This window comes from Aquabacterium soli (genome assembly GCF_003933735.1).
Taxonomy (GTDB): Bacteria; Pseudomonadota; Gammaproteobacteria; order Burkholderiales; family Burkholderiaceae_C; genus Aquabacterium; species Aquabacterium soli.
In genome coordinates, this window is the sequence record NZ_RSED01000005.1 from 111070 (window position 1) to 226412 (window position 115343).

A 115343-nucleotide genomic window follows, 5' to 3' on the forward strand; every position below is an offset into this window, starting at 1 on the left:
GAACAGCGTGGACATCGCGTCGAACAGGCGCGTCTTGAACGCGTCGCCGCCCAGCCAGTGGCGCGGGATGTCGCCTTCGAGGCCGAAGTCCAGGCGCTCGCGGGGCACGATGTCGGGAATGGGGTGGGCAGGTTGACGGCTCATGCTCCGCACTTTAGGCAGCATGGGCCGGGGCCGCAATGCAGCACCACGACAGGGCGGAAGAAATCGCGACAGAATGCCTTCAGGGATTACCCTGGCGGCGGAACTCGCTGGGCGACTGGCCCTGCCACTTGTTGAAGGCCTGGGTGAAGCTGCGCCGGTCGGTGAAGCCCAGGCGCTCGCTGATGTCTTCGATGCTCAAGGCGGGATCGGTCAGCCATTGGCGGGCCAGGTCATGGCGCACCCGGGCGACGATGGCGGAGTGGCTGGCGTCTTCGTCCCGCAGGCGGCGCTGCAGGGTACGGCTGTGCAGGCCCAGTGCCTGGGCCAGGGCGTCCAGCCCTTCACCGAGCAGGGCCGGCTGGTGGCGCAGCAGGGCATCGATTTGCGCGTGCAGGCTGGCGTGCTCGGGCGGCGTGCCGACACTGGCGTCTTTTTGAGCGACTTGCTGGGCGACGCGCCTGGCGGCGGTTTCGTGCAGAGAAGGCAGGGCGCCCCGCAAGGGCATGTCCAGCAGGGCCCGGTCGAACCACAGCGCATTGACTGGCTGCTCGAAGCGCACCGGCCCGCCGATGGCGCTGGCAAGGCGTTCGCTGCCTTGCTGAGGGGGGTGGCGCAAGGTGAGTTCGCTCTGCCACAGCGGCACGCCCACCATCTGCCGCGTGAACTTGCACAGGGTGACGAAGATGGATTCGGCGAAGGCCCAGGTGGTGGCCGGCTGGGCTTCGGCGTGGTGGAAGTCCATGCGCAGGCGGGCTTGGTCGCCGTGCTCCTGCAGGTCCCACTGGATGAAGGGATTGAGCAGCGGGCGCAGCCATTGCAGGGCGGGGACGGCTTCGCGCAGGGTGGGGCTGGTCGTGATGAAGGTTTCGAGGTCGGACAGGTAGTCGAAGGCGAAGGTCTCACCCAGCGTCACCGGGAAATGCATGTGCGGCGCATGGCGCCGGGTTTCCTCGACGCAGCGCTCCATCAGGATGCGCATGGCCTGCACGCTGATGACGGAGGCTTCCGGGTCCAGCAGGTCGGTGTCGATGCCGACTTCGCGCAGCAGGGGGCCGATGTTGAAGCCGCACAACGCTGCCGCCCGCGACCAGTTGGTCACGGTGACGAAGGGGATGGGCGTGTCGTCGGAGGTGGGGGCGTCGTCCACGGTGTGGCGATGGAAAGAGCGGCTCAGGCGGGCACGGGCAACCCGGCGGGTTGCTCATGCGCTTGGCCGAATTGTCGCAGCCAGTGCAGCACGGTCTGCGCGGTTTCGTCAGGGCGCTCGAACGGGTAGAGGTGGCTGCCCTGGATCCACGACAGGCGGGGGCCGACGACGCGGTGGATGCCGCCCAGGCCCACGCGCCTCAGCTCACGCGAGCGGGTGCCGCCGATGAAGGCGATGGGGCACTGCAGTGGGTGGCGCTGCATTTCGCGGGTGAGGCGGTGCGGCATGGTGTTGTAGATGTGGGTCTCGACCTCGCGCTGGAAGCGCAGGGTGTGGGGCTGGCCGAGCTGCGGCGCCTCGATGCCGTGGCGCAGGTAATCGGCCAGCACGCGCGGGTGAAAGGCTGCGAACTTGGGCTTGGCCTGGAAGTGATCGCGCGCCTCGCCGGCACTGGCCCACAGGTGGCGGCGTTGCGCCGCGATGCGCGACGGCATCACGACGGGCATCAGGCCCAGGGCCTTGACCATGCCGATGGAATCGGCTTTCCAGCCGTGCAGCAGGGGCGAATCGAGCACCACCACGCCGCGCGCCAGTTGCGGGTGACGGCAGGCCAGCATCATGCTGAGGTAGCCGCCCAGCGAGTGGCCGACGAGGTAGACGGGGTGGCCGATGTCGTCGCGGATGACATCGTGCAGGTGGCGCACGAGGTGGGGCCAGTCACGGGTGACGGGGTAGCGCGGGTCATGGCCGAAGCGCTCGACGGCCTGCACCCGGTAGCCCTGGGCCCGCCATTGTTCGAACAGGGCTTCGTAGGTGCCGGCAGGGAAGCTGTTGGCGTGCGAGAAAACGATGGTGGGGGCCGGGGAGGCGGCGTTCATGGCAGACCGGGCGCGAAGGTGTCGATGATGCATTGACGGCAGACCGGGCGGGATCTGAAGATCTGCCAGGCCCACCAAGGTCCGGCGTGGTGTTGTCGGGAGGGCCTTGCGGCGCGACCGCTGTGGTCCGTGTGCCGAAGCTGTCATTCTGCGACAGGCCGGCTGGCGGTGCAGGCCCTGCCCGAAATGTGGCAAACATCCCGAAGGGGGAGGCTGCTTGATGGATCAAACGTCGTTTTTTGATGTGAAACTAGCCTGACCGGCCCTTGCCGACCTGAGGAACACAAGACATGCCCCGTGCCACCAAGATCGTCGCCACCCTGGGACCCGCGTCCTCGTCACCCGAGATGCTCGAGCGCATCCTGATTGCCGGGGTGGACGTGGTGCGGCTGAACTTCTCGCATGGCCAGGCGCAGGACCACATCGACCGCGCCCACCTGGTGCGCGAGATCGCCCGCAAGGTGGGCAAGGTGGTGGCCATCATGGCCGACCTGCAGGGGCCGAAGATCCGCGTGGGCAAGTTCGCCGAAGGGCGCGTGATGCTCGAGCCCGGGCAGCCCTTCGTGCTGGACGCCAGCCGCACCGCCCTGGGCGACATCGCGGGCGTGGGCCTGGACTACAAGGAGCTGCCGCGCGACGTGAAGCCGGGCGACGTGCTGCTGCTCAACGACGGCCTGATCGTGCTGACCGTGGAAGCCGTGCGCGGCGAGGCCGTGCATACCCTGGTCAAGCTGGGTGGCGAGCTGTCCAACAACAAGGGCATCAACAAGCAGGGAGGCGGCCTGACCGCCCCCGCGTTGACGGCCAAGGACATGGAGGACATCAAGACGGCGGCGAGCTTCCAGTGCGACTACATCGCCGTGTCCTTCCCGAAGAACGCGACCGACATGGAGATGGCGCGCCAGCTGGCCAACGTGGCGGGCGAGCAGTGGAAGCACCGCCCGGCCATGATCGCCAAGATCGAGCGCACCGAGGCCATCCCCAACCTGGAGAGCATCCTGCGCGCCTCGGACGGCATCATGGTGGCCCGTGGCGACCTGGCCGTGGAGGTGGGCAATGCCGCCGTGCCGGCGCTGCAAAAGCGCATGATCAAGCTGGCCCGCGAGATGGACAAGGTGGTGATCACGGCCACGCAGATGATGGAGTCGATGATCGTGAACCCCGTGCCCACGCGCGCGGAGGTGTCGGACGTGGCCAACGCGGTGCTGGACGGCACCGACGCCGTGATGTTGAGCGCCGAGACGGCCGCCGGCAAGTACCCGGTCGAGACGGTGGAGCACATGGCCGCCGTGGCGCTGGAAGCCGAGCGCGCTGAAGAGGTGACGCTGGACGCCGACTTCACCAACAAGCGCTTCGAGCGCATCGACCAGTCGATCGCGATGGGCGCGCTGTTCACGGCCTACCACCTGGGCTGCAAGGCCATCATCGCGCTGACCGAATCGGGTTCGACTGCGCTGTGGATGAGTCGCCGCCGCATCCACGTGCCCATCTTCGGCCTGACGGCGCAGCCGATCTCGCTGTGCAAGATGGCGCTGTACCGCAATGTGCAGCCCTTGCTGGTGCCCAGCTTCACGGACCGCGACGAGGCGTTGCGCCAGGCCGAGAAGATCCTGGTGGAGCGCGGCGTGCTGCGCCCGGGGGACACCTATGCCATCACCTGTGGCGAGCCGATGGGCTACCCGGGCGGCACCAACATGCTCAAGGTGTGTGAAGTGATGGCCTGATTGGCAATCCCACGAACCCGCAATCTGAACCCCTCACCTGAGGGGTTCTGTGTTTCCAGGATGGATCAAGCGTGTCAGAATTTTTCCATGGCGAAACTGCATGGACATGCCTGACGGCGTCAATTCCGCGTATCGCCAATCTGTTGTTTGCAGGGTGGTCAAATGCTGTACGCGTTAAATACCGTTCGAGATTCTGAGTGGGAAGAACATGAGGCCTTGGCCGATTCCCCCACCATTTCGGCCAATACCCTGCCCTTTGTGGTGAGGGTGGTGCGCACGGAAGCCCATTTGCAGGAGGTGTGCGATCTGCGCGCCCTGGCCTACGGCAAGCGGATGCCGGAATTCGGCCGGGCCCTGAGCGTGCCGGAACCCAGCGACAAGGCCCGAGGCACCACCATCCTGATGGCACAGGACAAGGCCACGGGCGAGGTGGTCGGCACCTTGCGCATCCATTCCAATATCCAGGAGCCCCTGCCCATCCAGGGCGTGGTGGATATACCCAAGCGCCTGCAGGAAAACCTGCTGGTCGAGTTGTGCAGATTCTCGATCAAGCCGGGCTATAACAAGACCACGGTGCGCCTCGGCCTTTTCAAGGCGATGTACCTGTATTGTTATGCCCACCAGGTGCAATACATCTGGGTGGCGGCCCGCAAACCATTGAACGAGATATACAAATCTCTTGGGTTTCACGCGCCTGATGGCGGTGAAGAGCAATGGGTGCCCTTGAGTTATGCGGACAATATTCCGCACTCCATCCTGATGTTTGACGTGCTGGCGGCAGAGCGCACCTGGTTCGACATGCGCCACCCGCTGTACGAGTTCATGGGGCGCACCTACCACCCGGACATCCAGGTGTTTCGAACCTGAGGTCAGCCCATCACATCACGATGGCGGAGCGTGTGGAGCGCAGGTGGTGCGCCAGCACCGCCGTGAGCTGCGTGTCGTGGAAGGGCTTGGGCAGGTGGGCGTCCATGCCGGCGTTCAGGCAGCGCTCGCTGTCCTCGGCCATGGCGCTGGCCGTCAGGGCCACCACGGGCAGACGGGGCAGTTGCTGATCGCTTTCGTGCTGGCGCAGGCGGCGGGTGGCCTCGAAGCCGTCCATGCGGGGCATCTGGCAATCCATCAGCACGAGGTCGGGGCGTCGGGCGGTGGGGGAGGTCAGGCGCTCGAAAGCCTCCTGGCCATCCCGCACCTGCTCCACTGTGAGGCCCATGCGGCGCAGTTGCGTCTCCACGATCAGGGCGTTGACCTCGTTGTCCTCGGCCAGCAGCACGTGGCCCCGCAGGCGCATGGGCAACTCGTCGTCGAAGCTCATGGGGCGTGAGGCTTCCCAGGCTGGCACGGCGGGAGGCTCGGGCGAGGCCGGAGCCGCCACGCCGGGCAGCAGCACGGTGAACTCGAAGGTGGAGCCGTGGCCCACGCGGCTGCTGCAGGTGATGTCACCGCCCATGGCGCGGCTGATCTCGCGCGAGATGGTCAGGCCCAGGCCGGTGCCGCCCACGGCGTTGCCCACGGCCGCGTCGGCCTGGCGGTAGGGGTCGAAGATGCGCTGCAGGTCATCCGGCGCGATGCCGATGCCCGAATCGACCACCTGCACGACGATGATGCCGTCGCTTGCCCGCCGCTGGGCGCGCACCTCGATGCGGCCCTTGTCGGTGAACTTGATCGCGTTGCCGACCAGGTTGAGCAGCACCTGCCGGACCTTGGGGCCATCACCAGCGACCCAGCACGGCTTGGGCAGCTGGATGTGGTCGTACAGGATCAGGCCCTTGTTCTCGGCGGAAACGCCGGTCAGGCTGATCACGTCCTCGAGCAGCGCGTCGAGGTCGAAGGCACGGTGGTCGATGCTGAGGTGGCCGGCCTCGATGCGCGAGAAATCGAGGATGTGGTTGATGATGGTGAGCAGGTGCTCGCCCGAGCGTTGCACCAGGCCCAGCTGCTTGCGGTGCCCCAGGTCGGGCACGCTGTCGAGCAGCATGCGGGTGAGGCCGAGGATGCCGTGCAGCGGCGTGCGCAGCTCGTGGCTCATGGTGGCGACGAACTGGCTCTTGATCAGGTTCTGGCGCTCGGCGTCATCCAGCGCGGCCTCCTTGTCGGACACGATGCGGTCGATCAGGAAGCGGTGCCACAGCAGCTCCAGCACCGTGCGCTGGGCGCGCCGGGCCACGATCAGCAGACCCGCCATGAAGGCCAGCAGGGCCGTGCCCCCATACAGGCCGAAGGCGTCGCCGCGCAACAGCAGGTGGAAGGCCATGGGCAGCACCATCGGCACGCAGTAGGCCACGTTGGCCAGCCAGTTGGCGTGCAGAGTGAAGGTGGCCACGGCCGCCACGCCCATCAGGCTGGCGCCGATCACGGTGAGGGCCAGGTCGTTGTTGGGCGGCAGCAGCATCACCCCTGCCAGGCCCCAGCAGACGCCGTCCAGCAGGATCAGCATCACCGCCCAGTTGTACCAGCGGCGGTTGGGGCGGGCCTTGCGGGTTCGAAAGAGCTGCTCCTGCACGATGCGCGGCAGGGCCGCCGCGATCTTGAGGCCCAGCCACAGGTGCACCATCTGGGGATCGACGTGCTGGGCGGCGTACACGGCCAGCAGCACGGCAAATGCCGTGGCCACCAGGGTGGCGGCGGCGGTATGGCTGAACAGCATCCGCAACTGTTCGGCCCTGATCTGGCGCCGGACGACGGTGTCGACCGGCGGGTACTGCCCGGAGGCGGATGGATGGCTCATAGCGTGACGGCTCACCACGGACAATTCCGGTCCTTGAAAAATGAGCCTCTTGAATTGTGTCGCCAGACGCGTGACATTCTCCACAAGAAATACCGGCTGTTGGCCGGCCATATTCAAATCCGCGGGCGCCCCGGGGAATGTGTATCGCGGTGGCATCACAACGCGGTTGTGCCAGCCCTGGCAGCCCGATGGCCCCGCTCGCCCGCCGGATCAAGGGGGGGCCAGCAGGTCCGGGGCCGCAGCATCGGTAAAATCGCCCGCAGTTCAATCCTTTCCACTTCCTCTGGGGATCTGCCATGGCACTCGTTTCAATGCGCCAACTGCTGGACCATGCCGCCGAGCACGGCTACGGCATTCCGGCCTTCAACGTCAACAACCTGGAGCAGGTCCAGGCCGTGATGGCTGCCGCCGACGAGGTGGGTGCGCCGGTCATCCTGCAGGCCAGCGCCGGTGCCCGCAAGTACGCCGGCGAGCCGTTCATCAAGCACCTGATCCAGGCGGCCGTCGAGGCCTTCCCGCACATCCCCCTGGTCATGCACCAGGACCATGGCACCTCGCCCGGCGTGTGCCAGGGCGCCATCAACCTGGGCTTCGGCTCGGTGATGATGGACGGCTCGCTGAAGGAAGACGGCAAGACCCCGGCCGATTTCGCCTACAACGTGGACGTGACCCGCAAGGTGGTGCAACTGGCCCACAAGGTCGGCGTGACCGTGGAAGGCGAGCTGGGCTGTCTGGGCAACCTGGAAACCGGTGAAGCTGGCGAGGAAGACGGCATCGGCGCCGAAGGCAAGCTGGACCACAGCCAGATGCTGACCGACCCGGAAGAAGCCGCCGTGTTCGTGCGTGAAACCCAGCTGGACGCCCTGGCGATCGCCATCGGCACCAGCCACGGCGCCTACAAGTTCAGCCGCAAGCCCACGGGCGACATCCTGGCGATCTCGCGCGTCAAGGAAATCCACAAGCGCATTCCCAACACCCACCTGGTGATGCACGGCTCGTCGTCGGTGCCGGCCGAGCTGCTGGCCATCATCAACCAGTACGGCGGCAAGATGAAGGAAACCTACGGCGTGCCGGTCGAGGAGATCCAGGAAGCCATCAAGCATGGCGTGCGCAAGATCAACATCGACACCGACATCCGCCTGGCGATGACGGGCGCGGTGCGCAAGTTCCTGGCCGAGAACCCCGACAAGTTCGACGCCCGCGAGTGGCTCAAGCCGGCGCGTGAGGCGGCCAAGCTGGTCTGCAAGCAGCGTTATCTGGAGTTCGGATGCGAAGGCCAGGCCGGCAAGATCAAGCCGATCGACCTGACCGAGATCGCAGCCCAGTACGCCAGCGGCAAGCTGGCCCAAGTGGTGGCCTGATCCACCTTCTGGCCTGCATCTGCAGGAACCGGCGTGTGCTTTTAGGCCTCGCCGGTTTTTTTGTGTGTGCTGCTTGCTTGCGGTGGAGCGCTTTGTCGTGGCAACGCGGGGTGCGGGATGTGGTGGCAGCCGTCCGGACTTCAATGTTGGCGGTCCCGCCGTCGGCGTGACTGCCCTGTGCTGCTCGCGGCGAGGTGGGGCCGCACAACTCACTCCGCGGCCCTTGGCCGCTGCGTTCAAACAGGTGCGGCCAGTCAGTTCACGAAGCATGTGCTGCGCACATGCCCACCTCGCAGCTGTGCTGCTCGGCGCCAACAAGGCGCCCGGCCGCCTGCCCCCACATCCCTTTTTCACCCCGCTGATAGCGTGCGGAGACGGCCGTGGCGTGCCGCCTTCTGCGCGAATGGAACAGTCGAGCCTTGGGCATTTGGGCAAGCGCCAGACCTTGCGAGGCAAAGAACAAGACCCTCTGCATGCGGTTAGCGGGGCATCAAAGGGCTGAGGGGTGTTCAGGCCGGGCGCCTTGTTGGCGTCGGAGGCGCGCAGGGAGGGACAGGTCTGCCCCTCGCGAAGCGAGGGGATGGCGAGCATGTTTGAGGCCCGCAGGGCCGAGTTGCGCAGCCACCTGTCCCGTACGAGCAGGCGGAGAGCAGTCACGCCGAAGGCGGGACCGCCAACATTGAAGCTCGGCCTGAACACCCCTCAGACCCCGCCCCGCGCTTTCACGCCAAAACGCCAGCCCACCTCAGGCCAAGGAAAATGCCCGCCCCAGGCACCATTCGCTTGACCTATCCTGTGGCCCGCCATCCCTGATCGCCAAAACCACATCCCACACGACCGGAGACCCATCCATGGCCACCCTCAAGCTCTACGGCTTCCCTTTGTCCAACTACTACAACAAGGTCAAGCTGGCCCTGCTGGAAAAAGGCATCGCCTTCGAAGAAGTGCGCGTGCCCCAGATGGGTCCCAAGACCGACGAGATGCTGGCCATGTCGCCTTTGGGCAAGGTGCCCTGGATCGAGACGGAGCAGGGCAGCCTGTGCGAAAGCCAGGTCATCCTGGACTACATCGAGGCCCGCTGGCCCGATACCGCCCTGATCCCCGCCGATCCGTTCCAGGCCGCCAAAGTGCGTGAGATCAACACCTTCCTGGAGCTGCACGTGGAACTGTGCGCCCGCCAGCTCTACCCGCAGGCCTTCTTCGGGGCCGCGTTGCCCGAGAAGTACGTGGCCCGTGTGCGTGCCGATCTGGAGAAGCACTTGGCGGCTTTCAAGCGCCTGGTGGTCTTCGGCCCGTACGTCGCGGGCGACACCTTCACGATCGCGGATTGCAGTGCCTATGTGCACCTGCCGCTGGCCGGGCTGGCGTCCAAGCTGGTGCTGGGCGAGGACCTGGTGATGGCCGCGGGCATCGACTGGAAGGCGTACGTGAAGCTGATCGAACAGCGCCCGACGGCCCAGCAGGTGGCGGCCGATCGCAAGGCCGATCAGGCGCGCATGAAGGGCGCTTGACAAGACTGTGGGCTGGGGCGCTGCTGGAAGTCCCTTGAGTGGGGTAGGTGCCGCCTGACATGCGAAACAGCGCAGGCCCGGCGGGCACGCGCCGCCGACTTCAATAGAATCAGGCCACAAACGCGTTCTTCTCAGGAGCCGCCATGGAGCCCATCCAGGCAGCTGTACCCCCCGTCGTGCCGTTCGATGCCCTTCCGGCCTGGCTGCCAGAGGCGGGGGACATGGGCCGGGCGCTGAAGAGCCTGGACTGGGCCGCCACGCCGCTAGGGCCCCAGCGCGACTGGTCGGAGTCCCTGTGCACCGCCGTCGCGATGGTGATGGCCGCCCCCGTGCCCATGTTGCTGGCCTGGGGCCCGCAGCTCGTGCAGATCCCGAATGAAGCCTGGTTCCGCCTGCATTGGCGCCGGCAAGGCCGTGAGCCCGCACCGGCCATGGGCCGCTTGCTGATCGACGATTGGCAGGCCATCTGGCCCCGTGTCGAGGACGCGATGGAGCAGGCCTGGGGCGGGCGAGGCTGTGTGGTCTCGTCCTTCGAGCCCCCCGTGGTGCCAGGCCAAGTCGACGGCGCCGTGCAGGGCTCTCCGCTGCACACCCTGGCCATCAGCCCGGTGCCGGAGCGCCTGGGCCAGGTAGGAGGGCTGCTGCTGGCGCTGAGTGAGCCGGTCACCGACCATCAGAATGAGCTGACCCGCTTGCGCCGGCAATGGGAAGACGATGTGCGCAGCGTGGCGCGGGCCAAGACGGAGTTCCTGGCCAACATGAGCCACGAGATCCGCACGCCCATGAATGCCGTGATCGGCATGACCACCCTGCTGATGGGCACCGAGCTGTCGGTGCAGCAGCGCGAGTTCGTCGAGACCATCCGCAGCTGCGGCGACCACCTGCTCACCATCATCAACGACATCCTGGATTTTTCCAAGATCGAGGCCGGCAAGCTGACGCTGGAGCGCCAGCCCTTCGACCTGGCCGACTGCATGGAGGGGGTGCTGGACCTGGTCTCGGGCCGGGCCACGCAGAAGGACCTCGAACTGCTGCTGGACATCGCGCCAGGCGTGCCGCGGCGGGTGGTGGGCGATGTGTCGCGGCTGCGCCAGGTGGTGATCAACCTGGTGGACAACGCCGTGAAGTTCACGCCGCAGGGCGAGGTGGTGGTGAGTGTGCGGGCCGCGTCCGATACGCCCGGGGTGCTGGAGTTCTCGGTGCGCGACACGGGCATCGGCATCTCGCGCGAGCAGATCGGCCGCCTGTTCCAGGCCTTTGGCCAGGCCGACACCTCGACCACCCGGGTGTACGGCGGCACCGGCCTGGGGCTGGCCATCACGCGCCGCCTGGTGGAACTGATGGGCGGGCACCTGCGCGTGGACAGCGTGCCGGGCCAGGGGGCGCATTTCCAGGCGCGGCTGCCGCTGCCCGGTGTGGCAGAGCCTGACGTCGCGCCGGAGGCGTCGCCCCTGGCGGGCAAGCGTGTGCTGGTGGTCGACGACAACGCCTCCAGTGCCCGCATCCTGCAGCAGATGCTGGCGTCGTGGGGAATGTCGTCCCACACCTGCGAAGGCAGCCTGCAGGCGCTGCAGCTGCTGGCCGGGGGCGTGCCTTTCGATGTGGCCTTGATCGATTACCTGATGCCCGAGATCAATGGCGTGCAGCTGGCCGGGGCCATCCGGGCCATGCCCTCGGCCCAGGAGCTGCCGCTGATCCTGCTGAGCCCCGCGACCGTGCCGCGCACCCAGGCGCGTTTCCAGGCCGTCATCACCAAGCCGATCAAGCAGGACCTGCTGCGCGATGCGCTGCTGCGCACCCTGGTCGGCGAAGACTCTGCGCCCGCGCCGCTGATGGACGAGTCGCCTCTGGGTGACCGCTATCCGCTGCGCCTGCTGGTGGCGGAGGACAACCTGGTCAACCAGCGCGTGATCCGGCTGTTGCTCGACAAGTTGGGCTACGCCGCCGACGTGGTGGCCAACGGCCTGGAGGCCGTGGAGGCCGCTGCCCGCGTGCGTTACGACGTGGTGCTGATGGACGTGCAGATGCCCGAGATGGACGGCATGGATGCAACACGCGCCTTGCGCCAGCGCCCGGTGGACGAGCAACCGCAGGTGATCGGCCTGAGCGCACACGCGCTGGCCGAAGCGCGCCAGGCCTGCCTGGACGCGGGCATGGACGACTACCTGACCAAGCCCGTCGTGTTCGAGCAGTTGTCCAACGCGCTGCAGCAGGCCTGGCAGCGACGGCAGACACCGCGCCAGCAGGCTGGGGCGGGCACATCAACGCCAGCCTTGGCCTGCATGCTGCCGGTGCCATCTTTGGCAGGCTCCAGGCCACCGGATGAGGCCGCCGCCGTGCTGGACGAACGCAAGCTGCAGTTGCTTGACCGCTTGATCGGGCGCGACAAGGTGGACGAGCTGGTGCGCATGTTCCTGACCGACACGGCCGAGTTGCTGGCCCAGGCGCGCGAGGCGGCCGAGGCCGATGACGTGGCGGCCCTGCGCCGGCATTTCCACGCGTTGAAGTCCACCAGTGGCGAATTGGGGGCAGCCCAGTTGCACCGCCTGTGCGTGCATGTGGAGGGGGCGGAAGGTACGCAAGCCGATGGGCAGGAACCGCCCTGGCGCGTGCACGTGGACAGGGCCATTACCCTGTTCGGTCAGGTGCGTCAACAGCTGTTGATGCGGCTCGGCGCGGTTTGAGCATCGGCCGCATCGCCAGCGTGCATTGACCCTGTAGACGTCAGGTTGTTATTTGCACTATCATCAAATTTCACATCCCAGCGGACCGCCGATGTACGTTTGAGCAAGGCCCGCCAACGACACACGGAGGCTCCCCATGGCCCAGGACATCTGCCGTCGCAACAACGTGACGATGCAAGGTGCAAGTAGTGGCAGGACGGTGTTGTTTGCACATGGTTTCGGCAACGACCAGCACAGCTGGCGCCATGTGGCCCAGGATTTCGCCCGCGATCACCGCGTGGTGCTCTTTGATTACGTGGGCTGCGGCCACTCCGACCTCCAGGCCTGGACGCCGGAGCGTTACCACACGCTGGCCGGCTATGTGCAGGATCTGCTCGATGTGTGCGACGCGCTGGCGCTGTCACGCGTCACGCTGGTGGGGCATGCCATCGGCGGTGTGATCGGCCTGCTGGCTTCCTTGCGCCGCCCCGATGTGTTCGCGCAGCTCGTGCTGGTGGAGCCTTCTCCGCGCTATCTGAACGACCGTCCTGGCTACCACGGGGGCTTCGAGCGCGAAGACATCGCGGGCCTGCTCAACCTGATGGAGCGCAACGCCGGGGCCTGGGCCGAGACCCTCGCGCCCAGGGTTGGCACGGGAGACCCCGCCATCTGCCGCCACTTCGCTGAACGCGTGCTGCTGGCCGACCACCGCGCCGAGCTGTGCAAGGTGCAGGTGCCCTCGGTGATCCTGCAGGGTGGGCGCGATGTGCTCACGCCACCCGATGTCGGGCACTACATGCATGAACACATGCCCGGCAGCGCCCTGCAGGTGCTGCCCGAGGCGGGACACTGCCCGCACCTGAGCCATCCAGACGACACCATCACCGCCATCCGCGACCATCTGCTGGTGCATTGAGCCGCCCAGGCGGCATCCGGGCCCAAGAGCCCCAGGGGGAGGACCATGAGCTGTCTCCAGGAGATGCTGATGACGATGCACGAGGTGCCCTGCGGGGCACTGGCCCTGCTGGACGACGGACGCATCCTGGCGGCGAACCGCGCCATGGTGGAGATGATGGGCGGCGAGCGGGCCGACCTGGCCGGGCGCCATGTCGATGAGCTGCTGCCGCCGGCCTCGCGCCTGCTGTTCCACACCTACCTGTTTCCCTTGCTCAAGCTGCAGGGCCACGTCGACGAGATCGCCCTGCCCATGCGCACCGTCGACGGCCATGGCATCGACACCCTGGTCAACGTGTCGCGCGTGGTCGAATCCGACGGGCGCGCCGTGGTGCGCTGCGCCGTGTTCCGTCTGCGCGAGCAGCGCCGCCTCGAAGACCAACTGCTGCACGCCAAGCGCGCGGCCGAGCAGGTGCCCGGCCTGCTGTTCCATCTGCGGCGAGAACCCGATGGCGAGCTGCGCTTTCGGTACGCCAGCGATGCGCTGCGGGGCTTGTTCGGGGTGGCCCCGCGCGAGGCCGCGGCCAGTGCCAACCATGTGCTGGCCACCATCCATGCCGACGACATCCAGGCCGTGCTGATGGCCCTGCAGCAGTCGGCCGACCGGCTGGAGCCCTGGCACATGGAGTACCGCGTCAGCCTGCCGGGTGGGGTGCAGTGGCGCGAGACCCATGCCACGCCGCAGCTCGACAGCGATGGCGGCATCTCGTGGCATGGCTACACCTTCGATGCGACCGAGCGCAAGACCATGGAGGCCGTGCGCCGTGACAAGGATGCGGCCGAGCGCGCCAGCCGGGCGAAAAGCGAGTTCCTGGCCCGCGTGAGCCACGAGTTGCGCACGCCGCTCAACGGCATCCTGGGTTTTGCGCAGATCCTGCTGATGGACCCGCGTGCGCCGCTGGATGAATCCCAGCGCCGACGTGCCCTGTGCATCGAATCCGCCGGCCAGGCGCTGCTGGGGCTGATCAACGAGGTGCTGGACATCGCCCGCATCGAGGCGGGTGGCGTGCGCGTGGACATGGGCGACGTGGACGTGGCGGCGGTGGTGCGCGAGGTGTCTGCGCTGATCGAGCCGATGGCCGCGCGCCGCGGCGTGACGGTGCAGCTGGACGTGGCGGCGGAGTGCGTGGCCCGGGCCGATCCCCAGCGCCTGGCCCAGGTGCTGACCAACCTGCTGAGCAATGCGATCAAGTACGGGCCGCAAGGCGGGCTGGTGCGGGTGTACGCGGCGGCCGAGGGGCCTTGGACACGGTTGATGGTGAGCGACCAGGGGCCGGGCCTGAGCCCCGAGCAGCAGACTCAGCTGTTCCAGCCCTTCAACCGCCTGGGCGCCGAGCGCACGCAGACCGAAGGCCACGGCCTGGGCCTGGTGATCACGCGCGGCCTGGTCGAGCTGATGGGCGGGCGCATGCTGGTCAACAGCACGCCGGGGCAGGGGGCCTGTTTCGGCCTGCTGCTGCGCGCCGGCACGCCGGGTCTGGCCGCCGACCCGCTGGCCGGTGGCGCGCGCCTGCAGCCTTTGGTGCTCGAAGCGGCGGATGACCTGCCCGAGGCCCGCGTGCTGTACGTGGAAGACAACCCCATGAATGCCGAGCTGATGGTCTCGCTGTTCGCACTGCGGCCCAGCTACCGCCTGCTGGTGGTGGACACGGCCTGCCGCGCGCTGTCCGTGGCGCGCGATTTCCAGCCCGATCTGCTGCTGCTGGACATGCAGCTGCCCGACATGGATGGGCGCCAGCTGCTCGACAGCCTGCGGCAGTTGCTGGACGATCCGGCCCCCGGCAAGCCGGCCTGGTCGCGGGTGCCGGCCGTGGCCGTGTCGGCCGATGCCGTGGCCGAGCATGTGGCGCAGGCCCGGGGCGCCGGCTTCGCGGATTACTGGACCAAGCCCCTGGACCTGCCGCAGGTGCTGCCCGGCCTGGACGGTCTGTTGCGCCGCAGCCGGGCGGCTAGCGGCACAATGGCGGTCTGAGCGCCCTGGTGCGCCGGCCCTGGCGCAGGCATTGCGCGGGCCGGCCGCGGCCGGGGCGGGCCGTCCATCCGATTTTTCCGCCGCGCCGACATGACTTCCGCCCTGCACACCTCCAGCCTGCAATCCCTGCCCCTGCTTGCCCGCGGCAAGGTGCGCGACAACTACGCCGTCGGCCACGACCGCATCCTGATGGTGGCCTCCGACCGCATCAGCGCCTTCGACGTGATCATGGGCGAGCCCATCCCGGGCAAGGGCGCGCTGCTGACGAAGATGGCGCTGTTCTGGTTCGAGCTGCTGAAGGATGTCGCCCCCAACCACCTGACCGGGGACGACCCTGTCAGCGCGGTCAAGCCCGAGGAGCGCGCCCAGGTCGAGGGCCGCGCCATGCTGGTCAAGAAGCTCAAGCCCCTGCCCGTCGAGGCCGTGGTGCGCGGCTACCTGGCCGGCAGCGGCTGGAAGGAGTACCAGCACAACGGCGAGGTCTGTGGCGTGAAGCTGCCGGCCGGCCTGCAGAACGCCAGCAAGCTGCCCGAGCCCATCTTCACCCCGGCCACCAAGGCCGACGTGGGCGACCACGACGAGAACATCAGCTACGACAAGATGGTCGAGATCATCGGTGCCGATCTGGCCGAGCAGGTGCGTGCGCTGGCCATCAAGCTGTACAAGACGGCCGCCGACTACGCGCTGACCAAGGGCATCATCATCGCGGACACCAAGTTCGAGTTCGGCCTGGACGAGCAGGGCACCCTGACCGTGATGGACGAGGTGCTGACGCCCGATTCATCGCGCTTCTGGCCGGTGGAGGGCTACGAGGCCGCCTTCAAGGCCGGCGCCAACCCGCCCAGCTACGACAAGCAGTTCGTGCGCGACTGGCTGGAACAGGCCACCGTGAACGGCCAGCCCTGGGACAAGACCGCGCCTTCGCCGGCCCTGCCCCAGGATGTGATCGAGAAGACGGCGGCCAAGTACCAGGAAGCGCTCACGCGCCTGCTGGGCTGACCTCGTCGTCCGGGCCGTCGCCGTTGTCGGCGGCGCCTCCGTCGCCATAGGGGCCCTCAGCGTCCCGCTCGGCGGCGGCCTGACGGTGTGCGGCGGCCAGGGCCTGGGCCAGCTCCGGCGGCGCGGCCCAGCTCTTCAGGATCTCGGCCACATCGGCCACGCCGACCTTCTTGAGCGCCGAGAACAGCGTGACGCTGATGTCCGATTCTTCGGTGCTCAGCTCGCCCAGCACCTCTTGTGCCTGGCGCAGGGCCTCGGTCGATTCCTTGCGGTTGAGCTTGTCGGCCTTGGTCAGCAGCACCAGCAGCTTGACCTCGCCGTTGCGCACGCGCGGCGCCACGAACTCCAGCAGTTGCCTGTCCAGCTCGGTGAAGCCGTGGCGCGAGTCGATCATCTGCACCACGCCGGACAGGCTGCGGCGGATCTCCAGGTAATTGGCCATCACCTGCTGCCAGCGGATCTTGGCCGCGCGCTCGACCGCGGCATAGCCGTAGCCGGGCAGGTCGGCCCAGAGCATGTCGGCCGCGTCCATGGACCCGACCCGGAACAGGTTGATGTGCTGGGTGCGCCCGGGCTTCTTGGAGGCGTAGGCCAGCTGGCGCTGCTGGGCCAGGGTGTTGATGGCGGTGGACTTGCCCGCGTTGGAGCGGCCCACGAAGGCCACTTCCGGCAGCTCGTTGAACGGCAGCTGGTCGATCTTGGCGGCCGTGATGTAGAAACGGGCGCTGTGAGCCCAGGCCAGGGCGAGCTCGCCAGGGGTGGCCGGGCCCCTGCGCGGGGCCTGTGGTGTCTTGTGGACGGGACGCGGTGCGCGCTTGGAGGCCGGATGGGATGCTCGATTCATGGGACATTGTAGAATCCCTCGAAGCGGTGTTGACATTCCTCAATGCCCCGATCACCCCCACTGATCAAATCATGCTCATGCGCTTTACTCCCCTGATTGCCGCAGTTGCCATGACCGCCACCCTGTCGGGGCTGGCATACGCCGCTGAAACACCCAAGGCCGCCAAGCCCGACCTGGCCGCTGGCGAAGCCAAGGCCACCCAGGTGTGCGCCGCCTGCCATTCGGCAGATGGCTCCCGGGGCCTGGCCGCCAACCCGATCCTGCAGGGCCAGCACCCGCAGTACCTGGCCAAGCAGCTCGAAGACTTCAAATCCGGCAAACGCAAGAACGCCGTGATGCAGGGCATGGCGGCGCCGCTGAGCGAGGCCGACATCCGCAACGTGGCCGCCTTCTACGCGGGCAAGAAGGCCAAGGACGGCTTCGCCACCAACAAGGATCTGGTCGGCCTGGGCGAGAAGATCTACCGTGGGGGCATCGCCGCCAAGGGCGTGCCCGCCTGCGCGGGTTGCCACAGCCCCAACGGAGCCGGCATCCCGGCCCAGTACCCGCGCCTGGGCGGCCAGCACGCCGACTACACCAAGGCACAGCTGACCGGGTTCCGCCAGGGCGACCGCCACAACAGCGCGCCCATGGTCACGATCTCGGCCAACCTGAGCGACAAGGAAATCACCGCACTGGCCGACTACATCGCCGGCCTGCGCTGACCGACGACCTGGCCGCAGCAGTGGCCGCAGCACCAGGGGGCGGGTGTGCCTCCTTTTAAGGCAACTGGGCAATAACCCGGGGTGCGCGCGCCCACGCCGTGGGAAACTCCGCCCCGTGTTTTCCCTTGATCCGTCGCATGAACGACGGTCGCGATGGCGGGCACACTCCTACAGTGCCCGCTGTCCCCTTTGCCCCGCCCCATGACCGCCGCTGTTGATTCCCTGCCGCCCCTGCCGGCCCGTTCCGCCCGCGCCGATGCGCTGGAACTGCTGGCCTCGATGCGCTTCGCGATCGCGCTGCTGACGGTGATCTGCATCGCCTCGGCCATCGGCACGGTGCTGCAGCAAGGCCAGCCCCTGGTCAGCTACGTGGATGCCTTCGGGCCGTACTGGGCCGAGGTGTTCGGCGCGCTGGGGCTGTTCCACATCTACAGCTCGCCGTGGTTCCTGGTGATCCTGGCCTTCCTGGTGGTGTCGACCAGCCTGTGCATCGCGCGCAATGTGCCCAAGATCCTGGCCGACCTGCGCACCTACAAGGAAGGCGTGCGCGTGAAGGCGCTGGACGCCTTCCACCACAAGGCGCATGGCGCGGTCGAAGGTGAGCCCGCCGCTGTGCGGGATCAGGTGCTGGCGCTGCTGGCCGGCCTGGGCTGGCAGGTCAAGACGCAGGACCGCCTGGGCGGCACGGGCGCCGGTGATGTGCCCGGCACCATGATCGCGGCGCGTCAGGGGCGGGCCAACAAGCTGGGCTACATCGCCGCGCACTCGGCCATCGTGCTGGTGTGCCTGGGTGGCCTGTTCGATGGCGAGATGGTCACCAAGACCCAGGCCTGGTGGCAGGGCCTGGAGCCCTTCAAGAGCGGCAACCCCGGCCCGCGCAACAGCCTGGGCGTGGACAACCCGGCCTACCGGGCGCAGTTGTTCGTGCCTGAAGGCCAGCGCTCGGGTGCGGCCGTGCTGAACCTGGAGCAGGGCATGCTGGTGCAGCCGCTGCCCTTCGAGGTGGAGCTGCGCAAGTTCATCGTCGAGTACTACGACACCGGCATGCCCAAGCGCTTCGCCAGCGAGATCGTGGTGCATGACCCTCGCGACAAGTCCGTGCACGCGGCCACGGTGGAGGTCAACAAGCCCTTCGTCTACGACGGCGTCACGATTTTCCAGTCCAGCTTCGAGGATGGCGGCTCCAGCGTGGAGCTCAAGCCCTATCCGCTGTATGGCCAGCGCGTGCAGGCCAGCGAGCTGTTCAAGGGCACCGTGGGCGGCGGCTCCCTGGCCGTGCCGCCTTCGCTCAGTCCGCGCGAATCGCTGAGTGTGGAGGTCACGGGCCTGCGGCCGATCAATGTGGAAGACCTGGCCCAGGCCGATGGCGCCCGCAGCGACGAGCCCGCCACAGCGGGCGGCGGATCGACCGATGCGCGTGGCGTGAACTTCCAGGAGCTCGGGCGCCAGTTGGGCTCGGACCACAAGAGCGCGGCCGACCGAAAGCTGACCAACATCGGCCCCTCCGTGACCTACAAGCTGCGCGATGCCGCCGGCCAGGCGCGTGAGTACCAGAACTACATGGTTCCTGTGAACATCGGTGGCCAGCCGCTGTTCCTGCTGGGTGTGCGCAGTGCACCGTCGGAGCCCTTCCGCTTCCTGCGCGTGCCCGCCGATGACCAGATGCAGCTGACCGGCTGGCTGCGCCTGCGCGAGGCCCTGGCCGACCCGGCCATGCGCCAGCAGGCCGTGCAGCGCTTTTCCACGCGCGGCGTGCCCCAGGGCGAGCGCAGCGAGCTGGTGGACCAGCTGGCGCTGTCCTCGCAGCGGGTGCTGGAGCTGTATGCCGGCGTGCACAACGTGGTAGACCCGGCCCGTGCCGATGGTGCGCCGCCGCCCGAGCCCACCGCAGGCTTTCAGGCCCTGTCGGATTTTGTGGAGAAGGCCGTGCCCGAGCCCGAACGCGAGCGTGCGTCGGCCACCCTGATCCGCATCCTCAACGGCACCTTGTTCGAGCTGCTCAACGTGGTGCGCGAGCACGATGGGCTCAAGCCCCTGTCGCCCGACGAGCCAGCCACCTCGGCCTTCATGACGCAGGCGGTGCTGTCGCTGTCGGATGCGAACGCCTACCCGGCGCCGTTCATCCTGCTGCCCTCGAGCTTCGAGCACCGCCAGGCCAGCGTGTTCCAGGTCACGCGCACCCCGGGCCGCAACGTGGTCTACCTGGGCTGTGTCTTGCTGATCGTGGGCGTGTTCTCCATGCTGTATGTGCGCGAGCGCCGCGTGTGGGTCTGGGTGCGGGCCGATGAGGCCCAGCCCGGCCAGACCGCGCTCACGCTGGCGCTGTCGTCCACCCGGCAGACCCTGGACACCGATGCCGAGTTCGAGCGCCTGAGGCAGACTTTGCTGCCCGCGGCCCAGCCTTCCACGCCGTCCCCGGCCGATCACCGCGAGGTCATCTGACATGACAACGACCGCCCACCGCCTGCCCGCCGCGCCCGCCCCCACGCGGCGCACCGCCTTCGACTGGGTCTTTGCCGCCCTGGTGCTGCTGGGGGCTGTCTGGGGATTCCAGCGCTATGGCGCCTCGATGGACGTCTACGAGAAGGGCATCGCGGCCTGTGCGGTGCCGGCGGCCATCGCGCTGGGCTGGTTCTGGGCGCCGCTGCGCCCCCTGATGCTGCTGGTGGCGCTGACCTCGGGCGCGGCCATGGCGCTGTACCTGCGGGCCACAGATGATTTCGGCGTCGACCTGGCCCAGGGCGAGCAGGTGTTCTGGCTCAAGTACATGCTGTCCAGCCAGAGCGCCATTTTGTGGATGAGCCTGCTGTTGTTCATGAGCACGGCCTTCTACTGGTCCGGCCTGGTGCTGCGCCGCGACACGCCCACCTTGCTGGGCAGCAAGCTGGCCTGGGCCGGGGTGTTCATGGCCCTGGTGGGGACGCTGGTGCGCTGGTTCGAGAGCCACCAGATCGCACCCGACATCGGCCACATCCCGGTGAGCAACCTGTACGAGGTGTTCGTGCTGTTCTCGTGGATGACCACGCTGTTCTGGCTGTACTACGAAGACCGCTACCGCAAGGCCGGCCAGCCGCTGGGCGGCCTGGGTGCCTTCGTGATGCTGGTGGTCAGCGCGGCCGTGGGCTTCCTGCTCTGGTATGCGCTGACACGCAACGCCCATGAGATCCAGCCCCTGGTGCCTGCGCTGCAGAGCTGGTGGATGAAGATCCACGTGCCGGCCAACTTCGTGGGCTATGGCACCTTCGCCCTCGCGGCCATGGTGGCCCTGGCCTACCTGCTCAAGACCGCCACGCCGCGCGCGCTGTGGGTGGGCCTGGTGGGCGTGCCGGGCGTGCTGATCGCGCTGCCGCTGCTGGGCTTTGCGCTGCTGGGCGATCTGCAGCCCGACACCTTCGGCGCGGTGGCCAAGAGCCTGCGCATGATCGGCGTGCTGCTGGCCTTCTTCATCGTGGTGATCGCCGCGCGCGGCTGGATCAACCCCCGCACGCCGAGCCCCGAGGTGGCCGACGACGTGATGTACAAGGCCATCGCCGTGGGCTTCGCCTTCTTCACCATCGCCACCATCCTGGGCGCCTTCTGGGCCGCCGAGGCCTGGGGCGGCTACTGGAGCTGGGACCCGAAAGAGACCTGGGCCCTGATCGTCTGGCTGAACTACGCCGCCTGGCTGCACATGCGCCTGATGAAAGGCCTGCGCGGCACCTTCGCGGCCTGGTGGTCGCTGGTGGGCCTGGTGGTGACCACCTTCGCCTTCCTGGGCGTGAACATGTTCCTGTCGGGCCTGCACAGCTACGGGCAGCTCTGAGGTGTGCCAGCCTTGAACGACCTCGCCCCTTCATCCTGGATCACGCCTGAAGTGCGCGCCCTGCTGCGCAAGGACCCGTGGTTCGGCAGCCTGCCGCCCGAGCTGGAAACCGCCTTGCTGCAACTGGCCACGCCGCGCCGCCTGCGTTCGGGCGAGGCCCTGTTCCTGCGCGGCAGCCCACCTGACGGGCTGTACGCGGTGCTGGAAGGCTCGCTGCGCATCTCGGGCGTGACCGAGGCCGGCAAGGAAGCCATCCTGGCCATGGCCGAGCCGCCCAGCTGGATCGGCGAGATCGCGCTGTTCGACAACCTGCCGCGCACGCACAACGTGGTGGCCGAAGGCGCCACGCGCCTGCTGCACGTGCCGCTGGCCAGCCTGCACGAGCTGCTGGCGCGGGTGCCGCTGTTCTGGCGCGAGTTCGGCGTGTTGATGGCGCTCAAGCTGCGCCTGGCCTTCATCGGCATGGAAGACCTGGCGCTGCTGCCCGCCGAGGGCCGCCTGGCGCGGCGCCTGCTGCTGCTGGCGCAGACCTCGACGCTGACGCATGAAGGGCCCTGCGTGGTGCCCATCAGCCAGTCGCAGCTGGGTATGATGCTGTCGCTGTCGCGCCAGACCACCAACCAGGTGCTGCAGGGCTTGCAGGACCAGGGCGTGCTGCAGGTGGCCTACGGCCGCATCGAGGTGCTGGACATGGACAAGCTGATGAGCGTGGCCGGCCTGTCGAGCACCGAAAAGCGCATCCTGGGGCAGATGCAACCCGTGGCGCGTTCCTGACGGCTGCTGCGCGCACCCACGGGTCCACCCTCTGAGGTGTTTCCCTGGTCTGTCGGGCGGCCGACAGCTTCGGTTCAGGGCAAAACGGATCATGCGAGCACGCCGGCAGACACGACCGGCGCGTCCGCAGGAGACCGCCCATGACCACCATCCCCCTGGCCACCCCCGCCAGACACCTTCCCCGCCTGGGGCTGCTCGCCCTGGCCGTCCAGGCCCTGTGCGCGCACGCCGCGCCCAACTTCCCCGACCAGGAGGTGGTCTGCAGCTTCAATGGGGCGCGCGAGCAGCAGCGCGCCGCCTCGGCGCAGAACTTCGCGCAGCCGGTGGTGCAGCAGATGCTGGTCAACGGTGCGCTGGTGTGGACGGCCGGCAGCAACGCCACACCCACGCTCAAGCCGGGCGACACCGTCACGCTCAAGGGCAGCGGCTTCGGCGCGGGCACCGACATCGACTTCAGCAAGATCATGGTCGGCAACAGCCGCGTGCTGGAGACCGACCTCACCATGTACGAGCAGAAGCTCGACATCCTGGCCAGCGCCAACTACGAGACCGGCAAGGTGACCAGCCAGTGGCCCAAGGACGTGCTGGCCTGGAGCGACAGCCAGGTCGAGTTCCGCGTGCCGGCGCATGCCAGCAAGGGGCCCTTGAAGCTGCAGGTGCAAAAGCGCACCGGCTACCACCTCTCGCTTCGCAAGCCCGGCCAGCCGCACAACGTGATCGACGCGCAGCTGCAGCGCCTGGAGGCGCCGGCCAACCCCAACTGCGACATCGTCTCGACCCTGACGGACGACACCCGCGCCATCGCGCCGATCAACGTCAACGTGAACAACGCCAGCTTTGCCGAAATGGTGAAGCTGGGCCGGCAGATCTTCTGGTCGTACGACTACGGCCTGGGCGTGGCCCACAAGTTCAAGAGCCTGGACTGGGACAAGATCTTCTCGGGCAAGGCCATCGACCCGTACACCCGCAAGGCGGCCGACCCGACCCTGCTGTTCGGTGCGCACAAGACGGTGGCCGGCCAGGTGCCCGATGAAGCCATCGCCGATGTGAGCTTCGATCCCTACCCGCAGGAGAGCCCCATCCCCGGCTTCCTGCTGGTCGACAAGCAGCTGACCGCCGGCAAGACCAGCAACAGCGGCTGGGTGGGCTACCGCTATGCCGAGTCATCGCACCCGCTGCTGGGCCGCGGCAAGTGGATCGGCTTCAACTGCGCCTCGTGCCATGGCTACAAGATCAGCTATGGCAAGGGATCGGGCAGCATCACCAAGGTGTTCCCGGGCCTGCCCAACCCGCTGTGGACACAGCGCTGGACGGTGCTGGGCGACAAGACCACGGACACCACCGCCACCTTCGCCTACATCGTCGACAACGAGCCGGGCCCGAGCTGGTCCACCGGCACCAAGAAGGTGGACAAGACGCCGCTGCTGTACCTGATGCCCGGCGGCGCCACCGAATCGACGCTCACGCGCAAGGCCGGCGAAGGCACGCAGTACGACAACGACTATGTGTTCGCGCCGATGGTGATCCCCAACGTCACCAACCACCTGCCGATCCGCCGCTCGCTGTCGCACACCGAGTCCTACGTGGGCTTCGAAGGCTCGTACGTGCATGCGCAGGAGCCCGAAGGCGCCATGGGCTCGATGGACCAGAAGTCGCTCAAGGCCCTCACGGCCTACATGTCGGTGCTGGACCAGGACGACGACGACCTGCGCAATGTGGGCCTGTTCCGCTGGCTCAAGGCCAACGGCAAGTTGTCGCAGACGGGCAGCAGCGCCACCACCGAAGGCGCCTTCGTGCAGAAGACCTGGCAGCAGTACCCGCGTGTGGCGGGCGCGGTGGCGCAGGGCAAGGCGGCCTTCGACCAGGCCTGCGCCTCGTGCCACTCGGACAAGCTGGGCGCGAACACCAACGAGAAGATGATGCCGCTCAGCGAAGTGGGCCGCTTCTTCGCGCCGTCGGATTTCCAGTACAAGCAGCAGTCGATCCGCGTGACCTTCCTGCGCAACCTGTACTGGGTGCAGTCGCGCGGCCTGCTGACCGATGGCCACGTGCGCAACCTGGAAGACCTGGTGAGCCCGGCGCGCTGCACCGAGGGCTCGGCCCTGTACAACCAGTACTACACGCTGCATGCGCCGGCGCGCCCCGCCTTGGGATCGCCAGACCAGCCGGCCGTGTTCCCGGACCTGAACCGCAAGGGCGATGTCTTCCGTGTCTACAAGGCCAAGAAGAAAAACATCTTCGACACCACCTCGGACGCACGCAACCTGTTCGTCGAGCGCCACAAGTACTTCGTGAGCGTGCCCTGGGACACCGGCCACTACTACTGGGACTACCAGAAGCTGCGCCGCGAGTTCGGGCCCGAGATCGGTGCACCCGGCCCCATCGGCCTGCCCGCCTCGCCCCATCCCTGGTGCGCGAAGTCATCGAACGACGTGTCGAATCTGGTCCAGTACTTGCTGACACTGTGAGCGTGTTTTCTCCTCAGGCGTTGCACGACGTTCTGTTCGCCGCCGGATGCCCTCCGGCGGCTTTTTCCATGGCGGCAAGCGGCATGGCATGGCGGGCACGAAAGGCGCGGCCATGAGGCGCCCCCTCTTTTGGGCGATGACGCTGGTGCCGTTGTTGGTGGCCATCGTGCTGGCATGGCGGGGCTGGGGCGGCGACGGCGATGCGGTGCCTGGCTCGCCCGTCGATCATGCCGCGTCCGGGCTGCAGGCCGCGACGCCCTCGGCGCCCGTCGTGATGCCGCCGCCCGTGGCCGACGCCGCCTCGGCCGTGTCACCCGCCGGGCTGATGGCCGACTACCGAGACAGCGGTGGCCGTTCCCATGCGAAGCATGCCGGCAAGCGGCTGGGCCTGCAGGGCACGGTGACCGCGGTGGAGACGGGTCAGGGCGGCCTGGTGATGCTCAGCCTGGACGCCGGCCCCGATCTGCCGCCCGCGCGGGCCGTGATGGCCGCCAGCGACACCGCCCGTGTCCGCGATTGGCAGGCGGGCAGGGCCGTGGTGCTCGATTGTGCGAACCAGGGCCTGCTGATGGGCGAGCCTTTGCTGGCAGACTGCAGGGCGGTGAAAGATTGAGTTCAGTTTCAATCCTTCTTTCGCTCACCGTTTGACGTAAAGGTTCTCATGCAAGCCGATGTCGCATCGACCATCCTGCTGCCGGCTGTGCTGGCATTCATCATGTTCTCGCTGGGCCTGGGGCTCACGGTGGCGGATTTCCGCCGCATCGTGCAGCAGCCCCGCGCGCTGCTGGTGGGCGTGCTCTGCCACTTCATCCTGCTGCCCCTGGTGTGCTTCGGCATGCTCAAGCTGACGGGACTGACGGGCGCCTTCGCCGTGGGTTTCATGATCCTGGCGGCCTGTCCCACGGGCAGCACCTCGAACCTGCTGACTTACCTGGCACGCGGTGACGTGGCGCTGGCGCTGAGCTTCACGGCCGTGGCCAGCGTGCTGACGATCTTCACCCTGCCTTTCATCGTGGCCTGGTCACTGGCGTACTTCAGCGGGGCCGCGCAGGCGGTCGATGTGCCTGTGGGCATGATGATGGTCCAGGTCTTCCTGATGATGGGCCTGCCGGTGGCGCTGGGCATGGCGCTGCGGGGCTGGCGCGAGTCGCTGGCCCTGCGCCTGGAGCCGCGCTTCACCAAGGTGGCCACGGTGCTGTTCGTGCTGGTGGTGATCGCGGCTATCTCGAAGAACTGGGATGTGGCCCGGACGGCCTTCCCCACGCTGGCCCCGCTGGCCCTGGGGCTCAACCTGACCATGCTCGCCTGCGGTTTCGCGGTGGCCTGGCTCTCGCGCCTGTCGCGACGCCAGAGCGTGACATTGGGCATCGAGACGGCGGTGCAGAACGCCACGCTGGCGCTGGTGATCGCCGGGACCGTGCTCAAGGATGGCAACATGGCCATCCCCGGCGCGGTCTATGGCATCGTGATGTACGTGGGCGGCCTGGCCTTCGCGCTGCTGATGCGTCGCTTCACCGCAGGGCGCTGATCCCGGGCACCCCTGGTTTCAAGTTCGCGCTCGGGCGGTCGATAGCTGGGATAGAGTCTGCCCACCACTCCTGCACACCTTCACACCATGCGCTACGTTCTGCGTGATGACGCCGGCAAGATCAGCAGCCTGCACCTCGAGCCGGTGCCGGGCGCCGAGGCCCTGCCGGTCGACCACCCCGAGGTGCGCGCCTTCGTGGCCGTGGTCGATGAGGAGCGCTCCTTCGCCGGGCTGGATGCCAACCTGGTGCGGGTGCTGGAAGACCTGATCGATGTGCTGATCGAGCGCAACGTGCTGCGCATCACCGACCTGCCGGCCGAAGCGCAGCAAAAGCTGTTCGACCGCAAGCACTTCCGCAGCCGGGTGCAGAAGAAGTCGCTGCAGTTGTTCGGCACGGAGTTCGGCGGATCACCGTCCCCGTCGGGCGGCGTGCTGCCGGACGTCGGCCTGCTGCCGCCGGACGACGGCATGCCCAAGCTCTGAACCCTCGACGCAGAACGTCTCCAGCGTGCGCATCAGCCGGCTTGCGTAGCGGCCTGATCGCCCTGGCTGGCGGCGATCGCCCGGCTGATCAGCCGGGCCTCGCGCGCGATTTCACGCAGCATGCCGGTGGGCGACACGTAGAAGCCGCACAGGTGCAGGCCCTCGGGCAGGCCTGGCTGCGGGCTGGGCACCTGCTTGTCGGGCAGCGGGATCTGTCCGTCTTCGAGCCAGTGGCCGACCTGCGACCTGTAGCCGGTGGCCAGCACCACCGCATCGAATGATTGGGCCCGTCCGTCGGTGAAGACGACGCCATCGGGTGTGAAGCGCTCGATGCCCGGGTGCACGCTGACCTGGCCGCGCTTGACCAGGTCGATGGTGCCGATGTCGATGAAGGGCACCTTGCCTTCCTGGCGCACCTGCGCGATCGGCCCCAGCCGTGGCTTGGGCAGGCCGTACCGTGTCAGGTCGCCCACCAGCAGGCGCGTGGCCGGCGCATTGAGCGCATCGGCCAGCCAGGCCGGCCATGAGCGCTGCAGGATGCCCATGGTGAGAAAGGGCGTGCCCATCACCTCGCGCGGGATCACGTTGACGGGGCTGCGCACGGCCAGGCTGGGCCGGGCCTGGTGCTCCCACAGGTCGATGGCGATCTCGCCGCCGGAGTTGCCCAGGCCGACCACCAGCACCGCCTTGCCGGCCCACCGGGCGCCGTTCTTGTACTCTGCGCTGTGCACGATCTCACCCTGGAAGGTGTGCTGGCCGGGCCAGTGCGGCCGGTGCGGATCGTGGTTCACGCCGGTGGCCAGCACCAGGTGGTGGGTGCTGTAGCGGGTGTCCTGCGTGTTGACCTCCCAGCAGGGCTGGCCGGCCTCGGTGCCTTCGCCGCTGAACACGCGCCGGGCGGACACCACCTGCTGCTGGAAGCGCGGTGCGATCTGGAAGTGCCGGGCGTAGTCCTGCAGGTAGTCGACCACCTGCTGGCGAGAAGGGTAGCGCGGGTAATCGGCCGGGAAGGGGCGGTAGGGCAGCTCCGAGTGGCCCTTGTCGGTGTGCAGGTGCAGGCGCTCGTAGTGGCGCATCCACGAATGGCCCACGTCGCCGGCCTGCTCCAGGATCTCGAAGGGCAGCCACAGGCGGCGCAGGCAGGCGGCCACGGCCAGGCCGGCCGGGCCGCTGCCCACGATCAGCGTGGGCGTGAACGGCGCCTGGCGCAGCGGGCCGGGTGCCGTGGCGTCGGAGGGCAGGGCGCTCATCGGGCCAGCACCTCCTGAGCCGCGCGCTCACCCGAGCGCACGGCGCCTTCCATGTAGCCCGTCCAGATGGTGGCGGTTTCGGTGCCGGCCCAGTGCACACGGCCTGTCGGTGGGCGCAGGGTGTGGCCGTAGGCGGTGAGCACGCCCGGCGGGAAATGGCCGGTGGGCCCGCCACCGCTGAAGTTCTCGGCCTGCCAGTTCATCTCCAGGTAGCCGGTGGGCGAGGCGGCCTTGGCGCCGAAGTAGGCGGTGAAGGCCTCGATCACCTTGCGCTTGCGCACGGCCGGCGTCATCAGGAGCGCCTCGCGCGCATCCTGCCCGTCGATGAAGCCCATCAGCGCACCGGGCGCGCCCGGCTCGGGCGGGGTGTTGTCGAAGGTGACGCGCGTGATGAAGTTGTCGCTGGTGACCTGGCCGTTGAGGCCGTCGTCGCGCCAGAAGGGGCGGTCGTACAGGCAATGCACTTTCCAGATCGAGCCCATGGGCACGCGCTGCGCCATCTGCAGGCGGGCCTGGGTGGGGCCGTCCAGCGGCGCCACGTTCAGGCGCGAAGCCATCCACGGCGACATGGCCACCACGGCGCGTTGGGCACGCACGCTGAAGCCGTTGCCCTCCACGGTGACACCGCCCGCATCCTGCGTGAGCGACTGCGCCTGGGCATTGAACAGCAAGCGCGACGTGCCGAGCTCGCGCGCCATGGCCAGCGCGATGGCCTGCGAGCCACCGACGATGCGGTCCTGCTGGCCGCCGCCCGTGGTGCTGAGCAGGGGCGTGAGGCCGCCACCGCTGTTCACGTAGAACAACAGATAGAGCAGCGAGATGTCCTGCGGCTCGGTCGACAGCAGCGAGAGCACGGCCAGGCGCAGCAGGTTCTTGGAATCCTTGATGAAGAGGTTGGCGTCGATCCAGGACTGCACGGTCTGCTTGTCCCATTCGGCGGCCTTGGCGGCCGTCCAGGGCGCATCGAGCGGCACCTGCTTGGCCATGGCGTCGATCTTGAGCATGGCCAGGCCCACTTCGCCTGCGGCCAGCAGGTTGTTGAGCGGCAGCACGCCGTCGTAAGTGCTGCGCCGGCCGTTGGCCCAGTTGACCAGCTTGCCGGTGGTGTAGGCCGTGTGGGTGCGCAGGCCCAGTTGCTGGACCAGTTCGTACATGCGGGTCTGGCCCGGGCCGATGAACTCGGCGCCGCCTTCGACCACGAAGCGGTCGTGAGGGGCGGGCAGCGCCTGGTTGAGGCAGCGGCCGCCCACGCGGTCGCGGGCTTCGAGCACCAGCACCTGGCGGCCGGCGGCCACCAGGGCGCGCGCGCAGGCCAGGCCCGAGTAGCCCCCGCCGATCACGACGACGTCGGTGTCGTGGTGGCCGCTGGCCGAGGGGCCCGTGGCGGCCTGGGCCGGTCGGTGCGTGGCCAGCAGGCCGGAAGCCGCGGTGGCGGCGGAAGCAGTCAAACCAGACAACAGGCGGCGGCGCGTCGTGCTCATGGGGGCTCCCTCCCGAGGTGTGGCGCCATGATGGCCTCAAGCAGGCCTTGCAAGTGTCTAGTGCCTGACAGTGCAGGGGTTTCCAGCACGGCCGTGCCCGTGCCGGAAAAAAAACGCCGGGACAGGCCCGGCGTTGAAAGGGCGTCAGTGCACGCCCGAGGAGACGCCGCACTAGGCGACGCATGAAACAAATGACGCAGAGGTGTGTGTGCGGTGACCCGTCCTGGGCAAGGTCATTGACCACCCTGCGAGACTTCAGGATGCACGAAGCTCCACGAAGTGATCACGAAAATAATCAGATGCGAAGAATTGTGACCTCACGGCGTATCAGATCGACCCTGGAAATCCCTTGAATGACGTTCAATTTGTTTCGTAAAACGCCGTTCATTTGTTGCGTGGCGCTGGTGGCAGCCCCTACGCTGGCGCAAACCGGGCCGGACATGGGCACGGCCGAGGCCTTGCCTGAGGTGGTCGTCAGCGCCACCCGCACACCCGAAGACCGGCGCGACGTGGCGGCTTCCGTGGACACGGTCGACGCCGTCACGCTGCGCCAGATGGGGCCGCAGATCAACCTGTCCGAGGCGCTGCAGCGCGTGCCGGGCCTGGGCGTGCTCAACCGCCAGAACTACGCGCAGGATCTGCAGATCTCCAGCCGGGGTTTCGGCGCGCGCTCCACCTTCGGGGTGCGCGGGGTGCGCCTGTATGCCGACGGCATCCCTGCCACGATGCCGGATGGGCAGGGTCAGAGCGCTTCGTTCGACCTGGGCTCGGCCGAACGCATCGAGGTGCTGCGCGGCCCGGCCTCGGCGCTCTATGGCAACGCGGCCGGCGGCGTGGTGCAGGTGTTCACCGAGGACGGGCCGCCTTCGCCGGAACTGTCGCTCGGCCTGGCCATCGGGCCGGACGGACTGCGGCGCCAGCAGCTCAAGCTGGGCGGGCAAAGCGGGGCGGTCAACTACCTGGTCAATTTCAGCCACTTCGAGACCGACGGCTGGCGCCAGCACAGCGCCGCCCAGCGCGACCAGTTCAACACCAAGCTGCGCTGGCAGTTGCCTGATCGGGCCACGCTCACCCTGGTCGGCGGCTACCTCAACATGCCCGGGGTGCAGGATCCGCTGGGCCTAACGAGGGCGCAACTGGCCGCCGATCCCAGACAGAGCGATGCCAATGCCCTGCGCTACAACACCCGCAAGGACATCGAAAACGGGCAACTGGGCCTGGTCTACGAGCGCCCGGTGGGCGATGACGACAGCCTGCGCCTGATGGCCTATGGCGGCAGCCGCCAGGTGCGGCAGTTCCAGTCCATTCCTGCGGGTGTTCAGTCGGCCGCCACGCACCCCGGCGGCATCATCGATTTCAGCCGCGACTACCAGGGCCTCGACGCCCGCTACACCTGGCGCACACGCCTGGCCGAGCGGCCTTTCACGCTGACCGGCGGCGCCAGCCTGGACGAGGTGACCGAGCAGCGCCAGGGCTACCAGAACTTCATCGGCAGCACGCTGGGCGTGGTGGGCGCCCTGCGCCGCGACGAGCGCAACCGTGCGCGCAACAGCGATCAGTACCTGCAGGCCGACTGGGCCGTGGCCGAGCGATGGTCGGTGGGCGCGGGCCTGCGCCACAGCCGCGTGCGCTTCAGCTCGCGTGACCAGTACATCGTGCCAGGCAACGGTGATGACAGCGGCGCGATGCGATTCCAGGCGACGACCCCGCTGGCTTCGGTGATGTTCAAGCCTTCCGACGCACTGCACCTGTATGCCAGCGCCAGCCGCAGCTTCGAGACGCCCACACTCAACGAAGTGGCCTACCGCCGCAATGCGGGCACCGAGCCCGGCTGGAACCTAGGGCTGAAAGCCAGCCGTGCCCGGCACCTGGAGGTCGGGCTCAAGAGCCGGCCCCTGCCGCGCGCCACGCTGGATGTGGCCGTGTTCAGCATCCACACCGATGACGAGATCGCCGTGGACAGCAACCAGGGCGGGCGTTCAACCTTCAAGAATGTGGGGCGGACCCAGCGCGAGGGGGTTGAAGCCTCGTCCCGCTGGACGCTCAACCGCGCCTGGAGTGCCTACAGTGCGCTCACCCTCAACCGTGCGCGCTACCAGGATGCCTTCAACACGGTGGCCGCTGGCAACACGCTGCCGGGGGTTCCCAGCCGCACGGCCTATGCTGAACTGGCCTGGCGCCCTGCATCGACCGGCTGGCAGGGCGCGCTGGAGCTTCGCCACAGCGGCCGCCTGTGGGCCAACGATGTCAATGACGAGTACGCCCCCGCCTACACCGTGTGGGCGCTGCGCGGCGGCTGGCGCCAGGTATGGGGCCAGGGTGACCAGGCCTGGCGGCTGGACACGCTGGCCCGCATCGACAACCTGCGCGACACCCGCCATGTGGGCTCGGTCATCGTCAACGAGGGCAACCGCCGCTACTACGAGGCGGCGCCAGGGCGCACGTTGATGGTGTCTGCCACGTTGACGCGGGCTTTTTGATCCTGCCCAGCGATGTCAGCGGTGTGGCATCGCAGAGATGCCCCCGTCGGCAACAGGCTGAAACAAACCGTTCAGTATGGCTCCCTATAATGATAATAATTATCATTCAATATGGGGCCTGGCGGCGCTGTCCGGGCCCTGAAAGGAGCGGCAGATGCTTACTCTGAACGAGCAGCAGGGGCTGGATCTCGGTGCCCTGTTCGTCACGCAGCGGTCCCAGCTCAAGGCTGCGGCGCTCAAGATCCTGGGCAATGGTCAGCGCGCCGAAGATGTGGTGCAGGACGCCTACCTCAAGCTGGTCGAGTCACCGGTGGCGGCCGAGGTGCGCCAGCCCGTGGCCTATCTGTTCCAGATGGTGCGCAACCTGGCCATCGACCGGCACCGCCGCACCGCGCTCGAAACGCAGGTCTTTGCGGCAGAAGAAGACGGTGCGCATGTGCCCCACCAGAACGGCAGCCCCGAGATGCAGGCCATGCACCGGCAGCAGTTGCGCCTGGTGGCCCATGCGTTGTCGACACTGCCCGAGCGCACGCGCCGTGCCTTCGAACTCTATCGCCTGGGCGGACTCACGCAGCGCGAGGTGGCCGATGAGCTTGGCATCTCGACCACCTTGGTGAACTTCATGATCCGCGATGCCATGACCTGCTGCCGGGACGCGCTCGGCCAGAGCTGATGCGGGTGGCGGCTGGTGGCGGTCTTGGCCGCGACCTCTTTTCCCATGCGGGCAGGCGCGGGTGCGCTTGTCGCCGCGGGATCCCTAGAATCGGAGCACCGGATCATTCCTGATGAATGCCCGGCGACCTCGGCCGTCCTTGTCCACAGGAACGGCCTGTTCCGATCGGAAGGGACCATGACGGGATCTGGACAAGACAACGGCGCCGGCGAGGGCGCACAGAATACGCCGAAGGACGATGCCGTGTGGCAGATCGCGCTCGACTGGGTGATGCGCCAGCACGAGCAGCCGCTGGACGCTGATGGCGTGGCAGACCTGCGGACCTGGCTCGATGCCGCATCTGCGCACCGCGAGGCCTACGAGCAGGCCTTGCAGGTCTGGCGCCTCACGGGAGCGAAGCCGTCCTCGGCCGACTGAGCCAGCGCGCGGGCCAAGGCATTCGCCACTAAATTCTCGCGGCCTCCATTCGTCAATGGTGCATACCGGCGGACGGCCGGGGTTGTCTCGACCCTGGCGTCCACCGACTCCATCCGTACGAGGGCGCCGCCATGACAAGTTGTTTCGACCGCGAAGACACGATCTTCCGCGTACTGGTCAACCATGAAGAGCAGTATTCGCTGTGGCCTGAATGGAAGGCCATCCCCGCGGGCTGGCGCGACACTGGTGTGCAGGGCGACAAGGCCACCTGTGTGGCCCACGTGGACCAGGTCTGGACCGACATGCGCCCCTTGTCGCTGCGTCGCTTCATGGACGAGCAGGCTGCGGTCGAGGCGCGCTGATGCCGGCCCCCGTCTCGCTGCTGTGCCTGCCCTGCGCAGGTGGCAGCGCCACCATGTACCTGCGCTGGAAGCGCCTGGTGCCCGCCTGGCTGCGCATCGTGCCGGTCGAGCTGCCAGGGCGTGGCGCGCGCCTTGACGAGCCGTGCGAAGCCGCCTTTGACACCCTGGTGGCGCGCCTGTGCGACGAGCTTCAGGCCGAACTGGCCGGCCCGCATGCGCTGTTCGGCCACAGCATGGGCGGCTTGCTGGCCCATGGCATCGCGCGGCGCCAACGCCACCTGATTCGGCGTCTGCCCGAGGCCTTGTTCGTCTCGGCCAGTCCCGCGCCGGCCTGTCGCGATCCAGGCCGTTTTGCCGGCCGCCATGATGACGCCTGGCTCGAAAGCGATCTGCGCCGCCAGGGCGGGACGCCCGAAGAAGTGCTGGCCGATGCCGAACTGCGGCGCCTGACGCTGAACGTGTTGCGCGCCGACTATGGTGTCTGCGAGAGCTTCAGCCACCGTCCGCAGGATCCGCCGCTGGAGGTGCCCCTGCACGCTTTCGGCGGACGCGATGACGAGATAGGCGCGCAGCGCCTGACGCCCTGGCGCGACGAGACGCTCGGCCCCTTCGCCCTGCACTGGTTCGATGGCGGTCACTTCTTCATCCGCCAGCACGAGGCTCTGGTGCTGGACATCGTCGCGCGAACGCTGTCGGCCGGGCCGGCCAGCACCGCGCCCGAGCCGGTGGCCGCCTGATGCAGCGCACCTGATCCCCGCGGCGGCTTGCCGCCCACCCCCACCTCCCAACCACACCACCGCGTGTCCATCGTTGCCTCGGGCGACATGGCCGCCGGCACGAGGATCCCGCGATGAGCACGATGGATGCAAGCGAGCACGACACCCTGGTGTGGCGTCTGCGGCAACTGGCCGCCACCCGCCCCGACGACCTGGCGCTCACCGTCGTCAAGGCCGAAGGCGAGCACGATGCCGAACTCACGCTGAGCTATGCCCAGCTCGACACGCGCTGCCGCGCCGTGGCCGCCGTGCTGCAAGGCCGTTGGGCACTGGGCGAGCGGGTGCTGCTGCTGATGGACAACGACGAGCACTACGTGGTGGGCTTCATGGCCTGCCTGTACGCCGGCCTGGTGGCCGTGCCGGTGTTTCCGCCCGAATCACTGCGGGAGCAGCACCTGGCCCGTCTGCGCGCCATCGCCACGGATGCGCAGGCGTGCGGCGTGCTGAGCACCGAGGCCATGCTGCCGCTGATCCAGCCGCTGCTGGCCCCCGGCGTGGGCCTGGTGGCGGTGGATGCCGCTTCGCACTGGCCTGCCGCCGACTGGCGCCCCCACGCCCCGCGTGAAGGGGATCTGGCCTTCCTGCAATACACCTCGGGCTCCACCGCCAGCCCCAAGGGGGTGATGGTCAGCCACGGCAACCTGTCGGCCAACGAGCGGGCGATCGCTGAGGGTTTCGATGTGCGGCCGGACGACGTGGTCGTGTCCTGGCTGCCGCTGTTCCACGACATGGGGCTGATCGGTGGATTGCTGCAGGCGCTGCATGCCGGTGTGCCGACGGTGCTGATGTCGCCCAGGTACTTCCTGGAGCGCCCGCTGCGCTGGCTCAAGGCCATTGAGCGCCACCGCGGCACCGTGAGTGGCGGCCCCGACTTCGCCTACCGCCTGTGCCTGGAGCGCATCACCGATGCGCAGCGTGACGCGCTGGATCTGTCCAGCTGGCGCCTGGCCTTCTCTGGGGCTGAACCCATCCGGTACGACACGCTGGAGGGCTTCGTGCGCCGCTTCGCGCCAGCGGGGTTGCGCGCGACGGCCGTCTACCCCTGCTATGGCCTGGCCGAGGCCACGCTGTTCGTCACCGGCTCGCGCCGAGACCAGGGCATGCGCACCGCCACCTTCGATGCGCCGGCCCTGGCCCAGGGGCGGGGGGCTGCGGCCGACCAGGGCCGCACGCTGGTGGCCTGTGGCCAGCCGGTGTCCCGACATGCCCTGCGCATCGCCGATCCGGGGGATGGCCGGGCGTTGGGCGACAGCCAGATCGGCGAGGTGTGGGTGCGCGGGCCCAGTGTGGCGCAGGGCTACTGGGCGCGGCCCGAGGCCAGTGCCGAGGCCTTCGTGCAGCGCGAGGGGGGGCGCTGGCTGCGCACCGGGGATCTGGGCTTGTGCCATGAGGGGCAGCTTTACATCACAGGGCGGCTCAAGGACGTGATCATCGTGCGCGGCCAGAACCTGTACCCCCAGGACATCGAGCGTGCCGTGGAGGCCGGCGTGCCCGAGGTGCGCAAGGGCCGTGTGGCGGCGTTCGCGGTCGATGGCGTCGGCGGCCTGCCGGGCGAGGGCATCGGCGTGGCGGCCGAGGTGCCGCGCAAGCAGCAGGGCCATGTCTCGCCGCTCGCGCTGGCCGAGGCCATCGGCAGGGTGCTGGGCGGGCTGTGTGGCGAGCCGGTGTCGGTGGTGGTGCTGCTGCAGCCGGGCGCGTTGCCCAAGACTTCCAGCGGCAAGCTGCAGCGCCAGGCGTGCCGGCAGGGCTGGCGTGAGGGCCTGCTCGACACCTTTGCCGTGGTCGAGCATGGGCAACTGGTGCGTGGGGCCGATGGTGCCTCGGGCGATGCAGGCGCGAACGCTTTGGCGCCCGTGGCGCTCGATGACGACGAACGCGCCCTGACCACGCTGTGGCACGAGGTGTTGCTGCGCTGGCGGCCGGGCCTGCCGCTGCCCGGCCCCGATGCGCACTTCTTCGTGCTGGGCGGCAACTCGCTGGCCGCCGCGCAGCTGGCCATGCGCATGGGGGCGCAGTGGGGGCGCGAGGTGCCGCCCCGCCTGCTGTTCGACCACCCGGTGCTGCGTGACTGCACGCGGGCGTTGCTGGCGCTGCCGACGCTGGCGGGGTCCCAGGGCGTGCAGGCCGATGTCCCGGCATCGGGCGGTCCTGTCTTGCGACCCTTGCCGGCCGAGGCGCGAGCCCGTCCGCAGCCTCTGTCACACGCGCAGCAGCGCCTGTGGTTCCTGTGGCAGCTCGAGCCGGGCAGCACGGCCTATCACGTCAGTGGTGCCTTGCGCCTGCGTGGCGGGCTGGACATGCGGGCTTGCCGCTCGGCATTGAACGCACTGGTGGCAAAGCATGAGTCGCTGCGCACGGTGTTCCGCGCCGGGAGCGACGGAGAGCCGCTGCAGCATGTGCAAGCCGCCGCCTCGATGGCGCTGGCCGAGTGCGATCTGCGCGGTGTGCCATCCGCCGAGCGCGAGGCGCGCGTGCAGGCCTGGGCTCAGGCCGAGCAGGCTCAACCGTTCGATCTGCGTGAAGGGCCGCTCGTGCGCGCCGCGCTGGCCCGCCTGGCCGATGACGAGCACGTGCTGCTGCTGGTGCTGCACCACATCGTCTGCGATGGCGAGTCGATGCAGGTGCTGGTGGTGGATCTCGCAGACGCCTACGCTGCCACGCTGGCCGGCACCCCGGTGCCCTTGCCCGCGTGGCCGGCACTGCAGTACGCCGACTACGCCGTCTGGCAGCGGGCGTGGCTGGCCGAGGGGCATGCCCGTTCTCAACTGGCGCACTGGCGCGCGCAGCTTGGTGGTGAACAGCCCGTGCTGGCGCTGCCCACCGACCACCCGCGGGGCCCGGTGGCGGCCTATCGCGCCGCACGGCTGGTTCTGGCGTTGCCGGTCGAGCTGTCGTCGGCGCTGGCACAGCAGGCCCTTGCACAGGGGGCATCGGTCTTCATGCTGCTGCTGACCGCCTGGCAGGCCCTGCTGTACCGCTGGACGGGCCAGCATGACATCCGCGTGGGGGTTCCCGTGGCCAACCGGCACCACGCCGGCACCGAGGGCGTGGTGGGCTTCTTCGTCAACACGCTGGTGATGCGGGCCCGGCTGCAGGGGCGCCTGTCATTGCGCGAGGCCTTGCAGGCGGTGCGAGAACAGGCCCTGCAGGCCCAGCAGCACCAGGATCTGCCCTTCGACCAACTGGTCGAGGCGCTGCAGCCAGAGCGCAGCCTGAGCCACACGCCGCTGTGCCAGGTCACCGCCAACCACCTGAGGCAGGATTGGGCCCAGCATGCCGCGCTGCCGGGCCTGTCGGTCGAACAGCTCGACCTGCCCGAGGTGGCCGCCCAGTTCGAGCTGACGCTGGAGACGCGCGAGCGCCCCGACGGCACCTTGGGCGCGCACCTGGTCTACGCTGCCGAGTTGTTCGAGCCGGCCACCATCGAGCGCCTGGGCCAGGGCTGGCTGCGCCTGCTGGAGGCGCTGGCGCACCGGCCTGATCAACCCATGGGCGATGTGGCGCTGCTCGGCCCCGACGACCACACGTTGCTGGCCGATTGGGGACGTGGCGACCTGCCCGTGACGGGCGCGGATGCCTCTGCCGGAGCCCTGGCGACGCTGCCGCCAGCGCGTCCACCGTGGGCCCATCAACGCATCGAGGCCGTGGCGCGCCGCCATCCGCATGCCGTGGCGCTGGCCATGGGCGCCACCTCGCTGAGCTTCGGCGAACTGAACCGTCGTGCCAACCGCCTGGCCCACCGTCTGATCGGCCTGGGCGTGAGACCCGAGGCCAGGGTGGGGGTGGCGCTGGACCGCTCCATCGACCTCGTGGTGGCCCTGCTGGCCGTGCTCAAGGCGGGTGCCGCCTATGTGCCGCTCGACCCCGACTATCCGCGCGACCGGCTGGACCACATGGTGACCGACAGCGGGATCGCCTGGGTGCTGACACAGGCCTCGGCCCGCGCGCGGCTGTCGCTGCCGGCCGGGCCGTTGCTGCTGTCTCTGGATGAAGAGGGCGCACAAGGCATGCTGCCCGGCACGCATGACGAGAATCCCGCGGTGCCTTTGCACCCGCAGCATCTGGCCTATGTGATCTACACCTCGGGTTCCACCGGCCGGCCCAAGGGCGTGGCCGTGGCACACGGTCCCCTGGCCATGCACCTCGATGCCATCGCCCAGCGCTACGATGTGCGACCCGGCGACCGCGAACTGCTGTTCTTCTCGATGAACTTCGATGCGGCCGTCGAGCAGTGGATGACGCCATTGTGCGGTGGCGCTGCGCTGGTGCTGGCCGAGCGTGAGCAACTGGCCATCGAGTCCTTCGCGCGGCTGATCGCCGAGCAGAGGATCACCACCTTGCACCTGCCGCCGGCTTATCTTCGCCTGCTGGCGCCTGCACTCCAGGGCCGCGATACCCGCGTGCGCAACTGCATCGTTGGCGGCGAGGCCTGGTCCGAGGCGGACCTGGCCGACGCGCGTGCGGCCTTGCCGGCCCAGCGTTTCGTCAACGCGTATGGTCCCACCGAAACCATCATCACTCCCACCGCCTGGGTGGGTGGTCCCATGGCCGCGGAGGACGGGCCGTCAGGCCTGCGCGTCCAGGGCGCCGTGCCCATCGGCCGGCCCGTGGGCGACCGCCGTGCCTGGGTGCTCGATGAAGACCTCAACCCCGTGCCTCCCGGCGCCTGTGGCGAGCTTTACATCGGAGGCTTGGGCCTGGCACGCGCCTACCACGCCAGGCCGGGCCTCAGTGCCGAACGCTTCGTGGCCGATCCCTTCGACACGCAGGGGGGGCGTCTCTACCGCACCGGTGACCGCGTGCGCTGGCGAGCCGATGGGCAGCTCGACTACCTGGGCCGTCTCGACCAGCAGGTCAAGATCCGGGGGTTCCGCATTGAACTGGGCGAGATCGAATCCGTGCTGCGCGCACAGCCTGGCGTGGCCGAAGCCGCCGTGCTGGCCCGCACCGGCCCGAGCGGCCCGCGCCTGGTGGGCTACGCCACTGCGCGCGAAGGCGAGGTGATCGAGGCCGCGGCACTCAAGGCTGCGTTGTCGGCCCGTCTGCCCGACTACATGGTGCCCGGCACGCTGGTGCTGTTGAGCGCCTTGCCGCTCAACCCGAACGGCAAGGTCGATCGCGCCGCGCTTCCCGAGCCTGCCGCCCAGCCGGACAGCGCTCAAGAGGCCCCCAAGGGCACGGTGGCCTCGGTGATCGCCGGCATCTGGGCCCAGGCCCTGGGCCTGCCCCGAGTGGGCCTGCACGACAACTTCTTTGACCTGGGTGGCCATTCGCTGCTGCTGATGAAGGTGCAGCGCCAGCTGGAGCAGGCGCTTGATGCGCGCGTGTCGGTGATCGACCTGTTCCGCTGCACCACGGTGGCCACGTTGGCCGCCCACCTCGAAGCGCAGGCGCGTGGCGACGGCGTTGCTGGCGTCGAAGCCGGCCTGCAACAGCACCAGGCCCGCGCTCGCCGCCAGCGCCGCGCCTTCCTGCCCCGCAAACCGACCGTCGAAAGGACCCCGTCATGACCTCTTCACCCGCCCTTGGCGCCGACCCCTTCCTGGATGACGTCGCGCGCGACGGCAACGAGACCGACATCGCCGTGGTCGGCATGGCCGGCCGCTTCCCCGGGGCCCCGGACGTGGCCACCTTCTGGGCCAACCTGCGCGATGGCGTCGAATCCATCCGTCCCCTGAGCGACGATGAACTGCGCGAGCGCGGCGTGCCCGAGGCCAGCATTGCCGACCCGGCCTATGTGAAGGCCGCTGCGCGCCTGGAGGGCGTGGACCGCTTCGATGCCGCCTTCTTCGGCTATTCGCCCCGAGAAGCCCAGGACATGGATCCGCAGCACCGCCTGTTCCTGGAAACGGCCTGGGAAGCACTGGAGGCCGCGGGCTATGACGGCGGTGCCTGGCCGCGCCCCATCGGGGTGTACGCGGGCACCGGCGTCAACACCTACCTGCTGCTCAACCTGATCGGCAGCGGGCGCTTCTCGGACCTGCGCGACATCTCCTCGCTGCAGGGCCTGATGAACGGCAACAACAAGGATTCGATGACGACCACGGTGTCGTACAAGCTCAACCTGCGGGGGCCGGGGGTCACGGTGCAGACGGCCTGCTCGACATCGCTGGCATCGGTGCACGTGGCCTGCCGCGCTCTGCTGAACCACGAGGCCGACATGGCCCTGGCCGGCGGCTCGTGGGTGAACCTGCTGCACGATGACGGCTACCGCCACCAGGACGGCGCGATCCTTTCGCCCGATGGCCACTGCCGAGCCTTCGATGCGCAGGCCGCCGGCACCGTGATCGGCAGCGGCGTGGGCATCGTGGTGCTCAAGCGCCTTGCCGATGCGCTCGCCGAAGGCGACACGATCCATGCCGTCATCAAAGGCTCGGCCATGAACAACGACGGCTCGGCCAAGGTGGGCTACACCGCGCCCAGCGTCGAAGGCCAGGCCGAAGTGATCCTGGCCGCGCAGGCCATGGCCGGCGTGCAGGCCGACAGCATCGGCTACATCGAGGCGCACGGCACGGGCACCACCATGGGCGATCCCATCGAGATCGCCGCGCTGACCCAGGCCTTTCGGGCCACCACGCGCCGCACGGGCTACTGCGGCATCGGGTCGGTCAAGAGCAATGTGGGCCATCTGGACGCGGCCGCCGGCGTGACGGGCCTGATCAAGGCCGCGCTGTCGCTGGAGCACGGCGTACTCCTGCCCAGCCTGCACTTCAAGACGCCCAATCCGCGCATCGATTTCGATCGCAGCCCGTTCTACGTCAACGCGGTGCTGAAGGACTGGCCTGAGGACGACGGGCCGCGCCGCGCAGGCGTGAGCTCCTTCGGCATCGGTGGCACCAATGTGCACGTGGTGCTGGAACAACCACCCCAGCGCGAGGCCAGCAGCGGCTCTCGCGGCTGGCAGGTGCTGCCGCTGTCGGCGCGCACGCCCGCTGCGCTGGTACAGATGGGGCAGCGTCTGGCCGCACACCTGCGCGCACACCCCGGTGTGCCGCTGGCCGATGTGGCCCACACCCTGCAGGTGGGGCGCAAGCGCTTCGGGCACCGTGCTGCCGTGGCCTGCCGCAGCGTGGACGAGGCCATCGCCGCGCTGGAGGGCCGCGACGCGCGCCGCCATCTGGCGCAGGACAACGGCCCCGCGCAGGAGGCGCCACGCGTGGCCTTCATGTTCCCCGGGCAGGGTGCGCAGCATGTGGACATGGGGCGCGAGCTCTACGAACGTGAACCCGTTTTCCGCGATACCGTGGACCATTGCGCCCTGGCGCTGCGGGCCCCGCTGGGCCTGGACCTGCGCGAGCTGCTCTATCCTGCCCCTGGCACCGAGGCTGAAGCCACTGCGCGCCTGGGCCAGACCGCATTGACGCAGCCGGCACTCTTCGTGGTGGAGTACGCCATGGCGCAGCTGTGGCGCTCGTGGGGGCTGCAGCCCGCGGCCATGATCGGCCACAGCATCGGCGAGTACGTGGCGGCCTGCGTGGCCGGTGTCTTCTCACTGGACGACGCGCTGCAGCTCGTGGCCACGCGCGGACGCCTGCTGCAATCGATGCCCGCCGGGACCATGGTGGCCGTGACCTGGCCCGAGTCGCGTGTGCAGGCCTTGCTGGAAGCGTCGGGCGCCGCGTGCGATCTGGCGGCCATCAATGCCGAGGAGCTGTGCGTGCTGGCCGGGCCGGCCGAGGCCATCGAGGCCGTCTCGCGCGATCTGCTGGCGCAGGGCGCCTCGGTGCATCGCCTGCACGTGTCCCATGCCTTCCATTCGGCCACGGTCGAGCCCATGCTGCCGGCTTTCGAGCAGGCCTTGCGTGGTGTGGAGCTGCGCGCACCCGCCATCCCCTTCGTTTCGAATGTGACGGGCCGCTGGATCACACCCGGGGAAGCGACCGACCCGGCCTACTGGCTGCGCCATCTGCGCGGCACCGTGCGCTTTGCCGAGGGCGTGGGGCAGCTGCTGGCCGATCCGTCGCTGGTGCTGCTGGAGGTCGGCCCGGGCCAGACGCTGACGGGCCTGGCGCAGCGCCATGCACGGGCCCAGGGCGCCGATGGGCGGCTGGCGCGGGCCGTGGTGCCATCGGCGCCGCGCATCGCGTCGCAAGCCGGCCCTCAAGAAGGCGGCGAGGACACGCTGGCACGGGCCGTGGCGCGCCTGTGGCTGGCGGGCGTCGATCTTGACTGGACGGCACTGCGTGCCAATGAACGGCGCCGCCGTGTGCCGCTGCCCACCTACCCCTTCGAGCGCCAGCGTTTCTGGGTCGAACCGGGCTCACAGGCCGGTGCCTTGCTCAGTGGCCAGGGCGCCCGCGGCGGCGCGCTGACGCTGGCCGATGTGGTGCGTGGCCCCGATGACTGGTTCTCCGTGCCGTCATGGACGCGCGTGGCCCCGGCGGCCTTGGCTCGGGCCGATGAGCGCCCCGGCTGCCGGGTGGTGTTCGCCGATCGCCACGGGCTCGGTGACCTGCTGGCCGCGCATTGGCGTGGCGAGGCCGGCCAGGCCAGGCCCGTCGTCATCGTGCGTGAAGAGGGTGGACAGAAGGCCGTGCGCGGCGAGCACGTGCTGCGCCCCGGTGTGCGCGAGGACCATGAGCGCGTATTGCGAGCCATCGCCGACGAGCATGGCCCCATCGCCCACATCGCCCACCTCTGGGCGGTGGGGCCGGACGCCGCGGCACGGGAGCGCGCGTTCCACAGCCCGCTGTACCTGGCGCAGGCACTGGACGCCGATCCTTCCCTGGCCACGGCCGGAGCCCCTCTGGCGTTCACCGTGGTCACCACCGGCCTCGCCGATGTCACGGGCCAGGAGGTCATCGATGCAGACAAGGCCACCGTGCTCGGCCTGCACAAGGTGATGGGGCAGGAGTGCCCAGGCGTGGCCTGCCGCGTGCTGGACGTGGTGCTGCCCGCGCCGGACAGCGCCGATCAGGTGCGCCTGGTCGGGCAGATCGCTGCCGAAGCTGCCTTGCCGGCCGAGGCCATGGTTCTGCCGGGAGAAGGCATCCCCGCGCAGGCCCTGGTGGCCTTGCGCGGCCCGCACCGCTGGACCGAGAGCTACCAGCCGCTGCGCCTGGATGCGCCACCCACGGTGTCGTTGCGCCATGACGCCGTCGTGCTGATCACCGGTGGCCTGGGCGGTGTGGGCCTGGCCGTGGCCAGGCACCTGGCCTCTCGCGGACCGGTGCGCCTGGCCTTGCTGGGCCGCACGGCCTTGCCGCCGCGCGCGCAGTGGGATGCCCTGCTGGCCGGGTCATCCGATGGGGACGAGGACTGCGCCCGCCAGGCTGCGCAGGCGCGCGAGGTGCTGGCCATCGAGGCCCTGGGTGCCCAGGTGCTGCTGCTGTCGGGCGATGTGGCGCACGAGGCGGATGCACGCGCGGCCTGGCAGGCCACCGCGGAGCGCTTCGGCGCTCTGCACGGCGTGGTGCATGCGGCGGGCGATCCTGGCGGTGGCCTGATCGCGCAGCTGTCGGCCGAGCAGGTCGAGCGCACCTGGGCCGCGAAGGTCGAGGGCGCGCGCCACCTGCTGGCGCTGGTGGACGAGCAGCCGCGTGCGTTGGACTTCGTCGTGCTGTGCTCGTCCATGGCCACGGTCGCGGGCGGCCTGGGCAAGGCGGCCTACGCGGCCGCCAATGCCTGGCTGGACGCCGCGGCACGCGCGGCGGCGCAGCGCCAGTCGCCCACACCGGTGTGGGCCATCGGCTGGGACAGCTGGCGCGATGTGGGCATGGCCGGCCACATGGCGATGCCCGAGGGCGTGGGCATCGCGCCGGAGCAGGGCGGGCGGGCGCTGGTGCGCATCGTTGAAGGTCCTCGCGTGGCGCGGGTGGTGGTGTCGACCGTGGACCTGGGTGCACGCCTGGATCCGCGCCGCAACGACCTGCTCAGTCAGCCTGGCCTGGCCGACGCCGCGCCGCGCGCGCAGGGCCATGCCCGCCCGCCGCTGGACACGCCTTTCGTGGCGCCCGAGGGCGAACTCGAGACCCGCCTGGCCGACATCTGGCAGGTGCTGCTGGGCATCGACGCCATCGGCATCGACGACAACCTGTTCGAACTTGGCGGCGATTCCCTGCTCGGCATCCAGCTGCTGTCACGCGTGAAGGCAGCCTATGCCGTCGAACTGCGCCCGGCCGACTTCTTCAAGCAGCCCACCATCGCCGCCTTGGCGGCCCTGGTGGAAAGCCGCCTGATCGACGAGATCGAACAGGGCCACGGTGCTGGCCTGACGGAGGCGCCGTGAGCACCCTTCCGCCTGATGACCTGGCCCGCCGCCGCGCGCGGCTGAGCCCCGAACAGCAGGCCGCGCTGGCACGTCGGCTGCAGGGGACGCGCAGCGCCGCCACGGCAACCGTGACGATGCCTGCCCGCGTCTACCCGCATGCAGGGCCACTGTCTTTCGCGCAACGGCGCCAGTGGTTCTACTGGCGCCTCGACCCGTCCAGCACGGCCTATCACCTGGGCGGGACCATGCACTTCGAGGGCCGGCTGGACCTGGACGCGCTGCGGCGTGCGTTCGATGCGCTGGTCGCCCGGCACGAAGGCCTGCGCACCGTGCTGCGAGAGCACGACAGCGGCCATGTGGAGCAGGTGGTGCAGGCCGCCATGCCGCTGGAGATCCCGCTCATCGACCTGGCAGGACTGCCAGCCGCCGAGCAGGCCGCGCGCGCCGCCACCGAGGTGGCCCGCCTGCAGGAGCAGCCCTTCGACCTGCGCACCGGGCCCATGCTGCGCGTGGCGGTGGTGCGCCTGGCCGAGCATCGCCACACGGTGACGGTGGTGATGCACCATGCCGTCACGGACGCGTGGTCCAAGCAGATCGTGCTGGCCGAGTTCGTCGCCAACTACACTGGCCTGGTGCGCGAAGGCCGCCTGCCCGCGCTGCCTCCCCTGGACCGGCACCTGGTGGACCACGCCCGTGACCAGCAGGCCTGGCTGGGCTCGCCCGAACAGCCCCGGCAGATGGCCTTCTGGCGGGCACAGCTGGACGATGGCAGCGGTGACCACCCCGTGCTGCGCCTGCCAGCCGACGCGCCACGTGCATCACGCGGCGAGAGCAGCCGGTCGGTTGAGCTGGCACTGCCCGTGCCGCAGGACCTGGCCGAACGCCTGCGCCGCATCGCCCAGGATCAGGGCAGCACGGTGTTCGTCACGCTGCTGGCCGCGTTGCAGGCGATGCTGCACCGGTTCACCGGTCTTACCGACATCCGTGTCGGCGTGCCCACGGCCAACCGACACCGGCTCGACAGCGAAGGCGTGGTCGGCCTGTTCGTCAACACCCTCGTGATCCGCAGCCGCATCGACGGCCGCACGCCGATGGCCTCGGTGCTGGCCCGTGCCAGCGAGGCCCTGCTTCAGGCGCAGGCCCACCAGGACCTGCCGTTCGACCAGCTGGTCGAGGCCCTGCAGCCCGGCCGCGGTGGCCAGCACCACCCGCTGTTCCAGGTGATGTGCAATCACCTGCGCGAAGACCATCGCGCACTCGACGGGCTGCCCGGCCTGCGGCTGCTGCGCTACGAGCTGGCCGAGCAGCACGCCAAGTTCGACCTCACGCTCAACACGGTGGAAGACGCCCAGGGTCGGCTGGAGGCTCGTTTCGGCTGGCCCGAGGGGCTCTTCAAGCCGGCCACGGTGCAGCGCTTCGCCGATGCCTGGCTGGCCTTGCTCGGCGCGCTGGCCGGCTCGCCCGACGTGGCCGTGGCCGAGGTGCCGCTGGGGGCGCAAGCGCAGCGGCTGCTCGCCGCCTGGCGTGCAGCGCCGGCCCTGGGCCCTGGCCAACATGCCACGGTGCTGCAAATCATCCAGGCTCTGGCCGTGGCCGGGCCCCAGGCGCTGGCGGTGTCCTGCGGTTCTCAACACCTGACACGTGCGGCACTGCAGGCCGAAGCGCATCAGCTGGCCGGTCGGCTGGTGTCGCTGGGCGTGGCGCCGGAATCGCCCGTGGCCCTGGCCCTGCCCCGTTCGGTCGATCTGGTGGTGGCCTGGCTGGCCGTGTGGATGGCGGGGGGCGCGTGCGTGCCGCTGGACACGGCCCAGCCCGCGCCGCGCCTGCGCCGGATGATCGAAGGCATCGGTTGCCATTGGGTGCTGGCCGATGGCCCGGCGCCCGCCGATCTCATGGCGATGCCTGGTGTGGCCTGGTTGCAGATCGGCCGCCGGAGCGGCGCCGTGCCTGATCCATCGCCCAATCTGGCGCCGGAGGCGATCACGCTCCCGCCGGTGCGTCCCCAGGCGCTGGCGCACATCATCCACACCTCGGGCTCCACGGGCCAGCCCAAGGGCGTGGGGGTGACGCATGCGGCGCTGGCCCATTACGTGAACGCAGTGCTGGCGCGCCTGGCCCTGCCGGCCGAAGGCGGCGCGATGGCCATGGTCTCCACGCCCGCCGCGGACCTGGGCCACACCACCCTGTTCGGGGCATTGTGTGCTGGCCGCCCGCTGCACCTGGCCGAGCCGGGCCATGAACTGGATGCCGTTCGCCTGGCCGAGAGCCTGCGCCGCGACCAGGTGGCGGTGCTCAAGATCGTGCCCAGCCACCTGCAGGCGGTGATGCAGGCTCTGGCATCGGCGGGGCTGGACCCGGCCGACGCCCTGCCTTCCCACACGCTGGTGCTGGGCGGCGAAGCCACCCCCTGGTCGCTGGTCGATCGCCTGCACGGGCTGCGGCCCGGTCTTCGCCTCATCAACCACTACGGACCCACCGAGACCACGGTGGGCGTGTTCACCCAGGCCGCCGACACCGCCTGCCGCGAAGCCGCCACCTTGCCCGTCGGCCGGCCGTTGCCCGGCACCACGGCCCACGTGCTGGACGAGGCGTTGCACCCGGTGCCGCCGGGCTGCGAAGGTGAGCTCTACCTCGGTGGGCCAGGCCTGGCGCGTGGCTACCTGGGGCAGGGCGGCCTGACGGCCTCGCGCTTCGTGGCCGACCCCTTTGGCGGCGCCGGCGCTCGCCTGTACCGCACGGGCGACCGCGTGCGCTGGCGCGCATCGGGTTCAGACGACGAACAGGGCCAGCTCGAATACCTCGGCCGCACCGACCACCAGCTCAAGATCCGGGGATTCCGGGTCGAGCCGGGAGAGGTCGAATCCGTGCTGGCCGCCCAACCGGGCGTGGCGCAGGCCCTGGTGGTGGCCGAATGGCCCAACGATGGTGTGGGTGGTGGCGAGCCGCGCCTCGTGGCCTATGTGGTGCCCTTGGGCAGCGTGACGCTCGATGGCACGGCCTTGCGCGCTGCGCTGGCCCGCGCCTTGCCCGACGCGCTCGTGCCCTGCGCAGTGGTCGTGCTGGGTGCCTGGCCGCTCAATGCCAACGGCAAGATCGACCGGCGTGCCTTGCCGCCGCCGCCGAGCGGCCGGGCGGCCGGGCACGAGCCGCCCCAGGGCGACACGGAAGCGCTGCTGGCCACGCTGTGGCACGAGGTGCTCGGCGATGCCTTCGATGACGGGTTCGCGGCCACGGGCACCTCGCCACACACACCGTCACTGGCCATCGGTCGCCATGACCGCTTCTTCGACCTGGGTGGCCATTCGCTGGGCCTGGTACGCGTGCAGGCGGCCGTGCAGCGCCGCCTGGGCGTGCAACTGCCCCTGCGGGCCTATGTGGACAACCCCACGCTGGCCGAACTGGCCGCCACGCTCGCGGCCGCGCAAGGCAGTGCCGCCACCGAAGACGACGCCGCCTTGCGCGACATGGCCGCCCTGCTCGAATCCCTGGAGAACTGAATGGAACTGGACAAGCACGCCATCGCGCGGCGTTTCGGCGCGCTGGCGGCCGACAAGCAGCAGGCCTTCCTGGCAGCCCTGGCCCGCCAGGGCATCGATTTCGCGCGCCTGCCCATCGTGCCCAGGCCCGAAGGGGCCCATGCCGTGCTGTCCCACGCACAAGAGCGCCAGTGGTTCCTGTGGCGGCTCGATCCTGCCGGCACGGCTTATCACATCACCGGCGCCTTGAGTCTTCGCGGCAAGCTGGACGTCGGCGCCCTGCGACGGGCCTTGCACTGCTTGTTCGAGCGTCACGCCAGCTTGCGCACCGTGTTCCAGCCGCTGGATGACGGGCTGGCCCAGCCTGTGCTCATCGAGGCGGCCCATGCAGGCGATGCGCCGATCGAGCTGATCGACCTGCAGCGCGCCGACGGCGGCGCGCCTGCGCCGGAGGAGATGAGCGAGGTGGCCGACCGCATCGTCGCCAGGCCGTTCGACCTCACGCAGGGCCCGTTGCTGCGCGTGGCCCTGGTCCGCCCATCGCCGCAGGAGCATGTGCTTGTCGTGGTGCTGCACCACATCATCAGCGACGGCGTGTCCATGCAGATCCTGCTGGGCGAGCTGGTCGCGCAGTACCGCGCCCAGGTGGAGGGCACCGAGCCTGCGCTTCAGGCCGCCGCGCCCATCGCCTATGCCGACTACGCGCAGTGGCAGCGCCACTGGCTGGCGGCCGGCGAGCAGGAGCGTCAGCTGGCCTACTGGCGAACGCAGCTGGCACACGATGGCGATGAGCCACCCGTGCTGCAACTGGCCAGCGACCATCCGCGCCAGACCGTGGCCGCCTACCCCGCCGCCCGCCACGCCTTCGACCTGCCCGATGCGCTGGCCGCAAGCCTGCACCGGCGCGCGCAGGCCGAGGGCACCACTGTGTTCACCGTGCTGCTGGCCGGCTGGCAGGCCTTGCTGCACCGCTACACCGGCCTGACGGACATCCGCGTGGGCGTGCCCATCGCCAACCGCCAGCGGCCGGAAACCGAATCGGTGGTGGGCTTCTTCGTCAACACCCAGGTGCTGCGCGCGCGCGTGCATGGCCGCATGCCGCTGCAGGCCCTGCTGTCCCAGGTGATCGACGCCACGCGCGGTGCCCAGGCCCACCAGGACCTGCCCTTCGAGCAACTGGTCGAGGCCCTGCAACCCCAGCGTGTATTGGGCCAGGCGCCGCTGTTCCAGGTGCTGCACAACCACCAGCGCAAGGACCTGCGCGCACTGGCGCAATTGCCGGGCCTGACCATCGAGCCCTTCGAGCTCGGGGATCGCCTGGCGCAGTTCGAACTCACGCTGGACACCATCGAGCGCCCGGGCCAGGCCCTGGGCGTCCTGATCACCTATGCGGCGCCGCTTTTCGAGCCGGCCACCATCGAGCGCCTGGGTCGCCATTACCAGCGGCTGCTGGCCGCGCTGGCCGATCAGCCCGCGCAGGCGCTGTCCGATGTGCCTCTGCTGCACGATGACGAGCGCAGCCTGCTGGCCGCCTGGGGCGCGCCCCAGCCCGGCGTGCCCGGCGATTTCACGCCCGTGCATGCGCTCGTCGAAGCACAGGCCCTGCAAAGGCCGCACGGCCCGGCGCTGATCATGGGCGAGACCGTCTGGTGCCATGCCGAGCTGAACGAGCGGGCCAATCGACTGGCCCACCACCTGATCGCCGCCGGCGTGCGGCCCGAATCGCGTGTGGGCATCGCCGTGGAGCGCAGCCCTGACATGCTGGTGGCGCTGATCGCCGTGCACAAGGCCGGCGGGGCCTATGTGCCGCTGGACCCGGGCTACCCGGCTGAGCGCCTGGCTTTCATGCAGGCCGACAGCGGGGTGCGCTGGGTGCTCACCCAATCCCACCTGGCCGACCGCCTGCCTCCGCTGGAGGGCGTGCAGACGCTGTGCCTCGACCGCCTGCCGCTGCAGCACGAGCCCACCACCAACCCGGGCGTGGTGCTTCACCCCGGCCACCTGGCCTACCTCATCTACACCTCGGGTTCGACCGGCCAGCCCAAAGGCGTGGCCGTGCCCCATGGCCCGCTGGCCATGCACGTGCGGTGCATCGGCGAGCTCTACGGCATGACGCCGGACGACCGCGAGCTGCAGTTCGCCTCCATCAACTTCGATGGTGCGCACGAGCGCCTGTGGGTGCCGCTGGCCTTTGGCGGCGCCGTCATGCCCCGTGACCACGAGCCCTGGTCCGTCGAGCGCACCTGCGCCGAGATCGAGCGCCATGGCATCACCGTGGCCTGCTTCACGCCCAGCTACCTGCACCAGATCGCCGAGCTGGTGGGCGAGGGCGCTCGCCAGCTGCCCATCCGCTCCTACACCGTGGGCGGTGAGGCCATGTCGCGCGCCAGCTTCGAGCTGGTGCAGTCGGTGCTGCGCCCGCCGCGCATCGTCAATGGCTACGGGCCCACCGAGACCGTGATCACGCCGTTGATCAGCCGGGCCTACCCGGGCGACACCTTCGATGCGGCCTACATGCCCATCGGCCGGCCCGTTGGGGAGCGCACCGCGCACGTGCTCGATGCCGATCTGCAGCCCGTGCCACCGGGCGTGCCCGGCGAGCTCTACATCGGCGGCACGGGCCTGGCGCGCGGCTACCTGGGCCGCGCCGGCCTCAGCGCCGAGCGCTTCGTGGCCGACCCCTTCGGCGCGCCCGGCAGCCGCCTTTACCGCACGGGCGACTGGGTGCGCTGGGGCCTGGACGGACAGGTGCAGTACCTGGGCCGTGTGGACCACCAGGTCAAGGTGCGTGGGTTCCGCATCGAGCTGGGCGATGTCGAGGCGCAGTTGTTGCGACAGCCCGGCGTGCGCGAGGCCGTGGCGGTGGTGCGGCCCTCGCCCTCGGGCAGCCGCCTGGTGGCCTATGTGGGCCTGGGCGAACAGGGCGCGTCCAAGCCCCAGGCGGCGGCCACCCTGCGCGCCGCCCTGGCCGAGGCGCTGCCCGAGCACATGGTGCCCTCGGCCATTGTCGTGCTGGCCGCGCTGCCGCTGAACCCCGCCGGCAAGGTCGACCGCAAGGGCCTGCCCGAGCCGGCCATCCGCCAGGACGACCACGCCGAAGCGGAGGGGCCGATCGAGCAGGCGCTGGCCGCCGTGTGGGCCACCGTGCTGGGCCTGCCACGCGTGGGCCGCCATGACAACTTCTTCGAGCTGGGCGGTGATTCCATCCTCAGCCTGCAGATCGTGGCGCGTGCCCGCCAGGCTGGCTGGCGCCTGACGCCGCGCCAGCTGTTCGAGCGCCAGACCATCGCCGCGCTGGCCGCCGTGGCCCGGCCCGTGGACACGCGCGCTGCACGCCCCGCCGAGCGGGCCCAGGGCCAGGCGCCCCTGCTGCCGATCCAGGCTGCGTTCTTCGATGCCGCGGTGCGGGATCGCCACCACTGGAACCAGGCCGTGCTGCTGCACAGCGCAGTTCCCATCGACGCACCGGCCCTGGTGTGTGCCGTGGCTGCGGTACTGCGCACGCACGACGCGCTGCGCCTGCGTTTCAGCTGCGTGGACGCCCGCGCCGTGCCGCCGTCGCGCGGCTGGTCACAGGCCTATGCGCCGCTGGACGCCCTGGGCGATCCGGCGGCGCTGGTGTGGCAACGCCAGGCCGATGGCGAAGCGGCTCTGGCCGCGCATGGTGCCGAGGCCCACCGCAGCCTCGACATCGAGCACGGGCCGCTGCTGCGCGCCGTGGCCATCGCCATGGCCGATGGCAGCGCGCGCCTGCTGCTGGTGGTCCACCACCTGGTGGTGGACGGCGTGTCGTGGCGCATCCTGCTGGACGACCTGGGCAGCGCATATGCGCAGGCCCGGGCGGGCCGGCCCCTGCCGGCCATCGAGTTGCCTGCGCCCACCGACAGCGTCCAGGCCGCCGCATTGCGCCTGCAGGGCGACCCGGCCCGCCATGCCGACGAGCGCGCGCACTGGCACGCCCTGGCCCAGGTGCCCGCGAGCCTGCCCTGCGCCCGCCCGGACGGCGACGCCCGGCTTGGCCGCCACACCCGCCTCACGCTGTCGCTGGACGCGGCCCGCACCCAGGCCTTGCTCAAGGCCGCGCCCACCGCCTACCGCGCGCACGCGCAGGACCTGCTGCTCACTGCGTTGGGCCGTGCCTTGTGCGCCTGGAGCGGCCACGAACAGCTGCTGATCGACCTGGAGGGCCATGGCCGCGAAGGCCTGGGCGACGACCTCGACCTGTCACGCACGGTGGGCTGGTTCACCAGACTCTACCCGGTGGCCCTGGCGCCCCTGGGTTCGCCGGAAGAGGCCCTCAAGCGCGTGAAAGACGGCCTGCGCCGCGTGCCGCGCAAGGGCCAGGGCTTCGGCCCGCTGCGCGCCGAGACACCCGATGCCGCCTGGCCGCGCGCCCAGCTGGTCTTCAACTACCTGGGCCAGTTCGACGCCAGTTTCGACGCCGATGCGCCGTGGCGCCCGGCCCAGGAATCCTCGGGCGAGGCGCTCGATCCCGCCGCCACGCAATGGCACGAGTTCAGCGTCAACGGCCAGGTCTATGGTGGCGAGCTGCGCCTGAGCGTGTCCTTCAGCCCCGATCGCCACGACACGGCCGCGGTGCAGGCCTGGATCCATGCCTGGCGCGACGAACTGCACGCCCTGATCGGGCACTGCACGCGTGGCGATGCCCAGGGCGCCACGCCCAGCGACTTTCCGCTGCTGGCGCATTGGCCGCAGGCCATGCTCGATGCCTGCCTGCACGCGCTGCCCGTGCCGGCTGCGCAGGTGGAGGACCTCTACCCGCTGACGCCCATGCAGTCGGGCATGCTCTTTCACAGCCTGTTCGACACGCAGGCCGAGGGCGCCTGCCTCAACCAGTTGCGCGTGGATGTCGAGGGCCTGCATGTGGACCGCTTCGAGGCCGCCTGGCGCGGTGCCCTGGCCCGCCACGAGGTGCTGCGTACCGGGTTCTTGCACAGCGTGGACGGGCAACCCGAGCCGCTGCAATGGGTGGCCCGCACGGTAAGGTTGCCGATCAGCGTGCTGGACTGGCGTGACCGCGCCTGCGCGCCCGTCGACGATGCCATGGATGGCCTGCAGGCCGAACTGGACACCTTGGCCCGAGATGAACTTGCCCGGGGCTTCGACCCCCTGCGTCCGCCGCTCACGCGCTTGCTGCTGGTGCGCACGGCCGACACGCGCCACCACCTCGTGTGGACCGTGCACCACCTGCTGATGGACGGCTGGAGCGCTTCGCAGCTGATGGGCGAGGTGCTGCGTGGCCATGCCGGTCTCGACGTGGCCACGCCCGACGGGCGATACCGCGACCATGTGCAAGCCCTGCGCCGGCACGACGCGTCGGCGGCCGAAGGGTATTGGCGCCACTGCTTGGCCGCGCTGGACGAGCCCACGCGTCTGGCCGAGGCCTGGCTGCCGCCCGCATCGTCTCCCTCGGCGGCGGATGCCGCTGCAGAGTTCCCACTCCTGGGCGAACACCTGCTCGTGGTCGACGAGGCCGCCACCACGGCGTTGATCGAGACCGTGCGGCGCGAGCGCGTCACGATCAACACGCTGGTGCAGGCCGCCTGGGCCCTGGTGCTGGCGCGCTGCACCGGCAGAGACCGCGTGGCCTTCGGTGCCACCACCGCAGGCCGTGGCGATGCGGCCACCGATGGCCAGGGCCCGGCCGCCGTGCTGGGCCTGTTCATCAACACCGTGCCCGTGCTGGCCGAGCCCCGGCCCCAACAGCACACGGGTGACTGGCTGCGCGCGCTGCAGGCGCAGAACCTGGCCTCGCGCGAGCACGAGCACACCCCGCTGGCCGACATCCAGCGCTGGCTGGGCCGCCCAGGCCAGGCCCTGTTCGACACGCTGCTGGTGTTCGAGAACTACCCCATCGACCAGGCCTTGCGAGGCGACGTGCCCGGCGGCATCGCCTTTGCGAACGTGCACAACCGCGAGGACAGCAGCCACGCGCTCACGCTCACCGCCTCCTCGTCGTCCACCGTGCAACTCAAGCTGCGCCACCAGCGTCGCCTGCTGGCCGACGGCACCGTGGCCCTGCTCGCCCGTGAGCTGGAGGCCGTGCTGCGCGCGCTGGCCCGTTTGCCCCGCGATGCCGCGCACCCGCTCGGCGCCGTGCTGGCCGAGGCGGCCGGCCAGACGGCCGGTGCACGGACCCAGGCCATCGCCCCCGCCGTGGTGGCCGCCTCACGCCCGCTGCACCAGCAGATCGCCGAACAGGCCGCGCGCCGCCCCGAGGCCACGGCCCTGAGCTTCGGCGATGCCACGCTCAGCTATGGCGAGCTCGAGGCACGCGCCAACCGGCTGGCCCACCGCCTGCGCGCGGCCGGCGTGCGCCCGGAGGCCCGCGTGGGTCTGGCGATGGAACGCTCGCCCGAACTCATCGTCGCGCTGCTGGCCATCCTCAAGGCTGGCGGGGCCTACGTGCCGCTCGATCCAGCCTACCCCGCCGAGCGCCTGGCCTTCCTCGCGCAGGACAGCGGCATCCAGTGGTTGCTGACCCATTCGCAGCTGCGCGCCAGGCTGCCCGACACGCCCGGCGTGGCGGTGTGGTCGCTCGACACGCTCGATCTGTCGGCCGAGCCTGCCCACGCCCCCGAGGTGGCGGTGCGCGCCGACCACCTGGCCTACGTCATCTACACCTCCGGCTCCACCGGCCGGCCCAAGGGCGCGCAGCTCACCCACCAGCACGTGGCGCGCCTGCTCACGTCCACCCAGCCCTGGTTCGGCTTCGACGCCGACGATGTCTGGACGCTGTTCCACTCCTACGCCTTCGACTTCTCGGTGTGGGAGATCTTCGGCGCCCTGTGCCACGGCGGCCGCCTGGTGATCGTGCCCCATGTGGTCAGCCGCTCGCCCGATGAGTTCCTGGCCCTGCTGCGCCGCGAGCGCGTCACCGTGCTCAACCAGACCCCCTCGGCTTTCCGCCAGCTGATGCAGGCCGAGGGCCTGTACGCTCAGGGCGGACGTGACCTGGCCTTGCGCTGGGTCGTGTTCGGAGGCGAGGCGCTGGAGGTGGAGACCCTGCGCCCCTGGTTCGACCATCTCGGCGACCACCGTCCGCAATTGGTCAACATGTACGGCATCACCGAGACCACGGTGCACGTCACGTGGCGCCCCATCGGCCGAGCCGACCTGCCGGCACCCGGCACCATGGCGCGCAGCCCCATCGGTGGCCGCATCCCCGATCTGGGCCTGTACGTGCTCGACGCCAACCTGTGTCCTGTGCCGCCTGGCGCCACCGGCGAGCTGCACGTCTCGGGCGCGGGTCTGGCGCGCGGCTACCTGCACCGTGGCGGGCTGAGCGCCGAGCGCTTCATCGCCGATCCGTTCAATGGCGCCGGCGGCCGCCTCTACCGCACGGGCGATCTGGCGCGCTGGCATGCCGACGGCCAGATCGACTACCTCGGCCGCATCGACGACCAGGTCAAGGTGCGGGGCTTCCGCGTCGAACTCGGCGAGATCGAGGCCCGCCTGCTGGCGCTGCCCGGCGTGCGCGAGGCCGTGGTGCTGGCGCGGCCTTCGGCCGGCGGCATCCGCCTCGTGGCCTACGTGACAGCCCGTGCCGGCCGGCCCGCGCACGATGCCGCGGCGCTCAAGGCCCAACTGGCGCAGACCCTGCCGGAGCACATGCTGCCCGCGACCATCGTGTCGCTCGATGCCCTGCCGCTGACGCCGCATGGCAAGGTCGACCGCCGTGCGCTGCCCGAACCTTCGGCGCAAGCCGGCACCGGCGAGGCACGCGCGCAGGAAGCGCCGCAAGGCGAGGCCGAGCGGGCCGTGGCACAGGCCTGGCGCGATGTCCTGGGCCTGGCCTTCGGGGGCCGCCAGGACAACTTCTTCGAGGCAGGGGGCGATTCCATCCTGAGCCTGCAGATCGTGGCGCACCTGCGGCGCCAGGGCTGGCGCGTGTCGCCCCGCCAGGTGTTCGAGCAGCAGACCGTGGCCACGCTGGCCGCCGTGCTGGCCCGTGATGCGAGCCAGGGACCCGAGGGCGGCGCTGTCGACGGCCAGACATCGTCCGGTGGCGCGCCCTCCGGGCAGCCGCTCGCGCGGCTGGATGCGCCGCAGACCCTGCGCGATCACCTGGGTGACGCCCTCGCCACCGAACTGGCGTTGGCCCACGGCTGGACGGACGCGCTCATCGAGGACGTCTTCCCACTCTCGCCCATGCAGGAGGGCATGCTCTTTCACAGCCTGGCCTCGCCGGGCACGGGCCTGTACGTCAACCAGCTCAGCGTCGAGGTGCACGGCCTGGACGCCGAACGCTTCGCCCAGGCCTGGCGCACGATGGTGCAGCGCCATGCCACGCTGCGCACCGCCTTCCTGTGGCGCGATGGCCTGGCGCGTCCGCTGCAGGTCGTGCTGCGCGAGGCCCACGCGCCGGTCGCGCTGCTCGACTGGCGGAGGCTCGACGCGCAGGCGCAGGCCGCGCAACTGGCCCGGCTCACCGACACCGAGATCCGCCAGGGCGTGGCGTTCGACGCCGCGCCCCTGTCCCGCCTGAGCCTCATCGACCTGGGGGGGCAGCGCCACCAGCTGGTGTGGACCTTCCACCACCTGCTGCTCGATGGCTGGGCCCAGTCGCGCCTGATCGGCGAGTGGCTTCAGGCCTATGGTGGCGAGCCGCTGGGCGATGCCGGCCCCGCGTATGGCCGCTACGTGCGCTGGCTGGCCGCGCAGGATGCCGAGGCCTCGCGCGCCTTCTGGACCGGTGCGCTGGCCGGGATCGACGGCCCCACGCTGCTGGCCGATGCGGCGCGGCCCGATGCCGCGCGCCATGGGTTCGAGCAGATCTACACACGCCTGGATGCCGACGAGACCGCGCGTCTGCGTGCCTTCGCCCAGCGCGAGCGCGTCACGCTCAACACCGTGGTCCAGGCCGCCTGGGCCCTGCTGCTGCAACGCCACACCGGCCGCGACGATGTGGTCTTCGGCGCCACCGTGGCCGGCCGGCCCGACACCCTGCCAGGCGCGCAGGACATCCTGGGCCTGTTCATCAACACCATCCCCGTGCCGGTGCGACGCCGTCCCGGGCAGCGCGTGGGCGAGCACCTGCGTGACCTGCAGGCGCTCAACCTGCGCCTGCGCGAGCAAGAGCACAGCCCCCTGGCCGAGATCCAGCGCTGGGCCGGCTCGCCCGGCCGGCCGCTGTTCGACAGCATCATCGTGTTCGAGAACTACCCGGTGGACCAGGCCCTCAAACGCCACGAGCGCCACGGCCTGCGCTTCGGCGAGGTGGCCGGGCGAGGCCTCACGGGCTTCGCGATGGACCTGCAGGTGGTGGTCGGCGACACGCTGGAGATCGAGTACAGCTTCGGCCGGCGCGAGTTCTCCGGTGGCTTCGTGCAGGCCCTTCGCGCACAGATGGAGCAGCTGCTGCGCCAGATGTCGCGCGATGCCGGCCAGGCCATGGGCGCGCTGGACTGGCTCGATGCGGCCACGCAGGCCGATCTGCAGGCGCTGGGGCAGGGCAAGCGCACAAAGAGCTCCCTCCACCCACCCGTGCACACCCTGATCGAGCAGCAGGCCCGCACGCGTCCCGAGTCCACTGCGCTGATGATGGGCGGTGAGCGCTGGACCTATGCCGAACTCAACGCACGTGCCAACCGACTGGCCCACCACCTGATCGCCTTGGGCATCGGGCCCGAGTGCCGGGTGGGGGTGGCCATGGCACGCAGCCTGGACACCTTCGCGGCTTTGCTGGCCGTGCTCAAGGCTGGCGGCGCGTACGTGCCGCTGGATGCGGCCTACCCGGCCGAGCGCCTGCGCTTCATGATGGACGACAGCCAGCTGGCCGTGCTGCTCACGCACCAGGCTCTGCTGGACAAGCTGCCCACGCCGGCCGGGCTGCCCACCTTGGCCGTGGAGGCGCTGGACCTGTCGCACCTGCCGGACACCAACCCGGCCCGCGCCACGGCCCAGACGCAGATGGCCTATGTCATCTACACCTCCGGCTCCACCGGGCGGCCCAAGGGCGTGGCCGTCACCCACGGGCCGCTGTCCATGCACTGCCAGGCCACCGCGCGCCTGTACGGCATGGACGAGACCTCGCGCGAGCTGCTCTTCATGTCCCTGGCCTTCGATGGCGCGCACGAGCGCTGGCTGACCACGCTGTGCACCGGCGCGGCCCTGTCCGTGCGCGACGATGAGCTGTGGACGGCCGAGCAGACCTGCCGCACCCTGCGCCGCCATGGCATCACGCAGGCCGCCTTCCCGCCGGCCTACCTCGGCCAGGTGGCCGACTGGGCCGCGCAGCAAGGCGATGCGCCGCCGGTGGACCTGTACGTGTTCGGCGGCGAGGCCATGCCTCGCGCCACCTATGACAAGGTGCGCCAGGCGCTGCGGCCGCGGTGGCTGATCAACGGCTATGGCCCGACCGAAACCGTGGTCACCCCGCTGATCTGGAAGGTGGATGCGGGCCAGGGCTTCGACGGGGCGTACGCGCCCATCGGCCGCCCGGTGGGGGATCGCACCGCGCATGTGCTCGACGGCGATCTGCAGCCCGTACCGCAAGGCGCGGTCGGTGAGCTCTACATCGGGGGCCTGGGCCTGGCGCGTGGCTACCTGGGCCGCCCGGGGCTGACGGCCGAGCGTTTCATCGCCGATCCCTTCGATGCCACTGGCGGTGCGCGCCTGTACCGCACCGGCGATCTGGTGCGCTGGCTGGACGATGGCCAGATGGAATACGTGGGCCGGGCCGACCACCAGGTGAAGGTGCGCGGATTCCGCATCGAACTCGGTGAGATCGAGGCCCTGCTGCTCGCCCAGCCGGGCGTGACCGAGGCGGCGGTGGTGGCGCACGAAGCGCCCACCGGCCGGCAGCTGGTGGCCTATGCCGTGTCGGCCCAGCCGCAGGCTGGTGACCAACCGGCCCTGCTCAAGGCCGCCCTGGCGGCGGCCCTGCCAGAGCACATGGTGCCCGCCCACATCCTGGTGCTGCCACGGCTGCCGCGCCTGCCCAATGGCAAGCTCGACCGCCACGCGCTGCCCGAGCCGGGCGCGGCCCGGACCCAGGCCGAAGGCCGGCCCTTCGTGCCGCCTTCCACCGACGCCGCGCGGCGCCTGGCCGGCCTGTGGCAGGAGGTTTTGGGCGTCGAGCGCATCGGCGAGCAGGACAACTTCTTCGAACTGGGGGGGGATTCGCTGCTCAGCCTGAAGGTGATGTCACGGCTGCGGCAATGGCGCGATCCGGCCCTGGATTTCAAGCTGCGAGACCTGATGCAGCGGCCGACCATCGCGGGGCTGCTGAGACTGGGGGAGGGCGCGACCACCTCTGCGGCGCCTTCGCCACCGCTCTCCCCATCGCGTGAGGCGCCTGCCCTGGTCGAGCTCAACGCCCGCATCGACGGCCCGCCGCCCCTGTTCTGCCTGCATGCGGGCGTCGGCACGGTCTTCGACTACCAGCCGCTGGCGCGCCGGATGCAAGGCCACCGGTCGGTGTTGGGCCTGCCCTGCCGCATGCTCACCGATCCTGCGCACCGCGACACCTCGCTCGTGCAGATGGCCGATGACTACGCGCGCCTCATCCACGCGGCGCATCCCGAGGGCCCCTGCCATCTGCTGGGCTGGTCGCTGGGCGGTGCGCTGGCGATGCTGGTGGCACAGCGGCTCGAAGCGCGTGGGCGGCGCATCGGCCTGCTGGCCCTGGTCGATCCCTTCGTGCCCGCGGTGGCGGCCTCGCGGCCCGGGCCGGTGTCCGCCGAAGCCGATGACCTGGCCGCCGGCCTGGCGGCCACGCTCGCCACCGGCATGGACGCCGACGAACTGGCCCGCATGGCCCTGGTCGCGCGGCACCTCGGCGAGCTGTCGGCCCAGGCCGGTGAACTGCCGCGGGTCGGCGCCGCGCCGCGCCTGTGGTGGGCGTCCCGCCGCGACCCGGCGCACCGCGAGGCGCTGGCCCGCCAGAGTGGACATGCCGGTGCATGGTCGCGAGAGATCGAGGCCTCGCACTTCGAGCTGCTGCGTCATGCCGGCGTGCTGGCTCAGATCGAAGGGGCCCTGCGGCAGGACGAGGCCGGTGCTGCCGGCGCGTGATGGCGCCAGCACAGGAAAGAACGCGAGGAAGGATGCGGCGAACGATGCGCGCAAGAACGCGCGTCGCTCAGCCGCGCCGCCAGGCGAACCACAGCCCCACCACCAGCGGCAGCGACAGCGTGGCCCACGACACCGCGTCCCACACGCCGTCGCCGACCAGTGCCGAGACCAGGCCCGCCGCGCTGGCCAGGCCGATCAGCAGCGGCCAGCGGAACACCCGCCACAGGCCGTGGCGGCGCGCCTGGCGCCGTGCGGCACGGCTGGAGGCTTCTTGGGGCGCGGCATGGCGTCGAGAAGACGCACTCATGGCGCGGCTCCCGACGGTTGACCGGCCGACGCGCGTGCAGGCGTGCCCGGCACGGCCCGCTTGCGCGCCACCCACAGGTACAGGCCGCTGCCCAGCACCACGATGGTGGCGATGTCCAGCAGCGCCCAGACGATCTGCAGCGGCAGGCCGCCGTAGTCGCCGAAGTGAAGCGGCTGCGAGACCAGCAGGGCCTTGAGGTACCAGGGCAGTTCGCGGCTGTCGGTCACCTGGGCGGTGCGGGCGTCCACCAGCACGGGTTTGACCAGCCGCGAGGTCAGCGGCTCGTGCCCGCGCATGAAGACCGCATAGTGGTGCGGACTGGAGAAGGCGCTGCCCGGGAAGGCCACCAGCGCCACGGCCATGCCCGGCTCCAGCGCCTGCGCGCCCTGCACCGACTGCTGCACCGAACCCAGCTGCGTGGGCACGGGCAGGCCCTTGTAGCGCGCCGTCATCGCGCCCAGCTCCTTGTATTGGTAGTACTGCACCATCAGGTCGGCCCAGGTGTTGATCACGCCCGTGGCGCCAACCACCAGGGCCCAGGCCACGGTGACGATGCCCAGCAGGTTGTGCAGGTCCAGCCAGCGGATGCGGCGCGAGCGTTCGCGCCGCACGGTGCCGAAATCGAGCTTGCGCATGAAGGGCGCGTACAGCACCACGCCCGACACGATGGCCGCCACCAGCAGCAGGCCCATCAGCCCCAGGAACAGCTTGCCCGGCAGGCCCGCGAACAAGTCCACGTGCAGGCGGAACATCAGGTTCACGAAGCCCTTGCCCAGCTCGGGCTCGGCCAACACCTGGGCGGTGCGCGCGTCCACCGCCACGGATTTGCGCAGCGTGGTCGCATCGGGCGTGTCGGCCAGCGTCACGAACCAGAAGGTGTCGTCGTCTGCCTCGCGTGACAGGAACTGCACCACCTTGCCCGGGTGCCGCGCCTGGGCCACGGCGATCACGCGGTCCAGGTCGGCGCGTGGCGTGTCGGCGGGCATGGCGGGGGCCTCGATGGCATCGCCCAGCAGGTGCTCGATCTCGTGGTGGAAGATCAGCGGCAGGCCGGTCAGGCACAGCAGCAACATGAAGACGGTGCACACCAGGCTGGACCACGTGTGTACCCAGGCCCAGCGGCGCAGGGAGGTGGGGGTCATGCGGAGACTCCTTGTTCGAGGGCGGCGGATCGCTGGCGCAGCAGGGTACGGTGTCGCACGCGGCCCCGGCGCTTCTTCCACCAGATCACCACGCCGGTGATGGACAGCATCGCCACCAGGAGGCCCATCACGGACATCACGATGCGCCCCGGCATGCCCAGGATGCGGCCCGAGTGCAGCGGGAACTGCAGCTGCACGAAGACATCGGCGGCCGTGCCCTCCCAGGGGGTGCGGTCGCCCAGCAGGCGGCCGTCGAGGCCGTCGTAGTAGAGGGTCTTGACGGCCATGCCGCCGCTGACGCGGTCCTGCTCGCCTTCGAAGAAGCGCACGCCGTACACACCCAGCCCCTGGGTGTAGAACACATTGCCTGCAGGCTCGGTCCAGCCACGCTTCGCGGCCTCGCCTCTGGCCTGGGCCAACACCTCGGGAAAGCCCAGGCGCGGGGTGATGGGTTGGTGCTCGGGCGCAGGCTGGCGCAGCTCGAAGGGCCCCGGCGTGACCTTGGACACCATCGACATCACCGGGAAGAACACCTCGCGGTACAGGTTCAGCGAGAAGGCGGTGAAGGCGATCACCAGCACCAGGGCCCAGGTCCACAGGCCGCCCGCGCGGTGAAGGTCGACGTTGAGCCGGTAGGGCCCGCCGCCCGTGCGCACGCGCCAGGCCGGCCACCAGCGGCGCCACACGGAGGCCGCTGGCGATGCGTTCGCCGCGCGGGCCTTGCGGCGCACAGGCCACGTCAGCACGATGGCAACGAAGGCATCGACCAGCCATACCAGCGCCACCGCGCCCATCAGCCACACGCCCCATTCGTCGATGCCCCACACCTCGGGCAGGTGCAGCGTGTAGTGCAGCTTGTACAGGAAAGGCATCAGGTTCTCGCGCGAGAGCGAGAACACGCCCCACTCGCGCTGGCCCTGGATCTGCCCGGTGACCGGGTCGATGAAGACCTGGTTGTAGTCCAAAGGAAAAAGCCGCCCGGTGGCGGCATCGACGCGGGGGCGGACCACGAAGGGCCGCGCCAGGTCGTCACGCTGATGCAGCGGCACCAGCGTGACCCGGGCCCGCGGGTCGGCGGCTTCGATGAGGGCCGCCAGTTCCAGCGGTGGCTTGTGCGGCCCTTGGCTGCGGATATCGAACAACCCGCGGTTGAGCCAGCTGTCGATCTCATGGTCCCAGGAGATCACCGCGCCGGTGAGCCCGGACACCACCAGGAAACCTGCAATGAACAGGCCGAAGGTGCGGTGCAGCAGGGTCAGGATGGGGCGCATGGCGGCAAGTCTCCGGGGCGGATCACCAACGCACGAGCATGGTCAGGCGTGCGTCACGACCAGGGCCATACCAGCATTTGGCGGCCCAGCAATCGTAGGTCTTCTTGTCTTCCACGTTGGTGATGTTCAGGATCCATCGGAATGCCCCGATCTCGTAGTGCGCGCCAACATTGACCAGGTCGAAGGCCGGCACGGTGTAGTAGTTGGCCGGAGCCACCGAGCCGCTGGTGCGTGCGCCGTCGGAGCTGGGGCTGGAGCCGATGTGCTGCAGGCCTGCGTTGAAGCCCAGCGCACCGGCCGAGCCCAGGCGGATCGTGTAGTCCAGGCGGGCAGCGAAGCTTTCCAGCGGGATGCCGCGCGGGCGATTGCCCACGTTGAAGCTGTTGCTCTCGGTGATCTCTGGCTTGAGGCGTGTGTACGAGCCGATCAGCTGCAGCGACTTGGTCAGTTCACCCTTGGCCTCGAGCTCCAGTCCGCGCGAGCGGTACTCGCCCTGCTGCACCTGGTAGAAGGGGTGGGTTGGATCGGGGTCGCGCGTCAACACGTTGGTCTGCGTCGTGTCGAACAGGGCTGCGGTGAACAGGGCGTTGAACCGCTTGGGCTCGTATTTCACGCCGATCTCGGCCTGCTCGGATTTGCGTGCCTTGAACAGGTTGCCGTTGAAGTCGGCGCCCGAGGTGGGGGTGAAGCCGGAGGCCAGGCTGATGTAGGGCGTCACACCGATGGGCGACACGTAGCTGAAACCGATGCGGCCTGTCAGGGCCTGCTCGTTGCGCTCCTTGGTGGTGCTCACGGGCAGCGGCGTGTTGAAGGTGGTGCGGACATCATCGACGCGCAAGCCCGTGGTCAGCACGAACTGTTGCGCGAACTTGAGCTGGCTCTGGGCATACAGGCCGATCTGGCGCATGCCGATCTGCTGGTCGGTGTCGGGGTTGGCCGGCAGGGCGAAGGGCTGGCCGTACACCGGGTCGAAGATGTTGATGGGCGATCCGGCGCCGAAATAGCGAACCTCGCGCAGCGTCGAATTGCGCAAGTCCAGACCCAGCAGCAGGTTGTGGTCCCAGTCGGCCCCAGTCCAGTGGGCGTTGAACTGGTTGTCCAGCGTGGCCATCTCGGTGCGGCCGAAAGAGCCGAAAGCCCCGCGGTTGTAGAAGAGGTTCGCGGGTGTGCCCACGGGCAGTGACGCCGTCGGCACATAAGACAGGCCATAGGCCGTCTGGTAGCTCAGGCGAACGCTGCGAAAGCGCAGCGCCTGGCGGAAGCTCCAGGTGTCGGACAGGCGCTGATCCAGGTCATAGCCTACCGAGGTCTGCTCTTTGCGGTACATGTCGAAACCCGGCTCGCCACCATTGGTCTCGCGGTCGATCACGCCATTGGCATTGGGCCGCGCGATGCCCGATGCCGGCAGGAAGGCCGAGGTGCCGCCGCTGTGGCCCAGGTCGTCGTTGATGTAGTGGGCCAGCACCGTGAGCTTGGTGGCTGCGCTGGGGCTCCAGGTGAGGGCGGGCGCGATGAAGGTGCGGTCGTCGCGCACATACTCGACATCCGTGTCGGCCTTGCGCACCAGGCCGGTCACGCGGTAGGACCAGTCGCCCGTGGCGCTCAGGGGGCCACCGAAATCGAAGGCGCCCTCACGCCGCTGGTTGGAGCCGATGGTGAACTGCAGTTCGCGGATCGGCGTGGTCGTGGGCTTCTTGGTGACCAGGTTGACCATGCCGCCGGCCGGGTTCTGACCGAACAGGGAGGCGGAGGCCCCGTGCAGCACTTCCACGCGCTCCAGGCCGTAGGCTTCGCCGCGTGCCAGGCCATAGGTGGTGGCGGGTGTGGCCAGACCGTCGATGAAGAAAGAGTTCCAGTCGAAGGCGAAGCCGCGGAAGGTGACGTGGTCCTCGCGGTTGTCCACGGCCAGCACCGGCGTGACGCCGGGTGTGTACGCCAGCACTTCCTTGAGGTTGCTGGCACCGCGCAGCACGATCTCGTCCTTCGTGATCACCGAAATCGCCTGCGGCACCTCGGCGATGGGCGTGTCGGTCTTGGTGGCTGTGGCTGTGCGCTTGGCCACCACACCACTGACCGGCCCCCGGCCTTCTTCGCGCTCAGCGTTCGCCTTGACGCGCACTTCAGGCAGTGCCTGCTGCGATTCCGCATTGGCAGCGGTTTCGGCCGCCAGAGCGGTCGAGGCAGACAGGCTGCCCAGTGTGGCCGTGATGGCCACGGTCAGGACTCGCTGGCGCGATGGAGGAAGGCGGCGGAACATGAAGGAACTCCTTAAGACTTTGGTGGCTTGCTTGCCGGCAAGGTGCGATGGGGACGCAGTCGGGCAAGGCACGGCGCCTGCGTTGGGCGCCGTGGTGACAGCCGAAGATGCTAATTGATAATGATTAGCAATATCTGTGTCATTTGGCCCCCGCCCCCGCGACTGAGGGGCTGGCTCAGCGCCAGGCGTCGTTCAGCACCGTGCCGATGTCCTGGCGAACCTGTTCGGCGCCATCGGTGATGTCTGCCAGTCGCGCGAAGTCATGCACCATGCCCTCATAGACCGTGGTGCGCACCGGCACACCCGCCTGGGTCAGGCGCTCGGCGTAGGCCAGGCCTTCGTCAAGCAGCGGGTCGTACTCGGCCAAGGCGATGAAGACGGGCGGCATTGCGTCCAGTCTCGGCGCGAGCAGCGGCGCGAAGCGCCAATCCTGGCGGTCGCCGGGCGAGCGCAGGTAGTTGGTGTACATCCATTGCAGGGTCTCGCTTTCGAGCAGCAGGCCCTGGCCATGGGCGCGGTGCGAAGGGGTGTCCTGCTCGGGGGCGGTGCACGGGTAGAGCAGCACCTGGGCACAGGGCAGGGCGGCACCCTCGTCGCGCAGGGCCAGGCACAGCGTGGTGGCCAGTGTCGCGCCGGCGCTGTCACCGCCGACGGCCAGCCGTGAGATGTCCAGGCCCAGCGCGTCGGCGTGTCGACGCAGCCAGTCGTGGCTGTCGCGGGCGTCGTCCACCGCGGTCGGGAAGCGGTGCTCGGGCGCGAGCCGGTAGGCCACCGAGAACACGGCGCAGGGCGCCAGGGTGGCCAGCGCACGGCACAGGCCATCGTGCGAATCGAGCCCGCCGACGCAGTAGCCGCCGCCATGGAAATACAGCAGCACCGGCGCGCGATCAGCCAGGCCGGCTGGGCGGTACAGGCGCGCCGCAAGCACGTGCCCGTCACGGGTGTCGATGCTCAGGTCCTGCACCAGGGCCACCTCGGCAGGATCGGATTCGAGCACCAGCGACGTGGTGTCGTACTGCGCCCTGGCATCGGCAGGTGGCAGTTGGTGCAGGAGCGGTCGGCCTTGTTCGCGGCCCAGTTCGGCCAGTTCCAGGAAGGCTTCCAGATCGGGGTGGAGCGGCATCGGATCGGTGTGCTCGACAGGTGTTCAGAACGCCACGGCCAGATGCCGGCTCGGTGCCGTGCCGCGATGCGCGTGCAGCCATTGCGTCAGTGAATCGACGATCTCGCCCGTGCGCACCGAGGTCACCGACAGCAGCGTGTCGCTCAGCCCATGTGTGAGTTCGCAGCAGCCCTGAAGGAAGATGGCCGGGCCGAAGTGCTCGGTCGCCTGCACGCGGTAGTCGCGCGTCACATCCATGTTGCCCAGGTGCTGTGCCAGCGGCTCCAGCAGCGCATGGTGCGTGTCGCGCACATAGCCGGTGGCCAGCACGATGGCGTCGTAGTGCGCCGTCGTGGTGCCGCCTTGGTCCAGGTCGCGCAGCCGCAAGCTCAGGCCCTCGCGGGTTTCCGCCACGTGTTCCACCTCGTGCCTGCGCAGGAAGCGGTGGGTCTGGGGCGCGCCCACCTTCTGGCGGTAGAACACCTGGTAGATCTGCTCGATCAGGGCCAGATCGGGTGCCGCGTAGTTGGTGTTCATGAACTCTTCCAGCAGCGCGGCGCGTTGTGGCTGGGGCTGCTGGTAGACGTAGTCCGTGAACTCGGGATTGAAGATCTCGTTGACGAAGGGGCTGTCGTCCGAAGGCTTGATCGAGCGTGCGCGCATGACCAGGTCCACATCGATGCCGCCGCGGTTGTTGAGGTCCAGGAAGATCTCGGATGCGCTTTGGCCGGCGCCGATCACGGCCATGCGTCGGGGCTGGTTCTGTTGCGCCATGGCGCCCAGGTAGCGGCTGGAGTGGAAGACGCGCGGGTCGTCCCTGAACGGGGCGAAGGGCGTGGGCACGTTCGCTGCGCCGCCGACGCTGATCACCAGCGAGCGGGTCAGGCGTTCGCGCACGCCGTGCTCCGGGTGATGCGATCGCACGCGCAGCAGTGCCACGCGATCACCCTGGAACTCGGGGTGCACCTCGACCACGGCTTCGCCAAAGGCGCACTGGTCGGCGAAATGACCGGCCGCCCACGACAGGTAGTCGTTGAACTCGTGGCGGCTGGGATAGAAGGTCTTGAGGTTGATGAAGTCCTGCAGGCGGTGCTTGGCGTGCAGGTAGTTCAGGAAGGTGTAGGGGCTGGCCGGGTTGCGCAATGTGGCCAGGTCCTTGAGGAAGGATATCTGCATGTGCGCGTGGTCCAGCAGCATGTTGGGGTGCCAGGCGAACTGCGGCTGCTTCTCGATGAACAGGGCGTCCACCGGCGTCTGGCCATCCTGGGTGCGCTCCTGCAGCGCGATGGCCAGGGCCAGGTTGGAGGGGCCGAAGCCGATGCCGATCAGGTCATGGATGTGCATGCGGAAGTCCTCTTGGATGTTCTGGTGAAGGAGAGGGCAGGGCGCGCGGACGCCACAGCGCCTCGTCGAAGAAGCGGTCGCGCAGCAGCATGCCCAGCATGGCCCGCTTGTGCGGGAAGTCGAAAGGCTTGAGGTGCGCATATCCACACAGCGCCAGGCTGCGCAGCATCTTGTCGTTGTCGATGCGTGGCTCGATCACCAGGCGCTGGGTGCGCGGGTCGTCCAGGAACAGGTGGTGCGACACCGAGGGCATCCAGGCGCTCACGTACGGCCGGCCGCGCCAGGCGGGCTCGCCCACCAGCACGTGCCAGCCGCGATCGAAATCCTGCACATCGTAGAAGGGGGCGATGCGGTCTTCGCGGGCCCAGTAGGCTTCCACGTACAGGCAGGGCTGATCGCCGAAACTCCCGATCAGCGCGGTGGTGTGTGCGTCGCGTGCCACCTTGTCGATGTAGGCACGGTGACGCTCGAGATCGCCGCTTTCCTGCCAGAAGTGGTCCACCACCGGGTCGTTCATCCATCGGTGCAGCAGATCCAGATCGTGGGCGGGCTGCAGCGCCCGCAGGCTGAAATCCAACCCCAGCCAAGGGATGTGGCGGCGATAGACCTCGCCCTCGGGTTTGGGGGGGCGAAGCGGATGTCGGCGGCCCTCGGTGATCACATGGCGTTGTGCAAAGGGCTGGAGGTTGATGGTGGTGGCTTGCCACAGGCGCGCCAGCTGCCAGAGGCTGGCTCGATGAGCGATCAGGCCGTGCCCGCCTTCTTGCAGGCTGCCATTGGCCAGCAGTGACGGCGCCAGATGCCGGGCCTCGATGGGCAGCGTCACCTGGGCCAAGTCGGGCTGCGTGGCAAAGAGTGCATCCAGCGCGGCCAGCACGGCACGCGTGTGCTCACCCGTTGCCGCGTTGTCCGGGTCGGGCCAGGCAGGCTGGGGCGACAGCGTCCAGCCGGTGCTGGTCGAATCGAGTGCCCACATGGTGCTGCCTGCGGTGTGTCGCACCGTGAGCACGTGACCATCGCGCAGCACCGTCAGCGGACACCCGTCGAGGTGTGACACGAAGGTGCCGCAGGCGCCGTCTGTGGGCGGTGCAGGGGGCGTGCCGTGGCGTGGATGGGGTGACATGCGGGGCAACTCGACGATGGTGTGACAGATGGACGCAAGGCGGGCCAGCAAGCGGCAGGCCGTCCCCACATGACGAACCAGGGCGCCACTTGTTTAGGCAAGGCGATGCCCGCGCCGCTAAACATCCGTCCGGCTGTTTCGTCTTGTTCCCATGGGCCGCGTGGGTGGCCGGTGTCGAAAGGCGAGATTGCCGTGCTGTCCTTCCTGATCCAACAATCGCGTGGGCGCCTGCTGGCCGCCTGCGTGGCCAGCGCCGCGGCCGGTGTGTGCGGCGTGCTTCTGGTGGCCCTGATCAACAGTGCGCTCACGGCCGATGCCTCTGCGCGCGGCGGCCTGGCCTGGCAGTTCGCCGCGGTGGCCGTGGGTGCGATGCTCAGTCGCATGGCCGCCTCGGTGCTGTTCGAGCACCTGCGCCAGAGCGCCAATGCCGATCTGCGCCGCCACATTGCCCAGCGTGCCAATGCGGCGGGCTTTCGGCAGCTGGAGCAGGTGGGCCCGGCCCGGGTGCAGTCGGCCCTGGCAGAGCACGCGACCAGCGTGGCGCAGTTCTTCGTCAGCATGCCCACCATCCTCACCAATGCGGTGATCGTGGTGGGGTGCCTGGTGTACTTGGCGCTGCTGTCCTGGCAGGTTTTCCTGGCGGCCATCTTGGTGATCGGGCTGGGCTCTGTGGGCTATCACCTGGCACACCTGCGCGCCATCCGCCATCTGAACGTGGCTGCGCGCGAGCAGGATCAGCTGTTCGGCCACTTCAGGGCCATCACCGACGGCGCCAAGGAACTGCGGCTGAACCGCCAAAAGCGCGGGGCCTTCACCGAGGAGGTGCTGGGCGAATCGATCGAGACCGTGCGCCGCGAGCGTGCTCTGGGCATGTCCATCTTCGTGGCCTCGACCAGCTGGGGGCACTTCCTGATCTACGCCTTCATCGGCTTGGTGCTGTTTGCGCTGGTGGGCGGGGATGCACCGGAGCGAACGCGCGTGATGACCGGGTTTGCGCTGGTGTTCGTGTACATGGTGCCGCCACTGGAGGGGCTGTTGGTCAACATCCCGCATGCCAACCTGGCCCGTTCGGCTTCCAACCGCATCGAAGAAGTCACGCAGGGGCTGGCGAGCGCCGAAGCCGAGGCCGCCGCCGCGCAGGTGCCCGCAGCCTTCCAGCAGCTGTCGCTGCAAGGCGTACGTCACAGCTATCACCATGAGCAGCGCAACGAGGTGTTCACACTGGGCCCCATCGACCTGCGCTTCCATCCCGCAGAGGTGGTGTTCCTGGTGGGCGGCAACGGCAGCGGCAAGACCACGCTGGCCAAGCTGATCACCGGGCTTTACGTGCCGGAGCAGGGCCGCGTGGTGCTCAATGGCCAGCCGGTCGATGACGCCAGCCGCGACCAGTACCGGCAGATCTTCTCGGCCATCTTTTCGGATTTCCACCTGTTCGACCGCCTGCTCGAGGCCGCCAGTCCCACGCTGGACGACCAGGCCAACCGCCTGATCGAGCGCCTCCACCTGCAGCACAAGGTGCAGGTCAAGAACGGCGCATTCACCACACAGGCCTTGTCACAGGGACAGCGCAAGCGCCTGGCGCTGGTGGCCGCCTGCCTGGAAGACCGCCCGTTCCTGGTGTTCGACGAGTGGGCAGCAGACCAGGATCCGGCCTTCAAGGACGTGTTCTACAAGGAGGTGCTGCCCGAGCTGCGGGCGCAGGGCAAGACCGTGCTCGTGATCTCTCACGACGACCGCTATTTTCATCTCGCCGATCGCCTGGTGCGCCTGGAGAGCGGCCAGGTCGTGGACGATGGCGGTGCGCGCGCCGAGGCAGCATGAGCGTGGCGAACGAAGCGGGTGTGGTGGATGCCGTGGACCTGGGCATGGGGGAGGGGACCAAGGCCTTGTCGGGGGAGGCGTTGACATCCTGGCACGGGGTGCCGCTGTCCGGGCTGCTCAGGCAGGCGGGTGTGCGCGTGACGCTCCCAAGGCTGTTGGTGATGGAGTGCCTGTGGGAATCACCGGGCCAGGTGCTGAACGCCAACGCGCTCTACCAGTTGCTGCAGGCGCGGCGCCAGCCCATGAGCCTGTCGACCATCTACGCGGTGCTGCAGACCTTGCGGCAGCACCAATTGGTCAAGGTTCATCTGCTGACCGCTGGGGTGCAGGGTTTCGCCTCGCTGGAGGGCTGAGCATCAGCCCAGCACCCGGTGCGTCAGCGCCGGCAACTGCTCACGCAGCGTGGCCTGCCGTTCGCGGTCCAGCGTGGCCATGACCACACCTTCGCCTTCGGCCTGAACGGCCAGCACCTGGCCCCACGGATCAATGGCCATCGAGTGCCCGAAGGTGCGCCGGCCGCTGGCGTGCGTGCCGCCCTGTGCAGGGGCCAGCACATGGCACAGGTTCTCCACCGCGCGGGCGCGCAGCAGCAGCTCCCAGTGGGCCTGGCCCGTGGTGTGCGTGAACGCCGCAGGCAGCACCAGCAGATCACATGGGGCCTCGCGCGTGAGCTGGCGGAACAGCTCGGGAAAACGCAGGTCGTAGCAGATGCCCAGGCCCACGCGCCAGGCCTGCCCTGCGCGGTCGGTCAGTGTGAAGGCCACGGGCGTGTCACCCGGGGTGAGCGTGGCGGCTTCGTCGTAGCGGCGCTCGCCATCGCTGAAGCAGAACAGGTGGATCTTGTCGTAGCGCGTGGCCAGTTGCCCCTGCGGGCTGTAGACCATCAGGCTGTTGAAGACGCGGTCGGCCTTCGGGCTGCGCAGCGGCAGGGTGCCACCGATCACCCATACCCCATGCTCCCGCGCGGCCTGGGCCAGCGTGGTCTGGATGGGCGTGCTGGCGCTGCTCAAGGCATCGTCTGCGGGGTCCTCTGCGATGCGCAGCTTGTCGCTGTCGCGCAGCCCCATCAGGCAGAAATACTCGGGCAGTGCCACCAGCTCGGCCCCGGCCTGGGCGGCCTGGGCGATCAGGCGGAGGGCGGTGGCGAGGTTCTCGTCCACGTCGGGCGTGGACACCATCTGCAGGGCGGCGACTTTCATGAGGCCATGGTAGCGCTATGCTTGCGAACATGACGAGCGCCCTCGACCATCCCCCGCCGTCCCTCATGGCCGATGCCGCGCTGGCACCGGTGTCGCCGCCATCGGCGGTGCTGCAGCTCCAGGACCAGGTGCGCGAAGCCCGCGAGCGGCGTGCCGTGCTGCGGGTGCGCGGGCTGGGCAGCAAGGACGGCATCGGCGACATCCGTGCCGGCGAACCGATGGACACCCTGGGCTGCCAGGGCATCGTGTCGTACGAGCCCAGCGAGCTGGTGATCACGGCCCAGGCCGGCACCCCGCTGGCCGAGATCGAGGCCGAACTGGCCCGGCGCGGCCAGTACCTGCCCTTCGAGCCGCCGCGCTGGGGCCATGTGCCCGGCGGCGGCACGCTGGGCGGGGTCGTGGCCTCGGGGTTCAGCGGGCCGTCGCGGGCCTCGCGCGGCGCCGTGCGCGACCACGTGCTGGGCGTGCGCATGGTCAACGGGCGTGCGCAGTGGCTGCGTTTCGGCGGCTCGGTGATGAAGAACGTGGCTGGCTTCGACCTGGCCCGCCTGATGGCCGGCTCCATGGGCACGCTGGGTGCGCTGACCGAGGTCACGCTCAAGGTGATGCCGCAGCCCGTGGCCACCTGCACCTTGCGTTTCGAGTGCACGCAGGAAGACGGGATCCTGATGATCAACCGCTGGGGCGGCCAGCCCCTGCCGCTGGACGCCTCGGCCTGGTGGGACGGCTTGCTGGTGGTGCGCCTGCGGGGGGCTGAAGCGGCGGTCGCTGCTGCGGTGCAGCGGCTGATGCCGGAGGCCGGCGGCGACATCGTGCCGGCCGAGATGGCCGATGTCTTCTGGCTGGGCCTGCGGGATCACCAGGATGAGTTCTTCGCCCGCGCCCGCGAGCTGGTGATGTCGGGCCGGGCGTCCGGCGCCACGCTGTGGCGCCTGTCGGTGCCGGCCACCAGCAAGCCCCTGGCCTTGCCGGGCGAAACCTTGATCGAATGGTTCGGGGCGCAGCGCTGGGTATGCACCTCGGCGCCCGCGGCCATGGTGCACGAGGCCGCCGCGCGCGCGGGCGGACACGCGCTGGCCTGGGTCAGCACCGTGGCTCAGCCGGTGGTGCTGCCGCCGGTGCTCACCCGCCTGCATCGGCAGGTGCAGCATGCCTTCGATCCCGATGGCGTGTTCGACACCGGCCGGCTGTGGCCGCGTGCCGGATCCTGACATCGCGCAGACTACCCGCATGCAGACCCGACTGTCCCCCCAGTTCCAGCAGACCGATGAAGGCCGCCGCGCCGATGCAGTGCTGCGCAGCTGCGTGCACTGCGGCTTCTGCAACGCCACCTGCCCCACCTACAAGCTCACCGGCAATGAGCTGGACGGCCCGCGGGGCCGCATCTACCTGATGAAGCAGGTGTTCGAGGGCCATGAGCCCACGCGCACCACGCAGGAGCACCTGGACCGCTGCATCGGCTGCCGCCATTGCGAAAGCACCTGCCCCTCGGGTGTGCAGTACCACGAGCTGCTGGCCGTGGGCCAGGCCGAGGTGGACCGCCAGGTGCGCCGGCCGCTGCCGCAGCGCCTGCGCCGCTGGGGCTTGCGCACGCTGGTGCCCTCACGCCTGTTCGGCCCCGCCCTGGCATTGGGCCGTGCCTTGCGTCCGCTGCTGCCGGCCGCACTGGCCGAGCAGGTGCCCGTGGCGCCCGCCCTGCCTGCCGGGGCGTGGCCGGATGCCAGGCGGCAACTGCACACGCGCCGCGTGCTGATGCCGCAGGGCTGCGTGCAACCCCACCTGCGTCCTCACATCGACGCAGCCACCGCGCGCGTGCTCGATGCCGTGGGCGTGCGGGCCGTGCCGGTGCGTGGCGCGGGCTGCTGCGGTGCGCTCAAGGGCCACCTGGGCGACGAAGAGGGGGCCCGTGCGCAGGCCCGCCGCAACATCGACGCCTGGTGGCCGCACCTGCAGGGCGATGCGCCAGCCGAGGCCATCGTGGTCAACGCCTCGGGCTGCGGCGCCTGGGTCAAGGATTACGCCAGCCTGCTGGCGGGGGATGCGGCCTATGCCGACAAGGCCCGCCGTGTCGTGGGCCTGGTGAAGGACCCGGCCGAGCTGCTGCCGCAATGGCTGCCGGCCCTCAAGCGGGCCTTGCACCAGCGTCCGGGGGACGCGAAGGCGCTGGGCGAACTGACCTTCCACCCGCCGTGCAGCTTCAGTCACGCGCTCAAGCTCAGCGCGGCTGCGCGCCCGGGCCCGGTCGAATCAGGGCTGCGCGAGCTGGGCTTCGAGGTGCGCCTGGCGCGCACCGACAGCCACCAGTGCTGTGGCGCAGGCGGGGCCTACAGCCTGCTGCAGCCCGAGCTGTCCGCACCGCTGCGCCAGGCCAAGGTGGCGGCGCTGGAAGCCGTGGGCAGCCCCGTCGTGGCCAGCGCCAACATCGGCTGCATCACGCACCTGCAGGGCGCCATGCGCACCCCGGTCAAGCACTGGATCGAGCTGGTGGACGAGGCCTTGACGGGGCCCTGAAACCGCGCAGGTTCAGCGCGCCACGGGCCGGTCCGGGTCGGCACACCAGGCGCTCCAGGAACCGGCATACAGGCGCGTGCCATGCAGCCCGGCGATCTCCATGGCCAGCAGGTTGTGGCAGGCTGTCACGCCTGAGCCGCACTGGTGCACCACGGTGTCCAGCGGGTGCTCACCCAGCAACGCGGTGAACTCGGCGCGCAGCTGATCGGCGGGCTTGAAGTTGCCGTCCGGGCTCAGGTTGAGCTGGAAGAATCGGTTGATGGCCCCAGGGATGTGGCCGCCCACCGGGTCGAGCGTTTCGTTCTCACCGCGGTAGCGGTCGGGCGATCGGGCATCCACCAGGTGGATCTCGGGCGTGGCGTAGACCAGGCTGTCGAGCACCTGCTGGGTGCTGACGACATGGTCGGCGTGCGAGGCCAGCACCATGTCCGAGGGCGTGCGTGTGCCGGGTTCGGTGCTGATGGGGGCCTGTTCTGGCGAGGCGTTGTGCAGCGCGCGCCAGGCCACCCAGCTGCCGTCGAGCACCTGCACGGCGGTGTGGCCGGCCCAGCGCAGCAGCCACCAGGCGCGGGCTGCGAACATGCCGCCGCTTTCGTCATAGGCCACCACGCGGGTGGCGGGGGTCACGCCCCAGCGGCGCAGGGTGGCCTGGAAGCCGCCGTGGGTGGGCAGGGGGTGGCGGCCGTTCTGGCCGGTCTTGGGGCCCGACAGATCGGCGTCGAGGTGGGCGTAGACGGCGCCGGCGATGTGCCCTTGCGCGTAGGCCTGCTCCCCGCCCAGGGGGTTGGTCAGGCTGAAGCGGCAGTCCAGGACCAGCAGGTCGGTGTCGGGGGCCTGGATCAGGGCGGCCAGGTCGGCGGCCGAGATCAACGGAGAGAGGGGCGCTGACGGTGAGGTGCTGGAGGGCATATGACCTCCAGTGTAGCGCCGCCTCAGTTCTGCAGGGCGGTCTCCAGTGCACGTGTCACGGTGTCCGGGTCTTCGTGCACCAGCCAGTGCGACAGGCCCGGCAGGCGGGTGATGCGCAGGTCGGGCACATGGGCCTCCAGGCCTTCGAGCAAGCTGGGCGGCAGGGCCACGTCGGCCTCGCCCCAGATGACGCGGGTGGGCACGTTCACCCGCAGCAGCGCATCGGGCAGTTGCAGGGTGTGGATGGCGTCCGAGGGCGAGGTGGGCGGGTGCAGGGGCGAGGCGCGGTAGTAATTCAGCGGGCCGGTCAGCGCCGAGCTCGCGGCGGGGAGGCCGGCCGTGCTGGCGGTGGGCGCCGACCAGGCCTGGCGGTAGCGGTCGCGCAGGGCGGGCGTGAGCCAGCCGGCGCCGCCAAAGCGCTCGAAGAAGGTCCACATCATCGCGAAATCGTCAGCGGCCAGGCGGGCCTCCACCTCTGGCCGGCGCAGCAGGTTCATGTAGCTGCTGGCGGCCTGCTGGGCCGGGTCGTCGCGCAGGGCCTTCAGGAAGGCACCGGGGTGGGGCGCGTTGAGGATGATGAGCTTGTCCAGCAGTTGCGGCGCCGTGGCGGCCAGGCCCCAGGCCAGCGCGCCGCCCCAGTCGTGGGCGATGACGGCGTGGGCCTTGCCGCCCAGGGACTGGATCAGCCCGGCGAAATCACCCAGGATCTGCGGTGCCTTGTAGGCCGACACGTCGGCGGGGGCGAACGAGCCTTCGTAGCCGCGCAGGTTGGGCGCCACGCAGCGGTAGTGCTGCCCGAAGTGCTGCAGCAGCCCATCCCACACGAAGGCGGCTTCCGGAAAGCCATGCAGGAAGACCAGCAGCGGGGCGTCGGGCTGGTCGGCAGGGCCGGCCAGGCGGCAGGCCAGCCAGGGCGGCTCCTGGCCGGTGGGCGTGGGCACCCCCACGGGAATGCGTTGCTCGGTGATGGCGGGACGGCTCATGGCCCCAGTATGCCGCAAACGAAAAAGCCCCCCACCCCTGCGGACGCCTGCTCAGAACAGCGCCATGCTCAGCTTGCGCCGGTATTGGTCGATCACCGGGTCTGCCGCGGCCACCGCCACCTTGCCGGCGATCTCCAGCTGGGGCTTATCGGCGGCGCCCGGCGCACCGGCCACGGGCTTGCCGCCCGGCGGCTGCTTGGGCTGGGGCTTGGTCATCACCTCCAGGATCGCCACGTAGGTCTTGCGCGCGGCCTCGTCCTGCCAGGACTTGTCGCGCATGATGATTTCCAGCAGCTCGTCCATGGCCTGGGTGAACTGGCCTGCCGCGAAGAAGATCTGCGCCAGCTCGAAGCGGGCCGCGAAATCGCGCTTGTTGGCGGTGATGGCCTCGGCCAGCTCGCCCGGGCTGCGGCCCTGGCGCGCGGCCTGCAGAGCGGCGATGTAGCGGCCGAAGGCCACCACGCGTTGCTCGGCCAGCGGGCCGGTGGCGCGGGGGGCCACAGGGTCGAACATGGCCTGGGCTTCGTCGGCGGCGCCTTCGGCCAGCAGCAGCTTGATCAGCTCGAAGCGGGCCTCGTCGTTGGCCGGGTCCTTGGCCAGCGCCTCCTGCAGGCGCGCGAAGGCATCGCCAGGTTGACCATCGGCCAAAGAGGCCTCGTCGGCCTCCAGCACGTCGGCTTCAGGGGCCAGATCGCCCTCGGGCACGTGCTTGTCCAGGAACTCGCGGATCTGCGCCTCGGGCAGGGCGCCCACGAAACCATCGACCGGCTGGCCGCCCGTGAACATCACGCAGAAGGGGATGGAGCGCACGCCGAACATCTGCGAGAGTTGCCCTGCGATCTCGGGCTGTTCGTCGGCGTTGAGCTTGGCCAGCATGAAGCGGCCGCCATAGGCCTCTTCCAGGCGTTCGAGCACCGGGCCGAGCGTCTTGCAGGGGCCGCACCAGGGGGCCCAGATGTCGAGCAGGACAGGCACCTGCGCCGAGGTGGCCAGCAGGTCGGTTTCGAAGTTTTCGAGCGTGATGTCGATCATGGTGTGAGACTTGTGGGGGCCGGTGCCGGGGCAACCGCCTAAAATCGGGTTTTGTCCGATGTCTGAACAGGAGCCTGCAGTGAACAGCGCAACGCCCTTGATCGGTGTGGTGATGGGTTCCAGCAGTGACTGGGACGTGATGCGCCTCGCCGCCGAGATTCTGACCGAGTTCTCGGTCCCCTTCGAAGCGCAGGTGGTTTCCGCCCACCGCATGCCCGACGAACTCTTCACCTACGCCGAGCAGGCACGCGGCCGTGGCCTGCGCGCCATCATCGCCGGGGCCGGCGGCGCCGCCCACCTGCCCGGCATGCTGGCCGCCAAGACGCCGGTGCCGGTGCTGGGCGTGCCCGTGCCTTCGCGCCACCTGCAGGGGGTCGATTCGCTGCACTCCATCGTGCAGATGCCCAAGGGCGTGCCCGTGGCCACCTTTGCCATCGGCACGGCCGGCGCCGCCAACGCGGCCCTGTTCGCCGTGGCCATGCTGGCACATGATCATCCCGCGCTGCGCGAGCAGCTCGACGCCTTCCGCGCCCGCCAGACCGAGGTGGCCCGCGCCATGAGCGCCGAGCTGAGCCTGGACAAGCCCAAGCCATGAGCCAAGGTTCTCCCTCCGATGTGATCCTGCCCGGCGCCACGCTGGGCGTGCTGGGCGGCGGCCAACTGGGCCGCATGTTCGTGCACGCGGCGCAGTCCATGGGCTACCGCACGGCCGTGCTCGATGCCGACCCGGCCAGCCCTGCCGGCCTGGTGTCGCACCACCATGTGAAAGCCGACTACCTCGATGCCGCCGGCCTGGCCGAGATGGCGCGCCTGTCGCAGGCCATCACCACCGAGTTCGAGAATGTGCCTGCCCAGGCGCTGGACACCCTGGCCGCCACGCTGCCTGTGGCACCGGCCGGTGCCGCCGTGGCCGTGTGTCAGGACCGCGCCCGCGAGAAGGCCCATTTCACCGGCTGCGGCGTGTCCTGCGCGCCCCACGCCGTGATCGAGACCCAGGCTCAGTTGGATGCGGTGCAGGACGAGCTGCTTCCCGGCATCCTCAAAACCACCCGCATGGGCTACGACGGCAAGGGTCAGGTGCGCGTGAAGACCCGTGCCGAGCTGATTGCCGCTTGGGATGACCTGAAGCGCGTGCCCTGCGTGCTCGAGAAAATGCTGCCGCTGGACTTCGAGGTCAGCGTGATCGTGGCCCGGGGCCGCAACGGCGATGTCGTGAACTTCCCGGTGCAGCACAACCTGCACCGCGACGGCATCCTGGCCGTGACCACGGTGCCCGCGCCCGGCGTGAGCGGTGCCGTGGCCGTGGAGGCCGTCGAATCGGCCCGTCGCATCGCCGCGTCGCTGGATTACGTGGGCGTGCTGTGCGTGGAGTTCTTCGTGCTGCAGGATGGCCGCATCGTGGCCAACGAGATGGCGCCGCGCCCGCACAACTCCGGCCACCACACCATCGACGCCTGCGACGTGTCGCAGTTCGAGATGCAGGTGCGCGCCATGGCCAACCTGCCGCTGGTCGAGCCCGTGCTGCACAGCGCGTGCCTGATGCTGAACCTGCTGGGCGACCTGTGGTTCCCGGGCGGCATTGCCACGCAGACCGAGCCGGATTGGCCGGCGGTGCTGGCGCTGTCGGGCACGCACCTGCACCTGTACGGCAAGACCGAAGCGCGCAAGGGCCGCAAGATGGGCCACCTGACGGTGACGGGCAGCACGCCCGAGGCCGCGCACGCCACGGCGCTGCAGGCCGCCGCCATCCTGGGCATCGAACCGTTCTGAGGCGTGTCCAGCATGAGCCACCCCACCCGCCTGGACCCCGCCACGCAGCCCGACGCCATCCGCCGGGCCGCGCAGCGTCTGGCCGACGGGCAGCTCGTGGCCCTGCCCACCGAGACGGTCTATGGCCTGGGCGCCAGGGCCGATGACGATGCGGCCGTGGCCCGCATCTTCGCGGCCAAGGGCCGACCCAGCGACCACCCGCTGATCGTGCACGTGGCCGATGCGCAGGTGGCCGAAGCCTTCGCCGCCGAGTTGCCGCCCGTGGCACGCCGCCTGATGGCGCGCTTCTGGCCCGGCCCGCTCACGGTGATCGTGCCTCGCCGCGAGGGCATGGCCAAGGCCGCGGCCGGCGGGCAGGACACCATCGGCCTGCGCTGTCCCGACCACCCCGTGGCCCTGGCCTTGCTGCGCGAGGCGCTGGCGCTGGGCGTGCCCGGCGTGGCCGCCCCCAGCGCCAACCGCTTCGGCCGTGTCAGCCCCACGCGGGCCGACCATGTCGAAAGCGAGTTCGCCTCTGACGATCTGCTGGTGCTCGATGGCGGCCCGTGCGAGGTCGGCATCGAATCGGCCATCGTCGATTGCTCGCGTGGCCAGCCGGTGCTGCTGCGCCCTGGCCGTCTCACGCGCGAGGAACTGGCCGAGGCGGCGGGTGAGCCCATCGCCTGGTCACGCCCCGAGGCGCCCGATCCCGATGCGCCCCGCGCGTCGGGCACGCTGATGGCTCACTACGCGCCGCGCGCCAAGGTGCACCTGATGGACGGCAGCGCCCTGGTGCGCGCGCTGGACGATCTGATCCCTGTGCTGATGGTGGGGCCGCACACCGTGCCCCGCGTGGCGGTGTACTCACGCACGGCCTGGGCCCACCGCGGTGGGCAGCCCGGCGTGGTCTTCAAGGTGATGCCGGTGCAGCCGGTGTCTGCCGCGCACGATCTGTTCGCGGATCTGCGGGACATGGATGCCCTGGGTGTGGAGCAGATCTGGGTCGAAGCCCCCCCGGCGGATGCCGCCTGGGACGGCGTTCGCGACCGACTTGGCCGTGCCGCCGCCGCGTGATTGCACAGCCTGTATGCTTGCGGTCTGATTTTTGAGGGCGGTTGTGTCCGCCGATTCTGGGTTATTGCCCCCTGTGGAGAGTTCATGACGTTCGCCGGTACCGCTCGAGTTCATCAATCTTTGCCTGCCTGGCGTCGCCTGGCGCGGGCCGGCGTGGCCATGGCGGCCGCAGCGACCTTGCTGACTGCCTGCGGTGGGGGGGACCAGGTCAAGGAGTTCCAGGCGACAAAGCTGGTGTCCTTCGGTGATGAGAACAGCGCATTGGTGGAGGTGTCTGTTGGCGGTGCCGGTGCCGTCACCACCATCAAAGGCCTCAAATACGGGGTCAACAGCGTGGGTCTGTTACGCACGGCGGTTCCCTCGGACAACACGGTCGCTGCCGACTCGGCGCAGCCAGCCTGGCTGAACTTTCCGACCAGCGCACCTGTCGCCGGCAGTCTGACACTGACCGCTGCAAGCAATGGCTCGTATGTGGTTCTGCAGGACTTCGTGCTCAACTCTGCATTCACGGACGGCAAACCAAACGCTGATCTGACGGTCCGCTACCTCTACACGTATTACTGTTCGGATTACCCGCTCTGGATTCAGTCGCTTGCCAGGAATTATGGGCTCGGTTACAGGGACCAATGCCCGACTGAAAGCGGTTCAGGCGCTGTGACATATGCCGCTGCCGGAGCCACGGTGGCGGATACCGCTGCGCAGTTCGCAGCCCATCGAGGTGAGATCGGCGCCGGCTCACTGGCCACCATCATGGCTGGTCAGAACGACATTCTGGCTGCCTACGCGCAGGTCAAGGCCGGAACCCTGGACATTGAGGTCGCCAAGCGCGACATGAATGCGCAGGGCAAGGCGCTTGCTGCCGTCATCAATGACATTTACAACACGGGCGCCCACGTGTTGTTCGTCAAGCTCCCGAACCTGGGGTTCAGTCCGTTGGCTCGGGCTGATGGCAGCTTAGGGCAGGACCGTCTGAGAGAGCTGACGTTGGCTTTGAACAATGGCCTTTTGACCAATGTTCGCAATGACGGCCTCAGGATTGGCCTGGTCAACTTCTATGACCGTACCTTTGACATCGACCGTCGGCCGAACGATTACGGCGTCAGCGACATGGCGTCTGCAGTGTGCAAATCAACGGTTTACCGGCCTGACGGATCCGCTGTGACGCCAGCGGTGCCCGCCGCTCCTGGCGGCGATCAATTGCTCTACTGCAATACCCTGACCCTTGACCGTTCTGCCGAGACCTTCTTCTGGTCTGACAGCATCAACCTGTCCCCACGAGCGCATGCCTATCTGGCCGAACTGGCTTACCGACGCGCATTCGACGAAACATTTTGATCCTGCGCCTCATCCCGGCCTCCTGCCGGGATGAGGCGTCCCAGGGCTGGCCGAGGAGCATCAAGGATGGTCTGCTGCCCACGCGGTTGTGGCCTGCAGCAGGCCGCGGGCATCGGCTGCCCGAGGGGCGTTGACCACGACCACGACCACCCATCTCCGGCCGTTCTGGCTTTGCACGATGCCTGCGATGGATGCCACGCCCTCGAGTGATCCCGTCTTGAGGTGCGCCTGCCCGATGGCCACACCCAAGCGGCGCGCGGTGCCATCCACTCCGGCCACCGGCAGAGACGCCAGCCACTCCGGCATCAGCGGATCGGCCCACATCACCTGAACCCAGCGCGCCATGCAGTGGGCGCTGGCAATTTCAATCCGGGAAAGGCCCGAGCCGTTGTCCAGTTGCAAGGCCGCGCCGTCACAAGGGCTGGCCGCCCCCGCATGTTCGCGGGTGGCTTGGCGCACCTGATCCGATACGCGTGCGCGGGCGGTGTCCAGCGTGGCGTGTCCGATGTCGGCATCCAGCCCCAGTGTCAGGAACAGCTGGCGTGCCATCACGTTGTTGCTGAACTTGTTGATGTCGCGGATCACCTCGGCCAGTGGTGGCGACACCCATTCGTTCCAAGGCGTGGTGGTGTGCGTGGGCCAGGGACCCTCACGCACCTGGCCACGCAGACGTCCGCCCACGTCATGCCAGGCGGCTTCGAACACACGCGCGCTGTGCTCATTTTCAGTGGCAGCGGGCCAGCGCAGTGGCCAGGCCTGGTCCTGGCAGGCCGCAGGGTAGCGCCCACGCAGTCGCACGGCGCGCCGTTGGGCCGGGCCCGAATCGATGTCGAGCTGCAGGGCCTGTCGCCAATCACCGCAAGGGGCCTGGCTGTCGAGCGTCACGTGGGCATCGAGCTTGATGCCCGCCATGTCAGGGCTCAAGGTGACCCGCGCTTGTCCAGGCTTGGCCAGGTCTGGGCGCAGCACCAGGCTGACCGCGCCATGGGCCAGCAGCCACGCGTCGGGGCCGGCGTTGTAGGGCTTGAGGGGCTGCTCGTCGAAGGCGGCTGCATCGTAGGGGGACAGGGCGAACACGCTGCGGTCCACCACCACATCGCCGCGGATCTCACGCAATCCGGCAGCTCGCCACACCCTCAAGGCCTCGGCCAGGCGCATGCTGTCCAGCGATGGGTCGCCGCTGGCCTTGATGTGCACGTCCCCGCGAAGCACCCCCTGGGCATCCAGTCGGCCGGCCAGTGCCGCAGCGGTGTGCCACCGGTACGCCGGGCCCAGCGTGCGCAAGGCCACGCCGGTGGTCAGCAGTTTCATCACCGAAGCCATCTGGCGTGGGGTGTCGCCGTGCAAGGCCAGGCGCGGGCGGTCTTCATCCACGGCCTGCATCCACAGCGACACGGCGGACAGGGGCAGGCCGCTGTCGAGCAGCGCCTGGGCAATGGGGGCGGGCAGCAGGGGGGGCGTAGGGGCCGAGGTCCAGGCGTTGCCTGCGCCGCCTGCGGTGACGGGCTGAGGCAGCGGCTGGCCCCATGACATCGCGTGGCACAGCAGCATGCCGGCCGCCAGCAGGGCCGCGGGCAAGCCGGGCAGGGGCGCAAGGCGCAGACCGCGGGCACGACGAAGGGCGGGCATGCCCGGCAAAATCCGTGAAGACATGCGCTCCATCATAGGGCGGCGACCAGCCGCGGCGCGGGCGGGGAGCGGCACTCGGTACACTGGCGACCATGTCCCTGCCCGTCGCTCCCCGCCTGCTCGTTCTGGACACGGCCACCGAAACCGTGCACCTGGCGCTCACCACGCCAGGCGGGGTGCTGGCGCGTGCCGTGGAGGGGGGCGCGCGCTCGTCGGTGACCACGCTGCCAGCCCTGCAGGCCCTGGTGGCCGACGCGGGCCTGGCCTGGTCCGAGATCGATGCCGTGGGGTTCGGCCGTGGCCCGGGCGCCTTCACCGGCCTGCGCACGGCCTGCGCCGTGGCCCAGGGCCTGGCGCTGGGCCTGGGCAAGCCGGTGCTGGCGCTGGACACCTTGATGGCCGTGGCCGAAAGCGCCTGCCAAGCCAGCGCCGCCCTGGCCCGGACCCTGGCCAAGGCGCCCGACACCTTGCTGTGGGTGCTGCAGGACGCCCGCATGAGCGAGGTCTATGCCGCCGCCTACCGCCTGGATCCGGCGCAGGGCTGGGTGCAGGCCTCTGCGCCCGTGCTGTGGCCTCTGGACCACCTGCGTGCCCAGGTGCAAACCGGGGCCGTGCGTTGCGCCGCCGGCAGCGCCCTCGCGGCCTACCCGGATGCGGTGGCGGGCCTGGCCGGTGCTTCGGACGCCCAGGCCCAGCCGCGCGGCGACGCGCTGGCCGCGCTGGCCCTGGCCGCCTGGTCGCGCGGCGACACGCTGGATGCCGCCCTGGCCTTGCCGCTGTACGTGCGAGACAAGGTGGCCCAGACCACGCAGGAGCGCCGCGAGGCCGCATCGGCTCTCGCAGCGCCCGTGGCCGTCGGAGGCGTGGCGTGACACTGGACGAGCTGTTGGTGCGGCCCATGCTGCCGGACGACATCCCTGCCGTGCGAGCGCTGGAGGTGGATGCCTGCGCGCATGTCACCCACGCCTGGTCTGAGGACAACTACCGCTCCTCGCTGACCAGTGGCTACTGGATGCAGGTGGCCTGCCAGCCCGACGGGGCGGTGGTGGGTGTGTGCGTGGCCATGCTGGGCGTCGATGAGCTGCACCTGCTGAACATCGCCGTGGCGCGTCCCTGGCAGAGCCGGGGCCTGGCGCGCCACCTGCTGGCCTTGCTGATCACCCTGTGCCGCGAGCACCACCTGCAGTCGATCTGGCTGGAGGTGCGGCCGACCAACGCGCGTGCGCGGGCCCTGTATGCGCGGCAGGGCTACCTCGACGTGGGCCTGCGCAAGCAGTACTACCCGGCGGCCGATGGGCGCGAAGATGCGCTGGTGATGAAGCTGGAGGTGACGCCATGACGGCCCGCTGGTCTGAACGCCAGGTGGCGATGCTGCGCGAGATGGGTGTTCAGCACTTCTGGCCGCTGCAGCCTGAGGCCGAGGCGCCAGCCTCCGCCGCACCTCACGCCGCCCTGCCAGTGTCTGCCGTGTCTGTGTCTGTGCCTGTGCCTGTGCCTGTGCCTGTGCCTGTGCCTGTGCCTGTGCCTGCCGCTGGCGGCCTGGTGTCGGCCTCATCCGCCGTGGCACAGGCGCTGCCTGAACGGCCGGCCACGTCGGCTCCCGCGCGTCCGCCCATGGCCCCTGCGCGACCCGGTGGCGTGAACGCACCAGCGGCGCGCACGGCAACGGCTGCGCCCGTGACGCTGGGTGCCCGCCCCGCTGGCATCGAATCCATGGACTGGGCCACCTTGCGCGACACGGTGTCGGGCTGCCAGGCCTGCGGCCTGTGCAAGGGCCGGCGCCAGACCGTGTTCGGTGTGGGCCATACCCGCGCCCGCTGGATGCTGGTCGGCGAGGCGCCCGGTGAGCAGGAAGACCGCCTTGGCGAGCCCTTCGTCGGCCGGGCCGGGCAATTGCTCGACCGCATGCTCACCTCGGTGGGCCTGACCCGGGCGGAAGACGAGGCCGAGCGCCAGGTCTACATCGCCAACGTGATCAAGTGCCGCCCGCCTGGCAACCGCAACCCGCTGCCCGAAGAAGTGGCCCAGTGCGAGCCCTACCTGCTGCGCCAGCTGGCGCTGGTGCAGCCGCGCCTGATCCTGGCCATGGGGCGCTTCGCGGTTCAGTCCCTGCTCAAGTCCAGTGAGCCCATCGGTCGCCTGCGCGGCCGTGTGCATGACTACCACGGCGTGCCGCTGGTGGTCACCTACCACCCGGCCTACCTGCTGCGCAACCCGGCCGACAAGGCCCTGGCCTGGGACGACCTGTGCCTGGCCCGAGAGCTGGCCCAATCAGCCCCGTGAGCGCTCAGTCGCCGCTGAGGTAGCGCTTGCGCCAGAACAGCCAGGCCAGGCTCACGGCCACGCCCGCCATCAGCATGCAGGCGATCCAGAAGCCCGCAGCCTTGTGGATCAGCGGGATGCTGTCGAAGTTCATGCCGAAGATGCCGGTGATCAGGTTCAGCGGCAGAAAGATGGCCGTGAGCACCGTCAGCGTGCGCATGATCTCGTTGGTGCGGCTGCCCTGCGCGGAGAAGTGCATCTGCACTGCGCTCTCGGCCGAGCTTTCCAGTCGCCGCACATGGGTGAGCACGCGCTCGATGTGCTCGTGCACGTCGCGTGAGCGCACGCGCAGCACCTCGCGCTCGCGCGCGGCCACGGGGTCGGGGGGCACGGGCCACTCGTCCAGCGCGTCGATCCACTCCTGGATGGCGCTGCGCTGATCCTCGCAGGTGTCTTCCAGCAGGTGCAGGGCGTTGCGCGATTCCAGCAGGGCATGCCAGTTGATGAAGCGACTGCTGCGGCTGCCCAGCAGCTCCTGCTGCAGGTAGCCGAACTGGCGCGTGAGCAGGCGGCGCAGGTCCAGGTAGCTGTCGACCATGTGGTTGACGATGCGCAGCATCAGGTCGGCCGGGCTGGGGGGCAGGCGGCTGGCGCTGCCGCGCTGGTCAGGGCTGCTCTCGCGTCCCTGCGTCATCTGGAGCATGCGGTTGACGAAGAATTCATAGACCGCGCAGTCGGCCGGGTGCACCGTCAGCAACAGGCGCTCGAACACGGCCAGGCCCATGGGGCTGGTGTCGATGGAGGCCAGGGCCTGCCGGGCCGACGAAGCCGTGCCCGTGGATTCGTCCAAAAACATGCGCTCGGTGCGCGGCCCGGCCGCCAGGCGGCGAAACACCATCAGGTCGTACCACGAGGTGTAGTCGAACTGCGAGGGCAGCTGCGGGTTGAGCAGGTCGGCCACATGCAGATCCACCAGCGCGCCACCGGCCAGTTGCTGCAGGTGTGTCTGCACATCGACCAGGTTCACCTCGAACTCGCGGCGGCCCAGGGTCACCCACAGGAAGCCATCGGCCGGCGGCTTGTCGGGCCAGCCGGGCAGTTCCTGGAAGCGGTCGTTGATCAGGAAGAAGCGCACAACAGGGGTCCTGGACAGTCAATGACGACAGGACGACAGTGTGACGCAATCTCGGGGCGCCAGGCACCCGTGTGGATCCGCCGGGGCCAGCGGGGCGCACGAGGGCTGCGAGGGCCTCAGCGGCGGCGCAGCAGTTCGGCCGCGTGCGGCGCGAAGTAGGTCAGCACACCGTCGGCGCCGGCGCGCTTGAAGGCCAGCAGCGATTCGAGCATGGTGGCGTCGTGGTCCAGCCAGCCGTTCTGCGCGGCCGCCTTGATCATGGCGTACTCGCCGCTGACCTGGTAGGCGAAGGTGGGCACGCGGAAGGTGTCCTTCACGCGGCGCACGATGTCCAGGTAGGGCATGCCGGGCTTGACCATCACCATGTCGGCGCCCTCGGCGATGTCCATGCCCACCTCGCGCAGGGCCTCGTCGCTGTTGCCCGGGTCCATCTGGTAGACCTTCTTGTTGGCCTTGCCCAGGTTGGCACTGGAGCCCACGGCATCGCGGAAGGGCCCATAGAAAGCGCTGGCGTACTTGGCGCTGTAGGCCATGATCCGCGTGTGGATCAGGCCCTGGGCTTCCAGCGCCTGGCGCACGGCACCGATGCGCCCGTCCATCATGTCCGAGGGCGCGACGATGTCGACACCGGCCTCGGCCTGCGTGAGCGCCTGGCGCGTCAGCACGGCCACGGTCTCGTCGTTGAGGATGTAGCCGGTGTCGTCCAGCAGGCCGTCCTGGCCATGGCTGGTGTACGGGTCCAAGGCCACGTCGGTCATCACGCCCAGCTCGGGAAAGCGCTGCTTGAGTTCGCGCACGGTGTGGGGCACCAAGCCTTCGGGGTTGTGGGCCTCCTGGCCGTCGGCGGTCTTGAGGGCCGGGTCGATCACCGGGAACAGGGCCAGCACCGGAATGCCCAGGGCAACGCAGCGTTCGGCGGCTGCCCACAGGGGGCCGCGGCCCAATCGGGACACGCCCAGCATCGAGGCCACGTCCTGGGTGCCGTCGTCCTGGTCCAACACGAACACCGGGTAGATCAGGTCGGAAGAAGTGAGCGCATGCTCGCGAACAAGTGAGCGGGTGAACTCATCACGACGCAGCCGGCGAGGCCGGTGGTGCGGAAAACTCAGCGGGAATTGCATGTCGTGGAAAGGTGTTCTGGATGTGAACAATTGCAAAGAACTGCACGAAACCGGCCGAAAGTCCGCCCAGGCGGACATGGGCTCTGTGCATGGCTGGAGAACCTGTCTATAATTGATCCCGGATGATACGCCGCAAGGCTGTCATTCCCTGCTTTTCCTCCCTGAGCAGGTGCCTTACCGTGATGACAGCGTTAAGGCTTCAAAGCCCCGGCCTTATCGCCGGGGCTCTTTTTTTGCCTGAAGCGATCGCGCCGATCACAAATGATCGGGCGCCGGGCCGTAAAGCCCGTTCACAGGCCCCCATCATCGCGCCACTCATAATGGCTGCCATGCTCTGGATCAAAGCCCTGCACATCGTCTTCGTCGCGAGTTGGTTCGCCGGTCTGTTCTACCTGCCGCGGATCTTCGTCAACCTGGCCCTGGTGGCGCCCGACAGCCACGCCGAACGTGAGCGCCTGCTCGTGATGGCCCGCAAGCTCTACCGCTTCAGCGCCTTCCTGATGCTGCCGGCCCTGGCGCTGGGGCTGGCGCTGTGGCTGTACTACGGCATCGGCAAAGGTCCGGGCAATGGCTGGATGCATGCCAAGCTGCTGCTGGTGCTGGGGGCCGTGGGCTACCTGCACGTCTGCCGCCGCCTGATGCGCGATTTCGAGCAACTGGCCAACCGCCGCTCCCACCGCTGGTACCGGGTCTTCAACGAGGTTTCGGTGCTGCTGTTCACCGCCATCGTGATCCTGGTGGTGGTCAAGCCCTTCTGATCGGCGCACGGATGTCTTTGCACCGCAGCACGGCCTGGCCGCTCACCTGGGTGAGCATGGCGCTGATCGTCTATGCCACCTTGCATCCCTTGACCGGCTGGCACCCGCCGCCGCCAGGCGCGTTCAATTGGATCCTGCCCAAGCAGTCGTTCGAGCTGCCTTCGGACCTGATGGCCAACCTGCTGGGCTACATGCCCCTGGGGTGTGTGATGTGCGTGGCCCAGTTGCGCACCGACCGGCGTCCGCTGGCCGCCGCGTTGATCACCGTGGCGGCATGTTCCGCACTGTCGTATTCATTGGAGCTCACCCAGTTCACCCTGCCGGGGCGCGTGCCTTCCATTTCCGACTGGGCGCTCAATTCGCTGGGCGCGGCCTGGGGGGTGCTGGCGGCTGTCACGGCCCATGCGCTGGGCCTCGTCGACTGGTGGCATCGCTGGCGCGAGCGCCTGTTCATCCCACAGGCGGGTTGGGGGCTGGCGCTGCTGTGGGTGTGGCCGCTGGGCCTGCTGTTCCCGCCGCCCTTGCCCTTGGGCGAGGGGCAGATCTGGCCGCCGCTGAGGCTGCAGCTGGTGGAGTGGACCATGGGCACCCCGTGGGAGTCCTGGTTCCTGCCGGCGGACGATCCGCTCAGCCTGTTTGTGCCCCAGGCCTGGCACGATGCGGCCACGGCCACCGGCCCTTTGAACGGCGGGCGCGATGCGCTGATCGTGGCCCTGGGCCTGTTGGCGCCCATGGTGGTGGCCTGCGCCCTGGCGCGGCCCCGTGCCCTGCGCCTCTTGCTGCTGGCAGGGGCCGTGGGGGTGGCGCTGGTGGCCACCACGTTCGCGACCGCGCTGAACTACGGTCCCGAGCATGCCTTCACCTGGATCAGCCTGCCGACGGTCATCGGTTTGTTGCTGGGCTCGCTGGCCGGCGGGCTGCTGCTCGACAGATCTCGCCGGGTGGTGGCCTTGATCGGGCTGTGCGTGCTGGGCGGCCTGATCTGGATGATCCACCAGGTGCCCCCCGATCCCTACTACGCACAGACGCTGATGGCCTGGGAGGGCGGGCGTTTCATCCGCTTCCACGGCCTGGCGCGCTGGTTCGGTCTCCTGTGGCCGTTTGCGGCCTTTGCCTGGCTGTCCGGGCGGGCCCTGGGCCGTGCCGCCTAAAATCAGGTCATGAGCTATTACCAGCGCCACATCTTCTTCTGCCTGAACCAGCGGGTCAACGGCGAATCCAGCTGCGGCGACGTCGGCGCCAAGGAGGGCTTCGACCACTGCAAGGCGCGTGTGAAGGCGGCAGGACTGTCAGGCGCGGGCCAGGTGCGCGTCAACAAGGCGGGTTGCCTGGACCGCTGCGCCGGCGGCCCGGTGGCCGTGGTCTACCCCGAAGGCACCTGGTACACCTTCATCGACAACGCCGACATCGACGAGATCGTCGACAGCCACCTGCTCAAGGGCGAGGTGGTCGAGCGCCTGGTGCTGCCACCTTCGGTGGGCCGCTGACATGCTCGGACGCCCCGATGCCCATCTGATCGACGGCCCCGCCGGTGCCCTGGAAGTGGTGGTGGAAACGCCCGATCTGCCCGACGGCACCGCTCCTATCGGCCTGGCCGTGGTGGCCCACCCCAATCCGCAGCAGGGCGGCACGATGGACAACAAGGTGGTCCACACCCTGGTGCGCGCCTTCGTGGCCCAGGGCTGGCAGACCGTGCGTTTCAACTACCGCGGCGTGGGCGCCTCGGAGGGCGGTTGGGACGAAGGCCGCGGCGAGGTCGACGACCTGCTGGCCGTGGTGGCCCACCACCGCACCGACCCGGCCCTGCGCGATGCGCCGCTGGCCCTGTCGGGCTTCTCTTTCGGGGGCTACATCGCGGCCGAGGCCGCGCACCGCCTGTCGGCGCAAGGCCAGGCCGCCAGCCCGCTGGTGCTGGTGAGCCCGGCCACCACCAAGTTCGCCGTGCCGCAGGTGCCCGCCGAGACGCTGGTGATCGAAGGCGAACTCGACGACGTCGTGCCGCTGCCCAGCATCCTCGACTGGGCGCGCCCGCAGGGCCTGCCGGTCACGGTCGTGCCCGGGGCGGGGCATTTTTTCCATGGCCAGCTGGGCACGCTCAAGCAGATCGTGCTGCGCCATCTCAAGGCCCTGGCCGCCTGAACCTCTTCGCCCCCGGTCCGCGCAGGCCGCTTCACATTTTGTTGAACTTGCGCGCGTGCCAGGGCTCTGTTGTGATCCCGATCCCTGTCTGACCCTTAGAACATGAACATCCCCCGCTTCGACCGTCGCCAGTGCCTGGTGGCCCTGACGGCCGCTTCGCTGCTGGCCGGCCTGCCCGCGGCCGCCCAGACTCCCGCGCCCGCGGCCACCACCTTGCTGCCCTCGGTCACCGCCACGGCGGTCAACCCGGCCATGCCGCAGCCGCCCGAGATCGCGGCTCGTGCCTTCATCCTGCAGGATCTGAGCACCGGCCAGACCGTGGCCGCCCGCCAGGCCGACACCCCGGTCGAGCCCGCATCGCTCACCAAGCTGATGACGGCCTACCTGGTGTTCCAGGCCCTGCAGAGCGGCAAACTGCAGCTCACGCAGGACCTGCCCGTCTCCGAGCGCGCCTGGCGCACGGGCATGACCGGCGCCTCGCGCACCTTCATCAAGGTCAACACCCGTGTCAACGTCGATGACCTGATCAAGGGCATGATCGCCCAGAGCGGCAACGACGCCACCGTGGCGCTGGCCGAAGGCGTGGGCGGCACGGTCGAGGGCTTCGTCGACATGATGAACCGCCAGGCCCAGGCCTTTGGCCTCAAGAGCACCAGCTTCAAGAACCCCGAGGGCCTGACCGCGCCCGGCCATACCAGCACCGCCCGCGAGCTGTCGATCATCGCCGCGCGCCTGATCACCGACTTCCCGAACTCGCTGCCGTACTACTCCATGAAGGAGTTCACCTACAACGGCATCAAGCAGAACAACCGCAACCTGCTGCTGTGGCGCGACCCCACCGTCGATGGCCTCAAGACCGGCTACACCGACGCGGCCGGCTACTGCCTGATCGCCACCGCCAAGCGCCCCGTGCCCGGCGTGAGCGGCGGTTCGCGCCGGCTGCTGAGCGTGGTGGTGGGCACGGCCTCGCCCGAGGCCCGCGCCAACGAGAGCCAGAAGCTGCTGAACTGGGGCTACGGCGCCTTCGACGTCGTCAAGCTGTTCGATGCCGGCCAGGCCGTGACCACGGCGCCGGTGTGGAAGGGCGATGCGAACACCGTCAAGCTGGGCCGTGCCCAGCCCTTGGTGGTGGTGGTGCCCCGTGGCCAGGCCGGCAGCGTCAAGACCACCGTCAACCGCAACGACCCGCTGATGGCCCCCTTGACGAAGGGCCAGACCGTGGGCACGCTCAAGATCACCGTCGCCGGCCAGCCCTGGCAGGACGTGCCGCTGCAGGCCCTGGACGCCGTGCCCAGCGCCGGCTGGTTCGGCCGTGCCTGGGACGCGCTGCGCCTGGCGATCCAGTGAAAGGCCCGATGCCATGAACGAACCCGTCAACCCCGTGATCCCGCCCGAGCAGTCGCTGATCGAGTACCCCAGCGCCTTCCCCATCAAGGTGATGGGGGCGCACTCCGAGCCCTTCGTCGAGGCCGTCATCGAGATCGCCCGCGCGCATGCGCCCGATTTCGACCCGGCCACCGGCCTGGAGCGCCGCCCCAGCAGCAGCGGCAACTACATCGGCCTGACGATCACCATCACGGCCACCAGCCGCGAACAGCTGGACAACCTCTACCGCGCCCTGACCAGCCATCCGCAGGTCAAGTACGTGCTCTAGCGGCCCCAGCCTTCACTCTGCGGCGTCCTGAAAAGAGGGCGCCGCCCACCCGCATACAATCGCCTGTTGCCTCCGGACCGGGGGCAGGCATCAAATGGCCCGTGTTCAGGGCATGAAGGATTTCGTCGTGTTCATCTCCAATGCTTACGCTCAAGCCGCCGGCGCGGCCTCTTCCACCACCAGCGGCCTGATGGGCATGCTGCCCCTGGTGCTCATGTTCGTGGTGCTGTACTTCGTCATGATCCGCCCGCAGATGAAGAAGCAGAAGGAAACCCGCGCCATGCTCGACGCCCTGGCCAAGGGTGACGAGGTCGTCACGCAGGGCGGCATCATCGGCAAGATCACCAAGCTGGGCGACACCTTCGTCTCGGTGGAAATCGCCCCCAACACCGAAGTGCAGGTGCAGCGCGTCGCCGTGATCCAGGTGCTGCCCAAGGGCAGCCTGAAGTAAACCGCATCCACCTCTTGCCGCAAAGCCGATTGCCATGAACCGTTACGCCTGGTGGAAATACCTCATCATCGCGGTGGCCCTCTTCGTGGGCTTCGTGTACACGTTGCCCAACTTCTTCGGCGAGGCGCCGGCGGTGCAGTTGTCCAGCGGCAAGGCCACGGTCAAGCTCGATGCCAGCGCGGTCGGGACCGTGGAATCTGCCCTCAAGCAGGCGGGCATCACGGCTGATTTCGTCGAGTTCGACAACGGCTCGGTCAAGGCGCGCTTTCCTGACACGGACACCCAGCTCAAGGCGCGCGATGCCATCCGCCGTGCCTTCAACCCTGATCCGGCCGACGAGCATTACATCGTCGCGCTGAACCTGCTGTCGCGCTCGCCCCACTGGCTGCGCGCGCTGCACGCCCACCCCATGTACCTCGGCCTGGATCTGCGCGGTGGCGTGCACTTCCTGATGCAGGTGGACATGAAGGCGGCGCTCACGCAGAAGGTCGAGAGCCTGTCCTCCGACATCCGCACCCAGCTGCGCGACAAGGACATCCGCCACGGCGGCATCCGCCGCGAGGGCGACACCATCCAGATCCGTTTCCGTGACGAGGCGACGCGCGAGCAGGCGCTGCGCCTGGTCGGCAACCTGGCCGACCTGGCCTGGGTGCCGGGCTCGGACGCCGGCGATCTGACCCTGGTCGGCTCGCTCAAGCCCACCTCGATGCGCACCATCCAGGAGCAGGCGCTCAAGCAGAACATCACCACCCTGCACAACCGGATCAACGAACTCGGCGTGGCCGAGCCCGTGATCCAGCAGCAGGGCCTGGACCGCGTCGTGGTGCAGCTGCCCGGCGTGCAGGACACCGCCCGCGCCAAGGACATCATCGGCCGCACCGCCACGCTGGAAGTGCGCATGGTCGACGACAGCGCCGAAGCCCAGGCCGCACTGGCCGGCGGCCCCGTGCCCTTCGGCACCGAGCGCTACCTGGAGCGCGGTGGCGTGCCCATCATCGTCAAGCGCCAGGTGGTGCTGACCGGCGAGAACCTCACCGACGCCCAGCCCGGCTTCGACGAGAACCACGAAGCCGCCGTGCACCTGACGCTCGATTCGCGTGGCGCGCGCATCTTCAAGGACGTCACGCGCGAGAACATCAACAAGCGCATGGCCATCCTGCTGTTCGAAAAGGGCAAGGGCGAGGTCGTGACCGCCCCCGTGATCCGTGGCGAGATCGGCGGCGGACGCGTGCAGATCTCCGGCCGCATGAGCACCGAAGAGGCCGCCGACACCGCGCTGCTGCTGCGCGCCGGTTCGCTGGCTGCGCCGATGGAGATCATCGAAGAGCGCACCGTCGGCCCCAGCCTGGGCGCCGACAACATCAAGATGGGTTTCGACAGCCTGATGTACGGCTTCATCGCCATCTCGGTGTTCATGATCCTGTACTACATGCTGTTCGGCGTGTTCTCCACCATCGCCCTCACGGTCAACCTGTTCCTGCTGGTGGCCGTGCTGTCCATGCTGCAGGCCACGCTGACGCTGCCCGGCATCGCGGCCATCGCCCTGACCCTGGGCATGGCCATCGACTCCAACGTGCTGATCAACGAGCGGGTGCGTGAAGAGCTGCGTGCCGGTGCGGCGCCGCAATCGGCCATCAACGCCGGCTACGAGCACGCCTGGGCCACCATCCTGGACTCCAACGTCACCACCCTGATCGCCGGCCTGGCGCTGCTGGCCTTCGGTTCGGGCCCTGTGCGCGGGTTCGCCGTGGTGCACTGCCTGGGTATCCTGACCTCGATGTTCTCGGCCGTGTTCTTCTCGCGCGGGCTGGTCAACCTCTGGTATGGCCGTCAGAAAAAGCTCAAGGGCGTGGCCATCGGCCAGGTCTGGAAGCCCCAGGAATAAGAAGAGGAGCGACGCACCATGGAATTCTTCCGCATCAAGCGCGACATCCCGTTCATGCGGCATGCGCTGGTCTTCAACATCATCTCGTTCCTGACCTTCGCCGCCGCCGTCTTCTTCCTGGTCACGCGGGGGCTGCATTTCTCCATCGAATTCACGGGTGGTTCCGTGCTGGAGATGCAGTACGCCCAGAGCGCCGACCTGGCCAAGACCCGCCATGCCGTCGAAACCCTGAACTTCGGTGAAGTGCAGGTGCAGAACTTCGGCACTTCGCGCGACGTGCTGGTGCGCGTGCCCCTGCGCGAAGGCATGAAGCAGTCCGAGGTCGTGAGCAAGGTGTTCGACGCCGTCTGCAAGGCCGAGAACGGCACCGTGTCGCAACTCAAGACCGACCATGGCGACAAGCCTGTCTGCCAGGCCGGTGCCTCCGAGCCCGTGTCGCTGCAGCGCAGTGAATTCGTCGGCCCGCAGGTGGGCTCTGAGCTGGCGCGCGACGGTGCCCTGGCCTTGCTGGTGACGGTGGTCGGCATCATGGCCTACCTGGCCTTCCGCTTCGAGTGGAAGTTCGCGGTGGCCGGCGTGATCGCCAACCTGCACGACGTGGTCATCATCCTGGGCTTTTTCGCCTACTTCCAGTGGGAGTTCTCGCTGTCGGTTCTGGCGGCCATCCTGGCGGTGCTGGGCTATTCGGTGAACGAATCCGTGGTGATCTTCGACCGGATCCGCGAGGCCTTCCGCCGCTTCCGCAAGCTCAACACCTCCGAGGTGATCGACCACGCCATCACCAGCACGATGAGCCGCACCATCATCACCCACCTGTCCACGCAGATGATGGTGACGTCCATGCTGATCTTCGGTGGCCCCACGCTGCACTACTTCGCGCTGGCACTGACCATCGGCATCCTGTTCGGGATCTACTCCTCGGTGTTCGTGGCCGCGGCCCTGGCCATGTGGCTGGGCGTCAAGCGCGAAGACCTGATGAAAAACACCAAAAAAGAGACCGATCCCAACGATCCCAACGCTGGCGCCGTGGTGTAGAGTGGTTCTTCATTGAACACTTGGGGGGCACTTGCCGTGGGCTGATCCGCCCCCCGCCCGGTCTATGCCCGTTGGTTCGCCCAGGGACCTCGCTGTCCTGGCCCGCCGTACCTACCTGGAGTCCCTGCGCCAAGGCGTTGGAGACCTGGTGGCGGCATGCGTGAACGGCTCGCGCCTGCTGGCCGCCCAATCGGCCGAACCGGCCCTGTACGCCCGCCGCCGTGACCTGGTGCTGGACCTGCCGCGCCTGTCGGGCACCTGGAACGAAGCCCTGCTGAGCCACCTGGGCGAGGCCCTCGATTCGCTCAGCCACGGCCGTGCCGTGGTCACCCGCCCAGCCGGCCTGGACGACCCGACAGGGCAGTTCAGCCTGGTCGACGATGCCGTGATCGAGCTGGACATGATGGTCTCCCGCCTGGGCCAGACCATTTCTGACAAGGCCGGCTGGGAGTACACGGATTTGTGCTCGCGCCTGAGCACCCTGGAAGACCGCGACGGGGTGGCCTTGGGCCGCAGCGGCGAGGTGCTCAAGCCCGGCGCGCTGGCCCGCTGGGTGCTGGACGCCTGGATGCACGCCACCCTGAGCGTGGACCACTGGAAGACCCTGCAGAACGTGGTGCACGACGAGGTCGCGATGCTGGCCGAAGGGGCCTACCACGATGCCAACCGCGTGCTGCTGGACCATGGCGTGCGCCCCGAGATCGATCTGCGTCCCTTCATCCGCCGAGCCAAGGATGCGGGGGTGTTGCGGCCCTTGGCGCCGTCCCCTGGCGTGATGCCACCAATGGGCGCGGGCGGGCCCCCTCCGGTCCCGTCCGGCTCTGCTGGCGCGAGCCCCGGCGGCTCGGGCGCTGGGGGGCCGGGCAGCGTTGGCGTGGCTGGTGGCTCCAACGAAAGGGCGGTGGCATCAGGCCGCGGGGCGACCTCGCCTCTGACCGGCCAGACCAATCGCGTGACCGGCCCAGGCCGCTTCGCCACCGGCGCCGGCGGCACCTATGACGAAACCCGCCTGATGACGCAGACTCCCGCGCTGCGCAGCTCCGCCCACGGGCAGGCTGCGCTGGGCAAGCTGAACCAACTGGTGGCTCGCCAGGTGCCGGGCTTCGATCCCACGGCGCCGCTGAGCGACTCCCAACGCGTGCCGGTGGGCGGTGCCTTGAACCAGGCCATGGACGCGGCCCAGCAGGCCGTGCTGCGCCACGCCGACACCGCTGGCGGCATGGCGCCCGATCCCGGGGCGCTGGCGCGTGATTTCCAGGCCCGCAAGCAATCGCTCAAGCAGGCCGCCGGCAGCGACAGCGAGCGCGCCATCATCGAGATCGTGGCCCTGCTGTTCCAGAGCATCCTGACCGAAGAGCGCCTGCCCGCCACCGTGCGCGTGTGGTTCGCGCGGCTGCAGATGCCTGTGCTGCGCGTGGCCGTGGCCGAGCCCGATTTCTTCGCCACGTTGGACCACCCCGCGCGCCTGTTGATCGACCGCATGGGCGGCTGCGTGATGGGCTTTGCCGGTGCCGCCCAGGATGGCGCCAGCGACCAACTGCACAAGGAGATCAAGCGCATCGTGCAGACCATCGAGGCCTACCCCGACACCGGCCGGCGCGTCTTCCAGACGGTGCTGGTGGAGTTCGAGCGCTTCCTGGTCAATTACTTCCGCGAAGGCAACGAGGCCAGCCGCAAGGGCGTGTCGCTGGCCCAGCAGCTCGAGCAGCGCGAGGCCTATGCCATCCAGTACACCATCGAGCTGCGCAAGATGCTCGAGACCGTGCCGGTGCACGAAGGCGTGCGCGAGTTCCTGTTCAAGGTCTGGGCCGATGTGCTCGCGCAAAGTGCGGTGCAGTCCGGCACCTCGTCTGAGGACACGCGCATGCTCAAGCGCCTGGCCGGTGACCTGATCTGGTCGGCCGGCGCCAAGACCACGCGCGAAGAGCGCACCGAGGTGCTGCAACGTCTGCCCCCGTTGCTCAAGCTGCTGCGCGAAGGCATGGGCAAGGCGGGTGTGACGGTCGAGCGCCAGGATGACCATGTGCGCGACCTCAACGCCGCGCTGGCCGCGGCCTTTGCCGCCAAGTCGGCGGCCATCTCCAGCGAGCGCCTGGCCGAGATCACCGGCAAGCTCGAAGCGCTCGACGAGATCCTGCCTGAACTGGGCGATGTCGAACTCGATGCCGACACTTTGCGCGATCTGTCTGGGTACGAAAGCGCCGATCTGGAGGTGGTGGCCGAGGGCGGCACCATGCCCACGCCGGCCATGCTGGCCTGGGCGGCCGAGCTCAAGCTGGGCGCCTGGTTCCAGCTCGATTACCGCAGCCGTCAGGAGGCCGTGCAACTGGCCTGGCGCGGCCTGCAGAAGCAGCTCGCCCTGTTCGTCACGCCACAGGGGCGGGGTGTGCTGTTCCAGTCGCACCGCCTGGGCGCTTTCCTGCAGGCCGGCCTGCTGGTGCCGATGGAAGACGAATCGCTCACCGTGCGCGCCACGCGTGATGCGCTGGCCAAGCTGGACGCCGATCCGCGCCGACTGCTGAACTGAACACTGGCGGTGGGCCGGGACGGGCCAAGTACAATGGCATCATCCCTTGGGGAGTAGCCTGCGCCGGCCTTCGTGGTCAGGCGCCCGTGCATCAACAGACTTGGCCCGCGTCCCCCGCGGCCATGGTGCACGGGGCAGCAGCTTGGCGAGACCTTGGGCATGGCTCGCGGCTCATGGGTTGGGCGGCGTGGCCTTGCCCTTGTGTGACTCGGCCTTTGCCCGCCGCTCCGCCCAGCCCACTTGAAGCTGTATGTTCGATGCTCTGTGGGTGTCCACCACCGCCGTGACCCTGGCGGAAATGGGAGACAAGACGCAACTCCTGGCCCTGATGCTGGCCGCACGCTGGCGCAAGCCCTGGTCCATCGTGGCCGGGATCGCCGTGGCCACCGTGGTGAACCACGCCTTGGCCGGCGCGCTGGGTGCCTGGCTCACCCAATGGCTGGTGCCGGATGCGCTGCGCTGGATCGTGGGCGGCTCCTTCCTGGTCGTGGCGGCCTGGATGCTGATCCCCGACAAGCTCGATGACGACGAGATCAAGCTGCCGCCCGGCGGCGTGTTCATCGCCACCGTGGTGGCCTTCTTCCTGGCCGAGATGGGCGACAAGACCCAGGTGGCCACCGTCGTGCTGGCAGCGCGCTTCGATTCGCTGTGGCAGGTGGTGGCCGGCACCACGGCTGGCATGCTGCTGGCCAATGCGCCGGTGGTGTTCATGGGCGACAAGCTCACGCGCCAGCTGCCGCTGGTGTGGATCAACCGCGGCGCGGCGGTGGTGTTCGCGCTGCTGGGCGTGGTGACGCTGATGTGGTGATGTCGATGTGGCTGTAAGCGCTGAAGGGGCTCAGACCGGCGCGTGGTTCACCATCCGCGTGATCGGCTTGAGTGCCCCCGCATGCAGGCGGCTGTGCTCCACCAGCATGGCCTCGAACGCGTCTTCCTTCATCGGCCGACCCAGGTGGTAGCCCTGGGCCTCGTCGCATCCATGGTCCTTCAGGAAGGCCAACTGCTCTTCGTTCTCGACCCCTTCGGCCACGATGCCCACGTTCAATCGGTGCGCCATCGCGATCAGCGCGGCGGCCAGGCGGCAATCGCCTTCTGACTGCGGCACGGCCATCAGGAAGCTGCGGTCCAGCTTGAAGCGGTCCACCGGCAGCTCGCGCAGGTAGCCGAAGCTGGAATAGCCCACGCCGAAGTCATCGATGGCGATGCTCACGCCCAGTGAGCGCAGCTGCGTGAGGATGTCGGCGGCGCGCAGCGATTCGCGCACCACCACGGTCTCGGTGATCTCCAGCTCCAGCATCGTGGGCGGCAGGCCGGTCTCGGTCAGCACGCGGGCCACGGTATTGGCGATGTCGGTGTGCTCCAGCTGCACGGCCGACAGGTTCACGGCGATGCGCAAGGGCCAGCCGGTGCGCAGGTGCCAGGCCTGGGCCTTGCGGCACGATTCGCGCAGCACCCACTCGCCCATGGGCACGATCAGGCCGGTCTCTTCGGCGAAGGGGATGAAGTCCATCGGCGGCACCAGCTTGCCATCGTGCTCCCAGCGCAGCAGGGCCTCGGCACCGATGATCTGGCCGCTGGCGCAGTCGAACTGGGGCTGGAAGTGCAGGCGCAGCTCGTCGCGTTCGAGCGCCTTGTACAGGTCGTTCTCCAGCACCAGCTTGTCGGCCGTGGGGGATTCGAGCTGGTCGCTGTACACCTGCACGCGGTTGCGGCCGTGGTTCTTGGCCTGGTACATGGCCAGGTCCGCGTGGCGCATCAGCGTGGCGGCATCGGTGCCGTGCGTGGGGTAGACCACCAGGCCGATGCTGGGCGTCAGGCGCAGCTCGTGCGGGCCCACGCGCAGCGGCTCATTGAACAGCTCCAGCACCTTGTGGGCCACGACCACGCCATCGTCCATCTGCGAGATCTGGGGCAGCAGCACGACGAACTCGTCGCCGCCCAGCCGCGCCACGATGTCGGAGGTGCGCATGGCGGTGCGCAGTCGGCGGCCCACTTCCAGGATCACGTTGTCGCCGACGTGGTGGCCCAGGGTGTCGTTGATCTTCTTGAAGCGGTCCAGGTCCAGGAACATCAGCGCCAGCGGTTGCTGATGGCGCTCGGCGTGCAGCACGGCGCTCTTGAGCTGCTCCTGCAGCATGTTGCGGTTGGGCAGGCCGGTCAGGGCATCGTGCTGGGCCTGGTGCTGCAGTTGCTGCTCGGCCTCGGTGCGGGCGCTGATGTCCTGCGCCATGGCCAGGTAGCCGTTCATGCGGCCCTGCTCATCGCGCAGTTCGGTCACCGACAGCTCGGCCATGATGCGCCGCCCGTCTGGGCGCAGCAGGGCCCATTCCTTGGGCACGCCGGCGGCGTCGCGCGCCAGGTGGGAGAACACCTGCACGTCCTTGATCTCGCGGTTCAGGCGCAGGCCCAGCAGGTGGGCGCGTTCGGTCACCTGCTCCGGATCGAAGAAGCGCTCGGTGGAGGCGCGGCCGACCAGCTCCTGTGCGGTACAGCCCAGCAGGGCCTCGCCGGCCGGGTTGATGGCCTGGACCACACCCTGGCGGTTGAGCACCAGGATGGCGTAGGGCGCGTGGTGCACGATCACGCGGCGCATCTCGTCGACCTCGTCGAGCTGGCGCTGTGCGGCCAGGGCGGCCTGCTCCGCTGCGTGTTGCTCGGTCAGGTCGCGCAGCACCATCACGTACTGGGTCTGCCCATCCAGCACCATGGGGCTGACGCTGAGCTCCAGCGGGAAGCGGTGGCCGTCCTGGCGCAGGCCCTGCAGGCGGCGGCTGACATCCATCACGCCCAGGCCCTGGGCCTGCAGGTAGCGGGCCATGTCGGCCTGGGGCGGGCAGCCTGGCGGGGCCGGGATCAGGCGGTCGATGTGGCAGGGGCTCAGCGCGATCTCTGGTGCATCCGGGCCGATGAAGATCATCTGCGCAGCATGGTTGCTGGACAGCACGGTGCCGCGCGGGTCCAGTGTGAGGATGGCATCGATGGTGCTGTCCATCACCTTGCTCAGGCGCCGCTCGTTGGTGCGGGCCTGGCGGCTGAGGTGTTCGGCCATCTCGGCCGCCTGGCGCTGTTGCGTGCCGATGCCGCGGACGGCCCACCACAGGCCCAGGGTGCCCAGCAGGCCTGCGGCCAGCACCGACAGAGGATAAGGCTGCTGCCAGGCGCCCACGGGAGGGCGCGTGAGGGTGAGCGCCCAGCGGCGCCCCGCCACCTCGGTGAGTCGCCGACGGCGGTCGTCGGCATGCGGGGTGGCCGTGGGCTGGAAGGCCGTGGACGATTGACGGGCGCTGTCGAAGAGGGGCGCGGGGGCGGTGGAGGCGCCGCCAGTGGCCGGCCCCAGGTCCTGGATGTTCAGATGCCACTGATCCCAGGTGCTGGTGGGGATCACGGCTGCCACCAGTCGGTCGGCCTGGAAGGCGCCGCCCACCTGGCCCAAATAGGCCTGGCGGCGCTGTGCCACGGTGTCGATGGGCTGGTGGGCACGGTAGACGGGCAGGCGCACGACGAAGCCCTGGGCCTGCGCACCGCCCGACACCAGTTGCACCGGCCCCGAGCCCTGGGCCCGGGCCGTGTCGCGTGCCTGCTCCATCACCGCGCGGCGAATGGCCTCGAAGGCCTGGTCGTAGCCCAGCAGTCGGGTGTTGCCATCGGGCGGCTCCACGAAGACCACAGGCAGGTAGCTGGCGCGCTCGCCCGGCGGGTGAATGCTGTAGCCGGGATGTGGCCCATCGGCGCGCATCCCGGCCTCGAAGCGGGCCTTGTCGGCATGGGGCACCAGGCGGGCGAACTGCACCGCGATCAGGGCCGGGTAGCCCTCCTTCGCATAGGCCAGTTCATGCAGGCGGCGAAAGGCCGCGCGGTCGACCTGGTCCGAGGCCACGAAGGCCGACTGGAAGCTGCGCAGCAGGTCCAGGTGGTGGTTGACCGAGGCCGCCAGGCGTTCGGCCTTGTCGCGCGATGTGTTCTCGAACAGCACGTCGGCCGTGCGCTGAACCTCGTGCGCGGCATGGCTCCAGCCGAGCACGCTCAACACCGCCCCACCGATCAGAGAGATCCAGGACAGTGCGATCCAGCGTCGAGACCATCGGGCAACCTGCCCGGGCGTTTGATTCATGCCTGACGTTCCACACGGCGAAAAGGGGCGGATTCAGAATGCCTGAGTCCACTGTACCCATATCGGTGCGGTGCAGAACAGTCTTGAGCAGGCAGGGCGGGGGAGCGCCCTGCCGCGGTGCGATTTCAGGCCGGAGCGTGAAGATTGTCTGCTTTGAACGTGCTGCGCTCTTGCGCATGCTGAACCAGCAGGGCCTCGAACGCATCGTCCTTCATCGGTCGGCCCAGGTGGTAGCCCTGGGCTTCATCACAGCCGTGATCGCGCAGGAAGGCGTTCTGCTCTTCCGTCTCGACGCCCTCGGCCACGATGCCCACCTCCAGGCGGTGCGCCATCGCGATCAGGGCGGCGGCCAGCCGGCTGTCGCCCTCGGATTGCGGCACCGCGCTCAGGAAGCTGCGGTCCAGCTTGAAGCGGTCCACCGGCAGTTCGCGCAGGTAGGCGAAGCTGGAGTAGCCCACGCCGAAGTCGTCGATGGCGATGCCCACGCCCAGGGCGCGCAACTCGGTCAGGATGTCGGCGGCGCGCAGCGATTCGCGCACCACCACGCTTTCGGTGATCTCCAGCTCCAGGGCGGTGGCGGGCAAGCCGGTCTCGTGCAGGGCCTGGGCCACGGTCGCGGTGATGTCGGCCTGGTCCAGCTGCACGGCCGAGAGGTTCACGGCGATGCGCAGCGGCCAGCCGGTCCTGCTGCGCCAGGCCTGGGCCTTGGCGCAGGCCTCGCGCAGCACCCAGGCACCCATCTCGACGATGAGGCCGGATTCTTCGGCCAGCGGGATGAATTCGGCCGGCGACACCAGCTTGCCCTTGTGCTCCCAGCGCAGCAGCGCCTCGGCCCCGGTGATCTGGCCAGTGGCGCAGTCGAATTGGGGCTGGTAGTGCAGGCGCAGCTCGTTGCGCTCGAGCGCCTTGTACAGGTCGTTCTCCAGCACCAGGGTGTCGGCCGTGGGCGACTCCATCTGGTCGCCGTAGACCTGGATGCGGTTGCGGCCGTTGTTCTTGGCGCGGTACATGGCCAGGTCGGCGTGGCGCATCAGGGTGATGGCATCGCTGCCGTGCTGGGGGTAGATCACCAGGCCCACGCTGGGCGTGACGCGCAGCTCGTGCGGGCCCACGCGCAGCGGCTCGGTGAACAGGTCCAGCACCTTCTGCGCCACACGCTCGCCATCGCCTTCTTCGGCGATCTGCGGCAGCAGGATCACGAACTCGTCGCCGCCCAGGCGGGCCACGATGTCGGAGGTGCGCATGGCCGAGCGCAGGCGGCGCGCCACCTCGATCAGCACGCTGTCGCCGATGTGGTGGCCCAGGCTGTCGTTGATCTTCTTGAAGCGGTCCAGGTCCAGGAACATCAGGGCCATGGCATGGCCGCCGCGGTCGGCCGCCACCATCGAGGCCTTGAGCTGGTCCTGCAGCATGTTGCGGTTGGGCAGGGCCGTCAGCGCATCGTGCATGGCCATGTGCTGCAGCTGGTTCTCGGCCTCGCGGCGCAGGGTCACGTCCTGCGCCATGGCCAGGTAGCCTGTCAGGTTGCCCATCTCGTCGCAGAGTTCGGTCACGCTGATTTCGGCCACCAGGGGGCGGCCGTCGGCGCGGATCAGCGTCCATTCGCTGGGCAGGCCCGGCGACTCTTCGGCCAGGTGTGTCAGCACGTTCAGTTCGGTGACGGGCTGGTTCAGCCGCAGGGCCAGCATGTGCGCGCGTTCGGAGACCTCGTTCGGGTCGAAGAAGCGCTGCGTGGTGTTCTGGCCCATCAACTCGTTGAGCCGGTAGCCCAGCAGGGCTTCGCCGGCGGGGTTCACCGTCTGGATGATGCCATGGCGGTTGAGCATCAGGATGGCGTAGGGCGCGTGGTGCACGATCACGCGGCGCATCTCGTCGACCTCGTTGAGCTGGCGCTGCGCCTCGAGCACGGCCATCTCGGCGGCGGCCTGATCGCTCAGGTCGCGCACGATGCCGATGTACTGCGTCACGCCGTCCTGCTCCATCGTGCTGATGGCCAGGTCCACGGGGAAGCGCTGGCCATTGGCGCGCCGGCCTTCGGCACGGCGTCCCAGGCCGATCAGTCCCACGTGCTGCGTCTTCAGGAAAGTGTCCACGGAGTGGCCCTGCCCGGCGTCTTCGACGGCGGCGGGAACCAGCAGGCTCAGGTGCTGCCCCACCATGGCAATCTCGCCGTGGCCGAAGATGCGGCACAGCGCCTGGTTGACGCTGATGATGTGGCCGTCTTCGCCGATCACGATGATCCCGTCCACGGTGTGGTCGACCACCGAGCGCAGCTGCTGCTCGCTGTCGCGGGCCTTGCGGCTGATCTCCATGGCCATCTGCGCGGCCAGGTGGTGGCGGCTGGCTGCCCCGCGGATGGCCCACCACAGGCCCACCGAGGCCAGCACACCGGCCATCAGCAGGGCCAGCGGGTAGGGTTGCAGGGCCTGGTTGACGGTGGGTTGCGCGAAGCTGACCTGCCATCGCCGCCCGGCCACATCGACCTGGTAGTCGCGGGTGTCCGCCGCCAGGGCACTGGCCTGGGCGTTGAAGTAGGCCTGGCCGTGTGCGGCACTGTCGAACAGCGCAATGGCGCTGCCCGCGGGCTGATCGGCGTCGCCCAGGTCCGTCACGCGCCATTGCAGTTGGCGCCAGCGGTCGGCCGGGAGCACCTGGCGCATCAGGTCGGAGGCGCGAAACACGCCGGTGATCTGGCCCAGGTAGGCCTGGCGCCTGGCGGCCCGGCTGTCCAGGTTGCCCATGGACGCGTAGACAGGCAGGCGGATCACGAAACCGGTCCTGTCCGTGTCCAGCTGCACCAGGGGTACGGGGGTGGACACCACCACCTTGCCGCTGTCGCGGGCGGCTTCCAGGCTGGCGCGGCGCTGGGCATCGCCCGCGATGTCGAAGCCCATGGCCTTTTCATTGCCGACCAGCGGTTCGGTGTACTTCACCGCCACGTAGTTGGGGCGGGTACCGGCGGGGTGGATGGCGTAGTCGGGGTAGCCGGCCGGGTGGACGCTGTGGTCGGCCCTCACGGCGGCTTCAAACTCGGCCTTGCGGGCCTGGGGCACCAGTTCGGCGAACTGGATGGCCATCAGCGCCTGGTAGTCGGCGCTCTTGCGCAGCGTGACGTAGCGGTTGTGGAAGGCGGCCCGGCTCACGTCGCCATTGACCAGGTACATGGCCTGGAAGCTGCTGAGCAGGTCGATGTAGCGGTCGATCTGGCGCTGCAGCGCAGCCACCTGATCCTGGGTGTCATGCCGGAAAGCCAGTTCTGCCTGCGCGCGCAATTGCACCGCCGTGCGTTGCCACATCAGCATGCTGGCGCACAGCCCCAGCACGAGCACCACCCACGCACCTCGTTTCAGCCACGCGGATTCGGTTTTTGCCTTGTTGATCTCTGACTGCATCCAGCGCCCTTGTAAGTCCCGGTGCCGTCGAAGCCGACGGCCGGGGCCTTACGAGTTATCGGATGCCTGGTCGAGATGTTGACTGGGATAAGGTGGCAATACATCACGCTTATCCGAGGAAATGTCAGCCTGGTCTTGCCCCACCTGGCGCCATGGCCATCAGACGGGCGACACGTTCCTCAGTCGCCGGGTGGGTGGAGAACAGGCCGCGCAGGCCGCCGGCGGACAGCGGGTTCATGATCATCATCTGCGCGGTCTCGGGGTGGCGCTCGGCCGCCTCCAGCGGGATGCCCTGGGCGTAGCGGTGGATCTTCTCGAGCGCGCTGGCCAGGGCCTGCGGGTCGCCGCTGATCTCGGCGCCGCCACGGTCGGCCTCGAACTCGCGGGCACGGCTGATGGCCATCTGGATCAGGCTGGCCGCCAAGGGCGCCAGGATGGCCACGGCGATGCCAGCGATCGGGTTGGCCGGGCGGCCTTCGGAATCGCGGCCACCGAAGAACATCGCGAAGTTGGCCAGCATCGAGATGGCACCGGCCATGGTGGCGCTGATGGTGCTGATCAGGATGTCACGGTGCTTCACGTGGGCCAGTTCGTGTGCCATCACGCCGCGCAGTTCGCGCTCGCTGAGCACCTGCATGATGCCGGTGGTCGCGGCCACGGCCGCGTTCTCCGGGTTGCGACCGGTGGCGAAGGCGTTGGGCGCATTCTCGTTGATCAGGTACACGCGGGGCATGGGCAGGTTGGCCTTGGTGGCCAGCTCCTGGACCATGGCGTAAAAGCGCGGCGCGGTGGTGGCGTCCACCTCGCGGGCGTTGTACATCTTCAGCACCATCTTGTCCGAAAACCAGTAGCTGAAGAAGTTCATGCCCAGTGCCACGACGAGCGCCAGCATCATGCCGGAACGGCCTCCGATCAGGCCGCCGATGGCCATGAAGAGGGCGGTGATCGCCGCCATCAGGATGGCGGTTTTCATCATGTTGAACATAAGGCGGGCTCCTTTGGCGAAGCCGATGAACCGCCACATGGCGGCACCGGGATAGATGCGGGCGGGCTTGAGAAGTTCAAGCTCGGTTCAGGTTTTGTTCAGTCTGGCATGCGGAAGCTGGGCCAGCGCCGAACAGGTTGTCAGGCCAGGTGGGCGGGCAGCGTACCGATGGCCTGCAGCGCATCGCGTGTCATCACGCGTTTGCCGCCGGGGCGTTGCAGGGTATGCAAGGCCAGAGCCTGCTCACCGCAGGCCACGATCAGCGTGTCGCCCTGGGCATGCAGCACCTCGCCCGGCGCGCCGCTGGCGGGCACCACACTGGTGCGCCACAGCTTCACGGTTTCGCCATTCAAGGCGAAGGTGGCGCCAGGGAAGGGGTCGAAGGCTCTCACGCGGCGCTCGATCACGGCGGCGGGCAGGCGCCAGTCGATCGCGGCCTCGGCCTTTTCGATCTTGTGCGCGTAGGTGATGCCTTCGACCGGCTGGGGCGTCGGTGTGAAGCCACCGCAGGCAGCCAGTTCCAGGGCTTCGATGATCAGGCGGCCGCCCAGCGTGGCCAGCCGGTCGTGCAGGGTGGCTGTGGTGTCCTCGGGGCGGATCGTTTCGCGTTCGATCAGCAGCATGTCGCCGGTGTCCAGCCCTTGGTCCATCTGCATGATGGTGATGCCGGTGGCCTCGTCGCCGGCCTCGATGGCGCGGTGGATGGGGGCGGCACCGCGCCAGCGCGGCAGCAGCGAGGCATGGATGTTCAGGCAGCCCAGGCGGGGCAGCTGCAGCGTCCAGCGCGGCAGGATCAGGCCATAGGCGGCTACCACCATCACGTCGGCGTTCACCGATTCGAGCAAGGTCTTGGCCGCTGCGGCTTCATCCGGATACTTGCCGTCGAGTTTGAGACTGTGCGGCTGCGCCACCTCGATCCCATGGTCGAGCGCGAACTGCTTGACCGGCGAGGCCTGCAGCTTCATGCCGCGCCCGGCCGGGCGGTCAGGTTGGGTCAGCACCAGCGGGATCTGGAATCCGGCGGTGTGCAGCGCGGCCAGGGCCTCGCGGGCGAACTCCGGTGTGCCGGCAAAGACGACTTTCATCTGGGGATCAGGCTGGCTCGTCTTCGCGCGAGCGCTTTTGCAGCTTGCTCTTGATGCGGTTGCGCTTGAGCGCCGAGAGGTATTCCACGAACACCTTGCCCATCAGGTGGTCCAGCTCGTGCTGCACGCACACCGACAGCAGGTCGTCGTCGGCATCGAACTCGTAGGGCTGACCGTCGCGGCCCAGCGCCCGCACGCGCACGCGGGCATGGCGCTCGACCTTGTCGTAGATGGTGGGCACCGACAGGCAGCCTTCCTCCCACACGATCATCTCGTCGCTGCGCCCGATGATCTCGGGGTTGATCAGCACGCGTGGGTCGTTGCGCTCTTCGCTGGTGTCGATCACGACCACGCGCTCGTGCACATCGACCTGGGTGGCGGCCAGGCCCACGCCCTTGGCCTCATACATGGTCTCGAGCATGTCGTCCACCAGTTGCCGGATGCGGTCATCCACCTGCGCCACGGGCTTGGCCACCTTGTGCAGGCGCGGGTCGGGGTAGCGAAGAATGGTCAGCAGGGCCATGGTGATCAGCCTGAAACAGAACGGGTCGTGTGGAATCGATGCAACGCCGGGGCCGGGTAGACCTGCCGCGGCGGAGGGCCGCCACGGTAACACAGGGCAACCCGCGTTGCCGCAGCTTGCAATTTACGGGCAGAATCCAGCGATCATTGACCGGATTGTGCCGAATCTCCCGGATCCGCGCTGAAACCAGTGCTTCCCCGCGTGTGCATTCTGCTGGCATCCGGGCGTCGAACGTGGGTGTCGGGAGGACGACTTGGAGACTGTTTTGAAGACACGCAATGCCCTGTCCATGGCCAAGGCGATCGGAGTGCTGGCGCTGACGGGAGGCGTGGCCCAGGCCGTGTTTGCCCAGGCCGCGCCCAATTTCCCGATCACCTCGCAACAGAAGGCCACCGCCAGCCAGGTGGCCGAGGCCGGGGTGCCGCTGTCCGAACTGGCGCCCAACGCGCCGGATTCCTACACCGTGCGGCGTGGCGACACGCTGTGGGCCATCTCGGGGCTGTTCCTCAAGCGGCCCTGGCGCTGGCCAGAGCTGTGGGGCATGAACCTGCAGCAGATCCGCAACCCCCACCTGATCTTCCCGGGCCAGATTCTTTACCTGGACAAGTCCAGTGGGCGCGCCCGTCTGCGCCTGGGCCAGCCACTGGGGCCCAATGGCGACGCCCGCCTCTCGCCGCGCGTGCGTGAGAGCGATCCCAACGACGCCATCACCACGGTGCCCGTGCACCTCCTGGAGCCCTTCTTCAACGAGGCGGTCATCTTCAATGACAGCAACGAGTTGCTGACGGCGCCGCGTGTCGTGGCCACCCAAGAGGGGCGCGTGATCGTGTCGCGAGGCGAGACGGCCTACATTCGTGGCGACACCCGCGGCCGCAACGAGTTCCGCCTGTTCCGAGAGCCCAAGCCTTTGCGCGACCCCGCCACGCAGGAGGTGCTGGGTTACGAGGCCGTGTATGTCGGGGCTGCCGAACTGGTGCGGCCGGGCGCAGAGGGCACCGGGGCCGATGGCAAAGCCCTCGTCATCCCATCGACCATCAGCATCACGAGCACCCGCCAGGAAGTCATGATCGGCGACCGACTGGCGCCGGTCCCCCCGCGCGATTTTGACACCGCCGTGCCGCATGCACCCAAGGAAGAGATCTCGGGTCAGATCGCTTCGCTGTATGGTGAGGCGCTCACGGCAGGCCAGAGCCAGATCGTCTCCCTCAACCGGGGCACGGCCGATGGCATCGAGCGCGGGCACGTGCTGGCGCTGTGGCGTGATGGCCGCATCATCAAGGACACTGCGCCCGGTGCCGACAAGGCCACCCTCAAGCTGCCCGACGAGCGCCATGGCCTGCTCTATGTGTTCCGCACTTTCGAGCGCATGTCCTATGCGCTGATCCTGCAGGTGCAGGAGCCTGTCAAGACGGGCGACCGTTTCACGCAGCCCTGAGCCTGCTTTCCTCCTGATCGGCCTTTGCCATCCCCGCCACGGCGGTGGTGCAAAGGCCTTTTCATCAACCGCAGTACCGTTTGAATCGGCTCCCATGGGGCTGGCTTGTCGTGAACCTGACGTTGGATGAACTGAGGGCCTGGCTGCGCCTGACCCTGACGCCCCGCCTCGGTCCCGCCTCTGCGCGCACACTGCTGGCCGCCCTGGGATCGCCCCAGGGTGTTTTCGAGGCCGGCCCGGCGGCCTGGGCAGAACTGCTGCCCACCCGTGAGTCCAAGGGCCTGCTCACCGAGCCCGAGAACCTGGCCGAGCATACCGAGCGCGCCTGGACCTGGCTGCACGGGTCTGAACAGGCTGGCGCAGCGGATGCGGGCCGAGCGGTCCTGTCGCTGGCCGATCCCCGCTACCCGCAGGCCTTGCTGCAGGCCACCGATCCGCCCTTGCTGCTGTTTGCCCAGGGACGTCTTGGACTGCTGCAGGCCCCGGCCATCGCCATCGTGGGCAGCCGCCACCCGACCGAGCAGGGGCGGGACAACGCGCGCGCTTTCGCCCAGGCCTTCAGCGAAGCGGGCCTGACCGTGGTGTCCGGCCTGGCCGACGGCGTGGATGGCGCGGCGCATGAGGGCGCCCTGCAGGCCCTGTCTGCGGCGGGCGAGGGCGCAGGCAGCACCATCGCCGTGGTCGGCACGGGCCTGGACCGCGTCTACCCCCGCAAGCACCATGACCTGGCGCACCGCATCGCCATGCACGGCGCGGTGGTGGGCGAGTGCCTGCTGGGTACGCCGCCGCTGGCGCAGAACTTCCCCAGGCGCAACCGCATCGTGGCAGGCCTCACGCGTGGCACCCTGGTGGTGGAGGCGGCGGTGCAGTCGGGCTCGCTGATCACGGCGCGCCTGGCCGCCGAGATGGGGCGCGAGGTCTTCGCCATCCCGGGCTCGATCCATGCGCCGCAGGCACGGGGCTGCCATGCCCTGATCAAGCAGGGCGCCAAACTGGTGGAGACCGCGCAGGACGTGATGGACGAGCTGCAGTGGGGCCTCCATGGGGCCCGCTCTATCGGCGCCTCCGGGCCGGAGGGGTTGTCGCACGGTGGCGATGACAATGCCGAAGACGCCGTGCTGACCGCCATGGCCTACGACCCCGTTGGGCTGGACGCCCTGTGTGCGCGCACAGGGCTCAGTCCGGCCGACCTGGGCGTGCGCCTGCTGGAGCTGGAGCTGGACGGGCGCGTGGCGCGCCTGCCGGGCCAGCTGTTCCAGCGCCGGGCCGCGGCCTGAGCGGGGCACCGCGGTCGGTGGTACAACCGCCGCATGCACCCGACGTTGCACACCGACTTCCTGGGCCTGGTTCCGTACGAGCCCACCTATGCCGCGATGCGCGAGTTCACCGAATCGCGCACGTCCGACACCCCCGACCAGCTGTGGATCTGTTCGCACCCGCCCGTCTTCACGCAAGGGCTGGCAGGACAGGCCGGCCACGTGCTGCTCAACCCGGAGGGGCCTGACCACATCCCGGTGGTGCAGAGCAACCGGGGCGGCCAGGTCACCTACCACGGTCCGGGCCAGGTGGTGGGCTATCCGCTGCTGGATCTGCGCCGCCGCGGCTACTTCGTCAAGGAGTACGTGCACCGCATCGAAGAGGCGGTGATCCGCACGCTGGCACCCTTGGGCGTCACCGGTCATCGCCTGGCGGGGGCGCCGGGCATCTACGTGCGGCTCGATGATCCGGGGGCGCATGCTGCCTTGAATGATCCGCCCGACCCGCGCGATCCCTTCAAAGGCCTGGGCAAGATCGCCGCCCTGGGCATCAAGGTGACCCGGCACTGCACCTACCACGGCGTGTCATTGAATGTCGCGATGGACCTGTCGCCCTACGGCCGCATCAACCCCTGCGGCTATGCTGGCCTGCGCACGGTGGACCTGGCCACGCTGGGCGTGCAGGCCGATCCGGACGAGGTGGCCCGCCTGCTGGCCGCCAAGCTGGAGACCTGGCTGGCGCGTTGAACGGCGCGTATTGTGGAAGTCCACACGTCCGGCAGGCTTGGGCGTTCCCCCGCCCGCAGGCCCGATCAGCTACAGTGACGGTTCGGGCCCACAGTATCCGCGCCGTCCCCGCGGGCGGCCCGAGCGATGCCATGTCCACGAACCTGAACGATCCCGCGCCCGTCCCCGTCGAGTCCTACGACCCCTCCGCCAAGCAGAAGGCCCAGGCCAAGACGGCACGCATCCCCATCAAGATCGTGCCCGCCGGCGAGGTGCTGAAAAAGCCCGACTGGATCCGCGTCAAGGCCGGCTCGCCCAACACCCGCTACTACGAGATCAAGCAGATACTGCGCGAGCACAAACTGCACACGGTCTGCGAAGAGGCGTCGTGCCCGAACATCGGCGAGTGCTTCGGCAAGGGCACGGCCACCTTCATGATCATGGGCGACAAGTGCACCCGCCGCTGCCCCTTCTGCGACGTGGGCCACGGCCGCCCCGATCCGCTCGATGTGAACGAGCCGGCGAACCTGGCCAAGACCATCGCCGCGCTCAAGCTCAGCTACGTCGTGATCACCAGTGTCGATCGAGATGACCTGCGCGACGGCGGTGCCGGCCACTTCGTCGAGTGCATCGAGCGCGTGCGCGAACTCAGCCCCCTCACGCGCATCGAGATCCTCACGCCCGATTTCCGTGGCCGCATGGACCGCGCGCTGGAGATCCTCAAGGCCGCGCCGCCCGATGTGATGAACCACAACCTCGAGACGGTGCCGCGCCTGTACAAGGAGGCTCGTCCGGGCTCCGACTACCAGTACAGCCTGAACCTGCTCAAGCGCTTCAAGGAATTCGCGCCGCACGTGCCCACCAAGAGCGGCCTGATGCTGGGCCTGGGCGAGACGGATGACGAAATCCTGCAGGTCATGCGCGACATGCGCGAGCACGGCATCGACATGATCACCATCGGCCAGTACCTGGCCCCCAGCGGGCACCACCTGCCGGTGCGCCGCTACGTGCACCCGGACACCTTCAAGATGTTCGAGCGCGAGGCCGAGGCCATGGGCTTTGTCCACGCCGCGGTAGGCGCCATGGTGCGCAGCAGCTACCACGCGGATGAGCAGGCAGCACAGGCGGGCGTGCGGTCGTCATGACCGTCCGCATGCCACTGCTGTTCTCTGGTTCACTGTGCCAGGTTTGACGATCCGCGCGCCAGCTCGATGAAGGCCCTCAGGTAGTCGATGTCGATGTCCGTCTCGCGTGCGCCCAGGAAGATCTGCTTGGCGATGCCGCGAGGGCCCAGGCGCACGGCCGCGACGTCCAGCTTGTCGGCATACTCATTGGCGAGCCAGCGGGGCAAGGCGGCCACCCCTCGGCCACTGGCCACCATCTGCAGCATGATGTCGGTGGTCTCGATGGCCTTGTGGCGCCTGGGGCTCACGCCGGCGGGCATGAGGAACTGCGTGTAGATGTCCAGCCGGTCGGTGGCCACGGGGTAGGTGATCAGCACCTCATCCGACAGTTGCTTGGGCTTGATGTGGTTGGCTCCGGCCAGGGGGTGGTCGCGTGCCACGACCAGCACCTGCTCGTAATCGAACACCGGCTCGAAGTGCAGGCCGGGCTTGTAGAGCGGATCGGGGGTCACCAGCAGGTCGATCTCGTAGCCGAACAGGGCGCCGATGCCGCCGAACTGGAACTTCTGCTTCACGTCCACATCGACATCGGGCCAGACCGCCAGATAAGGCGACACGATCTTGAGCAGCCACTGGTAGCAGGGGTGGCATTCCATGCCGATGCGCAAGGTGCCGCGCTCGCCTTGAGCGAACTGGCGCAGCCGCTCTTCGGCAAGATCCAGCTGGGGCAGCACACGATTGGCCACGGCCAGAACGTACTGGCCCGCCTGGGTCAGCCGAAGGCTGCGCCCTTCGCGCAGCCAGATGTCGATGCCCAACTGCTGCTCCAGCTTCTTCATGCTGTGGCTGAGGGCCGATTGGGTCAGGCACAGCACGGCCGCCGCAGCCGTCAGCGAGCCCTGTTTTTCGACCTCCTGCACGATGGTCAGGTGCATGCGCTCCAACATGATCTATGAGTCATATTGATGGATTATTGAATTAATACCATTTTACTTCATGGGATGCCTTGCGTAATCTCGCGGCCATCGTTGATTCCCTGAGGCTCCTCATGACCACCACGCACAACCTGGGCTTTCCCCGCATCGGCGCCAAGCGCGAACTGAAGTTCGCCCTGGAGTCCTACTGGAAAGGCCAATCCAGCCGCGACGAGCTCAAGGCGCTGGGCGCGCAATTGCGCCAATGCCACTGGGAGAACCAATCGGGTCTGGACCTCGTGCCCGTGGGCGATTTCGCCTTCTACGACCAGATGCTGGACATGAGCTTCACGCTGGGCAACCTGCCCGAACGCGTGCGTGGTTTCCAGGGGGACCCGCTCGACAACTACTTCCGCGTGGCCCGCGGCCGCTCGGCCCAGAACGCCGAGGCCCATGCCGCCTGCTGCGGTGGCGGCGTGGCCGCGGGCGAGATGACCAAGTGGTTCGATACCAACTACCACTACATCGTGCCGGAGTTCACGGCCTCCACCACCTTCAAGCTGGACGCCACCCGCCTGCTGGACCAACTGGCTGAAGCCCGCGCTCAAGGTGTCAAGGCCAAGCCGGTGATCATCGGCCCGGTGACCTACCTGGCCTTGGGCAAGGCCAAGGACCAGACCAGGGGCGATGCCGACAAGCTGGCGCTGTTGGAGCGCCTGCTGCCCGTGTACGCCGAACTGCTGGACACGCTGGCCGCGCAAGGCGTGGAATGGGTGCAGATCGACGAGCCCATCCTGGTGACCGAACTCGACGCCGACTGGAAGCATGCGTTCAACACCGCCTACCACCAGCTCAAGGCCAGCAAGGTGAAACTGCTGCTGGCCACCTACTTCGGGCAACTGCAGGAGAACCAGCATCTGGCCGCCAACCTGCCGGTGGCCGGACTGCACATCGACGCCATCAACGGCCGCGACGATGTCCAACCCCTGCTGAACCTGCTGCCTTCGCACAAGGTGCTGTCCCTGGGCGTGATCAACGGCCGCAACATCTGGAAGACCGACCTGGCCGCCGTGCTCGACTGGGTCGAGCCCCTGGCCGATCGCCTGGGCGAGCGCCTGTGGATCGCCCCGTCTTGCTCGCTGCTGCATGTGCCGGTGGACCTGGACAGCGAAGTCAAGCTGGATGCCGACGTGAAGTCGTGGCTGGCCTATGCGCTGCAGAAGCTGGATGAACTGAAGGTGCTGGCCGCCGCCCTCAACAACGGCCGTGCTTCGGTCAAGGCCGAGCTGGAGGCCAACCAGGCCGCCATCGCTGCTCGCCGCACCTCGCCTCGCGTGAACAACCCGGTTGTGAAGGCCGCCGTGGCCACGCTGGATGCGGCCCTGGGCCAGCGCCAGAGCGTCTATGGCCAGCGCTCACCCAAGCAGGCGGCCTTGCTGAAGCTGCCGGCCTACCCCACCACCACCATCGGCTCCTTTCCGCAGACGTCCGACATCCGCCATGCCCGCAGCGAGTACAAGGCTGGTCGCCTGGATGAAGCCGGTTACCAGGCCGCCATGAAGGCCGAGATCGAGCGCAGCGTGCGCGAGCAGGAAGCGCTGGACCTGGACGTGCTGGTGCACGGTGAGGCTGAGCGCAACGACATGGTCGAGTACTTCGGTGAGCAACTCGATGGCTACGCCTTCAGCCAGTTCGGCTGGGTGCAGTCCTATGGTTCACGCTGCGTGAAGCCGCCCATCCTGTTCGGTGACATCAGCCGTCCCAAGGCGATGACGGTGGAATGGATCAAGTACGCCGCCTCGCTGACCAAGCGCCCCATGAAGGGCATGCTCACGGGCCCCGTCACCATCCTGAACTGGTCCTTCGTGCGGGACGACCAGCCCAGGTCGGTGTCGTGCTACCAACTGGCCCTGGCCATCCGCGAAGAGGTGCTGGACCTGGAGAAGGCCGGCATCCGCGTGATCCAGATCGACGAGGCCGCCCTGCGCGAAGGTCTGCCGCTGCGCAAGGCCCAGTGGCAGACCTACCTGGACTGGGCCGTCGAATCCTTCCGCATCGCCGCCAACGGTGTGGAAGACGAAACCCAGATCCACACGCACATGTGCTATTCGGAGTTCAACGACATCATCCAATCCATCGCGGACATGGATGCCGACGTGATCACCATCGAGACCTCGCGCTCGGACATG

The 115343-nt window shown here is 69.0% G+C and carries 79 protein-coding genes and 1 riboswitch (2 of these 80 only partly in view); of the genes, 52 read left to right on the forward strand and 27 right to left on the reverse strand.

Features of this window, described 5'->3' with window-relative positions:
• The 3 genes from EIP75_RS07775 to EIP75_RS07785 all read right to left on the reverse strand — a co-directional run.
• On the reverse strand, positions 1-144 hold the start of the coding sequence (locus EIP75_RS07775) for a metal-dependent hydrolase (RefSeq protein WP_158622773.1). Its footprint begins 753 nt before the window's first position; the window shows 144 of its 897 coding nt (coding positions 1-144); the start codon lies at positions 142-144; its stop codon lies beyond the left edge, outside the window.
• Between the two features lie 79 nt (positions 145-223).
• Positions 224-1291, reverse strand: coding sequence for a helix-turn-helix transcriptional regulator (locus EIP75_RS07780; protein WP_125242684.1), 1068 nt, complete (start codon positions 1289-1291; stop codon positions 224-226).
• Positions 1292-1314: 23 nt separating this feature from the next.
• Entirely contained in the window at positions 1315-2169 is an 855-nt protein-coding gene (locus EIP75_RS07785) for an alpha/beta fold hydrolase (RefSeq protein ID WP_125242685.1), read from the reverse strand.
• A gap of 290 nt (positions 2170-2459) precedes the next feature.
• Here EIP75_RS07785 and pyk point away from each other — a divergent pair, with 290 nt between their 5' ends.
• Together pyk and EIP75_RS07795 are read left to right on the forward strand one after the other, a co-directional pair.
• Positions 2460-3893, forward strand: a complete 1434-nt coding sequence (gene pyk, locus EIP75_RS07790; protein ID WP_125242686.1) for a pyruvate kinase — start codon at positions 2460-2462, stop codon at positions 3891-3893.
• A gap of 162 nt (positions 3894-4055) precedes the next feature.
• Positions 4056-4760, forward strand: coding sequence for an N-acyl amino acid synthase FeeM domain-containing protein (locus EIP75_RS07795; RefSeq protein WP_125242687.1), 705 nt, complete (start codon positions 4056-4058; stop codon positions 4758-4760).
• 10 nt (positions 4761-4770) lie between these two features.
• Here EIP75_RS07795 and EIP75_RS07800 read toward each other — a convergent pair whose 3' ends face one another.
• Positions 4771-6621: an ATP-binding protein gene (locus tag EIP75_RS07800; protein ID WP_158622774.1), complete on the reverse strand. Its 1851-nt coding sequence runs from the start codon at positions 6619-6621 to the stop codon at positions 4771-4773.
• A gap of 296 nt (positions 6622-6917) precedes the next feature.
• On the opposite strand from EIP75_RS07800, the gene fba reads away from it, so the two are divergent.
• From fba to EIP75_RS07830, 6 genes are all read left to right on the forward strand, one after another.
• Entirely contained in the window at positions 6918-7982 is a 1065-nt protein-coding gene (fba, locus tag EIP75_RS07805; RefSeq protein WP_125242689.1) for a class II fructose-bisphosphate aldolase, read from the forward strand.
• A gap of 851 nt (positions 7983-8833) precedes the next feature.
• Positions 8834-9493, forward strand: a complete 660-nt coding sequence (locus tag EIP75_RS07810) for a glutathione S-transferase family protein (protein ID WP_125242690.1) — start codon at positions 8834-8836, stop codon at positions 9491-9493.
• A 143-nt stretch (positions 9494-9636) separates the two neighbouring features.
• Positions 9637-12177 carry a hybrid sensor histidine kinase/response regulator gene (locus EIP75_RS24845; RefSeq protein WP_125242691.1) on the forward strand — a complete coding sequence of 847 codons (2541 nt, stop codon included), beginning with the start codon at positions 9637-9639 and terminating at the stop codon, positions 12175-12177.
• A gap of 136 nt (positions 12178-12313) precedes the next feature.
• Complete coding sequence (locus EIP75_RS07820; protein WP_125242692.1) at positions 12314-13072, forward strand: alpha/beta fold hydrolase; 759 nt, start codon at positions 12314-12316, stop codon at positions 13070-13072.
• 45 nt (positions 13073-13117) lie between these two features.
• Positions 13118-15082: a PAS domain-containing hybrid sensor histidine kinase/response regulator gene (locus tag EIP75_RS07825; protein WP_125242693.1), complete on the forward strand. Its 1965-nt coding sequence runs from the start codon at positions 13118-13120 to the stop codon at positions 15080-15082.
• Positions 15083-15172: 90 nt separating this feature from the next.
• Positions 15173-16081, forward strand: a complete 909-nt coding sequence (locus EIP75_RS07830; protein WP_125242694.1) for a phosphoribosylaminoimidazolesuccinocarboxamide synthase — start codon at positions 15173-15175, stop codon at positions 16079-16081.
• Here EIP75_RS07830 and yihA read toward each other — a convergent pair.
• Positions 16062-16925: a ribosome biogenesis GTP-binding protein YihA/YsxC gene (gene yihA / locus EIP75_RS07835; RefSeq protein WP_125242695.1), complete on the reverse strand. Its 864-nt coding sequence runs from the start codon at positions 16923-16925 to the stop codon at positions 16062-16064. The two genes, EIP75_RS07830 and yihA, sit on opposite strands and share 20 nt — an antisense overlap.
• 110 nt (positions 16926-17035) lie before the next feature.
• On the opposite strand from yihA, the gene EIP75_RS07840 reads away from it, so the two are divergent.
• The 8 genes from EIP75_RS07840 (at position 17036) to EIP75_RS07875 (ending at position 26684) form a co-directional block, all read left to right on the forward strand.
• The gene (locus EIP75_RS07840) at positions 17036-17629 is read left to right on the forward strand and encodes a c-type cytochrome (protein WP_233584741.1); all 594 of its coding nucleotides are present in this window, start codon (positions 17036-17038) and stop codon (positions 17627-17629) included.
• Between the two features lie 201 nt (positions 17630-17830).
• The gene (locus EIP75_RS07845; protein WP_233584742.1) at positions 17831-20071 is read left to right on the forward strand and encodes a cytochrome c biogenesis protein ResB; all 2241 of its coding nucleotides are present in this window, start codon (positions 17831-17833) and stop codon (positions 20069-20071) included.
• Position 20072: 1 nt separating this feature from the next.
• On the forward strand, positions 20073-21431 hold the full coding sequence (ccsB, locus tag EIP75_RS07850; RefSeq protein WP_125242696.1) for a c-type cytochrome biogenesis protein CcsB: 1359 nt from the start codon (positions 20073-20075) through the stop codon (positions 21429-21431).
• Positions 21432-21443: 12 nt separating this feature from the next.
• Entirely contained in the window at positions 21444-22205 is a 762-nt protein-coding gene (locus EIP75_RS07855; protein WP_233584743.1) for a Crp/Fnr family transcriptional regulator, read from the forward strand.
• Positions 22206-22345: 140 nt separating this feature from the next.
• Positions 22346-24673 (forward strand): hypothetical protein, encoded by a 2328-nt coding sequence (locus EIP75_RS07860; RefSeq protein WP_125242697.1) that lies wholly within the window; start codon positions 22346-22348, stop codon positions 24671-24673.
• 112 nt (positions 24674-24785) lie between these two features.
• Entirely contained in the window at positions 24786-25286 is a 501-nt protein-coding gene (locus tag EIP75_RS07865) for an OB-fold protein (protein ID WP_158622775.1), read from the forward strand.
• Between the two features lie 48 nt (positions 25287-25334).
• Positions 25335-26201, forward strand: coding sequence for a bile acid:sodium symporter family protein (locus EIP75_RS07870; protein ID WP_125242699.1), 867 nt, complete (start codon positions 25335-25337; stop codon positions 26199-26201).
• Between the two features lie 87 nt (positions 26202-26288).
• On the forward strand, positions 26289-26684 hold the full coding sequence (locus tag EIP75_RS07875; protein WP_125242700.1) for a hypothetical protein: 396 nt from the start codon (positions 26289-26291) through the stop codon (positions 26682-26684).
• Between the two features lie 32 nt (positions 26685-26716).
• Here the strand turns inward: EIP75_RS07875 and EIP75_RS07880 are convergent, their stop codons facing one another.
• Both EIP75_RS07880 and EIP75_RS07885 read right to left on the reverse strand, forming a co-directional pair.
• Positions 26717-27934, reverse strand: coding sequence for a flavin-containing monooxygenase (locus EIP75_RS07880; protein ID WP_125242701.1), 1218 nt, complete (start codon positions 27932-27934; stop codon positions 26717-26719).
• Positions 27931-29415, reverse strand: coding sequence for a flavin monoamine oxidase family protein (locus tag EIP75_RS07885; protein WP_125242702.1), 1485 nt, complete (start codon positions 29413-29415; stop codon positions 27931-27933). The genes EIP75_RS07880 and EIP75_RS07885 overlap by 4 nt, the downstream gene beginning before the upstream one ends.
• Before the next feature lie 353 nt (positions 29416-29768).
• Between EIP75_RS07885 and EIP75_RS07890 the strand changes: the two genes are divergently transcribed.
• The 9 genes from EIP75_RS07890 (at position 29769) to EIP75_RS07930 (ending at position 59848) form a co-directional block, all read left to right on the forward strand.
• The gene (locus EIP75_RS07890; protein WP_125242703.1) at positions 29769-31895 is read left to right on the forward strand and encodes a TonB-dependent receptor family protein; all 2127 of its coding nucleotides are present in this window, start codon (positions 29769-29771) and stop codon (positions 31893-31895) included.
• Between the two features lie 154 nt (positions 31896-32049).
• Positions 32050-32568 carry an RNA polymerase factor sigma-70 gene (locus tag EIP75_RS07895; protein ID WP_125242704.1) on the forward strand — a complete coding sequence of 173 codons (519 nt, stop codon included), beginning with the start codon at positions 32050-32052 and terminating at the stop codon, positions 32566-32568.
• Between the two features lie 177 nt (positions 32569-32745).
• Entirely contained in the window at positions 32746-32985 is a 240-nt protein-coding gene (locus EIP75_RS07900) for a FecR/PupR family sigma factor regulator (protein WP_125242705.1), read from the forward strand.
• A 131-nt stretch (positions 32986-33116) separates the two neighbouring features.
• Positions 33117-33347 (forward strand): MbtH family protein, encoded by a 231-nt coding sequence (locus EIP75_RS07905; RefSeq protein WP_125242706.1) that lies wholly within the window; start codon positions 33117-33119, stop codon positions 33345-33347.
• Positions 33347-34084, forward strand: coding sequence for a thioesterase II family protein (locus EIP75_RS07910; protein ID WP_125242707.1), 738 nt, complete (start codon positions 33347-33349; stop codon positions 34082-34084). The genes EIP75_RS07905 and EIP75_RS07910 overlap by 1 nt, the downstream gene beginning before the upstream one ends.
• Before the next feature lie 113 nt (positions 34085-34197).
• Entirely contained in the window at positions 34198-39633 is a 5436-nt protein-coding gene (locus EIP75_RS07915) for a non-ribosomal peptide synthetase (RefSeq protein WP_125242708.1), read from the forward strand.
• The gene (locus tag EIP75_RS07920; protein ID WP_125242709.1) at positions 39630-44351 is read left to right on the forward strand and encodes a type I polyketide synthase; all 4722 of its coding nucleotides are present in this window, start codon (positions 39630-39632) and stop codon (positions 44349-44351) included. Before EIP75_RS07915 ends, EIP75_RS07920 begins: the two co-directional genes overlap by 4 nt.
• Complete coding sequence (locus EIP75_RS07925) at positions 44348-47830, forward strand: non-ribosomal peptide synthetase (protein ID WP_125242710.1); 3483 nt, start codon at positions 44348-44350, stop codon at positions 47828-47830. The genes EIP75_RS07920 and EIP75_RS07925 overlap by 4 nt, the downstream gene beginning before the upstream one ends.
• Positions 47831-59848, forward strand: a complete 12018-nt coding sequence (locus EIP75_RS07930; protein WP_125242711.1) for a non-ribosomal peptide synthetase — start codon at positions 47831-47833, stop codon at positions 59846-59848.
• A gap of 67 nt (positions 59849-59915) precedes the next feature.
• Here the strand turns inward: EIP75_RS07930 and EIP75_RS07935 are convergent, their stop codons facing one another.
• The 7 genes from EIP75_RS07935 to EIP75_RS07965 form a co-directional block, all read right to left on the reverse strand.
• Positions 59916-60155 (reverse strand): hypothetical protein, encoded by a 240-nt coding sequence (locus EIP75_RS07935; RefSeq protein WP_125242712.1) that lies wholly within the window; start codon positions 60153-60155, stop codon positions 59916-59918.
• Positions 60152-61297, reverse strand: a complete 1146-nt coding sequence (locus EIP75_RS07940) for a PepSY-associated TM helix domain-containing protein (RefSeq protein ID WP_125242713.1) — start codon at positions 61295-61297, stop codon at positions 60152-60154. Before EIP75_RS07940 ends, EIP75_RS07935 begins: the two co-directional genes overlap by 4 nt.
• Entirely contained in the window at positions 61294-62568 is a 1275-nt protein-coding gene (locus EIP75_RS07945; RefSeq protein WP_125242714.1) for a PepSY-associated TM helix domain-containing protein, read from the reverse strand. The genes EIP75_RS07940 and EIP75_RS07945 overlap by 4 nt, the downstream gene beginning before the upstream one ends.
• Positions 62569-62590: 22 nt before the next feature.
• Complete coding sequence (locus tag EIP75_RS07950) at positions 62591-64825, reverse strand: TonB-dependent siderophore receptor (protein WP_125242715.1); 2235 nt, start codon at positions 64823-64825, stop codon at positions 62591-62593.
• Positions 64826-65000: 175 nt separating this feature from the next.
• A complete protein-coding gene (locus EIP75_RS07955; protein WP_125242716.1) occupies positions 65001-65948 on the reverse strand; it encodes an alpha/beta hydrolase in 948 nt (315 codons plus the stop codon).
• 24 nt (positions 65949-65972) lie between these two features.
• Positions 65973-67271 carry a lysine N(6)-hydroxylase/L-ornithine N(5)-oxygenase family protein gene (locus EIP75_RS07960; RefSeq protein WP_125242717.1) on the reverse strand — a complete coding sequence of 433 codons (1299 nt, stop codon included), beginning with the start codon at positions 67269-67271 and terminating at the stop codon, positions 65973-65975.
• Positions 67258-68394 (reverse strand): GNAT family N-acetyltransferase, encoded by a 1137-nt coding sequence (locus EIP75_RS07965; protein ID WP_125242718.1) that lies wholly within the window; start codon positions 68392-68394, stop codon positions 67258-67260. Before EIP75_RS07965 ends, EIP75_RS07960 begins: the two co-directional genes overlap by 14 nt.
• A 192-nt stretch (positions 68395-68586) precedes the next feature.
• Between EIP75_RS07965 and EIP75_RS07970 the strand changes: the two genes are divergently transcribed.
• Entirely contained in the window at positions 68587-70215 is a 1629-nt protein-coding gene (locus EIP75_RS07970) for a cyclic peptide export ABC transporter (RefSeq protein ID WP_125242719.1), read from the forward strand.
• Positions 70212-70568, forward strand: a complete 357-nt coding sequence (locus EIP75_RS07975; protein WP_125242720.1) for a transcriptional repressor — start codon at positions 70212-70214, stop codon at positions 70566-70568. Before EIP75_RS07970 ends, EIP75_RS07975 begins: the two co-directional genes overlap by 4 nt.
• Before the next feature lie 3 nt (positions 70569-70571).
• Here the strand turns inward: EIP75_RS07975 and EIP75_RS07980 are convergent, their stop codons facing one another.
• The gene (locus EIP75_RS07980) at positions 70572-71414 is read right to left on the reverse strand and encodes a carbon-nitrogen hydrolase family protein (RefSeq protein ID WP_125242721.1); all 843 of its coding nucleotides are present in this window, start codon (positions 71412-71414) and stop codon (positions 70572-70574) included.
• 65 nt (positions 71415-71479) lie between these two features.
• On the opposite strand from EIP75_RS07980, the gene glcE reads away from it, so the two are divergent.
• Both glcE and glcF read left to right on the forward strand, forming a co-directional pair.
• A complete protein-coding gene (gene glcE, locus EIP75_RS07985) occupies positions 71480-72625 on the forward strand; it encodes a glycolate oxidase subunit GlcE (RefSeq protein ID WP_125242849.1) in 1146 nt (381 codons plus the stop codon).
• Between the two features lie 19 nt (positions 72626-72644).
• The gene (gene glcF, locus EIP75_RS07990) at positions 72645-73925 is read left to right on the forward strand and encodes a glycolate oxidase subunit GlcF (RefSeq protein WP_125242722.1); all 1281 of its coding nucleotides are present in this window, start codon (positions 72645-72647) and stop codon (positions 73923-73925) included.
• Positions 73926-73937: 12 nt separating this feature from the next.
• On the opposite strand, the gene EIP75_RS07995 is transcribed toward glcF, so the two are convergent.
• Genes EIP75_RS07995 through EIP75_RS08005 form a run of 3 tightly spaced genes read right to left on the reverse strand, consistent with a single transcriptional unit; the run spans position 73938 to position 76849 of the window.
• A complete protein-coding gene (locus EIP75_RS07995) occupies positions 73938-74834 on the reverse strand; it encodes a sulfurtransferase (RefSeq protein ID WP_125242723.1) in 897 nt (298 codons plus the stop codon).
• Between the two features lie 23 nt (positions 74835-74857).
• Entirely contained in the window at positions 74858-75817 is a 960-nt protein-coding gene (locus tag EIP75_RS08000; RefSeq protein WP_125242724.1) for an alpha/beta fold hydrolase, read from the reverse strand.
• Positions 75818-75868: 51 nt separating this feature from the next.
• Entirely contained in the window at positions 75869-76849 is a 981-nt protein-coding gene (locus EIP75_RS08005) for a tetratricopeptide repeat protein (RefSeq protein WP_125242725.1), read from the reverse strand.
• Between the two features lie 112 nt (positions 76850-76961).
• On the opposite strand from EIP75_RS08005, the gene purE reads away from it, so the two are divergent.
• From purE to EIP75_RS08025, 4 genes are all read left to right on the forward strand, one after another.
• Entirely contained in the window at positions 76962-77444 is a 483-nt protein-coding gene (purE, locus tag EIP75_RS08010; protein WP_199758535.1) for a 5-(carboxyamino)imidazole ribonucleotide mutase, read from the forward strand.
• Positions 77441-78619, forward strand: coding sequence for a 5-(carboxyamino)imidazole ribonucleotide synthase (locus EIP75_RS08015; protein WP_125242727.1), 1179 nt, complete (start codon positions 77441-77443; stop codon positions 78617-78619). The genes purE and EIP75_RS08015 overlap by 4 nt, the downstream gene beginning before the upstream one ends.
• A 12-nt stretch (positions 78620-78631) precedes the next feature.
• The gene (locus tag EIP75_RS08020; protein WP_125242728.1) at positions 78632-79672 is read left to right on the forward strand and encodes an L-threonylcarbamoyladenylate synthase; all 1041 of its coding nucleotides are present in this window, start codon (positions 78632-78634) and stop codon (positions 79670-79672) included.
• A gap of 84 nt (positions 79673-79756) precedes the next feature.
• On the forward strand, positions 79757-81007 hold the full coding sequence (locus EIP75_RS08025; protein WP_125242729.1) for an SGNH/GDSL hydrolase family protein: 1251 nt from the start codon (positions 79757-79759) through the stop codon (positions 81005-81007).
• A 60-nt stretch (positions 81008-81067) separates the two neighbouring features.
• On the opposite strand, the gene dacB is transcribed toward EIP75_RS08025, so the two are convergent.
• Entirely contained in the window at positions 81068-82636 is a 1569-nt protein-coding gene (gene dacB, locus EIP75_RS08030) for a D-alanyl-D-alanine carboxypeptidase/D-alanyl-D-alanine endopeptidase (protein ID WP_158622776.1), read from the reverse strand.
• Between the two features lie 92 nt (positions 82637-82728).
• On the opposite strand from dacB, the gene tsaB reads away from it, so the two are divergent.
• Genes tsaB through EIP75_RS08045 form a run of 3 tightly spaced genes read left to right on the forward strand, consistent with a single transcriptional unit; the run spans position 82729 to position 84919 of the window.
• Complete coding sequence (tsaB, locus tag EIP75_RS08035) at positions 82729-83508, forward strand: tRNA (adenosine(37)-N6)-threonylcarbamoyltransferase complex dimerization subunit type 1 TsaB (RefSeq protein ID WP_125242731.1); 780 nt, start codon at positions 82729-82731, stop codon at positions 83506-83508.
• Positions 83505-83975, forward strand: a complete 471-nt coding sequence (gene rimI, locus EIP75_RS08040; protein ID WP_125242732.1) for a ribosomal protein S18-alanine N-acetyltransferase — start codon at positions 83505-83507, stop codon at positions 83973-83975. The genes tsaB and rimI overlap by 4 nt, the downstream gene beginning before the upstream one ends.
• The gene (locus EIP75_RS08045) at positions 83972-84919 is read left to right on the forward strand and encodes a uracil-DNA glycosylase (protein WP_233584745.1); all 948 of its coding nucleotides are present in this window, start codon (positions 83972-83974) and stop codon (positions 84917-84919) included. The genes rimI and EIP75_RS08045 overlap by 4 nt, the downstream gene beginning before the upstream one ends.
• Before the next feature lie 4 nt (positions 84920-84923).
• Here the strand turns inward: EIP75_RS08045 and EIP75_RS08050 are convergent, their stop codons facing one another.
• Together EIP75_RS08050 and hemB are read right to left on the reverse strand one after the other, a co-directional pair.
• On the reverse strand, positions 84924-86033 hold the full coding sequence (locus EIP75_RS08050) for a magnesium transporter CorA family protein (RefSeq protein ID WP_125242733.1): 1110 nt from the start codon (positions 86031-86033) through the stop codon (positions 84924-84926).
• A 116-nt stretch (positions 86034-86149) separates the two neighbouring features.
• A complete protein-coding gene (gene hemB / locus EIP75_RS08055) occupies positions 86150-87154 on the reverse strand; it encodes a porphobilinogen synthase (RefSeq protein WP_125242734.1) in 1005 nt (334 codons plus the stop codon).
• Between the two features lie 329 nt (positions 87155-87483).
• Here hemB and EIP75_RS08060 point away from each other — a divergent pair, with 329 nt between their 5' ends.
• The 11 genes from EIP75_RS08060 (at position 87484) to EIP75_RS08110 (ending at position 98411) form a co-directional block, all read left to right on the forward strand.
• Positions 87484-87912 (forward strand): CopD family protein, encoded by a 429-nt coding sequence (locus tag EIP75_RS08060; protein ID WP_125242735.1) that lies wholly within the window; start codon positions 87484-87486, stop codon positions 87910-87912.
• Between the two features lie 11 nt (positions 87913-87923).
• Positions 87924-89063 (forward strand): VanZ family protein, encoded by a 1140-nt coding sequence (locus EIP75_RS08065; protein WP_125242736.1) that lies wholly within the window; start codon positions 87924-87926, stop codon positions 89061-89063.
• Between the two features lie 9 nt (positions 89064-89072).
• Positions 89073-89399, forward strand: coding sequence for a (2Fe-2S) ferredoxin domain-containing protein (locus tag EIP75_RS08070; protein WP_125242737.1), 327 nt, complete (start codon positions 89073-89075; stop codon positions 89397-89399).
• A 1-nt stretch (position 89400) separates the two neighbouring features.
• A complete protein-coding gene (locus EIP75_RS08075) occupies positions 89401-90051 on the forward strand; it encodes an alpha/beta hydrolase (RefSeq protein WP_125242738.1) in 651 nt (216 codons plus the stop codon).
• 102 nt (positions 90052-90153) lie between these two features.
• Positions 90154-91398, forward strand: coding sequence for a D-alanyl-D-alanine carboxypeptidase family protein (locus EIP75_RS08080; protein WP_125242739.1), 1245 nt, complete (start codon positions 90154-90156; stop codon positions 91396-91398).
• 13 nt (positions 91399-91411) lie between these two features.
• Positions 91412-91705 (forward strand): YbeD family protein, encoded by a 294-nt coding sequence (locus EIP75_RS08085; RefSeq protein WP_125242740.1) that lies wholly within the window; start codon positions 91412-91414, stop codon positions 91703-91705.
• A gap of 94 nt (positions 91706-91799) precedes the next feature.
• Positions 91800-92156, forward strand: a complete 357-nt coding sequence (gene yajC, locus EIP75_RS08090; RefSeq protein WP_233584746.1) for a preprotein translocase subunit YajC — start codon at positions 91800-91802, stop codon at positions 92154-92156.
• A gap of 34 nt (positions 92157-92190) precedes the next feature.
• Positions 92191-94041 (forward strand): protein translocase subunit SecD, encoded by a 1851-nt coding sequence (secD, locus tag EIP75_RS08095; RefSeq protein WP_125242741.1) that lies wholly within the window; start codon positions 92191-92193, stop codon positions 94039-94041.
• A gap of 18 nt (positions 94042-94059) precedes the next feature.
• Positions 94060-95076 (forward strand): protein translocase subunit SecF, encoded by a 1017-nt coding sequence (gene secF, locus EIP75_RS08100; RefSeq protein ID WP_125242742.1) that lies wholly within the window; start codon positions 94060-94062, stop codon positions 95074-95076.
• Positions 95077-95140: 64 nt separating this feature from the next.
• The gene (locus tag EIP75_RS08105) at positions 95141-97603 is read left to right on the forward strand and encodes a DUF1631 family protein (protein ID WP_125242743.1); all 2463 of its coding nucleotides are present in this window, start codon (positions 95141-95143) and stop codon (positions 97601-97603) included.
• A gap of 25 nt (positions 97604-97628) precedes the next feature.
• Positions 97629-97823, forward strand: a riboswitch (yybP-ykoY riboswitch).
• A gap of 30 nt (positions 97824-97853) precedes the next feature.
• The gene (locus EIP75_RS08110; protein ID WP_125242744.1) at positions 97854-98411 is read left to right on the forward strand and encodes a TMEM165/GDT1 family protein; all 558 of its coding nucleotides are present in this window, start codon (positions 97854-97856) and stop codon (positions 98409-98411) included.
• A gap of 30 nt (positions 98412-98441) precedes the next feature.
• Here the strand turns inward: EIP75_RS08110 and EIP75_RS08115 are convergent, their stop codons facing one another.
• From EIP75_RS08115 to def, 5 genes are all read right to left on the reverse strand, one after another.
• Positions 98442-101714, reverse strand: coding sequence for a bifunctional diguanylate cyclase/phosphodiesterase (locus EIP75_RS08115; protein WP_125242745.1), 3273 nt, complete (start codon positions 101712-101714; stop codon positions 98442-98444).
• 125 nt (positions 101715-101839) lie between these two features.
• Positions 101840-105106, reverse strand: coding sequence for a bifunctional diguanylate cyclase/phosphodiesterase (locus EIP75_RS08120; protein WP_125242746.1), 3267 nt, complete (start codon positions 105104-105106; stop codon positions 101840-101842).
• 124 nt (positions 105107-105230) lie between these two features.
• Positions 105231-106091, reverse strand: a complete 861-nt coding sequence (gene htpX / locus EIP75_RS08125; protein WP_125242747.1) for a zinc metalloprotease HtpX — start codon at positions 106089-106091, stop codon at positions 105231-105233.
• Between the two features lie 140 nt (positions 106092-106231).
• Positions 106232-107176: a methionyl-tRNA formyltransferase gene (gene fmt / locus EIP75_RS08130; RefSeq protein WP_125242748.1), complete on the reverse strand. Its 945-nt coding sequence runs from the start codon at positions 107174-107176 to the stop codon at positions 106232-106234.
• 7 nt (positions 107177-107183) lie between these two features.
• Complete coding sequence (gene def / locus EIP75_RS08135) at positions 107184-107699, reverse strand: peptide deformylase (protein ID WP_125242749.1); 516 nt, start codon at positions 107697-107699, stop codon at positions 107184-107186.
• A gap of 289 nt (positions 107700-107988) precedes the next feature.
• On the opposite strand from def, the gene EIP75_RS08140 reads away from it, so the two are divergent.
• The 4 genes from EIP75_RS08140 to lipA all read left to right on the forward strand — a co-directional run bounded on the left by EIP75_RS08140 (position 107989) and on the right by lipA (position 112261).
• Complete coding sequence (locus EIP75_RS08140; protein ID WP_125242852.1) at positions 107989-109134, forward strand: LysM peptidoglycan-binding domain-containing protein; 1146 nt, start codon at positions 107989-107991, stop codon at positions 109132-109134.
• A gap of 116 nt (positions 109135-109250) precedes the next feature.
• Positions 109251-110411 (forward strand): DNA-processing protein DprA, encoded by a 1161-nt coding sequence (gene dprA / locus EIP75_RS08145; RefSeq protein WP_125242853.1) that lies wholly within the window; start codon positions 109251-109253, stop codon positions 110409-110411.
• Between the two features lie 33 nt (positions 110412-110444).
• Entirely contained in the window at positions 110445-111137 is a 693-nt protein-coding gene (lipB, locus tag EIP75_RS08150) for a lipoyl(octanoyl) transferase LipB (RefSeq protein ID WP_125242750.1), read from the forward strand.
• Between the two features lie 131 nt (positions 111138-111268).
• Entirely contained in the window at positions 111269-112261 is a 993-nt protein-coding gene (gene lipA, locus EIP75_RS08155) for a lipoyl synthase (protein ID WP_125242751.1), read from the forward strand.
• 29 nt (positions 112262-112290) lie between these two features.
• On the opposite strand, the gene EIP75_RS08160 is transcribed toward lipA, so the two are convergent.
• Positions 112291-113187 (reverse strand): LysR family transcriptional regulator, encoded by an 897-nt coding sequence (locus tag EIP75_RS08160; RefSeq protein ID WP_125242752.1) that lies wholly within the window; start codon positions 113185-113187, stop codon positions 112291-112293.
• Positions 113188-113288: 101 nt separating this feature from the next.
• On the opposite strand from EIP75_RS08160, the gene metE reads away from it, so the two are divergent.
• On the forward strand, positions 113289-115343 hold the 5' portion of the coding sequence (gene metE, locus EIP75_RS08165) for a 5-methyltetrahydropteroyltriglutamate--homocysteine S-methyltransferase (protein WP_125242753.1). Its footprint extends 252 nt past the window's final position; only the first 2055 of its 2307 coding nucleotides appear in the window; the start codon lies at positions 113289-113291; its stop codon lies beyond the right edge, outside the window.

Coding starts and splice junctions, on each gene's coding strand:
- EIP75_RS07785 (WP_125242685.1), bottom strand. CDS start 2,169: ATGAACGCCGCCTCCCCGGCCCCCACCATCGTTTTCTCGCACGCCAAC.
- pyk (WP_125242686.1), top strand. CDS start 2,460: ATGCCCCGTGCCACCAAGATCGTCGCCACCCTGGGACCCGCGTCCTCG.
- EIP75_RS07795 (WP_125242687.1), top strand. CDS start 4,056: ATGCTGTACGCGTTAAATACCGTTCGAGATTCTGAGTGGGAAGAACAT.
- EIP75_RS07800 (WP_158622774.1), bottom strand. CDS start 6,621: ATGAGCCATCCATCCGCCTCCGGGCAGTACCCGCCGGTCGACACCGTC.
- fba (WP_125242689.1), top strand. CDS start 6,918: ATGGCACTCGTTTCAATGCGCCAACTGCTGGACCATGCCGCCGAGCAC.
- EIP75_RS07810 (WP_125242690.1), top strand. CDS start 8,834: ATGGCCACCCTCAAGCTCTACGGCTTCCCTTTGTCCAACTACTACAAC.
- EIP75_RS24845 (WP_125242691.1), top strand. CDS start 9,637: ATGGAGCCCATCCAGGCAGCTGTACCCCCCGTCGTGCCGTTCGATGCC.
- EIP75_RS07820 (WP_125242692.1), top strand. CDS start 12,314: ATGGCCCAGGACATCTGCCGTCGCAACAACGTGACGATGCAAGGTGCA.
- EIP75_RS07825 (WP_125242693.1), top strand. CDS start 13,118: ATGAGCTGTCTCCAGGAGATGCTGATGACGATGCACGAGGTGCCCTGC.
- EIP75_RS07830 (WP_125242694.1), top strand. CDS start 15,173: ATGACTTCCGCCCTGCACACCTCCAGCCTGCAATCCCTGCCCCTGCTT.
- yihA (WP_125242695.1), bottom strand. CDS start 16,925: ATGAATCGAGCATCCCATCCGGCCTCCAAGCGCGCACCGCGTCCCGTC.
- EIP75_RS07840 (WP_233584741.1), top strand. CDS start 17,036: ATGACCGCCACCCTGTCGGGGCTGGCATACGCCGCTGAAACACCCAAG.
- EIP75_RS07845 (WP_233584742.1), top strand. CDS start 17,831: ATGACCGCCGCTGTTGATTCCCTGCCGCCCCTGCCGGCCCGTTCCGCC.
- ccsB (WP_125242696.1), top strand. CDS start 20,073: ATGACAACGACCGCCCACCGCCTGCCCGCCGCGCCCGCCCCCACGCGG.
- EIP75_RS07860 (WP_125242697.1), top strand. CDS start 22,346: ATGACCACCATCCCCCTGGCCACCCCCGCCAGACACCTTCCCCGCCTG.
- EIP75_RS07865 (WP_158622775.1), top strand. CDS start 24,786: ATGAGGCGCCCCCTCTTTTGGGCGATGACGCTGGTGCCGTTGTTGGTG.
- EIP75_RS07870 (WP_125242699.1), top strand. CDS start 25,335: ATGCAAGCCGATGTCGCATCGACCATCCTGCTGCCGGCTGTGCTGGCA.
- EIP75_RS07875 (WP_125242700.1), top strand. CDS start 26,289: ATGCGCTACGTTCTGCGTGATGACGCCGGCAAGATCAGCAGCCTGCAC.
- EIP75_RS07880 (WP_125242701.1), bottom strand. CDS start 27,934: ATGAGCGCCCTGCCCTCCGACGCCACGGCACCCGGCCCGCTGCGCCAG.
- EIP75_RS07885 (WP_125242702.1), bottom strand. CDS start 29,415: ATGAGCACGACGCGCCGCCGCCTGTTGTCTGGTTTGACTGCTTCCGCC.
- EIP75_RS07890 (WP_125242703.1), top strand. CDS start 29,769: ATGACGTTCAATTTGTTTCGTAAAACGCCGTTCATTTGTTGCGTGGCG.
- EIP75_RS07895 (WP_125242704.1), top strand. CDS start 32,050: ATGCTTACTCTGAACGAGCAGCAGGGGCTGGATCTCGGTGCCCTGTTC.
- EIP75_RS07900 (WP_125242705.1), top strand. CDS start 32,746: ATGACGGGATCTGGACAAGACAACGGCGCCGGCGAGGGCGCACAGAAT.
- EIP75_RS07905 (WP_125242706.1), top strand. CDS start 33,117: ATGACAAGTTGTTTCGACCGCGAAGACACGATCTTCCGCGTACTGGTC.
- EIP75_RS07910 (WP_125242707.1), top strand. CDS start 33,347: ATGCCGGCCCCCGTCTCGCTGCTGTGCCTGCCCTGCGCAGGTGGCAGC.
- EIP75_RS07915 (WP_125242708.1), top strand. CDS start 34,198: ATGAGCACGATGGATGCAAGCGAGCACGACACCCTGGTGTGGCGTCTG.
- EIP75_RS07920 (WP_125242709.1), top strand. CDS start 39,630: ATGACCTCTTCACCCGCCCTTGGCGCCGACCCCTTCCTGGATGACGTC.
- EIP75_RS07930 (WP_125242711.1), top strand. CDS start 47,831: ATGGAACTGGACAAGCACGCCATCGCGCGGCGTTTCGGCGCGCTGGCG.
- EIP75_RS07935 (WP_125242712.1), bottom strand. CDS start 60,155: ATGAGTGCGTCTTCTCGACGCCATGCCGCGCCCCAAGAAGCCTCCAGC.
- EIP75_RS07940 (WP_125242713.1), bottom strand. CDS start 61,297: ATGACCCCCACCTCCCTGCGCCGCTGGGCCTGGGTACACACGTGGTCC.
- EIP75_RS07945 (WP_125242714.1), bottom strand. CDS start 62,568: ATGCGCCCCATCCTGACCCTGCTGCACCGCACCTTCGGCCTGTTCATT.
- EIP75_RS07950 (WP_125242715.1), bottom strand. CDS start 64,825: ATGTTCCGCCGCCTTCCTCCATCGCGCCAGCGAGTCCTGACCGTGGCC.
- EIP75_RS07955 (WP_125242716.1), bottom strand. CDS start 65,948: ATGCCGCTCCACCCCGATCTGGAAGCCTTCCTGGAACTGGCCGAACTG.
- EIP75_RS07960 (WP_125242717.1), bottom strand. CDS start 67,271: ATGCACATCCATGACCTGATCGGCATCGGCTTCGGCCCCTCCAACCTG.
- EIP75_RS07965 (WP_125242718.1), bottom strand. CDS start 68,394: ATGTCACCCCATCCACGCCACGGCACGCCCCCTGCACCGCCCACAGAC.
- EIP75_RS07975 (WP_125242720.1), top strand. CDS start 70,212: ATGAGCGTGGCGAACGAAGCGGGTGTGGTGGATGCCGTGGACCTGGGC.
- EIP75_RS07980 (WP_125242721.1), bottom strand. CDS start 71,414: ATGAAAGTCGCCGCCCTGCAGATGGTGTCCACGCCCGACGTGGACGAG.
- glcE (WP_125242849.1), top strand. CDS start 71,480: ATGGCCGATGCCGCGCTGGCACCGGTGTCGCCGCCATCGGCGGTGCTG.
- glcF (WP_125242722.1), top strand. CDS start 72,645: ATGCAGACCCGACTGTCCCCCCAGTTCCAGCAGACCGATGAAGGCCGC.
- EIP75_RS07995 (WP_125242723.1), bottom strand. CDS start 74,834: ATGCCCTCCAGCACCTCACCGTCAGCGCCCCTCTCTCCGTTGATCTCG.
- EIP75_RS08000 (WP_125242724.1), bottom strand. CDS start 75,817: ATGAGCCGTCCCGCCATCACCGAGCAACGCATTCCCGTGGGGGTGCCC.
- EIP75_RS08005 (WP_125242725.1), bottom strand. CDS start 76,849: ATGATCGACATCACGCTCGAAAACTTCGAAACCGACCTGCTGGCCACC.
- purE (WP_199758535.1), top strand. CDS start 76,962: ATGGGTTCCAGCAGTGACTGGGACGTGATGCGCCTCGCCGCCGAGATT.
- EIP75_RS08015 (WP_125242727.1), top strand. CDS start 77,441: ATGAGCCAAGGTTCTCCCTCCGATGTGATCCTGCCCGGCGCCACGCTG.
- EIP75_RS08020 (WP_125242728.1), top strand. CDS start 78,632: ATGAGCCACCCCACCCGCCTGGACCCCGCCACGCAGCCCGACGCCATC.
- EIP75_RS08025 (WP_125242729.1), top strand. CDS start 79,757: ATGACGTTCGCCGGTACCGCTCGAGTTCATCAATCTTTGCCTGCCTGG.
- dacB (WP_158622776.1), bottom strand. CDS start 82,636: ATGCCCGCCCTTCGTCGTGCCCGCGGTCTGCGCCTTGCGCCCCTGCCC.
- tsaB (WP_125242731.1), top strand. CDS start 82,729: ATGTCCCTGCCCGTCGCTCCCCGCCTGCTCGTTCTGGACACGGCCACC.
- EIP75_RS08045 (WP_233584745.1), top strand. CDS start 83,972: ATGACGGCCCGCTGGTCTGAACGCCAGGTGGCGATGCTGCGCGAGATG.
- hemB (WP_125242734.1), bottom strand. CDS start 87,154: ATGCAATTCCCGCTGAGTTTTCCGCACCACCGGCCTCGCCGGCTGCGT.
- EIP75_RS08060 (WP_125242735.1), top strand. CDS start 87,484: ATGCTCTGGATCAAAGCCCTGCACATCGTCTTCGTCGCGAGTTGGTTC.
- EIP75_RS08065 (WP_125242736.1), top strand. CDS start 87,924: ATGTCTTTGCACCGCAGCACGGCCTGGCCGCTCACCTGGGTGAGCATG.
- EIP75_RS08070 (WP_125242737.1), top strand. CDS start 89,073: ATGAGCTATTACCAGCGCCACATCTTCTTCTGCCTGAACCAGCGGGTC.
- EIP75_RS08075 (WP_125242738.1), top strand. CDS start 89,401: ATGCTCGGACGCCCCGATGCCCATCTGATCGACGGCCCCGCCGGTGCC.
- EIP75_RS08080 (WP_125242739.1), top strand. CDS start 90,154: ATGAACATCCCCCGCTTCGACCGTCGCCAGTGCCTGGTGGCCCTGACG.
- EIP75_RS08085 (WP_125242740.1), top strand. CDS start 91,412: ATGAACGAACCCGTCAACCCCGTGATCCCGCCCGAGCAGTCGCTGATC.
- yajC (WP_233584746.1), top strand. CDS start 91,800: ATGGCCCGTGTTCAGGGCATGAAGGATTTCGTCGTGTTCATCTCCAAT.
- secD (WP_125242741.1), top strand. CDS start 92,191: ATGAACCGTTACGCCTGGTGGAAATACCTCATCATCGCGGTGGCCCTC.
- secF (WP_125242742.1), top strand. CDS start 94,060: ATGGAATTCTTCCGCATCAAGCGCGACATCCCGTTCATGCGGCATGCG.
- EIP75_RS08105 (WP_125242743.1), top strand. CDS start 95,141: ATGCCCGTTGGTTCGCCCAGGGACCTCGCTGTCCTGGCCCGCCGTACC.
- EIP75_RS08110 (WP_125242744.1), top strand. CDS start 97,854: ATGTTCGATGCTCTGTGGGTGTCCACCACCGCCGTGACCCTGGCGGAA.
- EIP75_RS08115 (WP_125242745.1), bottom strand. CDS start 101,714: ATGAATCAAACGCCCGGGCAGGTTGCCCGATGGTCTCGACGCTGGATC.
- EIP75_RS08120 (WP_125242746.1), bottom strand. CDS start 105,106: ATGCAGTCAGAGATCAACAAGGCAAAAACCGAATCCGCGTGGCTGAAA.
- htpX (WP_125242747.1), bottom strand. CDS start 106,091: ATGTTCAACATGATGAAAACCGCCATCCTGATGGCGGCGATCACCGCC.
- fmt (WP_125242748.1), bottom strand. CDS start 107,176: ATGAAAGTCGTCTTTGCCGGCACACCGGAGTTCGCCCGCGAGGCCCTG.
- def (WP_125242749.1), bottom strand. CDS start 107,699: ATGGCCCTGCTGACCATTCTTCGCTACCCCGACCCGCGCCTGCACAAG.
- EIP75_RS08140 (WP_125242852.1), top strand. CDS start 107,989: ATGGCCAAGGCGATCGGAGTGCTGGCGCTGACGGGAGGCGTGGCCCAG.
- lipB (WP_125242750.1), top strand. CDS start 110,445: ATGCACCCGACGTTGCACACCGACTTCCTGGGCCTGGTTCCGTACGAG.
- lipA (WP_125242751.1), top strand. CDS start 111,269: ATGTCCACGAACCTGAACGATCCCGCGCCCGTCCCCGTCGAGTCCTAC.
- EIP75_RS08160 (WP_125242752.1), bottom strand. CDS start 113,187: ATGTTGGAGCGCATGCACCTGACCATCGTGCAGGAGGTCGAAAAACAG.